Annotated in this window: 82 protein-coding genes, 1 tRNA gene and 2 pseudogenes (2 of these 85 cut by a window edge); 57 read left to right on the top strand and 28 right to left on the bottom strand. The window is 60.5% G+C overall.

What is annotated here, in order from left to right; translation table 11 throughout:
* The 16 genes from IE111_RS05895 to IE111_RS05820 form a co-directional block, all read left to right on the top strand.
* Positions 1–506, top strand: partial view of a peptide ABC transporter substrate-binding protein gene (locus IE111_RS05895; RefSeq protein WP_189607562.1) — the 3' end only. The gene continues 1,120 nt to the left of window position 1, outside the view; the window shows 506 of its 1,626 coding nt (coding positions 1,121–1,626); its start codon lies beyond the left edge, outside the window; it ends in the stop codon at positions 504–506.
* Positions 507–712: 206 nt separating this feature from the next.
* Entirely contained in the window at positions 713–1,636 is a 924-nt protein-coding gene (oppB, locus tag IE111_RS05890; protein ID WP_189607561.1) for an oligopeptide ABC transporter permease OppB, read from the top strand.
* Positions 1,637–1,647: 11 nt separating this feature from the next.
* Positions 1,648–2,577 carry an ABC transporter permease subunit gene (locus IE111_RS05885; protein ID WP_189607560.1) on the top strand — a complete coding sequence of 310 codons (930 nt, stop codon included), beginning with the start codon at positions 1,648–1,650 and terminating at the stop codon, positions 2,575–2,577.
* 18 nt (positions 2,578–2,595) lie between these two features.
* Positions 2,596–3,567, top strand: a complete 972-nt coding sequence (locus IE111_RS05880) for an oligopeptide/dipeptide ABC transporter ATP-binding protein (protein WP_189607559.1) — start codon at positions 2,596–2,598, stop codon at positions 3,565–3,567.
* The gene (gene oppF / locus IE111_RS05875) at positions 3,564–4,556 is read left to right on the top strand and encodes a murein tripeptide/oligopeptide ABC transporter ATP binding protein OppF (RefSeq protein ID WP_189607558.1); all 993 of its coding nucleotides are present in this window, start codon (positions 3,564–3,566) and stop codon (positions 4,554–4,556) included. The genes IE111_RS05880 and oppF overlap by 4 nt, the downstream gene beginning before the upstream one ends.
* Positions 4,557–4,714: 158 nt before the next feature.
* On the top strand, positions 4,715–11,230 hold the full coding sequence (locus IE111_RS05870) for a Calx-beta domain-containing protein (RefSeq protein WP_189607557.1): 6,516 nt from the start codon (positions 4,715–4,717) through the stop codon (positions 11,228–11,230).
* Positions 11,231–11,245: 15 nt separating this feature from the next.
* Positions 11,246–14,482, top strand: a complete 3,237-nt coding sequence (locus IE111_RS05865) for a hypothetical protein (RefSeq protein ID WP_189607556.1) — start codon at positions 11,246–11,248, stop codon at positions 14,480–14,482.
* Complete coding sequence (locus IE111_RS05860) at positions 14,479–18,756, top strand: PKD domain-containing protein (RefSeq protein WP_189607555.1); 4,278 nt, start codon at positions 14,479–14,481, stop codon at positions 18,754–18,756. The genes IE111_RS05865 and IE111_RS05860 overlap by 4 nt, the downstream gene beginning before the upstream one ends.
* The gene (locus tag IE111_RS05855) at positions 18,756–21,914 is read left to right on the top strand and encodes a hypothetical protein (RefSeq protein WP_189607554.1); all 3,159 of its coding nucleotides are present in this window, start codon (positions 18,756–18,758) and stop codon (positions 21,912–21,914) included. The genes IE111_RS05860 and IE111_RS05855 overlap by 1 nt, the downstream gene beginning before the upstream one ends.
* A 169-nt stretch (positions 21,915–22,083) precedes the next feature.
* Positions 22,084–23,931, top strand: coding sequence for a dihydroxy-acid dehydratase (gene ilvD, locus IE111_RS05850; RefSeq protein WP_189607553.1), 1,848 nt, complete (start codon positions 22,084–22,086; stop codon positions 23,929–23,931).
* 7 nt (positions 23,932–23,938) lie between these two features.
* On the top strand, positions 23,939–25,261 hold the full coding sequence (locus tag IE111_RS05845) for an AsmA family protein (RefSeq protein WP_189607552.1): 1,323 nt from the start codon (positions 23,939–23,941) through the stop codon (positions 25,259–25,261).
* Positions 25,221–26,267: an A/G-specific adenine glycosylase gene (mutY, locus tag IE111_RS05840; protein ID WP_189607551.1), complete on the top strand. Its 1,047-nt coding sequence runs from the start codon at positions 25,221–25,223 to the stop codon at positions 26,265–26,267. The genes IE111_RS05845 and mutY overlap by 41 nt, the downstream gene beginning before the upstream one ends.
* Before the next feature lie 84 nt (positions 26,268–26,351).
* The gene (locus IE111_RS05835) at positions 26,352–26,624 is read left to right on the top strand and encodes an oxidative damage protection protein (protein WP_189607550.1); all 273 of its coding nucleotides are present in this window, start codon (positions 26,352–26,354) and stop codon (positions 26,622–26,624) included.
* Positions 26,625–26,756: 132 nt separating this feature from the next.
* Positions 26,757–26,832 (top strand) — tRNA-Phe (locus IE111_RS05830).
* A gap of 179 nt (positions 26,833–27,011) precedes the next feature.
* On the top strand, positions 27,012–27,269 hold the full coding sequence (locus IE111_RS05825) for a type II toxin-antitoxin system Phd/YefM family antitoxin (RefSeq protein WP_189607549.1): 258 nt from the start codon (positions 27,012–27,014) through the stop codon (positions 27,267–27,269).
* Positions 27,257–27,577 carry a type II toxin-antitoxin system RelE/ParE family toxin gene (locus IE111_RS05820; RefSeq protein ID WP_189607548.1) on the top strand — a complete coding sequence of 107 codons (321 nt, stop codon included), beginning with the start codon at positions 27,257–27,259 and terminating at the stop codon, positions 27,575–27,577. The genes IE111_RS05825 and IE111_RS05820 overlap by 13 nt, the downstream gene beginning before the upstream one ends.
* 52 nt (positions 27,578–27,629) lie before the next feature.
* On the opposite strand, the gene IE111_RS05815 is transcribed toward IE111_RS05820, so the two are convergent.
* From IE111_RS05815 to IE111_RS05785, 7 genes are all read right to left on the bottom strand, one after another.
* Positions 27,630–28,223, bottom strand: coding sequence for a DUF6933 domain-containing protein (locus IE111_RS05815; protein WP_189607547.1), 594 nt, complete (start codon positions 28,221–28,223; stop codon positions 27,630–27,632).
* A complete protein-coding gene (locus IE111_RS05810; RefSeq protein WP_189607546.1) occupies positions 28,220–29,662 on the bottom strand; it encodes a restriction endonuclease subunit S in 1,443 nt (480 codons plus the stop codon). The genes IE111_RS05815 and IE111_RS05810 overlap by 4 nt, the downstream gene beginning before the upstream one ends.
* Positions 29,659–31,221, bottom strand: coding sequence for a class I SAM-dependent DNA methyltransferase (locus IE111_RS05805; protein WP_189607545.1), 1,563 nt, complete (start codon positions 31,219–31,221; stop codon positions 29,659–29,661). The genes IE111_RS05810 and IE111_RS05805 overlap by 4 nt, the downstream gene beginning before the upstream one ends.
* A 165-nt stretch (positions 31,222–31,386) precedes the next feature.
* A complete protein-coding gene (locus IE111_RS05800) occupies positions 31,387–31,920 on the bottom strand; it encodes a hypothetical protein (protein ID WP_189607544.1) in 534 nt (177 codons plus the stop codon).
* A 5-nt stretch (positions 31,921–31,925) separates the two neighbouring features.
* On the bottom strand, positions 31,926–33,110 hold the full coding sequence (locus tag IE111_RS05795) for an AAA family ATPase (protein WP_189607543.1): 1,185 nt from the start codon (positions 33,108–33,110) through the stop codon (positions 31,926–31,928).
* An 81-nt stretch (positions 33,111–33,191) separates the two neighbouring features.
* The gene (gene hsdR, locus IE111_RS05790) at positions 33,192–36,704 is read right to left on the bottom strand and encodes a type I restriction-modification system endonuclease (RefSeq protein ID WP_189607542.1); all 3,513 of its coding nucleotides are present in this window, start codon (positions 36,702–36,704) and stop codon (positions 33,192–33,194) included.
* A gap of 119 nt (positions 36,705–36,823) precedes the next feature.
* Positions 36,824–37,129, bottom strand: coding sequence for a hypothetical protein (locus IE111_RS05785; RefSeq protein ID WP_189607541.1), 306 nt, complete (start codon positions 37,127–37,129; stop codon positions 36,824–36,826).
* Positions 37,130–37,280: 151 nt separating this feature from the next.
* On the opposite strand from IE111_RS05785, the gene IE111_RS05780 reads away from it, so the two are divergent.
* Entirely contained in the window at positions 37,281–37,586 is a 306-nt protein-coding gene (locus tag IE111_RS05780) for a helix-turn-helix domain-containing protein (protein ID WP_189607640.1), read from the top strand.
* Between the two features lie 38 nt (positions 37,587–37,624).
* Here IE111_RS05780 and IE111_RS05775 read toward each other — a convergent pair whose 3' ends face one another.
* Complete coding sequence (locus tag IE111_RS05775) at positions 37,625–38,383, bottom strand: hypothetical protein (protein ID WP_189607540.1); 759 nt, start codon at positions 38,381–38,383, stop codon at positions 37,625–37,627.
* Between the two features lie 4 nt (positions 38,384–38,387).
* Positions 38,388–39,164 (bottom strand): MFS transporter, encoded by a 777-nt coding sequence (locus IE111_RS05770; protein ID WP_189607539.1) that lies wholly within the window; start codon positions 39,162–39,164, stop codon positions 38,388–38,390.
* Between IE111_RS05770 and IE111_RS05765 the strand changes: the two are divergent.
* Positions 39,154–40,584, top strand: a pseudogene (locus IE111_RS05765) (polyphosphate:AMP phosphotransferase). The gene IE111_RS05770 and the pseudogene IE111_RS05765 sit on opposite strands and share 11 nt — an antisense overlap.
* A 63-nt stretch (positions 40,585–40,647) precedes the next feature.
* On the opposite strand, the gene katG reads toward IE111_RS05765, so the two are convergent.
* Together katG and IE111_RS05750 are read right to left on the bottom strand one after the other, a co-directional pair.
* Complete coding sequence (gene katG, locus IE111_RS05755; RefSeq protein ID WP_189607537.1) at positions 40,648–42,873, bottom strand: catalase/peroxidase HPI; 2,226 nt, start codon at positions 42,871–42,873, stop codon at positions 40,648–40,650.
* A gap of 287 nt (positions 42,874–43,160) precedes the next feature.
* On the bottom strand, positions 43,161–44,477 hold the full coding sequence (locus IE111_RS05750) for a PQQ-dependent sugar dehydrogenase (RefSeq protein WP_189607536.1): 1,317 nt from the start codon (positions 44,475–44,477) through the stop codon (positions 43,161–43,163).
* Between the two features lie 275 nt (positions 44,478–44,752).
* On the opposite strand from IE111_RS05750, the gene IE111_RS05745 reads away from it, so the two are divergent.
* Complete coding sequence (locus IE111_RS05745) at positions 44,753–46,303, top strand: serine protease (RefSeq protein ID WP_189607535.1); 1,551 nt, start codon at positions 44,753–44,755, stop codon at positions 46,301–46,303.
* Between the two features lie 320 nt (positions 46,304–46,623).
* Here IE111_RS05745 and IE111_RS05740 read toward each other — a convergent pair whose 3' ends face one another.
* Positions 46,624–48,561 (bottom strand): beta propeller repeat protein, encoded by a 1,938-nt coding sequence (locus tag IE111_RS05740; protein WP_189607534.1) that lies wholly within the window; start codon positions 48,559–48,561, stop codon positions 46,624–46,626.
* A gap of 239 nt (positions 48,562–48,800) precedes the next feature.
* Here IE111_RS05740 and IE111_RS05735 point away from each other — a divergent pair, with 239 nt between their 5' ends.
* The 3 genes from IE111_RS05735 to IE111_RS05725 all read left to right on the top strand — a co-directional run bounded on the left by IE111_RS05735 (position 48,801) and on the right by IE111_RS05725 (position 55,220).
* Positions 48,801–50,081, top strand: a complete 1,281-nt coding sequence (locus IE111_RS05735) for an MgtC/SapB family protein (RefSeq protein WP_189607533.1) — start codon at positions 48,801–48,803, stop codon at positions 50,079–50,081.
* A gap of 146 nt (positions 50,082–50,227) precedes the next feature.
* Positions 50,228–50,857, top strand: coding sequence for a peroxiredoxin (locus tag IE111_RS05730; RefSeq protein ID WP_189607532.1), 630 nt, complete (start codon positions 50,228–50,230; stop codon positions 50,855–50,857).
* A gap of 181 nt (positions 50,858–51,038) precedes the next feature.
* Complete coding sequence (locus IE111_RS05725) at positions 51,039–55,220, top strand: EAL domain-containing protein (RefSeq protein ID WP_189607531.1); 4,182 nt, start codon at positions 51,039–51,041, stop codon at positions 55,218–55,220.
* A 6-nt stretch (positions 55,221–55,226) separates the two neighbouring features.
* On the opposite strand, the gene kynU is transcribed toward IE111_RS05725, so the two are convergent.
* The 10 genes from kynU to gpmI form a co-directional block, all read right to left on the bottom strand.
* Positions 55,227–56,477 (bottom strand): kynureninase, encoded by a 1,251-nt coding sequence (gene kynU, locus IE111_RS05720; protein WP_189607530.1) that lies wholly within the window; start codon positions 56,475–56,477, stop codon positions 55,227–55,229.
* A gap of 117 nt (positions 56,478–56,594) precedes the next feature.
* Positions 56,595–57,479 (bottom strand): DMT family transporter, encoded by an 885-nt coding sequence (locus IE111_RS05715; protein ID WP_189607529.1) that lies wholly within the window; start codon positions 57,477–57,479, stop codon positions 56,595–56,597.
* 92 nt (positions 57,480–57,571) lie between these two features.
* On the bottom strand, positions 57,572–58,324 hold the full coding sequence (locus tag IE111_RS05710; protein WP_189607528.1) for a TatD family hydrolase: 753 nt from the start codon (positions 58,322–58,324) through the stop codon (positions 57,572–57,574).
* An 89-nt stretch (positions 58,325–58,413) separates the two neighbouring features.
* A complete protein-coding gene (locus IE111_RS05705) occupies positions 58,414–59,034 on the bottom strand; it encodes a DUF2799 domain-containing protein (protein ID WP_189607527.1) in 621 nt (206 codons plus the stop codon).
* Between the two features lie 85 nt (positions 59,035–59,119).
* Positions 59,120–59,389 carry a hypothetical protein gene (locus IE111_RS05700; RefSeq protein ID WP_189607526.1) on the bottom strand — a complete coding sequence of 90 codons (270 nt, stop codon included), beginning with the start codon at positions 59,387–59,389 and terminating at the stop codon, positions 59,120–59,122.
* The gene (locus tag IE111_RS05695) at positions 59,364–61,226 is read right to left on the bottom strand and encodes a Na/Pi cotransporter family protein (protein ID WP_189607525.1); all 1,863 of its coding nucleotides are present in this window, start codon (positions 61,224–61,226) and stop codon (positions 59,364–59,366) included. The genes IE111_RS05700 and IE111_RS05695 overlap by 26 nt, the downstream gene beginning before the upstream one ends.
* 52 nt (positions 61,227–61,278) lie before the next feature.
* The gene (locus tag IE111_RS05690; RefSeq protein WP_189607524.1) at positions 61,279–62,076 is read right to left on the bottom strand and encodes a divergent polysaccharide deacetylase family protein; all 798 of its coding nucleotides are present in this window, start codon (positions 62,074–62,076) and stop codon (positions 61,279–61,281) included.
* Complete coding sequence (locus IE111_RS05685; protein WP_189607523.1) at positions 62,063–63,370, bottom strand: S41 family peptidase; 1,308 nt, start codon at positions 63,368–63,370, stop codon at positions 62,063–62,065. The genes IE111_RS05690 and IE111_RS05685 overlap by 14 nt, the downstream gene beginning before the upstream one ends.
* A 92-nt stretch (positions 63,371–63,462) precedes the next feature.
* Positions 63,463–64,629 carry a murein hydrolase activator EnvC family protein gene (locus IE111_RS05680; RefSeq protein ID WP_189607522.1) on the bottom strand — a complete coding sequence of 389 codons (1,167 nt, stop codon included), beginning with the start codon at positions 64,627–64,629 and terminating at the stop codon, positions 63,463–63,465.
* A 316-nt stretch (positions 64,630–64,945) separates the two neighbouring features.
* Complete coding sequence (gene gpmI / locus IE111_RS05675; protein WP_189607521.1) at positions 64,946–66,493, bottom strand: 2,3-bisphosphoglycerate-independent phosphoglycerate mutase; 1,548 nt, start codon at positions 66,491–66,493, stop codon at positions 64,946–64,948.
* 399 nt (positions 66,494–66,892) lie between these two features.
* Between gpmI and IE111_RS05670 the strand changes: the two genes are divergently transcribed.
* The 5 genes from IE111_RS05670 (at position 66,893) to IE111_RS05650 (ending at position 71,438) form a co-directional block, all read left to right on the top strand.
* Complete coding sequence (locus IE111_RS05670) at positions 66,893–67,312, top strand: rhodanese-like domain-containing protein (RefSeq protein ID WP_189607520.1); 420 nt, start codon at positions 66,893–66,895, stop codon at positions 67,310–67,312.
* A gap of 27 nt (positions 67,313–67,339) precedes the next feature.
* The gene (gene grxC / locus IE111_RS05665) at positions 67,340–67,615 is read left to right on the top strand and encodes a glutaredoxin 3 (RefSeq protein WP_189607519.1); all 276 of its coding nucleotides are present in this window, start codon (positions 67,340–67,342) and stop codon (positions 67,613–67,615) included.
* Between the two features lie 65 nt (positions 67,616–67,680).
* Positions 67,681–68,127 (top strand): protein-export chaperone SecB, encoded by a 447-nt coding sequence (secB, locus tag IE111_RS05660; protein ID WP_189607518.1) that lies wholly within the window; start codon positions 67,681–67,683, stop codon positions 68,125–68,127.
* 96 nt (positions 68,128–68,223) lie between these two features.
* A complete protein-coding gene (locus tag IE111_RS05655) occupies positions 68,224–70,224 on the top strand; it encodes a sensor domain-containing protein (protein WP_189607517.1) in 2,001 nt (666 codons plus the stop codon).
* Positions 70,221–71,438, top strand: a complete 1,218-nt coding sequence (locus IE111_RS05650) for a Zn-dependent hydrolase (protein WP_189607516.1) — start codon at positions 70,221–70,223, stop codon at positions 71,436–71,438. Before IE111_RS05655 ends, IE111_RS05650 begins: the two co-directional genes overlap by 4 nt.
* Here IE111_RS05650 and thiI read toward each other — a convergent pair whose 3' ends face one another.
* Positions 71,439–72,902 carry a tRNA uracil 4-sulfurtransferase ThiI gene (thiI, locus tag IE111_RS05645; RefSeq protein ID WP_189607515.1) on the bottom strand — a complete coding sequence of 488 codons (1,464 nt, stop codon included), beginning with the start codon at positions 72,900–72,902 and terminating at the stop codon, positions 71,439–71,441.
* A 409-nt stretch (positions 72,903–73,311) separates the two neighbouring features.
* Between thiI and glnA the strand changes: the two genes are divergently transcribed.
* From glnA to IE111_RS05590, 11 genes are all read left to right on the top strand, one after another.
* Complete coding sequence (gene glnA / locus IE111_RS05640; RefSeq protein WP_189607514.1) at positions 73,312–74,718, top strand: glutamate--ammonia ligase; 1,407 nt, start codon at positions 73,312–73,314, stop codon at positions 74,716–74,718.
* Between the two features lie 601 nt (positions 74,719–75,319).
* On the top strand, positions 75,320–76,123 hold the full coding sequence (locus IE111_RS05635) for a glycerophosphodiester phosphodiesterase (RefSeq protein ID WP_189607513.1): 804 nt from the start codon (positions 75,320–75,322) through the stop codon (positions 76,121–76,123).
* Positions 76,110–76,628 (top strand): hypothetical protein, encoded by a 519-nt coding sequence (locus tag IE111_RS05630; protein ID WP_189607512.1) that lies wholly within the window; start codon positions 76,110–76,112, stop codon positions 76,626–76,628. The genes IE111_RS05635 and IE111_RS05630 overlap by 14 nt, the downstream gene beginning before the upstream one ends.
* On the top strand, positions 76,625–77,131 hold the full coding sequence (locus IE111_RS05625) for a DUF6942 family protein (protein WP_189607511.1): 507 nt from the start codon (positions 76,625–76,627) through the stop codon (positions 77,129–77,131). Before IE111_RS05630 ends, IE111_RS05625 begins: the two co-directional genes overlap by 4 nt.
* A 197-nt stretch (positions 77,132–77,328) precedes the next feature.
* Positions 77,329–78,789, top strand: a complete 1,461-nt coding sequence (xdhA, locus tag IE111_RS05620; RefSeq protein WP_189607510.1) for a xanthine dehydrogenase small subunit — start codon at positions 77,329–77,331, stop codon at positions 78,787–78,789.
* Positions 78,782–81,136 (top strand): xanthine dehydrogenase molybdopterin binding subunit, encoded by a 2,355-nt coding sequence (gene xdhB / locus IE111_RS05615; RefSeq protein WP_189607509.1) that lies wholly within the window; start codon positions 78,782–78,784, stop codon positions 81,134–81,136. Before xdhA (IE111_RS05620) ends, xdhB (IE111_RS05615) begins: the two co-directional genes overlap by 8 nt.
* On the top strand, positions 81,133–81,969 hold the full coding sequence (xdhC, locus tag IE111_RS05610) for a xanthine dehydrogenase accessory protein XdhC (protein WP_189607508.1): 837 nt from the start codon (positions 81,133–81,135) through the stop codon (positions 81,967–81,969). The genes xdhB (IE111_RS05615) and xdhC overlap by 4 nt, the downstream gene beginning before the upstream one ends.
* A 224-nt stretch (positions 81,970–82,193) precedes the next feature.
* Positions 82,194–83,750, top strand: coding sequence for an HDOD domain-containing protein (locus tag IE111_RS05605; RefSeq protein ID WP_189607507.1), 1,557 nt, complete (start codon positions 82,194–82,196; stop codon positions 83,748–83,750).
* Positions 83,747–84,598, top strand: coding sequence for an archaetidylserine decarboxylase (gene asd, locus IE111_RS05600; RefSeq protein WP_229805241.1), 852 nt, complete (start codon positions 83,747–83,749; stop codon positions 84,596–84,598). The genes IE111_RS05605 and asd overlap by 4 nt, the downstream gene beginning before the upstream one ends.
* 325 nt (positions 84,599–84,923) lie before the next feature.
* Positions 84,924–85,244: a hypothetical protein gene (locus IE111_RS05595; RefSeq protein ID WP_189607506.1), complete on the top strand. Its 321-nt coding sequence runs from the start codon at positions 84,924–84,926 to the stop codon at positions 85,242–85,244.
* A gap of 128 nt (positions 85,245–85,372) precedes the next feature.
* Positions 85,373–85,873 carry a ProQ/FINO family protein gene (locus IE111_RS05590; protein ID WP_189607505.1) on the top strand — a complete coding sequence of 167 codons (501 nt, stop codon included), beginning with the start codon at positions 85,373–85,375 and terminating at the stop codon, positions 85,871–85,873.
* A 69-nt stretch (positions 85,874–85,942) separates the two neighbouring features.
* On the opposite strand, the gene epmA is transcribed toward IE111_RS05590, so the two are convergent.
* Positions 85,943–86,905: an EF-P lysine aminoacylase EpmA gene (epmA, locus tag IE111_RS05585; protein ID WP_189607504.1), complete on the bottom strand. Its 963-nt coding sequence runs from the start codon at positions 86,903–86,905 to the stop codon at positions 85,943–85,945.
* A gap of 254 nt (positions 86,906–87,159) precedes the next feature.
* Complete coding sequence (gene efp / locus IE111_RS05580) at positions 87,160–87,732, bottom strand: elongation factor P (RefSeq protein WP_189607503.1); 573 nt, start codon at positions 87,730–87,732, stop codon at positions 87,160–87,162.
* 41 nt (positions 87,733–87,773) lie between these two features.
* Here efp and epmB point away from each other — a divergent pair, with 41 nt between their 5' ends.
* The 3 genes from epmB (at position 87,774) to IE111_RS05565 (ending at position 93,192) form a co-directional block, all read left to right on the top strand.
* Positions 87,774–88,826, top strand: a complete 1,053-nt coding sequence (gene epmB / locus IE111_RS05575) for an EF-P beta-lysylation protein EpmB (protein WP_189607502.1) — start codon at positions 87,774–87,776, stop codon at positions 88,824–88,826.
* A 305-nt stretch (positions 88,827–89,131) separates the two neighbouring features.
* Positions 89,132–90,925, top strand: coding sequence for a cyclic-di-GMP receptor FimW-related protein (locus IE111_RS05570; RefSeq protein WP_189607501.1), 1,794 nt, complete (start codon positions 89,132–89,134; stop codon positions 90,923–90,925).
* Positions 90,926–91,104: 179 nt separating this feature from the next.
* The gene (locus IE111_RS05565) at positions 91,105–93,192 is read left to right on the top strand and encodes an EAL domain-containing response regulator (RefSeq protein ID WP_189607500.1); all 2,088 of its coding nucleotides are present in this window, start codon (positions 91,105–91,107) and stop codon (positions 93,190–93,192) included.
* Between the two features lie 298 nt (positions 93,193–93,490).
* Here IE111_RS05565 and serB read toward each other — a convergent pair whose 3' ends face one another.
* Entirely contained in the window at positions 93,491–94,702 is a 1,212-nt protein-coding gene (gene serB, locus IE111_RS05560; protein WP_189607499.1) for a phosphoserine phosphatase SerB, read from the bottom strand.
* A gap of 25 nt (positions 94,703–94,727) precedes the next feature.
* Positions 94,728–94,904, bottom strand: coding sequence for a hypothetical protein (locus IE111_RS05555; RefSeq protein ID WP_189607498.1), 177 nt, complete (start codon positions 94,902–94,904; stop codon positions 94,728–94,730).
* A 199-nt stretch (positions 94,905–95,103) separates the two neighbouring features.
* Between IE111_RS05555 and IE111_RS05550 the strand changes: the two genes are divergently transcribed.
* The 5 genes from IE111_RS05550 (at position 95,104) to IE111_RS05530 (ending at position 99,115) form a co-directional block, all read left to right on the top strand.
* The gene (locus tag IE111_RS05550; protein WP_189607497.1) at positions 95,104–96,423 is read left to right on the top strand and encodes a hypothetical protein; all 1,320 of its coding nucleotides are present in this window, start codon (positions 95,104–95,106) and stop codon (positions 96,421–96,423) included.
* Positions 96,423–97,442 carry a FecCD family ABC transporter permease gene (locus tag IE111_RS05545; RefSeq protein ID WP_189607496.1) on the top strand — a complete coding sequence of 340 codons (1,020 nt, stop codon included), beginning with the start codon at positions 96,423–96,425 and terminating at the stop codon, positions 97,440–97,442. Before IE111_RS05550 ends, IE111_RS05545 begins: the two co-directional genes overlap by 1 nt.
* On the top strand, positions 97,439–98,218 hold the full coding sequence (locus IE111_RS05540; protein ID WP_189607495.1) for a heme ABC transporter ATP-binding protein: 780 nt from the start codon (positions 97,439–97,441) through the stop codon (positions 98,216–98,218). Before IE111_RS05545 ends, IE111_RS05540 begins: the two co-directional genes overlap by 4 nt.
* Before the next feature lie 24 nt (positions 98,219–98,242).
* The gene (locus tag IE111_RS05535; protein WP_189607494.1) at positions 98,243–98,557 is read left to right on the top strand and encodes a Rieske (2Fe-2S) protein; all 315 of its coding nucleotides are present in this window, start codon (positions 98,243–98,245) and stop codon (positions 98,555–98,557) included.
* 141 nt (positions 98,558–98,698) lie between these two features.
* Positions 98,699–99,115, top strand: coding sequence for a heme-binding protein (locus IE111_RS05530; RefSeq protein WP_189607493.1), 417 nt, complete (start codon positions 98,699–98,701; stop codon positions 99,113–99,115).
* Positions 99,116–99,245: 130 nt separating this feature from the next.
* Here IE111_RS05530 and IE111_RS05525 read toward each other — a convergent pair whose 3' ends face one another.
* Entirely contained in the window at positions 99,246–100,157 is a 912-nt protein-coding gene (locus IE111_RS05525) for a LysR family transcriptional regulator (RefSeq protein WP_189607492.1), read from the bottom strand.
* Positions 100,158–100,475: 318 nt separating this feature from the next.
* Between IE111_RS05525 and gcl the strand changes: the two genes are divergently transcribed.
* The 11 genes and pseudogenes from gcl to IE111_RS05470 form a co-directional block, all read left to right on the top strand.
* Complete coding sequence (gene gcl, locus IE111_RS05520; protein WP_189607491.1) at positions 100,476–102,278, top strand: glyoxylate carboligase; 1,803 nt, start codon at positions 100,476–100,478, stop codon at positions 102,276–102,278.
* Between the two features lie 228 nt (positions 102,279–102,506).
* On the top strand, positions 102,507–103,286 hold the full coding sequence (gene hyi / locus IE111_RS05515) for a hydroxypyruvate isomerase (protein WP_189607490.1): 780 nt from the start codon (positions 102,507–102,509) through the stop codon (positions 103,284–103,286).
* Positions 103,287–103,533: 247 nt separating this feature from the next.
* On the top strand, positions 103,534–104,415 hold the full coding sequence (gene glxR, locus IE111_RS05510; protein WP_189607489.1) for a 2-hydroxy-3-oxopropionate reductase: 882 nt from the start codon (positions 103,534–103,536) through the stop codon (positions 104,413–104,415).
* Between the two features lie 707 nt (positions 104,416–105,122).
* Positions 105,123–106,370, top strand: a pseudogene (locus IE111_RS05505) (glycerate kinase type-2 family protein); the annotation flags it as partial.
* Between the two features lie 472 nt (positions 106,371–106,842).
* Positions 106,843–108,288 carry a xanthine dehydrogenase small subunit gene (gene xdhA, locus IE111_RS05500; RefSeq protein ID WP_189607487.1) on the top strand — a complete coding sequence of 482 codons (1,446 nt, stop codon included), beginning with the start codon at positions 106,843–106,845 and terminating at the stop codon, positions 108,286–108,288.
* Positions 108,281–110,680, top strand: a complete 2,400-nt coding sequence (xdhB, locus tag IE111_RS05495) for a xanthine dehydrogenase molybdopterin binding subunit (RefSeq protein WP_189607486.1) — start codon at positions 108,281–108,283, stop codon at positions 110,678–110,680. Before xdhA (IE111_RS05500) ends, xdhB (IE111_RS05495) begins: the two co-directional genes overlap by 8 nt.
* Positions 110,681–111,268: 588 nt before the next feature.
* Entirely contained in the window at positions 111,269–112,579 is a 1,311-nt protein-coding gene (guaD, locus tag IE111_RS05490; protein ID WP_189607485.1) for a guanine deaminase, read from the top strand.
* 127 nt (positions 112,580–112,706) lie between these two features.
* A complete protein-coding gene (puuE, locus tag IE111_RS05485; RefSeq protein ID WP_189607484.1) occupies positions 112,707–113,621 on the top strand; it encodes an allantoinase PuuE in 915 nt (304 codons plus the stop codon).
* 18 nt (positions 113,622–113,639) lie between these two features.
* The gene (uraD, locus tag IE111_RS05480) at positions 113,640–114,155 is read left to right on the top strand and encodes a 2-oxo-4-hydroxy-4-carboxy-5-ureidoimidazoline decarboxylase (RefSeq protein WP_189607483.1); all 516 of its coding nucleotides are present in this window, start codon (positions 113,640–113,642) and stop codon (positions 114,153–114,155) included.
* A 4-nt stretch (positions 114,156–114,159) separates the two neighbouring features.
* Entirely contained in the window at positions 114,160–114,675 is a 516-nt protein-coding gene (locus IE111_RS05475; protein ID WP_229805239.1) for an ureidoglycolate lyase, read from the top strand.
* 162 nt (positions 114,676–114,837) lie between these two features.
* Positions 114,838–115,343 carry the 5' portion of an NCS2 family permease gene (locus IE111_RS05470; RefSeq protein ID WP_229805260.1) on the top strand. 838 nt of this gene lie beyond the right edge of the window, so the window shows 506 of its 1,344 coding nt (coding positions 1–506); its start codon is at positions 114,838–114,840; the stop codon falls past the right edge of the window.

Here is a 115,343-nt window from a genome sequence, read left to right as displayed (position 1 = left end):
TGCTGGCCGAAGCGGGCTATGGTCCGAATAACCCTCTGGACACCACCATCCTGTACAACACCTCCGAAGGCCACAAGAAAGTCGCCATTGCGATTTCGGCCATGTGGAAGCAGAAGCTGGGTGTCAACGCCACCCTGGAAAACCAGGAATGGAAGACCTTCCTGTCCACACGCAGCGACGGTAACTTTGAAATCGCACGTGCCGGCTGGTGCGGCGACTACAACGAAGCCTCCACTTTCCTCGACCTGATGCATTCAGAATCCGGCTATAACGATGCCAACTATGTATCCGAGGAATACGATGCGATGTCCAAGGAAGCTCAAATGATGGACGATCCGAGTTCCGTCTACACCGAGATGGAAGAACTGATCGCCGTCGACATGCCGAACGCTCCGATCTATCACTACACCGAAGTGATGATGCTCAAGCCTTACGTCAAAGGCTGGCCTTTCGGAGATGTTCAGCAGAACGTCCAGAGCAAGAACTTGTACATCGTCGAGCACTAATCAACAACCTGACCGTTGTTTGATTCAAGCGGCCGCTTCGTGCGGCCGCTGCCTTTATAGGTCAACTGCCCACCCTGCCGTCATACCGGACCCTTATTGTTATTTCAGGTTTACGTAAAACAGACTGTTCGAAGGCTGTTTTATATTCGGTATAGAGTGACTGGGTCAGTAAGATACGCGGTCAAAATTTTGCAGGCTGAACCATCATGTTCAATTACATTTTGAGACGTATTGGCGTTGCGATTCCAACGTTGTTGGTGCTCGCCACCATTTCCTTTTATCTGATGTATACCGCTCCGGGTGGTCCTTTCACGTCGGAACGGCCTTTGCCGCCCGAGGTTATGGCAAACCTGGAAGCCAAATACGGCCTGGATAAACCACTGTATCAACAACTGGGTATTTATCTCTGGAACGTCGTCACGGATTTTGATTTCGGCCCGTCGTTCCGCTTTAAGGACCGGACAGTCAACGACCTGATCGAAACCGGCTTTCCGGTCACCCTGACCTACGGTTTTTGGGCGTTTATCTTCGCCGTCGTGATCGGGGTCAGTCTGGGGGCTATCGCCGCGATCAAGCACAATACGGCGGCCGACTATGCCGCCGTAAGTACCGCCATTGTCGGACAGGTGCTGCCCAATTTTGTGCTGGCGCCGATTCTGGTACTGGTGTTTGTTCTTTGGCTTGGCTGGCTTCCTGGTGGCGGCTGGCAAGGCGGCCAATGGCAATACATCATCCTGCCGGTGATCGCGTTGGGCACCAGTTTCCTCGCCAGCATCGCCCGGATTACCCGGTCGAGCATGCTGGAAGTACTGAATTCCAACTACATCCGAACCGCCAAAGCCAAGGGCATGCCCTTCCGCTACATCATCTGGCGTCATGCCTTGAAGCCGACCATGTTGCCGGTTGTGTCCTACCTCGGCCCAGCCTTCGTCGGCATGATCACCGGCTCGTTCATCATCGACAGCTACTTCGCCACGGGCGGTATCGGCGTGCATTTCATCAATGGCGCACTGAATCGCGACTACTCCGTCATCATGGGCTTCACCATTTTGCTCGGTGGTTTAACCATTCTGTTTAACCTGGTGGTGGACATTCTCTACGCCTGGATTGATCCCAAGATTCGTTACTAAGGTTGTCTGCAATGCTCACACACACAAACAAAAAGGTCAGCGAGCTGGCTGAAAATATGGCCAGTGAAACGGTCTCCGGCCGCAGCTTGTGGCAGGATGCCTTTCACCGATTCACGCGCAATAAAATGGCCATGGCGGGCCTTGTCGTTCTGGGGCTGATTTTCCTGTTCGCACTTACCGGCCCCTTTATTGCCGCCTGGAGCTACGACGATATTGACTGGGCCGTTATGGGTAATGCCGCCGAGTTGGGACAGCCCTCGTTCGAAACCGGACACTACTTCGGGACCGACGACCTGGGGCGCGACCTGTTCGCACGCACCGTCCAGGGCAGCCAGATTTCGCTGATGGTCGGTATCATTGGCGCATTCATCGCGATGGTAATCGGCACGTTGTATGGCGCGATCGCCGGCTACTACGGCGGGCGGCTGGACAACGCCATGATGCGTCTGGTCGATATCCTGATGTCCTTCCCCTACATGTTGTTCCTGATCATTCTGCTGGTGATCTTCGGTCGGTCGATCTTCCTGATTTTCGTTGGTATTGGCATCGTATCCTGGCTGGATATGGCGCGGATCGTTCGGGGTCAAACACTGTCCATTAAGCACAAGGAATTTGTGGAGGCGGCCATTGCCTCCGGGGTTCGACCCATGATCATCGTATTGCGACACATCGTGCCCAATTTGCTCGGCATCGTGGTGGTCTACGCCACCCTGCTGGTACCGCAAATGATCCTCACCGAGTCCTTTATTTCCTTCCTGGGCCTGGGTGTGCAGGAGCCGCAAACCTCCTGGGGCGCACTGATTTCCGAAGGCGCGGGCACTATGCGTTATGGCACCTTGTGGCAGTTGGCTTTCCCGCTGTTCTTCTTCATCGCCACCCTGCTGAGTTTTTTCTTTGTCGGCGACGGCCTGCGCGACGCGCTGGACCCGAAAGACCGCTAGTGACGGAGAGTCTGAATTATGAGTTTATTATCGGTTAGAGATCTCAACGTCGGCTTCGAAACCAACGATGGCTATGTCAACGCGGTCAATGGTGTGAATTTCGACATCAAAGAGGGCGAGACCCTCGCGATCGTGGGCGAATCAGGTTCCGGCAAAAGTCAGACCGCCTTTTCCATCATGGGTCTGCTGGCTGGCAACGGTCATGCGTCCGGCAGCGTCAAGTTCGACGATCTGGAAATCCTGAACCTGCCCGAGCAGGGGATGAACCGCATCCGCGCCGACAAGATCAGCATGATCTTCCAGGACCCCATGACCTCCCTGAACCCCTTTATGAAGGTCAGTCGGCAATTGACCGAGGTCCTGCAACATCACAAAGGCATGTCAAAGCAGGAGGCGCTCGAAGAGGCCATTCGCATGCTGGATGCGGTGCGCATTCCCGAAGCCCGCAACCGCATCCACATGTACCCGCATGAATTCTCCGGCGGTATGCGCCAGCGCGTCATGATCGCCATGGCTCTATTGTTGCGCCCGCAACTGCTGATCGCGGACGAACCGACCACGGCTCTGGACGTGACCGTTCAGGCCCAGATCATGAAGTTGCTGCGCGACCTGCAGCAGGATTTCCACACCGCCATCATGCTGATCACCCACGATCTGGGCGTTGTGGCCGGTGCCTGCGAAAACACCCTGGTCATGTACGGCGGCCGTGTCATGGAGTACTGCGACACCGAGAGTCTGTTCGAGTACCCGAGCCATCCCTACACCCAGGGGCTACTCAAAGCGATTCCACGCCTGGACCAATTGGGTGAGGAGCTGATGACCATTCCCGGCAACCCGCCCAATATGACCAACATGCCGGCCGGCTGCCCGTTCCAGCCACGTTGTCCGTTCGCGGAAGAGCGGTGCGCCACCGACCGTCCCGAACTGACCAGTGCCAACAGTTTGAACCGTCCACGGGCTTGCCACTTCGAACCGGAGACACTGAAATGAGCGAACAGAAGAAAACCATCCTGTCGGTATCGGATCTCAAGGTCCAGTTCGATATCTACCCCAAAGGCGCCATGCCGTGGACCAAACCGAACAAGCTGAAAGCCGTGGACGGTGTCAGTTTCGACCTGTACGAGGGCGAGACACTGGGCATTGTGGGTGAATCCGGGTGTGGCAAGTCCACCCTGGCGAGGGCCGTCATTCGCATGCTGCCGGTCGAAAGCGGCGAGATCATGTGGCTCGGCAAGGACATCGCACCTCTGCGCGACAGCCAGATGCGCAGCCACCGTAAAGACATCCAGATGATCTTTCAGGACCCGCTGGCCTCACTGAACCCGAGGATGACCATCGGCCAGATCATCGCCGAACCGTTGAAGACCCACTATCCGGACACCCCGAAAGAAGAGGTGAAGGAGAAGGTCAAGGAAATGATGAAGACGGTCGGTCTGCTGCCGAACCAGATCAACCGCTACCCGCACGAATTCTCCGGCGGCCAGTGCCAGCGCATCGGCATCGCCCGGGCGCTGATCCTGAAGCCGAAGCTGATCATCTGCGACGAGCCGGTCTCGGCGCTGGACGTGTCCATTCAGGCACAGGTGATCAACCTGCTGATGGACCTGCAAAAGCGCATGGGTCTGTCGCTGATCTTCATCGCCCACGACCTGAGCGTGGTGAAACACATCTCCACCCGCATCATGGTGTTGTACCTGGGTAATGTGATGGAAGTGGCCGACGCCGCCGACATTTACCACCATCCGCGGCACCCCTACACCCAGGCGTTGATTTCGGCGGTTCCGATTCCGGACCCCAAGATCGAACGCAATAAGGACATCATCCTGATCGAAGGCGACCTGCCATCGCCGATCAACCCGCCCAGCGGCTGTGTGTTCCGCACACGCTGCCCCAAGGCCCAGGCGCTGTGCGCCGAACAGGTGCCCGAGTTGGAAAACCCGAGAGGCACGCACCGCGTCGCCTGTCACTTCCACGATTGAGTCCTGCCCCGACCCCGGTCCTGTGACCGGGGTCTCACTCCCCTCCCCTATAGTGCATTTGCACTATTCGCATCGAATCCTCCCTGACGGATCATGACACAACGCGGTTGACCGCCTGTCGACTCAATCCGATCGTGTTCTGAATGGGAGTCTCTGCAATGGACCTGCCTTATCGTCCTCGTTTTTACTGGTTTGCGATGGTGTTCGTGGCTTTGGGCCTGACGGCCTGTGGCGGCGGCTCCTCGGGCGACGGTGCCGACACCGGTGACGGCGATACCCGCATCACCTTGAGCGGTGTGGTCCAGAAAGGTCCCTTTACCCAGCTTTCCGTCACGGCCCGACCCATGAACAAGACCGGTGATCTGGGCGATCCGCTGCCGGTGACGGTCGAGAAAGATCGTTACTCGTTGAAAGCTCAGCCGGGCCAGAACATCCGCCTGGAGGCCACGGGGACTTTCCTGGACGAAACCACAGGTCAAAGCGTCACGCTCAAGGATCCCCTGAGTGCCGTCACCGTCGCCGAAAAAGACCGGTCCGGCCCGCACAACATCAACGTCATGACCGACATGAGCGCGGCTCTGTTCGACAATCAGACGGACACCACCCAGCCGGTCAAGGAGCGGTTGTCCGGCGCCCAGGGTACCTTGATGACGGCCCTGGGCCTGCCGCAATCGACCGACCCGCGCAGCCTGGACCTCGCTCAGGTGGATGCCGGAGCCGAACTGGGCGATCCGAACCTGAGTCTGCTGTTGCTGTCGGGCTCGATCATGACCTTGCCACGCACCGACAACGCCATGCCGAACGGCTACCAGGCCATGCTGACGGGTCTGGGGCAGGGTTTGAAGCCGGAAGAAGTGCTTCCCTCCCTGGCCGGCATCGATGCGGCGGACCTCTACGAGCAAATCCGCGACACCCAGGTGCTGCCCGACCTGCCCGACCTGTCTCTGGACTTCGGCAATACCTGGTTGTGCAATCCGACCTGCGACTGGGAATGGCTGACCGAGCCCAGCCTGTCCCTGTCGGACATCACGGTTCTGGAAGCCCAGGGCTCCACCGACATCGTCCTGCGCCGTTCCGGCCTGACGGCCGACCTGCCCGCCATGACCATCGACCTGACCACTCAGGAAAACACGGCGCTGGACGGTTTCGACTTTGTCGGCATCGACGAGACGGTCTCCTTCTCCGCCGGACAACGCAGTCTGACGGTGACGCTGCCATTGCTGATCGACAGCCTTGATGAAGACATCGAATCTCTGGGCCTGACCCTGCAAAACCCCTCGACGACATTCGACATTCAACGCGCCGAGGCTCGTGTCAGCATCCTCGACTCCCTGCCGGACCCCGGTTCGAACAGCGGCGGCATCGCGGCCATCGACGCCTGCCTGATCGGCTCCGGGCCGCCGACGGACCCGTCCAGTCTGGGCTGCACGCCGATGCTGTCGCCGCAGGACGATTACGTCATGAACGCGCCCTACGCCCTGGGCCTGGCACTGGGCGTACAAGCCGACTGCACCGCTTCCGCCAATTGCACCGTTTTGAATCAAGACTGGCCGATGTCACTGACGTTGCTGGCCGAAGCCGACGGTGAACAGCAGGACAGCACCCGACTGGGTGACTACCTCTACCCGGCCGACGCCCTGTTCGACGCGTCCCAAACGCTCAACGCCGCGCAGCCGTTGCAAGCCTCGCTGAGCAGCCCCAACGTGCAGGACTTCCTGCTGAACGCCTGGCAACAGGGTTGGCAAGTCCGTTTGCACGCCAGCCTGACCCGCAACGACCAGACTCGGACAGCGAAAACCGACCTGCCCGAACTGATCCCGGTGCCCGACACCATCGAATTCGGCGAGGAGACCCTGCAGGTTAGCCCGACCGGCCTCTCTCTGAACGGCTCCGGCAGCCTGACCTGTGCCGAGGACGAATGGCAGCTCGACGGTGGCTATGTCTGGTCGGTCGATTATCAGGGTCAGACTGCCCAGCAATCGCTCTCCGGCGAAGTCTGCGCGAGCCTGGACCTGTCGGGTAACGATCCCGTTCTGGTCGTGACCCAGGGGGCCGTACCCCTCGAATCCGACGGTTCCCCGGTACTGGTCCCGCTGCCGGTCGCGCATCGCTCGGTCATCGAATCGAACCTGGCCTACGCCTATGGCGCTTCGGATTACTGGGCCCGCCAGTCCACGGCGCAGACCTATCTGTTGTTGCCAGCCACAAACCTCGCCCCAATCTATCGCCAGTACCTGACCGCCGATTCGCTGCCGTTCGGCTACTGGATCGACAGCGGCACCCTCGGGCCTCAGGGCATTCGCCTGGCCTATACCGGACTCAGGGTCATGACCGACCCCCTGTTCGAAGCCAGCGACCCGCGCGCCAGTGAATTCCGTTCCAACTCGGCCATTTACGCCCAGGGCCAGGCCGGCACTCTGACGCTGGGCGACGCCGGCATCGACGACAGCACGGCCTTCAACGCCGGTTCGGCCCAAAGCGGTTGGCCGGCCGGCTCGGTGCAATGGGACGCCTTCACCGTGTCCGTGCAGGACAGCCGCATCAGCGACAGCACCGTCGCCCTCGACTACGACCTGGACCAAAGCACCGCCTGTCGCTCGGCCGACTGCCTGCAAGGCGGCCGTGCCGGCCACCAGGTGACCGGCACCGCCCGGGTCGGCGGCGATGGCACCCTGCTGGCCCATTCCACCGTGACCGGCAGCGACGGTGTTCGTTGGGGCGATCGCGCCGATGGCCCGGCCTGGCAACGGCCGCAGGATATGGCCAACGGTTCGGCGGCCACGCTGGTCCTGCCGGGTTTCATGGCGCCGGGCGACGCTCCGGTGACCGATCACCTGCGCAGCCATCGGGTCGTCGAATCCAATGACGTTTCCGCGCATGGACCGGGGACGGAGGCGTTCAGACGCGGCAACCATTATCCGCCCGGGCTGACCGTCGGTCCGCAGTTCTACGCCGATGCCCAGGGTCAACCGGCCACGGGTACCGGCGCCGACATCGGCCAGCGATCCCTGAATATCGACGTTGGCAACGACACCCTGTCGCTGACCGGTCACGCGGCCAGTAAATACGTGATTCAGAACGGCGGCATCACCGGCGTCTTCAACGCCGACCCACCGAGCCTGACCGATCCGGTCTCGATCTATGGCTACAACATCGCCTTCGACCGCTTCGCCGTGCGGCTGCGGGACAATCGCATGGACACCCGCAACTGGGTCGACGGCGGCGTCGACCTGCCCGGCGACGCCGGTTTCGATGTGGCCTTCGAAAGCCTGTCCATCGACTGCGGCGGCCAACTCGGTCAGGCCCGGCTCGCCCCCGAGCAATGCGCATCCGATGCGGGATGTTCGCTGTCCTCCTGGCACGCCAAGACCGACTTTTTCGATTTCCAATTCACCACATCCTCAGGGGACCCTTCTCCCCAATGCGGCGTGAACGATCAGTATCTCACCCTGCAACAGGACGCCGACTTCCTGGCGCTGGACAAGGCATTGATGCTGGACGTGACCTGGTCAGCCCAGGGCGATGCCCTGCGCACCGGGCTTAATAACCAGGATCAGTACCGGCTGGACGCCACCGACGACGAAGTCGGCTTCCCGGTGGCCCTGTCCGAAGCCGAGCTGCAGACGCCCTGGGACGAGACCTCGGTGGACTCCGGCCGCTACGGCACCATCGCGCTCGGCGGCCTGATCGGCGTTCCGTTCTGGGAGGCCCTCGACACCGACATTCGCGTCGCCAACGAAGACACCGACGTGACCGGGGCCCCCTCCGTACCCTTGCAACGCCACACCCTGATGCCGGACGAAGACGGCGATACCAGCAACGACCCGCCGTCGCTGACCACGGCGCTGGCCGAACAACCCAACCGGGACCTGCTGCTCGATCTGGCCGAGGACAATCAGGACCAGTACGACCTGGCGGGGCGTTACCAATGGGGCAACACCGGCTTCGGATTCGAACTTCCGGTGTACTACGACCTGCCGGACAACCGCCCGGGCCCGCAATTCATTGGCCGGACCTGGAACCAGGATCTGTTCGTACTCGAAGCCAACGCCGGCATCGACTACATCACCCCGGAGAAAACCAAACTCAGTTTCGGGGCCAGTGCGGACTTCGAGCGGCTGGGGAACCTGCGTTTCCAGATCGACCTGGACAGCCTGGAAAGCCTGAGCAAGGTCGACCAGTTGCTGATCGACGCCGGCCTGCTCTCCGAACCGGTGCTTGAACCGACACTCGGCACCCTGACCAGCCAGGCCGACCGACTCAACGATTTCGCCAATCAGGGCGTCGATGTGGTCATGGAAGAGGCCCTGCTGGTGGCGCTGGAAGAAGTCGGCGCGGCATCGGCACCGCTGATGCCGAGCAACGAGGACCCAATCGTCGTGCTGGCCGATGCGCTGGCCGAGATCCGCTCCTACCCGGATCAGCTCATCGCTTCGCTGGACGATGAGCTGATGCAGCCCATCCACGACGAGTTGTCGGTGCTTGAAACCGACCTGCGCGGTCGGCTGATCGATCTGGAAACCGCCCTGACGGCCGCCCAGTCCGACATTACCGATCCACAACGGGTCAACGATCTGCGCACCGCCATCGCCGATGCCACCGAGTTGCTGAATACCGTTTACGGCATCATGGCCGCACTGGTCGAACCGGTGGACGACGGCCTCGATCAGGCGCTGGCCGGGCTGGATCGCCTGGACGCCCCCCTGAACCGGGCCACAACCGCCATCAGCGAAGTCGATGCCATGACACAACGCATCTCGGATTTCACCGCCTCCCAGTGCAACACCGAAGGCAGCACGGTCGGTGCCGAGGTCGATGGCTTCCTGCACAGCACCTGGCAGCATCTGGGCAACCTGCGTTCCCTGCTCGATCTGCTTGAAGGCGGCGAGGTGCTGACACTGCTGGCCGACCGCGTCATCGAAGACCCGGCGACACAGGAATCCATGCGATCCGCGGGACAAACCATCGCCCGCAACGCCGAACTGCTGACTACTCAGCTCAGCACAGCGGAACAAGCACTGCGATCCAACCTGTGCGCAACCGATGTGCAAAACGTACTGACCCAGGTCGACGACTACATCGGCGACATTCAGGCGGCACTGAACTACATCGACGGGCTGCAGAGCAACGTCCGCTCCGAACTCACCGCCGTGCAAACGTCTCTCGCGACCCTGCAGGATCAATTGCTGACGCCGCTGGAAGGCATGAAAACCGCACTGGAAGGCATCGACGACCAGATCGATACCCAGGGCAATGCGGTGGTGACGCAATACCTGATCGATGAACTCAATTTCGCTACCGACGGTGCCGTCAACACCCTGGTGGCCGACCCGAATATCGCCGGTGAAGTCGACATCATCGGATACGCCTTCGATGGCGCGCGCGACCTGCTCGATCAGAGTCGGGAACAACTGGTCACGGCTCTGCAGGAGCAGATCCAGGGCAATGTCCAGTTGCCGCTGGCGAACATGAACGCCGACCAGATACGCCGGCATATCGTCGCCTTGCTGATGGACTCGGCCCCGGTCAAATCGCTCCGGGTTTCTATCAACGAACAATTGACCGAAATCGGCCGGCAGGTGAACGACAACCTGATGATGCTGGCCGACCAAGCCAACGAAGCCGTGCGCCAAGCGTTGCAGCAAGTCGAAAACAAGGCCAATGACGCCCTGGCGGCCGCCACCGCACCGGTTCGTGACATACCGCTGAGCAGCGCCTCGCTGGACGGCTATGGCATCATCGCCGGGCAGGAACTGGAGCGGGCTCACGTTCAGGCGGAGTGGACCATGAAACCGGCCTCCGAGGGCGAACCGGGCAACACCTTCGGCGCCGCCCTGTCCGCCGTCAGTTGGAGCGCGTCCAACAAGGACGAAGGCTGCGCCGCGCCGGGTGCGGGCAGCAACCTGGACGTCACCATCGCCGCGATGAACCTGCCGGCCCGCATCGGCACCTCCGACATCACCCTGAAAAAGGTCTACCTCGGCTTCACGCTGGCCAACGCCACCGGCGGTGACGTCGCATTCAATCCGATGGGTGTCTATGGCGGCCTGGCCGTGGTGGGCGACATCGGGTTCACCGAGTTCATCATCTACGACCCGGCCTTCGCCGCCGGTCTCGGCAGCGAGGAGGTCTACATCGGCGCCTCCGCCGGCGCCCTGTTCAGCGACATCCAGGCCGAGGTGGCCTTCCTGATGGGCCGCACCTGCAATCAGGATGTTCTGCTCGAACTCGACCCGTCCGTCGCCAAATTCATTCCGCTGCCGGACAGCGGTTTCTCCGGCGCCTATGTCCGCGGCTCCGCCTCGATTCCGGTCTGGGCGAACGGCTGCCCGCTGACGGTGGGCGCCTCGGCCGACATGGGTGCCTGGGTGTTGACCGGTCCGCCGCTGACGCTGGGTGGCCTGGTCGGCGGCGGCGCCTACGGCAAGGTGCTCTGTGTCGGCGCCTTGCGCGGCCAGGTCCGCGCCATGGGCACCGTGACCAGCGACGGTGACCTGAGCTTCGTCGGCGAAGGCTTCGGCGTAGCCGGGGCCGGCTTCTGCGAACCGGCCAGTTGGACCTCGGTGTCACGCAGTCGCAACGACGACTGGTGTGGCACGGGCGATGCCCGCTTCCAGGCCGGCTACCAAAACGGCTGGTCCATCATGGACCTGTCCACCAGCGCGATTCACTAAGGAGGCGTGAACCGAATGATTTTTCGCAACTTGATATCCACCGTCCTCCTGTTGTTGCTCGCAGGCCTTGCGCAGGCAAGCAACCAGTTTTACTTCATCGCCCGCCAGGCGCCCGAGGGATCGCTCACCCAGGCCGGCCAGAACGACACGCGAGTCTATCTGCGCTGGGATCTGGTCGAGGGCGAATTACCGGACGACATCGCCAGTTTCAGCCTGTACCGTGACGGCACTCTGCTGAAAAGTTTCCCGGCGCAAGCGGTGATGAGCCCGGCTCAGATCCGCACACTCTACGACGGACCGGAAGAACAGCGACGCCTGCTGGAGACGGTCGCGCAACTCAAGGAAGCCGCCCTGCAGGGTGACGGCCAGTTGAATTTCGACAGCGACCAGTTCGCGACCAGGATTCACAACACCCTGACCGATCCGGACGACGGGGACTACTGGGGCCAACTGGCTTCACGCCAGGACTTCAACATAGCCATCGCCCGCTATCGCGGCTGGCATGACGATCCGCCCGCTGGGCAGTACAAGTACGAACTGATCGCCCACAACGCCACCGGCGATACCCGTCGTGTGGGCCTGGCTCAGGTCGATACGACCACACCGACTCCGATGCTTGGCCCCGACGACTTCGCGCAGACCTTTCTGGCCCAATGCGACCGGCCCGATTTTCGGGACCATTTCAGCGTCAACCTGAACTGGTCACTGCCGGGCGGTACCAATCAGGCCGACCGCCTGGCCAGCCAACTGATCATCAGCGGTTATGACCTCTACCGGACCCGGGACAACGTCGAGACCCTGGTCAGCCGGGACCTGGCCACGGAAGCGGCGGCCCTGCCCCACGACAACCGGGGCCAGGTTCAATTCGGCGACCTCGAACGGGTCAACGACACCCTGTTGACCATCGCACCGGACGGCGACCCGGCCGAACCCGAATGGCTCGAAACCCGAGCCGATCTGGTCGCCGCCGGGCTGGAACCCGGCGACACCCGCGCCTACTACCTGGTGCCCCGCGACTTCGCCGGCCAGTACGGCCCCACGCGCGCCACCCTGGTCACCGTGCCCGATCAGGCCCGGCCACCCGCTCCGTGGGACGTGCGCCCCTTCCTGAATGAAGCCGAACAACAGGTCGAACTGACGTTCGACGCCATCGACCTGAACAGCTACCGCTCCGCCTACGGGCGCGACCGCCGCTTCTGCAACCTGGCGACGGCCGACACCGATGGCTATCTGGCGTTTGTCGGTGAGGAAGAGGATTGCGCCACCGACACCCCGCGCCGGGTCCAGATCGATGTCAGCGACTATCAGGTCTACCGTTTCGACAACTACGCGGACGCCAGTGCGTTCAAGGACAGCGATGGTGACGGCTTCGCCGATGCCGCCGAACGGGAAGACAACAAACAGTGCACACCCGCCAGTGATCCGGCACCGGTGGTCATCGATGTCAGTGAAGAAACCGTTTCGCTCGAGCGGGGCGAACAGGTCAAGCTGATCGACACTCAGCCCCCCAAGAAAAAGGGCTTCGTATACTGGTACCGCCTGGCCAGCGTCAGCGATGGCGGTCGTCTGAGCCTGCTGAGCGAACCGGTCCGCGTTAATTTTCCGGACCGCACCCTGCCCGACCCGCCGACCGTCAGCGTGACCCATGAACAAAAAACCGTCTGCGACTGCAGCGTCGAGACCGGCATCGATAAAGTCTGGTCGTTCGAGGACACCCTGTCCGACACCATGGACGGCAAACTGACTCTGCAATGCACCGGCTTCGCACCCGGCGACACCTACACCCTGACCGAGGCCAACATCGGCAATGCCGACGGCAGCCTCTGCCAGAACGATACCTTTACGTCACAATGCACTGACACCGCCACACGCGACTTCACCTTCACACCGGCCGACGGCAGCGAGCCGATCGCCTGCACCTTACCCTCCGGTTCGGGCGTGAACATGTGCGGCGCCGGCCGGGTCAAGGTGGTGCCGGAATACTGCGTCAAGCCTGTACCCGCACCGGTCGGCGTTGTCGAGGGTCCGCTGACCATCACCGTCACACCACCCGGCCCCGATCAGTGCGTGACCCTGAACCAGCAGATCGCCGGCGACAATGTTCCAGTGAAAACCAGTTGCGGCACCGGTCAGGCCAGCCTCGACTACGAGCACAGTTTCGGTGAATTCTGCGGTTTCGCCGTCACCCGCGATGCCAACAACAACGTCTCGGCGACCACCCAGATCGGTTGCCGCGACGTCCCCGGCCAGTCGAACATCACGCTGGCGCCCGCACGGCCGGTCAGCATTACGCCCATCGGCGACAAGATGGCCGTGTCCTGGCGCATGCCGAGCCAACGCCAATCCATGGTGGAAGTCGAACTGACCCGCACCGAACCGGGCGGCATCGACCCCATTACCGCAACACTCTCGGCCGTTGAATTGAGCGGTGGCGGCCTGCAGGACACCCAGATCGACATCCCGGCGCTCGGCGCCACACCCGAGGAATGGTGCGTGCGCCTGCGCACCTTCGCACCGAGCACCCAGGTCGGTCAGCCGCACTACTCCGACTGGAGCGCGGCCCTGTGCGACACGCGCGCTACGGAGGATAACGAGCCCCCGCAATGGCTACCCTGGCCGGGACTGGCCGATGTGCCGCAGGGGCCGGACCTTTCTCTGCTGGACGGACGCGACATTCAGACCGCCAGCCCGCAGGTGGTGCTCAGCACCGGTCTGGCCATTCCACTGGGAGATTTCTCCTACAGCGACCTTAACGGCTGCTCCCGTCCGGTCTATCTGCGCGGCGTCTACGGTGACAGTGACGACACCGACACCAGCAAACCGACCAAAGGGCGCTATCTGACCGACCTGATCTGCCGACCGAGCGGCCTCGCCCAGTTCAAATCGGCACTGGCGGACGATCTGGCCTTCATGGTGTTCCGCCAAACCCGGACACCGGAAGGCCAGGTGTCCGATTACATCCAGGTTTCACCGTTGATCGATTATGTGCACTGGGTCGTCGAACAGAACGAGAAAGGGACCGGCTATCTCGGTCACCGGTTGCGTGACCCCTACATCTTCGCCATCGCCGATGCCGATCAGTTTGCACATGTCGACATCGCCTACTACGACCGTGCCGGCCTGGTACCGGACCACGACTATCGTTACCAGCTGATCTATTTCGACGACGATCTGCGGATGCGCGAATGGCGGTCCACGGACTGGATGACCTATCAGACCAACGACACCACGGACACCGGAGGTGGTTCATGAACGGACTCAGTCGCACCCTGATGACCCTGACCGGCCTGGTTCTCGCAACCGGGGTCTCCGCCTCGGCCCTGTTCGACGACGAGGCCGCCAACCTCTGGATGGTCGGCGCCGACGGCCGGGTCACCAGCTACAGTTACGGCCAGTGGATCGAGGACTATCAGAGCCTGACCGAAACTCCCAGCCTGAACGGCCAGTTCCAGGCCCTGGTCAACAGTCTGAACAACAGCTCGACGCCGATGACCGACCCGCAACCGGGTGTCTCCGTCATCAGCCTGGACGCGGCCGATCGAACCATCGGCGACAGTGACGGCCCGAACCGACTGCGGGTGATCCCGGCGGACGGCGCCTTCACCGGCACCATTCCCGTCCGATTACAGGTCGAACCCAGTCAACTGGACAGCGGCGATCGTTTCCTGCGCTGGCGGCTGGGCACCAATGCGTGGAACGAGCGCACATTGACCACGAACGACCGCGACGGCATCACCGGCGGTTACGTGGAACAGCGGCTGTTTCTGGTGCGCGACGGCGACTACGATCTGGAAGTCGAACTGCGCGAGACATCGTTTTCCGGCCCGATCATCGAAAACGCCACCCGAACCTATTCCCTGGCGACCGACCATGACGATGGCGAACGGCGCGACAGCGATGGCGACGGCATCCCGGATCTGGTCGAAGCGGAACTCGGACTCGACCCTCTGGATGAAACCGACTGGACCACGGAAAGCCACATCGAAGGCTGGAGCGTGCTCGACCTCTGGTTGCGCTGCGACCAAAGCGACCTGTCGGCGTGCGCTGAGCCGGTCGACACCGACAAAGACGGCTGGACCGACAAAGACGAAACCTGGCGCGGCACCAACCCCAGCGACAAGACGAACTTCAGCCTGCAGGACCCGCCCCCGGCCGATTCGGAAGCACTTCGTCAGGAACGCCAGCGCTACAAGGAATACCCGGCCGCACGCCGTCTATACGAAATCGAGTACACCCTGGGCGACACCGCCATGGGCCTCACACCGGACCGGCTGAGCACCGCCACCCTCTTCGGCGATGCCGCCTGGCGGTTGGAGGACCTGCTGACCCAGGAGGATCTGGATCGGGCCGGTCTCACCGCCACCGACGTTGAAACCACCCGGTTGCGGTCGGAAGCCGAACAACGGCGCGCGGCGGGCCAATGGCCACAGATGCGTCTGCCCGCCGGCGATGCCGCCCTGATCCGTGCCGGCATCGCCACGACCGTGAACGAGCAGACGGCACGCGATATCGACCTGCTCTACCTGGCCACCCGGCAGGATCTCAACCCGGCCACCTTCGACCCGGCCCTCGCCGGCGATTGGCAAACCGTCGCCGACTGGAAAGCCGCCTACACCCAATGGCTGCAGGACGAACTGGTCCAGCCGGTTACCCCGACATTCACCGAGGCCGAGACGCTTCGCTTGCTGGTGCTCGAACAACTGCTGGCCCAGGAAGGCCAACTGGCGGACGGACAGCCGCTGCAACGCCTGGGGCAGCCCGCCTCACTCAGTTGGATACGGGAATTCAATACGGATCTGGATGCCCGCTATGCCGATCGCTCCATCCAGGATGTGATCGACGCGCTGCAGACCGCCCTCGCCCCGGACGGTGATCTGGCGACCGACGCCAGCCAGATGCAGACCTGGCTGAACGCGGTACCGGGCGGCCGGGACAGCAGCGCCTGGCTGCGCGCGAAGCTCGAATTCAACCAGGCCGGCAACGACATCGGCTGCTTCATCAGCGACGACGACTGGGCCATGCTCAACGAAGAAGGCAACGAGGATTTGCTGCAGCAGTTCCAGGATGAATGCCCGACCCACCACACCGGTGAGGACTTGGCGACCTGGCAGGAAGAGAGTCAGAACCTGCGTTATCGCCTGCGCTTGATGCTGTTGGGTGATCCTTTTGCCAATGATCCGTTTACGAAAATCGCCAACGACGCCTCGCTGCTCGACGCCAACGCCGACAGCGACGGCGACACCCTGAGCAATGTCGAGGAAATTGCCGTCCGCGCCTTCCGCTGGCACACGCTGCCGTGGAGCACCGACTCGGATGCCGACACCCAGGCTGACAACACCGACCTCTGCCCGCTCGACCCGCGCAATGCCTGCACCGGCACCCCGTCGGACAACGCTGTCTACGTCGGCAGCGACCTGACCACGGCCAAACCTCATCCGGACGGCCAGGGACAGGTGCTACTCAGCCTGGAGCTGGACCGGCCCGCCGAACGGCCGATCAAGATCACATATCAGGTACTGGCGACCTCCAACGATAACGCCGTCGCCGGAGAAGACTTCGTCGCCAACAGCGGCGAGGTCTGGATCCAGCCCGGCCAGACTGCCGAGCTGATTCCGGTGACGCTGCTCGGCGGCGGCAGCGGCGACCAGTTTCGCCTGGAAGTGCAAAGCGTCGAGGGCGCGGCTCTGGACGGCCCGAACCATACCCTGATTGGCCTGACACCCTATGCGGCCTCCGCGCCCGAGGCCATCGTTGTCGCATCCAATCTGAGCGTGGTTGAAACCCAGACCCGCGACCTAGACGCCAGCCCGAGCTTCGACCCCGAAGGCGGCAGCCTGAGCTTCGACTGGCAACAAACGTCGGGGCCGGCGGCGACCCTGAACGCCGGTGCCCAACCCGCCTTCCAGACCCTGACCGCGCCGAACCTGGTGGCCAACGACACCGTGACCGTGGACGTGACCGTCACCAACAGCCAGGCCCTGAGCGATACAGCCCAGATCCAGGTCCTGGTGCTGGCCGACGACGACACACCCACCTTGCTGGGCACGCCCACGTACAGTCTGCAACGCGGCGATGTCTTGTCGATCCCGCATTCGGAGCTGCTGGATGACGTGTCCGACCCGGAAAACCAGAGCCTGACACTGGACGCCGTCTCCGGCCAACCGGACGGTGCCATGGCCATGCTGACCGCCACGGACCTGGTGATCGACACCCGCATCATCACCGTCGAAGCCATGGGCACCCAGACCGTCGCCAACAACTCGCTGGTGCCCTGGATGGCGGAAGGCTTCGCTTTCTTCACCCAGTCCGATGCAACGAACGAAGACCGGCTCTGGGGCTGGCGACCGGACAGTGGAACCCAGCTGTTGCACACGGCGGCGACGGACGCCGACCTGCGTAAACTGTCCTACGACAGCGCGACTCAAACACTGGTATTCGCCGAGCAAAGCACAACCGAGCACAAGGTGCATTGGTTCGAAGCGGACAACACCCTGACCACGGCCACATTGGCCACGGATTATTCGTCGACCTATGCCCGGCATACCAATCCGTTCAACGGCGATCTGTTCGTATGTCACCCCACAGACAATATGTGGTTGGCGATCGATCGCGCCACTGGGACGCCGACCAGCCTGGACGCTGGCTGCGACACCTTTGCCGATTACATGATCAACACCACCGACCGGGTGTGTCTGGAAGGCACTTCGGACCTGATGTGTACCGCCCCCGAGTCGACCACCTCCACCGTGATCCCGGCGTTCAGCCTCACTGGCTACACCCTGGAATCGGTCAAGGCACTGGGCGACCAGGTGATATTCATGGTCGAAAACACCGGCACCAGCGAGACCGAATTGTGGCGGCTGGACCCGGCCACCGGCGCCCAACAGCTGCGCACCTGGTCCGGTACCGGCCTCGGTTACGCACTGAACACCGAAGGCACCCAACTCGTCGCCGGCATCGGTGACGGCACCGGCCTGGAAGTGCTGACCTGGGATCCGACCGGCGGCCTGAACGTCTGGGGCTCGGGTTTCTACTCGACCTCGGGCGAGACCTATACCTGGCTCGACCCCATCGTCGAACACGGCGGTGTCTACTACTGGTCGGTCAAGACCGGCACCGACACCTGGGACATCGTCGCGCTGGACGAGGCGACCACCAGTCTCGACCCGGTTCTGAATCTCGATCGGACCACCTCCCCCGTGGCCGACGCCTCCGGATTCCGACTGGACGACTCGCCCCGTGGGCTGATCCTCGGCACGAGCTACGGCGACGGCCAGTGTCAATGGCAACGCCTGGCCAGTGACGGCGATCTCGCCGCCGCGCACGTCACGGACGCCTCCTGCGGCGACCGCATCGCCAACGACAACCGCGAGGCGCATCGCGAACCGGCGTACAGTGACTCCCGCTACGTGGTGGTGCGTGACGTCGACTTCACCGGCACAACCCAGGCAATCGTCGACGTGAGCGACCCGGGCGGCAACACGCTCGCCCTGCCGATCGAACTGACCATCACGGAGGCGCAGTGATGAAAGCCATAACACACAGTGCGATCCTGAGCCTGATCCTGCTAGGCGTGGCCGGTTGCGAACAGCCAAATACTACTCAGGAGCCGACGGGTACCGAAACCAACCCGTCCGCGCCGCCCTCTCTGCCCGTTTACGAATCCGCCTTTCGCGATACGCTTATGGACCGGGACGGTGACGGCCTGCCGGACGACCAGGATCCGGCGCCGGATCAGCCCCCGGTTCAGCCGGAATCCGGCCCGGCACTCACCATCACCGCGCTGGCGAGCCCCCGAGCACACACCGACCTGCCCGACACCCTGATCCCGGGTCAGACCGTGGTCATCGACTCCACCGGTCTGGCCCAATACGGCACCCCGACCTGGGTGCGGTGGCACCATGCGGACGGTATTCTGGCCCAACCGGTCAATGCCGATGTCCAGGGTCGCCTCACACTGACCGCGCCCGAAGTCATGGCCTACGGCGTCAGCCTGGTGGCCGGCACCTATGGGTCGACCGAGTATCCGGTACAGACCCAGATGGCCGGCGCGCCCTACTTCTACCCGGTAAGCGAGCCGTTAAAAGCCGGTCAGGCCGTGACCCTGGCGGGCGAAGCGCTGGACCGGCTGGCCGACCTGCAATTGGGCCAACAGCCAGTGGACATTCTGGAACAGACCTCGGATTCGCTGCGCGTGAAGCTGCCGAAGCAACCGTTGAGCGACACCTTCCATTGGCGGGACGATCGCGATCGCAGCCACGAACACACCTTGCCCGTAGTGCGCCCGGTCACGCTGTCACCCGAACCGTCATTGGAATCACCTTCCGAGTGGAGTCGTCTGACCGATACCGGAAGCCTGGCTCTGGATGGCTCAGTCACACTCTGGCTGCCCGCGGGACACACACACCGGATCCGTTGGCACCACGACGAACGGCCGTTGTCGCTGTCGACCCGAATCGGTCCGGCCCAGACCACGGTCAGTGTCGGCGCCCGCAGCACGCTCGAAACCTGGCTCTTCGACTACCACACCGGCCAGGGCGAACAGGCTGCGAAGGACATCCCCGCCATGCTCGCGCGGGTGGCCGACCAGTTACCGGAGATTCAGACCGCCCTGGCCGATGCCTTGAATGGAGACGCTGAGGCCGCCCAGGACGCCCAAACGCAATTCCAGACCGAAGTCGACGATAGCCTGGCCTGGCGGGAGCCCGGCGCCTCAACCACTACCGTTCAACCGCGCTGGGGCGTCGACTACCTCTCCGACACCCTGGACGCCATCTTCGCCGGCGGCTCGCTGTACCAACCCATCGTCAAGGTCACCAACCAGCGCGCCATTCCGGGCCGGGCCACCTACGCCAATGTGTCCGTCGGCTCCCACCGCGACCTGCTCACCTGCGGCGACCTCAGCAACCTCTACGAACCCGACGACATCTGGCCATCGGACCTGTGCGTCGAGAACAACGCCCCCTTCTACGCCAGCCTGCAGGTTGTCGACAAACGCAGCGGCGAGGTGCTGACCGACCACATCAGCCACGCCTTCGACGCCGGCATTCTCGGCGGCAACAGCATGGGCCTGCTGAACGTCTCCACCGTGGCTTACCTGAGCGGTAACAACCGGTCGCTGTGCAAGATGCGACCCTGCCGGATCAACGCCATCACCGGCGGCTTCGGCTGGCAAAGCACATCCGATCTGTCCCAGCGCGAAGCCGAAATCGCCAAAATGGTCTTCGGCCGCACCCTGCTCGACCGGGTGCTGTTGCCCGTGCTGGAGTGGGTAACCGGCCTCGGCGAGGAGACGGACACCGTTCAATGCATCGCCAAGGAACTGATGGCGCCGAGCGGCTCGGATGCGTTCAGCTATCTCTTTTTGATCAACGACCTGAAGCAGAAAATCGACCAGGCCAACAGCCAGAGCCAGGTCATCACCCACACCGTCGATTCACTGGTCGTGCCGGTGCTCGACAAGCTGCAGGGCGTCGCCACCGACCCCAAATTCGCCGTCTGCATGAGTCAGTTGGCCAGCAACGCCAAGAGCGCCCTGGTCAGCAATGTCGCCAACCGGCTGGGCCAGGCTTCGAAGAGCGCTTCGGTACCGCTGGCGGTCGCCAACGCGGTCAATCAGGCCTATCAGGGCTGGCAGATCCTGATCGCGCCGGAGAAGATCGTCTTCGATGTCGCACCGCGCGCCGCCATTACCGAGATGACCACGTCCAGCGGCGAGCGCACCCTCTACGCCGACAGCGGCACTGACTTCCTGCGCCTGTACGGCACCAACCTGGTCGACCAGACCGACACCGGCTACTACCCGGACCTGGTACTCTCCGACCGCAGTGGCAACACAGCCCGCATGGCGATTACAGCCAGCCAGGTCCACGACGCCTCGGACTTTTCCTGGACCGACCTGCGCATCACCGTGAACGAGCTGACCCCGCTCATCGATCAGCTTGGCGGCAGCCGGTTCGACGTCACTCTGGAAATGGACCACGCCGACTACAGCGGTTTCCCGGACGACGTTCTGCCCCTGCCCGGCACTCATTTCGACTGGATCGGCGATGCCCGCCTGATCGGCACCGGCAGCGGCTTGCTTCGGGCCGGCGACTACGGCGTACTGTTCGGCGAAAACATGGAGTCCCTCGACCGGGCCGATTTGCGCCTGGCTCTGACCTCCACATCCCTCTTTGATACCTATTACGCCGAGAGTGTGCATTACCGTCATGCGCGGGAAATCGCCTTCACGCTGCCCGATACTCTGCCGGCCGGTGAATATACCCTGTCACTGGAAGGCTATGAGGGCCATCTGATCGGTGCCGAATCCAACCTGGTGATCATGCCGGCCGACGCCTCCTATCTCCGGATTCTGGACAACGGCCCCAACCAGGACGATGACTTCGACCTGAGCCTGCTGGCTTCGGACGGCGAACCGATCGGCCCGAACGGCAAGACCGGTTCGGTGCTCATTCCGACGGACGCCGGCAGCCGGGATGTCTCCATCAGCTGGCTGGACAGCGAGCTGACCAACTCCGAAGGGGTCAGCAAAAGCCTCGACCAGCTCGAAATCGAATGCGTCGATGGCGGTCAGGACGGGGTCTGCACTGTGCGGCTGGTCGGCGAGCTCTACATTCGCGGCAGCGTGCAGAACGTCGACACCCAATACACCCTGTCCGATCTGACGGAAACCTGGCCCTGACAGGCGTTCGGACGCTACCCGGAGGGTGGCGTCCATCAGTCCTGAAAATGCAACAATCCATTGGATTTATTGCACTTCCTATTACCCCAGCTTGGATTACAATGGCGGCAAACTTCGTTCAACCGCTGGTCCCCGTGACGGGTCGGCCCTGAAAAGAGCGCACACCGCCATGCCTCAGTATCGTTCCAAGACTTCAACCGCCGGCCGCAACATGGCCGGTGCCCGCGCGCTGTGGCGCGCCACCGGCATGAAGGACGACGACTTCCAGAAACCCATCGTCGCCGTCGCCAACAGCTTCACCCAATTTGTACCGGGCCATGTTCACCTGAAGGATATGGGCCAGCTCGTCGCCCGCGAGATCGAAAAAGCCGGCGGCGTCGCCAAGGAATTCAACACCATCGCCGTCGACGACGGCATCGCCATGGGCCACGACGGCATGCTCTACAGCCTGCCCTCGCGCGAAATCATCGCCGACTCGGTCGAATACATGGCCAACGCCCACTGCGCCGACGCCCTGGTGTGCATCTCCAACTGCGACAAGATCACCCCCGGAATGCTGATGGCCGCCATGCGCCTGAACATACCGGTGATTTTCGTATCCGGCGGCCCGATGGAAGCCGGCAAGACCAAACTGGCCGATCACGGCCTGGACCTGGTCGACGCCATGGTCATCGCCGCCGACCCCGATGCAGACGACGAGACCGTCGCGGAGATCGAACGCAGCGCCTGCCCGACCTGCGGTTCCTGCTCCGGCATGTTCACCGCCAACTCAATGAACTGCCTGACCGAGGCCATCGGCCTGTCCCTGCCCGGCAACGGCAGCACCCTGGCGACCCATTCTGACCGCCGTCGCTTGTTCGAGGAAGCCGGTCACCGCATCGTAGGCCTGGCCAAGCGCTACTACGAAGAAGAGGACGAGTCCGTCCTGCCGCGCTCTATTGCCAGCTTCAAAGCCTTCGAGAACGCCATGTCGCTGGACATCGCCATGGGTGGTTCAACCAACACCATCCTGCACCTGCTGGCTGCAGCCCAGGAAGGCGACGTCGACTTCACCATGACCGACATCGACCGCCTGTCCCGCCAGATTCCTCAACTGTGCAAAGTCGCCCCGAACAACCCGAACTACCACATGGAAGACGTGCACCGCGCCGGCGGCATCTACTCTATCCTCGGCGAGCTCGACCGCGCCGGCAAACTGCACACCGACGTGCCCACCGTGCACTCCGCCACCATGGCCGACGCACTGGAACTCTGGGACATCATGCGCACCGACGACACCGCCGTGAGAGAGTTTTTCCGGGCTGGTCCGGCCGGCATCCCGACCCAGGAAGCCTTCAGCCAGTCCACCCGATGGCCGACGCTGGACGGCGACCGGGAGAACGGCTGCATCCGTTCGCTCGAAAACGCCTACAGCCTGGAAGGCGGCCTGGCCGTACTGCACGGCAACATCGCCGAAGACGGCTGTGTGGTGAAAACCGCCGGCGTCGACGACAGCATCCTCAAGTTCACCGGCAAGGCCCGCATCTTCGAAAGTCAGGACGCCGCCGTCGAAGGCATTCTGGATGACCAGGTGAATGAAGGCGATGTGGTCATCATCCGCTACGAAGGCCCCAAAGGCGGCCCGGGCATGCAGGAAATGCTGTATCCGACCAGCTACCTGAAATCCAAGGGGCTCGGCAAGGCGTGCGCCCTGCTGACCGACGGTCGGTTCTCCGGCGGTACCAGCGGCCTGTCCATTGGCCACGTCTCGCCCGAAGCGGCAGCCGGCGGTGCCATCGCCCTGATCGAAGAGGGCGACGACATCGTCATCGACATCCCGAACCGGACCATCAACATTGACATCTCCGACGAGGAACTGGCCAAGCGCCGCGCCGACATGGAGGCCAAGGGCGCGAACGCCTGGAAACCGGCCGGACCGCGCAAACGCAAGGTCAGCGCCGCCTTGAAAGCGTACGCCCTGCTGGCGACCAGCGCCGACAAGGGCGCCGTTCGCAATCTGGAGATGCTGGACGACTGACCCTGACATGACTTCAGTACTGAAACGCCGGCTGGCCCTCGGGCTCGCCGGCTTTGTTGTTTTATTCGGGCTGTTCCTCGGATGGCGCTGGCTGTCCTGGTCGAGCGAATCCTGGCTGAACGAGCGCTTGGGGGATGTGGCCCGTGTCGACTGGCCCCAACCGGACGACGCTGGCCTGAGCCGCCTGGTCTGGTTGTCGCCCGATGTCGCCTTTTCATCGGGCCACTTCACGGCCGAACGGCTGGAGCTGACGTTCAGCCCACTCTCCATCTTGCTCGGCAACCCTCAGGTAATCGAACTGACGCTCGACCGGCCGCTGTGGCTCAGCGACGCGGCCTTGTCTTCCGATGGCCTGGTGCAGCTGGTCCGCCTGATCGACACCATCGCACCGCATAAGTTGACCGCGACGCAGGCCACGCTGGCGGTGGGCGACCGGGAATGGAACGACATCGAAGCCGCCGCCGAACGCCTTGGCGGCAGCCGCCGGTATCACTGGCAAGTCAGCGGCCGTCTGGTCAGCGACCGGCACCGTCTGAACCTGACGGCCGGCGCTATCGTCCGCAGCCGCGATGAAGGCCTGCTGATCACCGAAGGCAACGGCCAATGGACCGTCAGCCAGGGCCCCTGGCGCGGCAGTTGGCGCACAGCGTTACGCAGCGGCACCTATTCGGACGACCGCTGGTCGCTGGAATACCTGTCCTGGTCCGGCCGCTGGCCGGAACCGGGCGATGCCCTGCCCGGCGGGCTCGACTGGGCCGGCGCCATCGAACAGGCCGACCAACTCGACACCGGCTGGCACCTGAGCGGGCTGGACACCGCCCTCGCCTTTCCGGACGAGGCGGGCGTGCCGCAACGCGTCAGTGCCCTGAGTTCCGATCTGACCGTTCAACCGGGAAGAGCCACCGGCCAACTGTCACTCTCCTACCGCAGTGGCGGTGAAGACCAGAACCAGGCCCAAGACCTTACCCTGGCCGTGGAAGGCCGGGCCGACTTGAGCCCAGGCGCCTTCGAGTGGCAAGATGCCGCCGTGCTGGTGGGCCTCACCCGGGCCGATGGCTCCATCAGCCTGCGGTTCGACGCTGAAGCCCTCACATTCGACCCCGATCGGAACCAATGGCAACTGACCGACGGCGAATGGCAGGAGCAGCGACCCGACCGGCCCGACCAATCCTTCGGGTTCGGCGTCCTGTCCGGCACCTGGCCGGGCCTGACCCTGCGAGAGGCGCCCACCGTAGCCGAGCGACTGAACGACACCCTGCGCCCGATCGGTTCACAACTGGAGTGGACGAATGCACTGCGACGCACCCTGGTTCCAAAAGCGGGTTCTTGACTGGTACGACCGACACGGCCGCAAGACCCTGCCCTGGCAACAGGACAAAACCCCGTACAAGGTGTGGATTTCGGAGATCATGCTGCAACAGACGCAGGTGAACACCGTGATCCCCTACTTCGAACGCTTCATGGCGCGCTTTCCGGACGTACACCACCTGGCCGCCGCCGACCAGGACGAAGTGCTGCACCTGTGGACCGGCCTCGGCTACTACGCCCGCGCCCGCAACCTGCACAAGGCGGCCCAACACCTGGTGGAGCACCACGACGGCGAATTCCCCAACACCGTCGATGAGGTCGCCGAGTTGCCCGGCATCGGCCGCTCCACCGCCGGCGCCATCCTGAGCCTCAGCCGAGGCGTCCACGCCCCCATCCTCGACGGCAACGTCAAACGCGTTCTGGCGCGCTTTTTCGCGCTGGACGGCTGGACCGGCACCACCGCCAACCTGAAACGCCTGTGGGACTGGAGCGAACGCCTCACGCCGGCCGAGCGCGTCGGTGACTTCAACCAGGTGATGATGGATCTCGGCGCCATGGTTTGCGTACGCAAACGCCCGCTGTGCGACGCCTGCCCGTTGCAGGAAGAGTGCCTCGCCTACCAGGAAGGCCGCACCCACGAGCTGCCGGCCAGCAAACCCAAGAAGGACAAACCCACCCGCAGCGCCTGGATGCTTATCCTGCAGGCGCCGGACGGCCGAATCCACCTCGAAAAACGGCCCAACAGCGGCATCTGGGGCGGCCTGCACTCCTTCCCCGAATTCGACAGCCGCGACGCGGCCGAAAGCCACCTCGCCCTGAAAGGCGTCGACCACCGGGACCAACTGGAAGACTGGCCAAGCTTCCGCCACACCTTCAGCCACTACCACCTCAACATCCACCCCCTGTTCGTGCCGCTGGAACAGACGCCCCCCGCTGTATCCGAAAACGCCCTCTGGTACCATCCCGGCATCGCCGAACAGATAGGCCTAAGCGCCCCGGTCAAACACCTACTCGACCACCTGTTCTGAGCCTCTTGCGTAGGTTGGATTAGGCCCGAAGGGCCGTAATCCAACAACCTGAATAACCACCGAACCCAACCCAAGGCCCGAAAAATGACCCGAACCGTCCACTGCAAAAAATACAAAAAAGAACTCGAAGGCCTCGAAAAGCCCCCTTTCCCCGGCCCCAAAGGCCAGGACATCTACGAGAACGTCTCCAAACAGGCCTGGGCCGAATGGCAGGAGCACCAGACCCGCCTGATCAACGAAAAACACCTGACCATGACCGACCCCGCCGCCCGCAAGTACCTGCTGGAGCAGCAGGACAAGTTCCTCAACGGCGAGGACTTCGACCAGGCCGAGGGCTACGTCCCCGAAGACGACTGATCGCTTTTTGATCAATCGTCAGGAAAGCTCAAAAAAATCAAAGATTTAAGGCAAAAAAGGGTTGACGCCCCGTTCGAAAATCCGTTTAATACGCACCGTTCGCGACGCGCTGAACAGCGCACACAGCGACTTGCCCAGATAGCTCAGTCGGTAGAGCAGGGGACTGAAAATCCCCGTGTCGGTGGTTCGATTCCGCCTCTGGGCACCACTCCAGATTTCTCGAAGAAGCCCGGCTTAGCCGGGCTTTTTTGTGTCCGTTTAACAAGCCATCCCGACCTTGCCTATTTCGATATCCGTCACACTCTCGAACCGAGCCCCGTGTGGACTATGGCAAAGCAGCCTGTGAAGTGACACTATAGTATCACTCTACCCAATCGCGGAGTTTCCATGAAAATCGAACAGGTCACTAACCTGAAACGTCAGGCCACAAAAATTCTGGATGAATTGCATCGTGACAAGGAAGCCATCCTGATCACAGAACATGGCCAACCTTCCGCGTACTTGGTTGACGTCGACGACTATGAACTGTTGCAACGTCGACTCAAATTGCTCGATGGGTTGGCCAAGGGCGAGAGAGATATCCTGTCTGGAAACACACACTCTCAAGCCGAAGCCAAAGAGAAACTGAAAAAATGGCTGTCGTAACCTGGACCGACAGTGCCCTGAATCAACTCAACGACATCGCCGAATACATCGCTTTCGATAATACCCTCGCAGCCAGGAGACTGGTACAGAAGGTAATGTCGGCAACGGATCGGCTAGCGGACTTTCCGTTGTTGGGAAAGTGCCCTGTTGAACTCAACGAGTCTATTTATCGTGAATTGACGGTCAGCCCTTGTCGTGTTTTTTATCGCGTGGAAGACACCCAAGTGGTTGTCGTACACGTTATGCGTCAGGAACAGATGCTGCGCCGATACTTATTAACCGAGGCACCTGCTCCAGCCTATGGATGATTGATTCGAGTCCGGGATTCCATTCAGCCTGTCCATAACTAAACTATTGCCCTCACCTCGGCTCAGAAAATCGCTCTTCTGCCAATAGATCCAACATCGCTTTCTCCGGCCATATCCAGTCTTTCTGCCTGTTAATGCTGCACGGGCGATCCGCCAACCAGACGCCCAGCTTGTAGGCGGATACATCAGCCAGATCGGCACGGTCGTAAAATAACAAATGCTCGACATCAACGGCCATCCGGTTCAGCGTGGCCTGGACGGACCGGTCAGCGGGCGCATCAAAACAGATCTCGGACAACCAGTACTCGGCCGTGTCCAGCTGTTGATCCATAGCGCCGCACTTCAGCAGGGTATTCATCAACGCATCCTGGAACCACATATCGAACGAGGCATAGTCCGGCTTTTTCAGCGCCTTGAGGAAGACGGGAAAACGCGTCTCATTGTGCACCAAAAACACACACTGGCGGCGCTGCAAGGTGATCAGGTTGGCGTGCCAGCCACTGAGCGGATTGGCCGTACCCGAGTCGTCCGGTACGGCTCGCAACCTTGGTTTTTTCGTGGCGATAAAACCGAGATCGTCCAGCGGCAGTTTCGCGGCAAGCTTTTTGGTGGCATGGATGTGTATGGGTGGCTGGGGCACGGTCATGCCTTCTTCTTTCGGGTCTTCTTTTTCGGGGCCATCGCCTCGCGCTCGGCTTTAATCTTTTCCAGCAGGGCTTCAGCGCTATTGTCGCCGCTGATCAGGTCCGGGTTTTCCGCCCGCCAATCCGCCGTGAGGTCGCCACGGAACGCCTTGGCCAGAATCGATTGGGTGAGGTTATTCACCCGCTCCAGCGCCGCGTTGGCTTTTTGCTCGACTTGATCGGCGAATTGGAAGAGCTCTTCGACCCGGCGGACGATTTCGGCTTGTTCTTTTTCAGGCGGCCGTGGGATGTCGATATCAAGAAGTGCTTTCTGACCAATATTTCTCATCGACATCTGATTACCGGTAGATCGAGATTCGATTTCCATTCTGCCACGTCTGGATCTAAGAAATATGCTAATCCATGGCTTCTCTTTTTCTTTCATAACAAGCCGAAGAACTTTGTCACTCAACATCAAATTTTTAGTAACTTCATGCACGATAACTGGGTTACCTAGTAATTCAATAGTATTGGCTCTTGAAATCAAGAAATCTCCAACGTTGATTCGGCGCGTTTCCAGAAACTGAGTTTCATCAGGTAAGGTCTTGCTTTGCTCCTCATCATATATTCCCCAAGTAACCGCGCTAATCTTAATTATTCCGTATTCACTTTTCTGGGGTGGAGCCTCAATACACTTCAAGTTTTTTCCAGCTTCTATTTTTTCTACTATATGCGCTACCTTGCTATCCTTCCAATCGACCAAAACCGGGGTGCACCGCCACTCCTCCGTCAACTTCCCACTCACCGCGGCCGACAGCACGGATTGGCGGAAGCGTTTGAGGATGTCAGGGATGCGTTGCAGGCGGGCTTTGGTGGTTTCGACCTGCGCCAGTAGGGTATCGAGTTTGTCGGCGATGACTTTTTGTTCGGCTAGGGGAGGAAGAGACAGCTCAAATTTTTCAACGAATGCTCTTGGTACACGCCTTAGTCCGACAGCTCCAGTCATATTCGACGCACCATCACTTAAAAACTTCTGCGATTTAATAACGCTAAACAGATAACGCTTTGATAGAGAAGTTATTCGTGGCCTTAATACAAAAAACTCAGAACTACCTGCTCCAATTCCGTTCGGTAATTTATCAACAATCGAAGCCTTACCATTTTCAAAACATGGAGTGACCTTGGCAACGATCACATCCCCATCCCGAAAGTTAGTATATGACTTTTTAATATCACCCCAGAACTTTTTTTCAATAATTAACTGACCAAAATAGGTATCTGGAGCATTAGCCATTGGAACAAAGCCTGCTAACTCTTCTGGTTCAGCATTAATCTTTTTTGGATTTACTTCTGCTATGTCACTAATTGAACATCTCGTCCAGCCAGAAGGAAGCCCTATTTCCGGCTGTTTCTGATTAGAAACTGACACATCACCTGCCGCTGGGAGATACTGACTACTCATCCCTGTTCTCCCTCAAGCGCCCCCAACAACGCCTCCAAATCGCTCATCGCCGCTGAAAGCTCATCTTTCGCCTCCTTCGCCAACACCTCCGGCGCGGGCAAGGACGCCGCATCCACACTTTCCTTATCCCTCAACCAGCTGATGTCGAGCGAATCACCCTTGGTCTCGGCGATCCACTCGCGGCTGAAGCTGCGCCAGCGCGAATGGGCGAGCCGGTCGTCGATGTTCTGGTTTTCTTCGACGGCGTCTTTGTCGACATCAATCTGTTCGGCGTTGAACGCGTAGTCGCCTTCTTCTCGGGTGTCCGCGTGGTACACGGTTTCGAAGGGTTTCAGGTACTCCTCGGTGAATGGCGTGCGCTTGCCGAAGCTCGGCATGTTGGTGCGCAGGTCGTAGACCCAGACGTTCTGGGTGCAGTCTTCCTCCTGACGCGGATTCTCGGTCGTGCCTTTGGTGAAAAAGAGCACGTTGGTTTTCACGCCCTGAGCGTAGAAGATGCCAGTGGGCAAGCGCAGGATAGTATGAAGGTTGCACTTGTTCATCAGGTCACGTCGCACCTCGGTGCCGACACCGGCTTCGAACAGAACGTTATCCGGCAACACCACGGCGGCGCGGCCACCGGGTTTCAGATTGCGGTAAATATGCTGCAGAAAGGCGAGCTGTTTGTTGCTGGTCTTGAAGGTCAGGTCGTCGCGGGTGTTACTGGCTTCGCCGCCCTTGCTGGTGCCGAACGGCGGGTTGGCGAGGATGACGTCGGCCGCTGGCAGAGCTTTACCGGCATCGCCCAGGGCATTGCCCAGGTGCACCACACCCTCGTCGTCGCCTTCCATGCCGTGCAGCAGGCAGTTCATCAGCGCCAGTCGTCGGGTGTTGGGCACCAGTTCAATGCCGACGAAGGCTTTGTTGATCTGGAATTGATGGTCCTTGTCGCTCAGGTCGTCGTAGTCGTCGGTCTGTTCGCGCAGGTACTGGTCGGCGGCGACGAGGAAGCCGGCGGTGCCGGCGGCCGGGTCCTGTATCACCTCGCCAATTTTGGGTTGAACGCAGCGCACCATGCTGTTGATCAAGCCCCTCGGGGTGAAGTACTGCCCGGCGCCACTCTTGGTTTCGTTCGCGTTCTTCTCCAGCAGGCCTTCGTATAGGTCGCCGAGGCCGTCTTTGGTGGCGCTGAACCAGTCCTGGATTTCGTCAAAGCGCTTAATGATCTGTTCCAGGTGGCGCGGTTCACGCAGGCGGGTCTGGGCATCGGCGTAGATGGCGCTGATCAGCGGGTCGTCGTGGACCCGATTCCCTTCCGCATCCTTCCCGGACGACAGGCTCAGCAGTATGCGTTTGTAGCTGTCGAGCAGGGTGATGCCGGACAGGCGGTTCAGGTCGGTCCAGCGGCAGCCCTCGGGCAGCGGGTGCTTTTTCAGCACACCGGCTTCGGTGTTTTCGTGCACCATCTTGATGAACAGCAACATGACCAGTTCGGTAACGTAGTCGGAGTAGTTGATGCCGTCGTCACGCAGGACGTCACAGAGATTCCAGAGTTTTTGTACGATGTCGTTGTTGGTCATGGTGCTCTCAATGGTTAATGCTGATTCAAACGGCCTGGGTAGGCCTTTTGACGGATGGCGATGAGTTCTTATTTTAAGTTGGCGCCGAACATAAATTAAGGCTGTTCGTTATTTTAGGTTGGGTGGTTCAAAGACAGTGTTTACTGGCGGTTCGGCTCATTCGGGCTATTTCTGTCCGGTCAGGGCCTTGCGTACCGATACTACCGATTCATTGGTTGTATCGGCCAGCACCGGCTTTGGAAACAGGTCTTCATAGGCTTCGGGTTCGGTATGGTGCGCTTTCAAACGAGGGTGCAACCGGTCTTTCATGCTCTGGCTGGTTTCGCCCGGCCGGAAGGATTCTCCAAGCACGTCCAGCAAAGCCCCCTCAAGGCACAGAGGTGCCCACAGTATCAAAGTGTACCCCTTTTTTTCAGCCTCTTTTTGGCTTGCGTCCGATACAGGCACATCACTGTCCAGCACGATGAATCGGCGTTCGTATGCTCCGTTTTTGTATTTTCGGAGGGTGTTGGCAATGATGTTCTCGGGAGACCCGCCGGATTCTTTCTGGACGGTAGCCCGAATACCGGTGCTGTCATCCCGAAACACTCGATTCATGTGCTTGATGAAGGCCTGGTCGTCCGGGCCTTCGCCGACCACCAACAAGGCCGTTTTGGCCGCATGACGCAATGGCCTTTGCCGCTTTCGTCTAGCACCCATCGTGACTAAAGCTCCGGCGTGGCACCCAGGGCGCCCGCCATGTATTTGGCATACAGGTTGTCATCGGCTCTCAGTCCAGTCATCTCGTCCAGACGCCAGGCTTCACTGCGTTGATTGCGCTTTTCGACCAGATACACCTGGTGTTTCTGCAACAGGTTCAAGACCTCCGGCGTATGACAGGTAAAAATCAACTGAGCCTGGTGTGGATTGGTGTGTTCGTATTCAAACCATTCCAGCAGGTACGGGACCAAATGGGGATGCAAATCATTATCCAGCTCGTCGATCACGGCGATACCGCCCTGTTGCAGTGTCCTCAGTATGGGTTCCAACAGCACAAACGCCGATTGTGTGCCGCTGGACTCCTGAAAGAAAGGCAATTCGAATTGTTCACCCTGTTCCGTGGAATGCATACCAAAGGGTACATACAGCGTTTGTTCCTTACCGTTATCGTCCCGACCGATGCCCTCTCGAATCACAACACTGGCCAGCCCGAGGTCAAATTGACACATCGCCTTGGATACTTTTTCCAGCAGTGCCGGTTGTTTATACAAGTGTTCCGCCACCTGAAACACACGGCTGTGTTCAAAGGGGCGGCGACCACTGCTGACAACATTGGTCACGATACGCTCAAAGAACTCGATATAGGGCTTTGCTTCCAATACGTCGTAGCTGTGGGCGGCGCCTAACACAGAGGCGTTACCTCGTATCCTCTCAGCCTGGGCTTTGGGAAAGGGAAAGCCTTTCTGTCGGAATCGGTAGCCTTGCTCGACCTTTTCCCGCTTGAATAGATAGCTAAATTGCGTACTGGTTTTTTCGAACAGAGCTTCAAAAACGACGGCGTTATCAAGAATCTCCAGTTCATAACGGAAATCCCGACCATTCAGGCAGAACTCAAGCTCGAAACGTGACGGCTGACCCGTATTCAGCCTATGGGGCTCGCAGGGAATATCCGCATCGGGATCACTGCTCAGAAACGATTGCGTTACGAACCAATTCAGGAATGCCAATGGTTTCAGGAACTGTGTTTTGCCCGAACCATTGGCACCCACGGCGGCGATCGCCTTGTTGTAACGCCCTTCGCCAACCTGAATGTCATAACCGGACGGCGTGGGCTTTTTACCCAGGCTGAAATCGATTATGGCTTCATCGGCAAAGCTGTGGAAGTTACTGAGCGTGAGAGTTTTAATCATATTCTTGCTTAATCAACAATTATTTGTTGATTCTGGTGTTTTGCGAGGCATATATCAAGCCGATTTACCCTTTAACCTGCCTTAAGCCGACTCTGATGGCCAAATCGCTTCGCTGAGTTCGTCCAATACCTCGTCCAGCTGATTGTTCAGCATCTTGTCGAATTGCTTGGCGCCGCCCTTAAGGCTGAAGCGGTTGTTGACAAAGTCGCGGTCGATGATGACCTCGTGCACCAGCTGTTTCGACAGGCGTTCGAGGAATTTACGCTGGGCTGGAGTCCAGTTGTGGTTCTGGTAGATCCGCTGCATGGCCTGGGCCACACGCTGCTCGAACGGCACCAGTGGCTCGCCCAGCGCAGCCCGGCGGATGTGACCGATGATGCTGGCGGCGATGTCCTGGTTGGTTTCACCGCGTACGGCGGCTTGCAGCTTGGCTTCGGTATAGCCGGCCTTGTCAAGCAGCAGACGGACCTCCTTCAACTGCTCGCGGGTCAGGTCGCGGGGTTTGTTGACCACGACGGCCAGGGCGGCGCTTTGGTTGAGCTGTTCCTTGATGAAGTGGTTGAAGCTGTCCAGATAATCGGCCGGCTTTTCATGGACCCCGTAGGTCTGTTCGCGGTGAACCAATTCATCGTCGTGGTAGGAGAGGATCGGCTGACTGTCCGTGCCCAGATACTGGTTCACTTCCGCCAGCTGACCCAGCAAGCCATTGTGTTGAGTGATGAAGTGGGCCGCCTGTTTCGGCCCCAGGTCGTGCAGATGGGTGTGAAGGCGCTTTGGCTCGACACCCCAGAGGTCTTGCAGCTCATTGAGCTTCTGCTTCACCTCGGGGCGGGTTTCCGCTTTCTTGTCGGCTTTGCGCAGCACGCGCATCACCTTCTGGCTGAGCTGGCTGAGCACGACATCGGCCTGGCTTTGATCCGGACTGTCGCCGGGTGCGTTCAAGGCGCGCTCCAGCTGTTCCGGGTTGGTCAGCTCACCGACCAGTTGTTCCAGGGTGATGTTCGGGTCTTTCACCAGGGGTTTCATGGTGTTGACATCGTTGAGTGCCGCGTAGATGTCGACCGGGTCGTAAATACGGAAGACGGTTTTACCAATCTCGTCGCAGCGGCGGGTGGCACGTCCAATCATCTGTTCGTACAAAATGCGGGATTTCACCCGGCGCAGGAACACCAGATTGCAAATGGGCGGCACGTCGATGCCGGTGGTGAGTAGGTCGACGGTGATGGCAATGCTGGGGTAGCGCTCGTTTTTATAGCGGGCGATTAGCTGGTCGACCTTGTCGCTTTTACCGGTGATTTTGACGACCGCCGCCTGGTTGTATTCGCCGTTGTAGAGATCTTTGAACGCGTCATCGAGTAAGCGCTTCACCATATCGGCATGCAGGTCGGTGGCGCAGTAGATCATGGTCTTTTCATCGCCGAAGGGGTCGAGCTCGTGCACCAGGGCCTCGCAGATCACCCGGTTGAAGTTCTCGTTGATCACTCGCCGATTAAAGGCATCGATCTCGAAATTCAGTTCATCCTCAAGCTCGGCGACTTCGACTTCGCCCGTCTGGGTATTGATGGCCTCGACCTCATCGCCTTTCCCAAATTGAATGCCTTTCTCGCTGAGTAGGGTTTTATAGCGAATCGGCGGTTCGTGATCGATCAGCCAGTCGTCGGCGACCGCTTCACGGTAGGAATAGGTGAAGACGGGATTGCCGAAAATCTCGCTGGTGTGTTTGGCGGGTGTGGCCGTTAAGGCGATTTTCACGGCGTCGAAGTAGTCGAGCACGCGGCGGTAGCTCGACAGGTACTGGCTGGTGTCGCGCGTGGCCAGTTCGCCCTCGGTCAGTTCCTGATCGAGTGTGTAACCCCGATGGGCTTCGTCGATGATGATGCAGTCGAACTGATCGAGTGGGGGCGGGTCATCGCTCATGAACACGCGTTTGACCATGGCCTGCACGGTGGCGACCTGGACCCGGGTTTCAGCCTCCGCCACCATGTCACCCATTTCCGCCACGTTGTAGATTTTCGACAGCGTGTGGTTTTGCTCCAATGGGGCTTCGTTGAAGACATCCAGCGCTTGCCGCCCAAGCGCACTGCGGTCGACGAGAAACAGGATGCGTTTGAACCGCTCGGCTTTCAGGAAGCGGTACATCAGGCCGATGATGGTCCGCGTTTTACCGGTACCGGTAGCCATGGCCAGCAGGGCGCGTCGATCGCCTCGGGCGAGTGCCAGCTCAATGGCTTCGATGGCTTTACGCTGATAATCACGCAGTTTCAGGTAACCGAAAGGTTCCTGCTCCAGCTTTCGCTGGGCATCTTCCAGCGAGCGATTGAGTTGATCCAACAATCCCTGGGGTGAATGAAACGCCTTCAGATCGCGTTTGGTATTGGAGGGATGGCGAACGTCACGGAACCAGATGCCGGACTGCTCGGCCAACTGCGGCACATGCGGCCGCCCGTTGCAGGAATAGACAAAGGGGATTATGTAGTGGCCTTCGGCTTCGTCCGGCCAGGCGATGGTCAGCCCTGCCTGCTCCCAGGCACCGCGCATTGTGGCATCCAGTTGAAAGCCACGGCTGTATCGCTCGGCCTGGCCGATTTTACCAGCGACATTGGTGTTTTCCCGCTTGGCTTCAACGATTCCCATGGGCGTCAGCCCGGCGAACAGCACATAGTCAGCTCGCCCCGGTTCGCCGTTCAACTTGGTCGGCCATTCGGCAATGGCCAGGTTTTTACCCGGCTGCGGCCGGGCTCCGTTTTTGTAAGTCAGCGCTTCACTGTCGGCCTGCCAGCCGGATTCGGTCAGTTGCTGATCGATCAGTACGCGGGTCAGCGCTTCATCGAGCACAATGTGCTGTGTGGCGGCTTGAGTCTTTTGACTGATCTGTTGGCGTTGTTTGGCCTGTTGCTGCACATCCTGAGCGTTCAGCTGCGCCTGCAGAGCCTGAATTTTGGCCTCATAGGCTTGTTCCTGCTCGGCCAGGGCCTGCTCGTGGGACTGAGCCTGCTCAGCAAACCGGCGCGACTCTTCATCCATGGCCAGAGCCAGCGCTTCGTATTCGGCTTTCTCCCTGGCAATCAGGTCATTGAGTTGCTGGCTGGAATCGAGATCGATTCTGGCTTGCTGCAGCTCGGTTTTGAGCTTGGCGATTTCGGTTTGCAGGCTGTTGAGCTGTTCACTGGGGTCCGTCGGGGGAACAAAAGGGCCGGGTTTGAATGACGCCGAAGACTTGCTGAAAGACTGGTGAAACCAGATGGCCAGCTTCCGCGCCACGACCAGCCCGGACATGGCTTCTCGGTGCTTGGTTCTGAATTGATGGGTCGCCTTGTTGCCCTCGACCCGCAGGATATGAAACATCTCACGGACGGTGGGCTCCAGTTTCAGCTCCCGGTTGAGGCTGTACAGTAGGTCGGCTTGACTCGTCCGTTCATTCCATTCAATGCCCGTACTGGCCGCCAGATGCTGGGCCATCGCCTCACCCAACTGCCGCAGCTTAATCAACGTGGTGTTCGGATCACCCGCGAACGCGCGTTCGGCGGCCGTGGCCAATTCCACGAATAGAGGGTCATGCTCCGCCAGAAAGCTGAAATTACCTGGGTTTCCCATAGATTCTCGACCTGACTGCCCATACTTGCCTCTATCGTCAAATCAGACTATATCATCGTTCAATGGCGGGTAAACCAAGGCTTACTACAATCCACCTCCCTTAAAGTACGCTGTTGCACCTATTCACAATCGCTGTGTTGGGGCAACGGTTGATTCGAATCAGTGCGCCCCACTACTGCCTCTATGAGTTCAAGGTTTCCGTTAAGCTGCCAAAGAGTGTTGCTCACTATTTGATCCGATACCTTAAATCCACGTTGCTCTAACGGCGCTTCAAAATAACTGCTCAACAAGCTCAACAGTGCTTTCGATCGGCAAAGAATGCCTTGCAGCATGTCTGGATCCATAGCCCTCACATCTGGGTGAATCATCAACCCATCTTCCGGGCTTGATAGCGTCATCTCATGCGTTTCCGGGGTGTTTTCCATCTGTCCCTCCTCAAATCGGCTTCGCTGCAAATGAAAAAGCGAACGCCAATGTCTAAGACTTTCTTAGCATACTAAGGAATCCTTAGTATTCGATCAACCCAAAAACTAAGAAGCTCTTAGTAATTACGGGTCATCAGTTGGGGAAGGCGACATCAACACGTTCACAAAGCGGCTCAGAGAAGCAAGGGAAAAGAAAGGAATGTCTCAAAAGCAGCTGGGAATCGAGGCTGGGTTTGATCCTTCGTCCGCCAGCCCTCGCATGAATCAGTATGAAAAAGGCAAGCATCATCCGGATGCCACTACCGTAGCCAAGCTATGTGAGGTACTGGGTGTTCCGGTAGCCTACTTATATTGCGATGACGATGATCTTGCCCGAGTGATCGCAAACTTCAGCAAGGTCGGTGAAAAAGACAGGAAAAGGATTTTAGCGATAGTCGATACTGTGAAGCAGAGTTAGCCTCTGCTTCACGGGTAATTTCCCACAATATTCAGACATCACTTCTCAGCTTCTTCAGTTCCCTTCTCCTCTAAGTACCCCAAACCCGGCTCAAACCCACTGTCCGGCTCAACAAACATGTTGGCTAACCGACTGCTCAGGTCCCTCATGAAGCCCGGTACAGCCTTTTCCAGCGCCGTTAGCTCAATGTCATTGTTATTCAACATGAAAGCGGGACCGCGAGTGTGGAATAACTCATCGTTGTAGGATGTGGCGTAGAGGTATTCGTTGCGCGTATCCCACATTGTGGCGGAAATGGCGCCGATGGCTTCCACCTCTGAACCCGGAATAAAATAGCCGGCAACGATGGTCAGGTATGTGATTCCCAAGGGGTTCAGGTACCGGTCGGAATCCCGATAGTAGTCGATCATCAGAATGGCGTCGGCGTGATGGCGCGCGGCCGCAATGCGGACTTCCTTCAGGTTGTTTTCGCGCACCGTGCCGTTGTTGATGATGAAGTAGTCTTCCAGAATGCCCGCATCCTTGAACTGCTGCAGCATGGGTATGAGATTGTCCATAATGATGCCCTTGGCCTTCTTGGCATGGATACCGTAATAGTCCTCATAGTAGATACCGAGCGAAAAAGGTCGCCCCAGTGCGGGCTTGAGATCCATAATGCGTTGAATATCTTCCTCGGTCTGGTCGAGGCCGGCCACAGCCAATTCATCATTAAGGTAGCCTTGGTCGAAACCATGGGAGGCGCATCCTGCCAGGATCGCGGCAATCAAAATGGTCAATGCGGTTCGAAGTGAGTTCATGATGTTATACCGTCTCCGTTTCGGTCGATGCGCTCGCGGGCGCGAGCTTTGCAGGTCCGGCATCGGGTTTCAGCCAGACGAGCCCCAGGCACAACATTGAACCCAGGGCCAAGGTCACACTGCCCAACAAAGCATTATGAAATCCAAGGTATTGGCCGAGCACCCCGGCCAAGGCCGTCCCCACCATACTGCCGGTTCTCAGTGCACTGGTGTAGAAGGCGGATGCGAATCCGCTGTGTTCGACCAGGTAGTTTTGTACGGCCGTCAGGCCCAGTCCGACAAAAATACCAAAAAAGAATCCGTTCAGCAGTTGCAGTGCCATTAAGCCAATCGGCTCTTGCACCAAATACACGCCCAGGTAATAGAGCACAGCGGCTCCCATGCCGGCGGCCAGTACGGGGACCATGCCCCAACGGGCAGTCCAGCGTGGCGTCATCAGCATGACCGGCAGTTCCACGGCGGCAGTCAGCCCAAGCAACAGGCCGGGCAAATCGGTCGATGTATCCAGTTCCTGCAACAGATACAGCGGCATAGCGGTGATGTGCAGTCCATGAGCTGCGTTGGAGTCATGATGTTGATGATGAACAACAATCGGTATTCGGTGTTCAATACGGTCGGCTTGTGCATGAATAAAAGGCTCTCGAATCCATCCCTCCGTTTCCGCCCTGCTATAGTGAGAACAGGTTTCCACGGTTCGAACGCCCCATGGTAATGCACTTTCCCGTTTCTGTATCCGGTCGGCCCCCTCGACCGGTTTTCCGGACTGAACAATGACCGACACCGCGAAGCAAACCCGACAACTGCGCGCCGCCCTGCTGCGCGAACAACGTGAATTGCGCGCCGCGAACCGGGCGATGGCGGTGGTGCTGGAATCGCCGGAGCATCTGAGCCGGGCCGAGGTGGCCAATGTGCTGGGCAATTGGCTGGATCCGCGCGGTGTGGATTTTCACGCCTTCCGCCGCAAGCGCGAGGAAGACTATCTGCATCCGCGCCTGTGGCGGTATTGGCGCACGGTGCCCGCTCGCGGTCGCATCGGGGTCTACGTAAACGGCTGGTACACCGGCACTCTGCTGGCGAACGACGGGCCGAGGCTCAGTGAGGAAGACACGGAACACCTGGCCCGGTTGCGGCTGCTGGAAGGCCAACTGATGCGCGAGGGTGTTTCGGTGTTGAAGCTCTGGCTAACCCGGTCCGCGATCGCGCAACATCAGGCGATCGAGAAAGCCCGGCCCGATAACGGTGGTCACTGGCAGGCGGAACCGACCGATGAACAATTGCTGGCACACCGGGATACGCTGGTTCAGCGTGCCGACATTTTAATGGATCATACGAATGCCCCCACCGGTTGGCTGTCGGTTGACTGCGACGATCCGGTCGAACGCGACCTTACCGTGGGGCGTTTGTTGCTCAAGGCCATGCGTGAGGCCCGGGAAACCGATCCGGAAATCGACGCTCCAAGCTCTGACAGGCTCACCAAAGAGACTCCGGCGCCATTAAGTGAACTGTGCACGCACCCGTCGCTCTCGAAAGCGGACTACAAAGCGCAGTTGAATGCGGAGCTGGATCGACTCAAGCATCTGACCTGGAAAGCCTTCGATGCCGGGCGCAGTCCGGTTCTGGTGTTCGAGGGGTTCGATGCCGCCGGCAAGGGCGGGGTGATTCGTCGAATGCTGCAGGGCATCGACGCCCGGTTGGTCAGTGTCGTTCCGATCGGTGCGCCCAATAGCGAAGAGCTACGCTACCCCTATCTCTGGCGGTTCTGGCGAGAAATTCCGCGCGCCGGTGATACGGCGATATTCGACCGCAGCTGGTATGGGCGGGTGCTGGTGGAATGAGTCGAACATCTGATCGATGCATCGCAGTGCCGATGGGCCTATTCGGAAATCAACGATTTCGAGGCGCAATTGACGGAAGCGGGCCATCTGGTGATCAAGTTCTGGTTGCACATCGACGATGATGAGCAGCTGCGGCGTTTTCAGGAACGCGAACGGGTGCCGCACAAACGCCACAAGATCGGCCCGGAAGACTGGCGCAACCGGGAGAAGCGCGCGGCTTACGTTGAGGCGGTCAACACCCTGGTCCATCGGACGCATTCGAAACAGGCGCCCTGGCATCTGATACCGGCCAACGATAAACGCTTTGCCCGCGTCGAGATCATACGGCGCATTGGCGACCACCTGGCCAAGGCGCTCGAAACCTGAGTCAAATTCATAAAAAACACGGCCCCGTCAGGGGCCGTGCTGGTTCGGTTTGCGTCCTGCCGTTCAGGCCAGGTCGTATCGGTCCGCGTTCATCACCTTGTTCCAGGCGGCGACGAAGTCGTTCACGAACTTCTCTTTGGCATCACTCTGGGCATAGACCTCGGAAATGGCCCGCAACTGGGAGTTGGACCCGAAGATCAGATCCACCCGGGTGCCGGTCCACTTCGCTTCGCCGGTCTTGCGATCCCGCCCTTCGAACACATCGGCGTCCGCGCCGGTCGGCTTCCACTCGGTGTTCATATCGGTCAGGTTGACGAAGAAGTCATTGGTCAGTGTGCCTGGACGGTCCGTGAAGACGCCGTGTTTGGCCCCCTGGTAGTTGGCGTCCAGCACGCGCAGGCCACCGACCAGTACCGTCATTTCCGGTGCGCTCAGGCCGAGCAACTGCGCCTTGTCGACCAGCATTTCCTCGTCGGAGACGGTGAAAGCGGTGCGGCGATAGTTGCGGAAACCGTCGGCTTCGGGCTTCAAAGGCTCGAAGGATTCGGTGTCGGTCAACTCTTGGGTGGTGTCGGTCCGGCCCGGTGCGAACGGAACCTCGACATTGTAACCGGCGGCCTTGGCGGCCTGTTCGACGGCGGCATTACCGCCCAGGACGATCAGATCCGCCAATGACACCTGCTTGTTGCCGCTCTGGGCGCCGTTGAACGCTTCCTGGATGCCTTCCAGCGTTTTCAGGACCTTGGCCAACTGCTCGGGCTGGTTGGCCTCCCAGTCCTTCTGGGGCGCCAGGCGAATGCGCGCACCGTTGGCGCCGCCACGCTTGTCGGAATCCCGATAGGTCGAGGCGGATGACCAGGCGGTGTAGACCAGTTCGGAAGTGCTCAGACCACTCGCCAGAATCTGTTTTTTCAGTTCGGCGATGTCCGCGTCACCGATCAGGTCATGCTCGACCGCCGGCACCGGATCTTGCCAGATCAGGTCTTCGGCCGGGACTTCCGGGCCGAGATAGCGGACTTTCGGGCCCATGTCGCGGTGGGTCAGTTTGAACCAGGCTCGGGCGAAGGCGTCGGCGAACTCTTCCGGATTCTTGTGGAAGTGTTCGGAGATCTTGCGGTAGTCCGGGTCTTCGCGCATCGCCATATCGGCCGTGGACATCATGATGCCGACGCGGGTGTGCGCGTCCTCGGCGTCCGGGGCCTTGTCCTTGTCGGCCAGGCCTTTCGGCACCCACTGGTTGGCACCGGCCGGGCTCTTGGACAGTTCCCATTCGTAGCCGAACAGGACATCGAAATAGCTCATGTCCCAGGTGGTCGGGGTCGGCGTCCAGGCGCCTTCCAGGCCACTGGTGATGGTGTCACGGCCTTTGCCGCTGCCGTGGCTGCTCTTCCAGCCGAAGCCCATTTCCTCGATCGGGGCGGCTTCCGGCTCGGGGCCGACCTTATCCGGGTTGCCGGCACCGTGAGTCTTGCCGAAGGTGTGGCCACCGGCGGTCAGGGCGACGGTTTCATAGTCGTCCATCGCCATGCGGGCGAAGGTCTCGCGGATGTCCCTGGCAGAGGCCAGCGGGTCCGGGTTGCCGTCCGGGCCTTCGGGGTTCACATAAATCAGACCCATCTGGACGGCGGCCAGGGGGTTTTCCAGATCCCGGTCGCCGGAGTAGCGGCTGTGAGCCTTGTCGCTGGTGGCCAGCCATTCCTCTTCGGCACCCCAGTAGATGTCTTCTTCCGGCTGGTAGATGTCTTCCCTTCCACCGCCGAAACCGAAGGTCTTGAAGCCCATGGACTCGAGTGCGACGTTGCCCGCCAGAATATACAGATCCGCCCACGACAGTTTGTTGCCGTACTTCTGCTTGATCGGCCACAACAGGCGGCGGGCCTTGTCGAGGTTGCCGTTGTCCGGCCAACTGTTGACCGGGGCGAAGCGCTGGTTGCCGGTGCTGGCACCGCCACGGCCGTCGCCGGTGCGATAGGTACCGGCGCTGTGCCAGGCCATGCGAATGAAAAACGGTCCGTAGTGGCCATAGTCCGCCGGCCACCAGTCCTGGGAATCGGTCATCAGGGCTTCGAGGTCTTTCTTGACCGCGGGCAGGTCGAGCGACTTGAACGCTTCGGCGTAGTCGAACGCTTCGCCCAGTGGATTGGAGCTGGGCGCATGTTGATGAAGGATGGCGAGGTTCAGTTGATTCGGCCACCAGTCGTGGTTACCGGGTCCGCGGCTACCCTGCTTGGTGCGGGATCCGTGCATCACCGGGCATTTGCCGGCCGATTGTGCATTGTTGTCTGTCATATCACTCTCCCGTTCATGACTGCGTGTCAGGTCTGGAGCCAAAGCGTACGGGCGGTTACGCCCTGCGAGTTGACCCAGATCTTTCTGTATTCGGGCGACGGCGCTGAATGCTGCCCGTCTCGATTGTCGCGCCGATTGTTGTCGGCGCCGTTTGGCTGACGTCGTATGCGTCATCGGGATCCAGACTAGTCCCGTATCTGAAAAAGCGAAAATTTATCTTTATGACAACAGCAATAGTAATTGACTATGAAACGTGACAGCGCCGGGTCAGGCACCGAGCCGCCGGTTTATGAGTCCGGTACCACCCGCCAGATGATATTGCCGACGTCGTCGGCCACCAGAATGGCACCATCGTTGGCGACGGCCACGCCCACCGGGCGACCCAGTGCTTCCTCGTCTTCGCTGAGGAAGCCGGCCAGCACATCCTGAGGCGGCCCGGCCGGCTCCCCGTTCTCAAACGGCACAAAGATCACCTTGTACCCGCTGTGGATTTTGCGGTTCCAGGAGCCATGCTGGCCGACCAGGGCGCCGTTGCGGTATTGAGGCATCCGATCGTGGTCATAGAACGCAAGCCCCAGGGAGGCGGTATGGGCACCCAGGGCGTAGTCCGGCTCCAGGGCGGTCTCGACCAGTTCCGGCCGTTGTGGTTTAACGCGCGGATCGAGGTTTTGGCCCCAATAGCTGTAGGGCCAGCCGTAGAAATCGCCGTCGTGGACGGCGGTCATGTAGTCCGGCACCAGATGGTCGCCCAGTTCATCGCGCTCGTTGACCGTGGTCCAGAGTTCGCCGCTTTGCGGCTGCCAGGCGAGCCCAACCGGATTGCGCAGGCCATTGGCGAAGACGCGGAAGTCGCCGGTATCCGGGTTCACTTCCAGAACAGCGGCGCGGTTTTCTTCAACCGCCATACCGTTCTCGCCGACGTTGCTGTTCGAACCGACGGTGACATACAGCCGCTCGCCTTCCGGACCGGCGATCACATTCTTGGTCCAGTGGTGGTTCAGTTCGCCGGCCGGCAGATCGGTGACCTTGGTGCCGGGTTCGGTGATCTCGGTCTGCCCGTCCCGGTAGGGAAACTTCATCAGGGCGTCGGTATTGGCGACGTAGAGGTCGTTGCCCACCAGTTCCATGCCGAACGGAGAATGCAGGTCGTCCAAGAACACCGTGCGCAAGTCGACCATGCCATCGTCATTGACGTCGCGCAGCAGGGTGATGCGGTCCGCACTCGGCACGCCGGCGCCGGCACGGTCCATGATCAACCCGGCGATCCAGCCCTTGATGCCGGAAAAACCGCCCGAGCCTTCGGGTGCGTTGGATTCGGCCACCAGAACATCGCCATTCGGCAGGACATACAGCCAGCGCGGGTGATCCAGTCGATTGGCATAGACACCGACACTCAACCCTTCCGCTGGTTCGGGTAGCTGTCCTTCGGGCCAGCCAACGGCCTTGGCCGGGTTGACGGTCGGAACAATGGAGGTTTTCGGCTCGGGCAACACCGGGTTCGGTCCGACTTCGGCGGAATCCGGCACGGTGGCTTTTTCGGAACAGGCGGACACACCCAGGGCCAAAACAATCGGCCAGGCGAGGCGATGGGGAATGCGGTTCATGGGACGCTCCATTGGGGCAATGATTGAGACGGTCCTTTCATCATGCGTCCCAGAAAGGTAACGGGTCCTGGCGAATTCGCAAGTCCAGCCGTCGCCCTGTACGAGTTCACACTGTAAAAACAACCACATTGCGTTTTCGGCTTCCTCGTCTAGGGTCTCTCCTTGCACTTTGGACAGAGGAGAAAAAACGCAACTGAAATCACTCCAGGGATGATCGCAGTTATCTGCCCGGTTCGGCAGTCACTGTCATAACAACGACAACATTGGAGGGATCAATGTATCTGACTCATAAAAAACCCATAACCTCACTCTTTATCGGTGGTCTGGCCTTGCTGGTCGCTTTGGGCACCACCGCACATACCTATGCCGACGACAAAGTGGAAGCCATCGAGTCCATCCGGGTCGCGGATAAAGTACCCATTCGGGCACAACTGCTCGACCCGCAAAGCCTGAACCGGTCCGGACCGATCAGGCAGACGTTTCATCGTTCCGGCGCCGGTTTCATCAAGCTGCATTTCAGTGAATTCGAGTTACCGGCCGGGGCTTTCGTAACCGTCAGCAACCCAAGCGGGACCGAACTGTATCGGTACGGCGCCTCCCCGTCGGATCGGGATCTGTTGACGCGGGATGAAGGCGACCGGGGAACAAACCGGTTCTCGCCCATGTCCATCACCGGCGACACAGCCGTCGTAACCGTGCATCGGCCCGAGGCAACAACGGTCAAGGCGAATCACAGCGTCGCGGTTGACTATCTCTGGCAAGGCTATTCCGAGGCGGAACTGGAACGCCGGTTCTCCGCACCCTCGGGAGCCCAGGGCTTTTCAACCTGCGGCCAGATGGAGCGCCGCGACGTCGCCTGTTGGCAGGACAGCCACCCCACCGAATACGACCATTCTCGAGCCACCGCCCGATTGCTGGTCAACGGCAGCCTCTGCACCGCCTGGCGTGTGGGCGAGCAAAACCGGGTTTTCACCAACAACCACTGTGTCGCCTCCCAGTCCGGCGTCGCCGCCGCCGAAGTGTGGTTCAACTACCAGCACACCCAATGCGACGGCAACACCCTGGAAGCCGTCACCAAGGTTGCCGGCAACACCTTGCTGAAGACCAATTACGAGTTGGATTACACCCTGTTCACTCTGAGCGGTTTCCAGCAGGTATCGGACTTCGGTTATTACGGTCTGGATGTACGGCTGCCCAACGAAGGCGAACGCATTTATATCCCGCAACACGGTTCCGGTAATCCGAAAGAACTGTCGATCGAAAGCGACCAGAACAGCGGCGGTCTGTGCCGGATCGACGTCGCCGTTACCAATGGTCGGGGTATCGATACCGACACCGGCTATATGTGCGACACCATCGGTGGCAGTTCCGGGTCCGCGGTCTTGGCGGCCTCGTCCAACAAAGCCATCGCCCTGCACCACTTCGGTGGCTGCCCGAATCAGGGGGTTTTGATCGCTGAAATCTGGCCGGAGGTTTCGGAACACTTCAATGGCATTCCGGGTGGCGATTCCGACGGAGACGGGTCGACAGACGGCATCAACGAATCGAACCTGGACGGCAACGAGGGCGAATGGCGGCATTACACCCTCGACGTCGGTACCGGTGCGGATCAGTTGACCGCCACGATATCCGGCGGTTCGGGCGATGCCGATCTCTATGTTCGTCGCGGCTCGGAACCGACCACCTCGGCTTTCGATTGCCGCCCCTACCGCTGGGGGAACGAGGAAGAATGTACCTTCAATACCCCCGATGCCGGGACCTGGTACATCAGTATTCGGGCATACAGCGGCTATTCCGGGGTTTCCCTGACCGCCGACGTCGACTGACCGACATGCGCCGGGCCAGCCTTCGAACGGGTTGGCCCGGCTCGCGTTGACAACCCGCAGAGCTGTTCTAACTTTAATCGCGAGGGTTGCGTTCTGGCGGATTCCTGGTGCCGACAAGGACGCCCCGGTTCAAGACTGTCACTCACAACGCTGTGTCTTTTCCAAACCGGAGGGGAATGATGAACATCGAAACCCGGAATGCCGCGACCGTACTGTCCGTTTGCACTCTGCTGATCGCCACCTGGCTGGTGATTACCTTGTCGGCCTACGCCTGACCGGGCCTCCGCTCGGCCGGCGCGGTACATCCGTGTTGGCGGGGCTCAGTCGCCGTGCATGATGCGACCGTCGTTGCCGACGACGAGATAGCCCGAGCCCTTGGCGGTACCGTCCCAGGTCTGGTGCGGCAGCGCGGTTTTGCTCCACTGCTTGCCGTCCGGGCTGGTCCACAGGAAGCCGTTCGTGCCACCCACGAATTCCCCGTCTTCATAACGCAACCAGCGCAGATTCGACCAATCCGGATCGGTGACTTCGACCGTCTCCCAGGTCGACAGGTCCGTGGTGACGAACACCTTGTTGGTGTTGGCGATGTTCTGGCCGACCACCAGGGTGCCGTTGCCGTAGGCCATGGCCTGCATGCCGTTTCCGGTCGGGCTGTTGCCGTTACTCCAGCTTTGGCCGTCCGCGCTGGTCTTGAACAGGCCGGCATCGCCCACCACGATGAACCGGTCTCCGGCCCATTCGATGTTGCGCGGCAGGCTGTTCAGATCCGTCTCGGTGCAACTGGTGTCACAGACGGCCACATGTCCGGTGGGTGAGACCGCCGCTACGATGCCGTCGTGACCAGCGACGCGGGCGTCGCCCAAGGCCGATCCGTCGACAATAAACTCGTTCCAGGTATGTCCGTCCGGGCTGGTGAGGATGACAATCGAATCCTCGGTGATGCTACTTCCACTGGCTTGCGATCGGCCCGTAGCGGCGAACTGGGTACCGGTCCAGACCACATCATTCAGGTTCTGGGCCTGAGCGGTCAGTTGCTGGGCCGTCCAGGGTGAACTGGCGGAGTCGGCCGTGGCGATCCAGCCACTGTCCCCGACGGCGACGGTCACACCGCTGCCGTTGCCATCGATACCGTTCAGATCGACACCTCCGACAATATCGCTGGAATGAAGAGTCCAACTGGATGGGTCGGTGGCGGTCAGCATGGCGCTGCCATCGCCCACGCTGAGGTAGGTGCCGTTGAGATAAGCCAGGCCGTTCAGCGATTCGTTTACGCCACTGGCGGTACTGCTCCAGTGGTCGGTGCTGCCACTCCAGTCACCCGGCGTACGGACCCCGATATCGCCGTTCTGATCACCGACGACCAGGTCGGTTCCCGACCAATCCGCACCCCGCATGGTGCTAATGGTGCCATTGCCAGAGAAATCGCTTTCCCAATTGACGCCATCGGTACTGGAATAAATTAAACCAATGCCACCCAGACCGATCATGCGGCTGCCGTTGGAGACGAATTCAAATACGGTACTGGTGGATTGCTCTGTCCAGGTCGTGGTGTCGCTGCTGGTATAGATCACGTCCTGTCCGCCGGCGGCGCCAAAGCCCAGGGTGCTGTCCCAATGCAGGGCATCGATCGATTCGGTGGTGGCGACGGTCTCGACCGTCCAGTTCGAACCGTCCGTGCTGCGCGTCAGCTTGCCGGCTTCGCCCATCGCGAGAAAGGCATTGCCGGTCCAGGTTACGTCGTTCAGTTCACCGATGTCGCCGGGATCCACCTGGGTCCAGCTCTGGGCATCGCTGCTAGTGAAGATCGCCGAATCGGCCGCATCATTGTCGACCACCCAGTAGGCTTTGTTACCGACGGCGACGTATTGGCTGCCGTTGAACACCACGGCCTGGAGGTCGTAATCGCCGTTCACGTTCTTGAAAGACCCGGTTTGACCGTCCGTGGTGACAAGAATCAGCCCGCTGTCGCCGACGGCGACAAATTGGCCCTGGGCGGCGATCACGTCGTTGAAGGCATAGCCGCCCGGTAAGGGGTTTTCCGCGCTCCAATCCAGTCGGGCGAGAGTGTCACCGGATCCGCTGTCGGTGCCGGTATCGGTGCCGTCGGTATTGCTGTCGTCCGAGCTGTCGTTGCTGGCATCTCCGCTGTCGGTATCGCCACCATCATCGCTTCCCGAGGGCTGACAACCACCCACAATGACCAACATCATGGCCGCCCACATCGCGGTGACCAAAGGGTTCGTTCTGAGTATTTTCATGATTTCCTGTCTCCGTACCGGTTTCACGACACAGCGTCGCTCTCAATCCTTTACCCTAAAGCAAGGGTCTGAATTTGGCTGTGGTGCAAATGCACCATGGTTCGGCCGGGAAGGCAGGAAAGACGCGGCTTAACAGCTTGAAGACAAAGGCTGCTAACATGGCGGGATGTGACTCCCCTGTCAGTACTCCCGGTCCACGAGTCCGAAGGAGCCTGATCACAGACGAAGGCTGCTCATTAATGGATGCGCTTACCAACGACCTGATTACCAACAACACCACTTTGTTTCACTTGGCGTTGGCGCTTCTGCTGGGCGCCCTGATCGGATTGCAGCGGGGCTGGCAGGCTCGCGACCGGGAGGCCGGCAGCCGGGTCGCCGGTATCCGCACGCATGCGCTGGTTGGTTTGTTGGGCGGGTTCGCCGCCTTGCTGTCGCAAGAGGTCACGGTTTGGGTTCTGCCCGTCGCCTTTCTGGTCGTGGCCGGCCTGGCCTTGATGGGTTATCGAATGCAGGCGATGGAATTTCGGGATTTCAGCATCACCGGCATGATCGGATTGATGCTGACGTTCAGCTTCGGGGCCGCTGTGATGGTCATGGACCCCGCCCTGCCCTCGGCCGCCGCCGTCATCACAACCCTGATCCTCGATAACAAGCAATCGCTGCACACCCTGGTTAAAAAACTGGAGGCCCACGAGCTGGATGCCGGCCTCAAGCTGCTGCTGATCACCGTGGTCCTGCTGCCCATTCTGCCGGACCAGGGCTTCGGCCCGGGCGGTGTTTTGAACCCCTATGAGATCTGGTGGCTAGTGGTGCTCATCGCCTCGGTGTCCTTTGTCGGCTACTTCGCCATGCGCGTCGGCGGTACCGAGAAAGGGCTGCTGTTCACCAGCCTGTTCGCCGGGCTGAGTTCGTCCACGGCGCTGACACTGCACTTCTCCCAGCTCTCCAAGCGCACTCCCGGGCTGAACCCGCTGCTCGCCGCCGGTATCCTGATCGCCTGCGGCACCATGTTTCCGCGCATCCTCGTGTACTGCGCACTGATCAACCCCGACCTGTTGGCCGACATCAGCCTGCCGGTCGTATTGATGGCTACCCTGCTGTACGCGCCGGCCATCATCATCTGGCGACGGCACCGGGCCGATACCCGGGTGGAGAACCCCAAACTGCACCAGAACCCGCTGGACCTCAAATCGGCGCTACTGTTCGGTGCCTTGCTGACCGCCATACTGTTGCTTGGAACCTGGCTCAAGGACTGGCTCGGCGATGCCGGTATCTATCTGCTGGCGGCCACATCCGGTATCACCGATGTCGATGCCATCACCCTGTCATTGACCCGCCTGTCCAACGACTCTTTGGCGATGAGCACGGCGACGCTCGGCATCATCATCGCCGCATCCGTGAACAACCTGGTCAAGGCACTGATGGCCGCCGGCATCGGCTCCCGGAGCCTGGGGTTGAGAGTCGGTATCCCCATGTCGCTTTCGCTGGTGATCGGCCTGGGCGCGGCACTGTTGACGTGAGTCAAGATCCTTTCATTGCCGGCGACTATGATGGCCATAGGATACAAACCGGTTGTTATATTAGATATTACTAATATATTAAGGAGTATCCAGAGAGACAACGATTCAAGACTGGATCAACAACCGAGACATGAGAGGACATCAACATGAGTCTGCACATAGGCGATACCGCACCGAACTTCCAAGTGGATACCACCAAGGGCAAAATCGACTTTCACGAGTGGATTGGCGATTCCTGGTGCTTCTTCTTCAGCCACCCGGCGGATTTCACCCCTGTCTGCACCACCGAGATGGGTCGCACTTCCCAACTGGCCGATCAATTCGCCGAACGGAATGTTAAGCCGCTGGGTCTGTCCACCGACACCACCGAAGAACACATGAAGTGGATCGAGGACGTCAACGACACCCAACACACCAACCTGCAGTTCCCGATCGTCGCCGACCCGGACCTGAAAGTGGCCAAATTGTTCGACATGATCCACCCGGACGAGTCCGAGACTGCGGCGGTGCGCAGCGTGTTCATCATCGATCCGAACAAGAAAATCCGCCTGACGATGACCTACCCGATGTCCGTCGGCCGGAACTACGACGAAATCCTGCGTGTGATCGACTCGCTGCAACTGAGCGACCGGGCCGGCATCGCCACTCCGGCCGACTGGCAAAAAGGCGATCGGGTGATCATCCCGCCGTCGGTCAGCAATGAAGAAGCGAAAGAGAAGTTCCCGCAGGGCTGGGAGGAAGTGCGTTCCTACCTGCGCCTGACCGAGGTCAAGTAACGTCGAACGGAATGAGGAGGCACTGCGGCGTCCTGCCCGGTGCCCACTCGAACAACCAGCCGCCCGTATTATCCCGGACAGGGCGCACCATCATATTCCGGGGTGGGTCTTTGCCAGCCCATAGAGCGCAAGCTAGACTGTACCCTTCAATGAGTAGCCGGAATGACGGGGAGCAGTCACAATGGGGCAAACAGGCCAAGCGCCTTCGAACCTGGTCATTCTGGGGGCCTCGGCGGGCGGGTTCCACGCCATGGCGGATTGCCTGAGGCAGCTTCCGAGGGACTTCCCTTATCCGATCATATTAGCTCAGCACTCCGAAAAGACGCACAAGACGCTGATCCCCGAACTGCTCAAGGATGCCAGTCCGTCACCGATCCGGGTAGTGGACGATGGCATGCCCATCGAATCCGGCCATCTCTATGTCCTGCCCTCCAGCTCCAATACGGTCATCACCGGGGAGCACCGGTTTTCAACCCTGCCGTCCATTGAAAGTCTGCCGACCCCGTCCATCGACTTGCTGGTGACCTCGGCGGTAGAGCACTTTGGCCATCGAGTCGCGGTCATCATTCTATCCGGTGCGGGTTCGGACGGCCTTCATGGTTGCCAGGAAGTTTCTGCCCGGGATGGCCTGGTCATCGCGCAGGACCCCTCAACCGCCCAGTTCAAGTCCATGCCGACAGCGGTAGCCGACAGTTGCGCCCAGCATGTATTGAGTCCGGAAGCCATTGGGCGCCAGCTGCCGGAACTCCTGGAGCAATGGCGAAAATACAGGCACCAGCAGAGCGAAATCGAACAGAACCGAGGCTTGTTTCAACGGGTTCTTACCTATATCGATCAGCAAACCGACCTGGACTTCAGTGGCTACAAGGAAGGCACTCTCAGTCGACAGATTCAACGCCGGATGTCCGAACTCCAGCTTCCCGATCTTGAAGCCTATTTGGCTCACCTCGAGCACGACGACCTGGAAGCGGAAACGCTGGCAAACAGCATCCTGATTTCCTTCACTCACTTCGCCCGCGATACGGAAGCCTTCTCCGAGTTAAACCACTGCCTGGAAGAGTCCCTGGTCGGTCACAACCCCGACGAGGACTTTCGCATCTGGGTTATCGGGTGCTCGACCGGCGAAGAAGCCTATTACATCACGATGATGGCGATGGAACTGATCAAAAAACACCGCCTGGATTTCAGGCTTCGAGTATTCGCGACCGATTTGAGCGAAGACAACATCAAAAAGGCGAGGCGCGGATTCTACCTGCTTCCCGATGTTTACAGGCTGGAACGAAGCTGGTTGAAGAAGTACTTCACGCGTGTCAAGGACGGCTTTCAACTGTCCGATGAGGTGCGCGAGTGTATCGTATTCTCCGTCCACGATCTGATACGCAACCCGCCACTGCGCGGAATCGATCTCGTCAGCTGTCGTAATCTGCTGATCTACTTCAAACCGAGACTGCAAAAACAGGTGTTGAGCATCATCCACTATGCGTTGAAACACGATGGCTTGCTGTTTCTGGGTCGATCCGAGTCCATCACGCAGCAAAAATCCCTGTTTAAAGTAGTCAGCGAGAAGAGCAAGCTGTTTCGTCGTCTGCCGGGGAAAGCACGACTGCCAGACCGGCTGAAGCAAAATCTGAAAACCAGCCCGGCCGTGGGCATGACCATCGACGGCAGCCACCCCGACGGCCCGACCCGCGCATTGGCCGACATGGCCCGGTCGATACTGAGTGAACGCTACCAGCCGGCGGCTGTACTGTTTTCCGACGACGGATACATCGAACATTTCTTCGGCGACTGTTCCCCGTTTCTGACGGTCGGTAAGGGTGGCACCAAATTCACCATCTACAATTTGCTCATTCCCGAGTTGCGCAATGAATTGCGACCTTTGTTGATCAAAGCCACCAAGTCGCACCAGACGGTGAGTTCTTCGCCCATCGAGCTGGACCGGGAAGACGAACGGCACATTCGACTGACCATAACCGCCCTCGACAAACAGGGTATCAGTGGCTATCTGATGGTTTTCGAACGATACCTCACGGGGGAACAGGTATTGTCGCTGGACCCCAGTGAACGTGACAGCGACGAGGTGCGAACGCTCAAGCAACAACTACTGGTTACCAAACAGGATCTGGACAGCGTCATTTCGGAACTGGAAAGTTCCAACGCCCAGCTTCAGGTTCTCAACGAGGATACCCTGGCGGTCAATGAGGAACTCCAGGCCACCAACGAAGAACTGGAAACCACCAACGAAGAGCTGCAGGCTACCAATGAGGAACTGACCACGGTCAATGACGAGTTGATGGCAAAGACGGTCGAACTGACCACCATCAACAGTGAATTGAAGAGTCTGATCGAGAACCTGGTCGAAGCGGTCATCGTGGTCGACCTCAAGTTCGATATTCTCAACTACAACCAGAAATCGTGCGAATACTTTCACAATCTGGGGCCCTGGGGCGCCACCAACCTCTCGGCCCTGTCGCCAAAACTCCCGATAGAGGGGCTGACCGACCAGGTCCGACGGGTCATGAACCAGGGTGAACCGGCACAAAGCGAAATCGCACACGAAAACCACTTCTATCAGCTGTCGATTCACCCCATTCGCGATCACAAGGATGGTTCGAATTCCATCATAGGCAGTATGGTCGCCCTGATTGACAACACCACCGAGCAACAACTCCGGCAGCGGCTGGAGTTGACCTCCGAGGTCTTTCAACGCACCCATGAACCCACCCTGATCCTGGACGCCGACTTCCGGGTACTGGCGGCCAATGAAGCCAGTTCCGATTTGTACCGTCAATCGTCGGGTCAGTTAGTCGGCATGCAACTCAGTTCGTTGTTCCAGACGCCCGAACAAACCATCAACAAACTGCCCGATCGGGCCCTGACGGTTATTGGCGAGCGACGGTTCGAAGGCTTCATACTGGCATCGAAGGCATCGAAGAACAGCTACATTCTCAACATAAAGGCGTTGTCGGACGCCAATGAGGTGACCTACTGCTACGTTGCCAGCTTGCTGGAAGCGGATGAACAGCAAAAGAACCGCTATCTGATCGAGCACTACGCCAATTATGATCAACTCACCCAACTCCCCAACCGATACCTGTTCAACCAGCTGGCTCAACAGGCCATCAAGGAAAACCATCGCACGAGCGAGTCCCTGGCGATCCTTTTTATCGATCTGGACAATTTCAAGACGGTCAACGACAGCCTGGGGCATACGACAGGCGATCTGGTTCTGCAGGAAGCCGCCAGGCGGATCCGGTCGAGCGTCCGCCCATCGGATATTGTTACCCGATTCGGCGGCGACGAATTCTGCATACTGACACGGCTCGATGAACCGCATATGGACTTACCCGAGTTCGCGGAGCACTTGATCGAGGTCCTGTCGAAAACCTACGAGGTCAAGGGGCATTCCGCTGAACTGTCGGCCAGCGTCGGCATCGCGATACATCCCGAGGACGGGGACACGATCGAGACGCTGCTGAAGAACGCGGACGCGGCCCTGTATGTGTCGAAAAGTTCAGGCAAGCACGATTATCACTTCTTCACCGAGCAGATCCAGATCGAAGCCGAGTCACGCCATCGACTGGGCAACCAACTCAAGAAAGCGACCCTGAACCAGGAATTCGAGCTGTACTACCAGCCTCTTTATCGAATCAGTACGGGTGAAATCGTCGGTGCCGAGGCTCTGCTGCGCTGGAAAGACCCGGAGGGGTATTTTGTGTCCCCGGGCGATTTCATACCCATCCTGGAAAATCTCGGATTGATCCACGAAGTGGGTCGCTGGGTTATTCGCGAAGCCATAGCCAAGTTGGCGCAATGGTCCTCGATGCTTGAAGGGTCATTTTACATCGCGGTCAACAAGTCGGCGATTGAGTTCGATGGCAACCCAGGCCTGGCTCAAGAGATATCGGACATGATCACCAGCCTGCCATCCCCTCAAAACCTGTGCATCGAGATCACGGAATCCGTTCTGATCAACAAGCCGGACAAGGCCATCGAACAATTGAAACTGCTCCGGGAAAACGGGGTTCGGGTCGCTCTGGATGATTTCGGTACCGGCTACTCCTCGCTCAGCTACCTGAAGCGCATGCCGGTTGATCTGGTGAAAATTGACCAGAGTTTCATTCGCGACCTGGATCAGACCGACGGCAGCCTGGGCATGGTCTCCGGCATCATTGCCCTGTGCCACCAACTGGACAAGGAAGTGGTAGCGGAAGGCATCGAACGCTCAGGCCAATTCAACGCCTTGAAAGAGGCCGCTTGCGATGTCGCCCAGGGATTCGGCTTGTCCAGACCGTTGCCGGAGGATCGGTTCGAGGCTCTGCTTCGCTCCGGCACTCGGGTGGCGGATGAGTTGCCCGGTTGAGTCGCCTCAGGTCACCTGACGTCGATGGCGATACTGCGGGTTCTCCCACAGGCGGTTGCACATGATGTCCGCGAGATGTTCCACCGCGCCCCACAGATCCACGTATTGCACATACAGCGGTGCAAACCCGAACCTCAGGATATCCGGTGAGCGGTAGTCGCCGATGACGCCGCGGTCGATCAACGCCTGCACGATGGCATAGCCTTCCGGATGGGCAAAGGACACCTGGCTGCCCCGCTGTTGCGGTTCTCTCGGTGAAACCAGTTCGAACCCGGCGTTCGGGCACCGCTCCTCCACCAACTGGATGAAGTGTTCGGTCAACGACATGGATTTCTTGCGCAGCGCGAACATATCCACGTCCCGGAACCGATCCAGACCGACCTCGAACAAGGACGCGGCCACCACCGAGGTTGTACCGGTCAGAACCCGGCGAATGTCCGGTGCCGGCGCATAGTCGTCGCGCATGTCGAAAGGACTTTCGTGACCGAACCAGCCGCTGAGCGGTTGTTGCAAGGTGGATAAATGCCGCTCGGCGACAAACATGAAAGCGGGTGCGCCCGGCCCCCCGTTCAGGTATTTGTAGCCGCAGCCGATCGCGAAGTCGGCCCCCACGTCGTTCAATTCCACCGGCACGGCCCCGGTGCTGTGGCTCAGGTCCCATAGGACCAGGGCGCCGCATTCGTGCGCGCGCCGGGTAATGGCGGTCATATCGTGCAACCGGCCGCTCTTGTAGTGAACGTGGGTGAGCACGACCAAAGCTGTACTTTCGTCGATGCGATCGATCAGGCTGTCGGCCGGCTCTGTGACGAGCTCCGGTTCCCCGGCCGCGAAGTCGCACAGCCCCTGCAACATGTACAGATCTGTGGGGAAATTGCCGGGTTCGGAGAGAATCACCCGACGCTCGCGGGACGTTTGTTGTTGTATGCGCAAGGCGGCGGCCGCCAGCTTGAACAAATTGACCGAGGTGGAGTCGGCCGAGATGACCTCATGTGGTTGCGCACCGATCAACGGGGCGATCTTGGCGCCGAGCCGCTGCGGCAGATTGATCCAGTCCGCCTCGTTCCAACTGCGGATCAGACCCTGCCCCCATTGCTGCTCCACGACTTCACGGACACGCCCTTTCGCCGCCTTGGGCAGAGCACCCAGCGAATTACCGTCGAAATAAATCACGCCTTCGGGGATATCGAAAGCGTCGCGATGGTCGGCCAATGGGTCCTGGCGGTCCAGTTCCAGCAAGTCGTCTCGGTTCAACGGCATGGCATTCTCTCGTTGCTCGTGGAGTTGCCGTCATACTAGCTCAATGCCGAATTTCAATGTCAGTGCGAATCATGCAACGTGCTTTTTCAGTGTCGGAGCGCACGCCGTGCACTCTCGTCAAGTCAGCAGCAATACCACACTCACCAAAACCAGCGCCATGCCCCACCCTTCGTGTTTATGAATGCGTTCGTGGAATACCCAGTGTGTAATGGCCAGCGTGATGAAAAACTCCACCTGACCTAGGGTTTTCACCAGGGCGGGGTTGTGCAATGACATGGCCGTGAACCAACCGATGGAGCCCAGCGCACTGGTAACGCCGATAAAGCCGGCCAGTCGGCGATGACGCCACAAGGCCCGCCAGGGTTTCGTCTCGGTCCAGGCCAGCCAGACCCCGCACACTACTGTCTGGATGACGATCATCGTCAGCAGGGTAACGGCCGCGGCCAGGACGAGATCGACGCCCAGAGTATGGGCGGCGGTTCTCAGGCTCAGAGAGGCGACCGCGAACAAGGCACCCGAGGCCAGCCCAAAAGCAAGCGCTGGACTGCGCCAGGCCCCCCGCTGAGACAGCAAGGTACGAAGATTGCCGATCACCAGAATGCCGAGAAAACCGATCACCAGCGCGAGCCACCCCTGGATCGACAACGGCAGCCCGAACAGCAGCCAGCCGATGAAGGCGGTTTGCAGGGCTTCGGTCTTGGCGAGCGTGGTGCCGACGGCGAAGTTGTTGAACCGGAAAGCGGTGATCAGGCACCAGGTCGCCCCGATTTGCGCCAGTGAGGCCAGCATTGCCCAGCCGAGGAAGCCACCGGTCAGTGACGGCGTCACCGCTTCCTGACTCCAGGCCAGACCGGTCAAATACACCAGTGCGACCGGCAGGCCGAACAGATAGCGGGCGAAGGTGGTGCTCATGGCACTGAGGTGTTGCGATAATTGCCGCTGTCCGGCCGTGCGCACGGCCTGCATGACAGCGGCCATTAACGTAAATGCGATCCAGCTCATGGGAGGCTCCTGATTAATGCCTTCCCGACAGTACTGAATCTCGACTCATGCCACTAGTGAATAGTTTGTATGATTTGCATAACCAATTGGAATCAAATACCGAATAAGGTTCGGGTATTAGCGCTGGTCTGTGCCATGAGATCCGCGGTCGTCACGCCCCGGGCCTCCGCCAGATCGTCGGCGGTTTGCAGGAGATCGAGCAAAGGGATGGTGTGCACGGGATGCTTGGGGCGCATGTCCGGCGCATCGGTTTCCAGCAACAGGCGGTCGGCGGGAATGCGGGCGAAAGCGTCCCGGGTTTTACCGGATTTCAGAATCAGGCTGCCGCAGCCCAGCCGCCAGCCCTTGTCGATATAGGCCATGGCCTGCTCGTAAGGTCCTGAAAAGGCGTGGATTACGCCCGTGACACGCGGGTATTGCTTCAGATAGTGCAGTACCCGGTCGTGCGCTTTCACGGCATGGATGATGACAGGCAGGTTCCGATCTTGCGCCAAGCGCAGATGCTGTTCAAACCAGGCTTCCTGGTGGTCGGCCGGCGGCCGTTTCGGCTGACCGTTGTAATAATCCAGGCCGGTTTCTCCAATGGCGACAACCGTCGTGCTGTCGTCCAGCTGACGGCTCAGGACGCCCATTTCGGCGTCATGCTCAGGCAGGAACCAGGGATGATGACCGAAGGCCAAATGGACGCGTGGGTCCCGTTCAAACCGGTGCTGGGTGCGCTGCCACTGGCTGGGGTCGGTTCCCGGCAGGATCCAGTGGCGGATGTCGTTTTCCTCGGCCCGTGCCATGGCATTGGGCGGGTCGGGCAGGTAATCCAGATGGCAATGGGAGTCGATCCAGGGCATGGTGCGCGCGTTGGTTCCGATAGATCAACAAACCCTAGCAGAAATGAGGCCGCTGTGGGTGCGCGACCCACAACGACCTTGGGGTCGCGTCAATAATAGCTGTAACGTTCTTCCAACACGCGCAATCTCGCCTGGGCTTCGGCCAGCTTGCGAATGAGTTCCTGGTTGCGCTGGGTCAGTTCACCCTTGCGCTCCTTGAGCTGGGCAATCTCTTCGTAGATCACGCGACGCTGGTCCTCCGGTGTGCCGGTGGCGAACAGAGCCGCTTCTTTCTCGATCAGCACCTCGTCGATCCGGTCGATCTCCGATTCGTTACTGCGTTGCTCACTTTCCAGCGAACTGATTTCGGAGCGGACGGTGTAAATCTGACGACCGGCCTCGTAACCGTCGAGGAACTCCGGCTCCAGGGACGGAGGGCATATGCCGTTGTATTGATAACCGCCCAGCGCACGATTAAACCCGTTGCGTTCGGTACAGAAGCCGAGCAGGCCTTCGTCGTGACCGTCCTGGTAAGCACGCAGGTCCGGGGTAACGCCGTGTTTGGCGCAGGCTTCGCGGTGGGAGGCGATGCGGGTGGAGGGGTAGCCATTGGCTCCGTCTTCGTAGCCGATGGAATACCAGTCGGCGGTGATGCATTCGTCTTTGCTAAGGGTGGCGCAACCGGACAGCAGCACCAGGCTGGCCAACAACAAGGCCCCGAGCTTCTTCATTCGCTTTCCTTCCCAGATATGGACAAACAGTGGACCGTATTTTCGCACAGAAAACTGAATCGGTCATGAACGGAGGTGTGGCGGGCTATTCCCGCCGTTGGTTGCGCAGTTCCTGCAGATGCGCCTCGCCTTTCTCCAGGTGCCGCCGCACCAGTTTGAGCCGATCGCTCAGGACCCGGCGCTGCGCTTTGTCGGGATCATTGTCCAGCGACTCGATCAGCTCGGCCTCGCGCTTGCGCAACTTGCGCAAGGTCTTCTCCAGGGCTTCGACCTGTTCCTGGCCGGTATTGCGCTCGTCCGACAGGATGTCCTGCAGGCGTTGCACCCACTTACGGATTTTTTGCATCTGGGACATCGTCGGACTCCCGGTTCGATTGGGCGTACAAATCTGCCTCATCCCGCGTCAGCGAGAGATCCCGATGGGCAGTATAGTCATAGTCGTCCGACGATGTCGCGAAATACAACTGGCGGGCCATCTGCACCAGATTGTGCCCGATGTTCAGGGTATAGCGACTGTCATTGACGACACTGCCGACCACATCGGCCGGAATCTCCTGGCGGACCACGGCTTCATCCAGCTCGCCATTGGTGACAATGTCCTGCCGGCTCAACGTCACCTGCAACTCGCTCAGACGCAACATGGCTTCCTCGGGGTCGGGCAGACTCAACAGGGATCGGAGGGATCGTATCAGCCGGCCCAGTTCGATGCGAAAGGCATTGTATTGCCGGGCCACACCGTCTTCATCGGTCACCGCGTACCGCTTGAGATTCTTTTGCAGGTGTTTGACATCCTTGAGCGCGTTGACCAGGTCACGCACGGCCAGTTTCAGCTCGAACAGGACCTTGTGCTGCTGCTCGGACAGCTCTCCCTGAATGCGCGACGACAATTGCAGAACCTCGTTGTACAGGGGTTTCACGTCCTCGTTGTAGAGCCGGTCGAGGTCCAGATGTTCATCGATGGTCGGCGACGCGGGCACGCCACTGTCCAGATCCGTGGTCCGGTGTCCGTCGCTGTCGGTGAGGTAGAGCCCCCGCTCGATCAGCGCCAGTGTGGCTTCCCACAAAAAGCGGGTCTCGTTGATGATGGCTTCCATCGCGGTATCGGGATGCGCCAGAACCGCCCGGCGGCGGTGTTTGTCCAGCCGACCGGTATCCGCAGGCTGGGTGCGATGGTGCCGATCGGGAAACACATAGCGCACTGCCCGCATCAAGGGCGACACGAAGGGCAGCATGACCAGGATGCCGGCCAGGTTGAACACGGAGTGGAACAGCGCCAGTCGCAGGGTGTCGGCGTCCTCGGCCAACTCCAGAGCGCTCGACACCCAGTCCACAACGGTCATGAACGCCGGAAAGGCCACCACGGCCAATATCGCGGTGACGCTGTTGAAGATGAAATGCGCACCCGCCAGTTGACGGCCGGACGCATTGGCCCCGAGCGCACCGATCATGGCAGTGATGGTCGTCCCCACATTGGCACCGATGGCCAGGGCGACGGCGTTGTCGAACGTGATCTGGGACAGGGATAATGCTGTGATGGTCAGAATCAGGGTCGCGTGACTGCTTTGCATCAGTACTGTCGCCACGATGCCGATGACGGAATAGATCACCAGTCCCTTGAACCCGCCGATGGACCAGGCCGCCAGGTCGAGGTGTTGCTGCAGGTCGTTGAAGCCGGTTTTCATGTAATGAATGCCCAGAAACAGAAAACCGATCCCGGCCAGAACATGCCCCAAGCCTTTCAGAGGACGCGCTCGTTGCATAACGAACAGGATGCCCAGCACCAGCATGGGCATCGACCAGGTGCTGATGTCCACTTTCAACCCGAACAAGGCAATGAACCAGGCACCCGAAGTGGTGCCGAGGTTGGCTCCGAAGATGAAACCGACCCCCTGACGCAATTCCATCAAGCCGGCACTCATAAAGGATATGGCGACCAGACTGACCAGCGAACTGGATTGCACCAGGGCGGTGCTGCCGGTCCCGAAGACGATGCCCTTCCACAACCGGTTGGTGACCAGTCCCAGCCACCGCTTCAACGACCCGCCGGTAAAGGCGCGAAATCCGCTGTCCATCGACAGCATACCGAACAGGAAGATGGCGATACCGGCCGCAATGCTTTGCAGTTGCCCGCTCCAGATAAACCCTGCGATCAGGAGGCAGGACACCAGAGTCAACGCAAGGTATCGGAACATAGAGAGTCCTTTTACGACAGTCGTCTGTTCAGCTTAGCAGCCGAATACGGGGTCAGGCGCCGAGCGGGGTGTTATTCGGTCGCCAACGCGGAACGGGACGCTTCTCGGGCGGGTTCAACAACGACTTGATCGAGACCCATTCGATGTCCCGGTATTGGGCCGGATTCAAGCTCGCGAAGAAGGCCAGGGTTTCGGGATAGGGATGACAGATGATGGTGACCGAGCCTTGCTCTCGGGCGATCGCCAGGGCGCGCTGCCATTGCCGGGCCAGGAAATCCGGCGTCTGCCGATGATCCAGAAACACCTGCCGGCGGTGCCAGGGCACGCCCATGTCATGCGCGACCTGCCAGCCCTGGGAGTCGGCCACGGTGAGGCTGTCGAAAAAGAAGAGGTTTCGATCCCTGAGCTCGGCCATGATCCAGGCCATGGCTTCGGGATCGCGGGTCAGGCGGCTGCCCATATGATTGCTCAAACCCTCGGCGTGGGGCACACCATCGAGCCCCTGCCAGAGGTTGTCGAGCAATTGCAGCCGCCCTTCTGCCCGGTCCAGCCCAAGCGGCCCCAACGGGAAGTCACTCTGGTTGGACATGGGCGCGTGAACGATGACCGTCTTGGCGGCTTGATTGCTCGCTTCGGCCAACCGTTCGGTATAGGGACGTCCGGGCATGATCGCCACGGTCTTGATGTAGGGCACCTCGATGGCGGCCAGGCCGCTGCGCCACTGGTTGCCGAGGTCGTCGACGACCACGGCAACACGGGGGCGCGCCTCGACAGAGGCCCATACCGGGGAGGCGGCGGCCCACAACGCCAACAGCAGGGCCGCGCTAAGTGTGATCTTACCGGGCCGCATTCAGTATGCGCATGCCTTTGAGCATAGTCAGAGCCTGGTACAGCTGATAATCGTCGATAAGCTGCTGTTCCTGGCTTTCCTCCCCTTTCTCGGCACGATCACGGCTGCCGTTTTCGCCTTCCGGGTTCGCCAGGTGGCCGGCCAGATCGGCTTCGGTGTAATACGGATTACCGTTTTCCTGGGTCAGTTTGCCCGGACGGACTTCGATATCCGGTACGATGCCCTGAGCCTGAATGGAGCGACCGCTGGGGGTGAAATAACGTGCCGTGGTCAACTTGATGGCGTGTTCCTGGTCCAGCGGCAGGATGGTTTGCACCGAGCCCTTGCCGAAGCTGCGGGTGCCCATGATGACACCGCGCTGATGGTCCTGAACGGCGCCAGCGACAATCTCGGATGCGGACGCGGAACCGCCGTTGATCAGCACCACCAGATTGACACCGTCACTCGGGTCGTCACCGTGGGCGGTGAAGCGGCTGGCGCTGTTCGGCAGGCGACCTTCAGTGTAGACGATCAGGCCGTCGCTGATCAGCGCGTCGACCACATCGACCGAAGCCTGCAGAACACCGCCCGGGTTGTTGCGCAGATCGAGCACCAGGCCGTCCAGCGAACCGTCGTTTTCGTCGCGCAGCGACTCCATCGCTTCAATGAAATCCTGACCGGTACGCTCCTGGAACTGGGAAATCCGCACATAGCCGAAGCCCGGCTCCAACATGCGTGAGCGAATGCTGGTGACCTGAATGATGTCACGGGTGATCTCGAACTCGAGCGGCTTGTTCTCGCCTTCCCGGGCGATGGTCAGCGTCAGGCTGGTGCCCGGCTTGCCGCGCATCAGGGTGACGGCATCGTTGATGGTCATGCCCTTGACCGGCGTATCGTTGATCTGGGTGATCAGGTCCCCGGATTGCAGACCGGCGCGATAGGCCGGGGTGTCGTCGATGGGGGCGACGATGCGGACAAAGCCGGTATCGTCCAGCGTAATCTCGATGCCCAGGCCACCGAACTCGCCCGAAGTGCTTTCGCGCAGATCGGCGAAATCTTCCGGCGTCAGATAATCGGAGTGCGGGTCCAATCCGGACAGCATGCCCTCGATGGCGCTCTCCAGCAATTCACTGTCGTCCACGTCTTCGACATAGGCCTGCTTGATGCGCTCCAGCACCTGGGACAGCATCCGTACATCGTCCACCGGCAGGCGGGACTGCGACTTTTCGGCATGCACACTGCTGACGATACCAATGGAAATGCCGAGAATCAGCGCGGTAACCGCGCTCAACCAAGGACTGCGGATCAACTTCATAAGGGTTCCTTTCACATCAGTGTTGGGTTGCATAGAGTCGACCAAAACTGGAACACTCTCGTTGCCGGGCCTGACATACAGACACCGTCATTCTATCGTTTTTTAAGCCAATTCGCCGGGTTTTCCGGCTGGCCGTTGCGTCTCAATTCAAAGTAGAGGCCCGGTTCGCTGAAACCGCCGGACAACCCGACCTCCGAAATCACATCACCGGCATTGACCCATTCCCCTACGGTACGCAACAAACTCTGGTTCCGACCATAGAGGGACATCATGCCATCGCCGTGGTCCAGGATCACCAGCAGCCCGAACCCGTTCAGCCAGTCGGCGAACACCACGCGACCGTGATGAACCGCCTGGACTTCGGCGCCGCTGTCGCCGCCGATCAGCCAACCCTGCCAGCGCAGGCGCGAACCGTTGATGGGGGTGCCGTAATTGGCACGAATTCGCCCCTCCAGAGGCCAGGGCAGCTTACCCTTGACCTCGGCCATATCGATGCCTTCGGGGAATTCCAAAGACAGGTCGGCCAGTTCGGCCTCCATACGGTCGACCAACTCGTTGAGCTGCGCCTGCTCGGCCTGTTTGCGGGCCAATTGTTGCTCAACCGCTTCGGCTTCCTCTTCGAGGTTCGCCAGAATCTGGGCGCGCCGGTTCTTCTGCGCAGCCAGCTCTTCCCGGGTGTCCACCAGTAACTGTTTGTCCGCTTCCAGACGTTCCGTCAGCGACTGTTGCTCGTCGATCACCTCGGCCAATCGCTCCGACTGTTCGATCCATCGACGCAATTGGGCGTTCTGATCCTCATTGAGGATAGCAAAATAATGCATCTGCCGCGCAAGCGCCTCCGGGCGGCGACCGGAGAGCAACAGCTTGATCAGCGGTTGGTTGTTCTGTTTGTACGCCAATCGCAACAGATCGGCCATGGCTTCACGCTGGTCGTCCAACTGCTGTTCGAGTCGACGCTGCTCGGCACCCAGCTCATCGAGCCGGCTTCTCGCCTCGGCCAGGCGTGCCTCGGTCGCCCGCAATTGGCGGGTCTGCTCGCCGAGCTTGCGCTCGGTCTCCTCCAACGCCTGGCGTTGTTCGGACACTTCGGCTTGACGTTCTTTGGCCTCGGCTTGCAACGACTGAATCTGACCCTGTAGTTGCTCCAGTTCGCGCTGTTTCAAGCTGAGGTCGTCCTCGGCCTGAACGGACACAGCGACTGCGCCGACCACAGCCAGGGTCAGTGACAGCCGAACACTGAAAGAGAAAAACCGGGACACGAACAGATAAGGCCTTCTTGACCGGAGTTGAAGCACTAGCGTACCTGTGAATGCTCCGAAGGCTAACGCATGCGAGGCGGGGAGAAAAGCCACGCCCTTTTCGGGCGGGGCTTATTTCGAAGTCTTTACGCGGCCAAACATCCGCTCGGCGAAGGCCGGGTTGGAGCTGACGGACTGTTATGTGGCCGCTGTATGTAGGGCGGAAGAGCGAAGCGAGATCCGCCGATGGGATGATCGACCAAGGGGCCATGCCTTTGCCCCGTTTGAAACGGCGGATATCGCCTTCGGCTCTTCCGCCCTACAAGGGGTGTTCCCGCTACTTCTCAATCAAGCTCTCGCCGGTCATTTCCTGCGGCTTGTCGATTCCCAGCATCGCCAGCAAGGTCGGCGCGATATCGGCCAGACGACCTTCCTTTACTTTGGCTTCCTTGTGCTGCCCGGTGACGTAGACCAGCGGCACCGGGTAGTTGGTGTGGCTGGTGACCGGGCCGCCGGTTTCCGGGTCGACCATCAACTCGACATTGCCGTGATCGGCGGTGATCAGGCATTCGCCGCCGGCTTTCAAGGTGGCTTCGGTAACGCGGGCCAAAGCCGTATCGAGGGTCTCGACCGCCTTGATCGCGGCATCCATCTTGCCGGTATGGCCCACCATGTCGCCATTGGCGTAGTTGCAGACCACCAGATCGTATTGACCGCTTTCGATGGCTTCGACCAGTTTGTCGGTCACCTCGGGAGCGCTCATCTCCGGTTGCAGGTCGTAGGTCGCGACCTTGGGCGACGGAATCAGGATGCGGTCCTCACCTTTGTAGGTGTCCTCGCGGCCACCACTGAAAAAGAAGGTGACATGGGCGTATTTTTCCGTCTCGGCGATGCGCAACTGCTTCCGACCCTGCTGCTCCATCACTTCGCCGATGGTGTTGACCAGATTCTCCGGCGGATAAGCCACCGGAGCCGGAATGTCGGCGGCGTATTCGGTCAGCGTGACGAACGCCGACAGTTTCGGGCGAACGCTGCGATCGAGGGTGCTGTCGAGGTTGTCTTCGACGAACGCCTTGGTCAGTTCGCGGGCACGGTCCGGGCGGAAGTTCATGAACACCACGGCATCGCCGTCTTCAATGACCACCGGCTTGGCGCCATCGGCCCGTACCGACGTGGCCGGAACGAACTCGTCGTCCTTGTCCTGCTCATAGGCAGCGTGCAGGGCATCCATCGGCGTGGAGGCGACGATGTCGGCATCGCCCCTGGTCAGCAGGTCATAGGCGGCCTGAACCCGCTCCCAGCGGTTATCGCGGTCCATGGCATAGTAACGACCGATCAGCGAAACAATGCCGCCGACGCCGGCTTTTTCCAGCTTGGCTTCCAGTTTCTCGACCGACGGCATGGCGGAGCGCGGTGGCGTATCGCGACCGTCCAGGAACGCGTGGACATACACGTGCTTGGCGCCGCGTTGCACCGCCAGATCAACCATGGCATGCAGGTGATCCTCGTGCGAGTGCACGCCGCCGGGCGACAGCAGACCGAGAATATGCACAGCCTTGCCGTTCTCAACCGCTTTGTCGACGCCTTCGGTCAGTGCGGGGTTCTCGAAGAAATCACCGTCTTCGATGGCCTTGGTCACCTTGGTGAAGTTCTGGTAGACGATGCGACCGCCACCCAGATTCATGTGACCGACCTCGGAATTCCCCATCTGGCCGTCGGGCAAACCGACATCCATGCCGGATGTCCTGATCAAGGCATGCGGGTACTCCTGCCAGAGTCGCTTCCAGGTGGGGGCATTGGCCTTTTCGATGGCGTTGGACTGGGATGTTTCGCTGTAGCCGAAACCATCGAGAATCAAAAGGACTGCCGGTTTAACCGCTGCCATAAAGATCAACCTCCGGGTCGAAAATGTAGGAAAATTACATGAGTGCTAGTGTACTGATTCAACTCCCCTGTGGCGAGTGGATTCCCATTCAATCCAATAATGGGAACTCAAGCTTCGGAATTCACTAATGGCTAGCCCCGGATGCCGGGTAGACCCATTCGGGGATGTCGGCAGCCAGGATGGCTGCCGTCAAGCCCCCATGGATGGGTTCACGGCGACCCCGAATGGGTCTACCCGGCAGCCGGTGCGGGTTCTGGCACCAAAGCGCGAACGCCTAAACTTGAGATGGGAAAATTGGTTGTTCGGCGCCGCATCCGCGACCCGGACATCTATGGATCATCCAAGCGCTGGTGTATACTCCGGCGCTCACTTTTTCATCGACCCACAGAGCCCGTACCTATGCTGGAGCAATTGATCGAATTCGTCCTCAACCATTGGATCCTGTCGGCCATCTGGCTGGCGCTGCTGATCGCCCTCTTTGCCACCGAGAGTAGCAAAGGCGGCAAGGGTGTCTCCCCGCAGCAAGCCACCCAGTTGATCAACACCGAGGATGCCAAGGTCGTCGATGTGCGTCCGAAGGAGGATTTCCGCAAGGGTCATCTGCCGAACGCGATCAACATTCCAGCCAAGGACATGCAGCGCCGCCTGGGTGAACTTGAAGATTACAAGGACACCCCGATCATCTTGGTGTGCAAATCCGGTACATCCGCCGGTGCCAGTGGTGCCCTGCTGGCCAAGGCCGGCTTCAAGAAACTGCACAAACTGAGCGGTGGCGTCATGGAGTGGCAGAACAACAGCCTGCCACTGGTGAAAAACTGAATTCCGGTCGAGACCGAGGTCGTACCCATGTCCACCGCCCCCGTTACCCTGTATACGACACAATGGTGTCCGTTCTGCATCCGCGCCAAACAATTGCTGGACCGGAAAGGCGCCGCCTATCGGGAAATCAGTGTCGACGGCCAGCCCGAGTTACGCCAGGAAATGATGCGGAAAAGCGGTCAGTTCACCGTACCGCAAATCTGGATCGGTGATCGACACGTGGGTGGCTGCGACGAGTTGTTCGCCCTGGAGCGGGCCGGTCAGCTGGACGCCCTGCTCCGCGACGCCGGTCAGCCGGACTGACACCGGCCCTCGACGGAACCGCACATCATTACAAGACAACCCCAAGGAATTCATTAGGAGCCCGCATGACCGAACAACAAAAACCCCAATTCGCCATTCAACGCATCTACACCCGGGACGTCTCGTTCGAATCCCCCAATGCCCCGGCCATCTTCCGCGAAGAATGGAAGCCCCAGGTCAAACTGGACCTGAACACCCGGACCCGCTCGCTGGACGAAGGCGTCTACGAAGTCCTGCTGATCGTGACCGTCGAAGCCAAGCTGGGTGAACAGACAGCCTTCCTGGCCGAGATCCACCAGGCCGGCATCTTCACCCTGTCCGGTTTCCCCGAGGAAACCCGTGACCAGATGCTCGGTGCCTACTGCCCCTCCGTGCTCTTCCCGTACGCGCGTGAAGCGGTCGACGCGGCCGTCACCAAGGGCTCTTTCCCGGCGCTGATGCTGGCCCCGGTCAATTTCGACGCCCTTTACCTGCAAAACAAGCAGAAGAACGAATCCGAAACGACCAATTGAAGCGATGTCGTTAACATCGTAACTTGAGCGACTGGGAACGCCATTTCCCGGTCGCCATTCAGGCCCAATGACGGGCCGACACCAAGAGGGCAGCCCGTGAGAGAGGGTGACGAGCGGTCACCTCTGAAGGCCGCATTCGAACAGAGCCCCCGTCCGCAGTTGGTTTGCGACCGATTCGGGGCGATTCAGGCCGCTAACCCCGCTTTGGCGGCCTGGCTGTGTTGTGACGTTCAAACACTGGACGACTGGTCCGTCGACCAGTTTCTGCCCTCCCTGACACCTCACCAACTGTCTCTGACCGATGGCGCCCGGACCATACTGACGACCGCCGTGACGGCGGGTCGGGACCAGCGGGTTCAGGTGGATATTCAATCGTTCCGGCTGGGTGACCACGACGGTTTCCTGATTCAGTTGAAGACGGTGGAAGAAGAAGGGCTGATGCAACACCGCCTCTACGCCCTGTTCGAATCCAGCATGGACGGCATCGCCTTCGCCACCATCGACGGCAATTTCCAGCTCGCCAACCAGGCCTTTCTGGACATGCTGGGGCGCGCAGCACAGGACGTCATCGGTCGCAATTTCCGGGAATTCACGCCTGAGGAGTACCTGGAGGAGGAAGACCGCCGCTACCGCGATCAGGTATTGGAAGACGGTGTCAGTGAAGTCTACGAAAAACACTATCTCCGCGAGGACGGCAGCCTGATCCCGGTATCCATCCGTCTGGCGCTGGTACGCGACGCCGACGGCAATCCGGAAGGTTGCTGGTCGATCTGCCGCGACAGCTCGCTGCGCAACCAATTGATCGAAAGCCTGACCAGCAGCGAACGCCGATTCCGCGCCCTGTTCCGCAACAGTCTGGATGCGATCGCGTTCTGGACCAAGGATCATGAACTGCGCTACGCCAACCGCGCCTATCTCGACATGATCGGTTACAGCCGCGAAGAGCTGACCAACCTGACTTACCACGACCTGACACCGCCCGGCTGGGAAGAGGTGGATCACGAAATCACCCGTCAGGTGGAGGAACACGGTTATTCGGAAGTCTTCGAAAAGGAGCTTCTGCACCGTGACGGCCGTGTCGTACCGGTGTCCATTCGCGCCAGCGCTTTTCGTGACAATCGGGGCGAGATTGTCGGCAGTTGGGTGATTTTCCGCGATATCTCCCATTACAAAACGGCGCTGAACCAGCTCCAGCACAGCCAGAACCTGCTGCAGCAGACCAACCGCATGGCCCGGGTCGGCGGCTGGGAATTCGACACCCAACAGCAACGGTTCGCCTTCACCGAGGAGACCTATCGGATCCTGGCCATCCCCCGGGCGTTCGATACCTCGCTGGACAGCATCAAGAAGCTGTTCGACGAACCCTCCGGCCGCCAGCTCGTACGCCAGGTCGGCGGCACGCTCTACACCGGACAGCCGATGGACCTGGAAGTCACACTGGACGGTTTCGACCCGGCCCGCTGGCTGCGTGTGACCGCCCAGGTCGCGACGGATTCACGCGGTCGCAACTATGTGGTCGGCGCTGTACAGGATATTTCCGAGTTCAAGGCTCGCCAGCGCAGCCTGGAAATCGACCGGGACACCTTCCAGCAGATGGCCTTCCATGACCCGCTGACCGGCCTGCCCAACCGACTGCTGCTGGAAGACCGCTTTCGCCAACTGGCGTTCAGCGCCGACCGGTCGAGCAGCCACATCGCCGTATTCGTCATCGACCTGGACGACTTCAAGGTCATCAACGACAACAGCGGCCACCCGGCCGGCGATGCCCTGCTCAAGGCCATCGCCCAACGACTGCGCGGAAATGTCCGCCAAAGTGACACGGTGGCGCGCCTGGGCGGCGACGAGTTCATCGTGCTGGCCTCACTGGAATCGGCCGAAGAGGCGACCATTGTCGCCAACAAGCTGATCCAGGAATTGCAGGCGCCCATCGAGTGGGACAGCACCCGGTTACACAGCCGATGTTCGATGGGTGTGGCCGTCTATCCCGAGCAGGGCGATCATTTCGATGCCCTTTACGAAGCCGCCGACAAGGCCATGTACAAAGCCAAGGCCAGCGGCAAGAATCAATTCCACTCATTCAATCCGAAGGTGTTATGACCCACTGGGGCGAAGACGCACTGGAATGGTGCAGAACCCTGGCCGATCGGGTGGAGCGGGCCGAGGCCGGCTCGACCGGCTATCTGTCCGCCACCCATCACGGCCTCCACGAACTGTTGATCGACGGGCTGGACGACGCCGGCCTATCCCACTGGCGCGATGCCGCCGGCAATCTTTGGGGACGACTGGAAAGCGACCGGGCGGAGGCGCCTGTTGTCCTGCTCGGCGCCCACCTGGACACCGATCTGGACAGCGATCCTTTCCTCGGCGTCGTGATGCCGCTGCTGGTGTTGCGATCACTCAAACAGGATGCGGTCCAACTGCCGTTTCATCTCGACCTGGTCGCCTTCGCCAATGACGATGGCCATCGATTCGGGGTGCCGCACCTCGGCAGCATGGCCGTGGCCGGCGGTTGGGATGCGGGTTGGGCCAAACTGCAGGACCGCGACGACACCAGCCTGGCCGAGGCCTGGTCGCGATTCGGCCTCGACGCCACCCGGGCCCACCGGGCCAGCCTTCAGGGTTCGCCGATCATGGCCTACCTGGAAACCGGCATCGAACAGGGTCCGGTACTGGAAACCGAAGAACTGCCGGTCGGTATCGTGACTGCGCTGGCCGGCACGCGCCGGTTCACCATCGAGTTCAACGGCACCGCCGGTCATGCCGGCACCGTTCCCATGCACCTGCGCCAGGATGCGCTGGCGGCCGCGGCCGAGTTCATCCTGATCGTCGAGCGGGTCGCCCGCGAACACGGTGTCAACGCCACCGTCGGACGCATCGAGTCCCATCCCGGCGACGCCGAAGTGATTGCCGGCCAGGCCCGGATCAGCCTCGATTTGCGCAGTGAACAGGACGCCAGCCGGGATGCGGCCCTGTCGACCATCTGGGAGACGGCTCGACTCGCCTGCCAGGAACGCGAGATTGAGATGGAGTGGGTCGAGACCCGGGCGACGCCCGCGGTGACCTGCGCCGACTGGCTGCAGCTGGAATTGGCGCACGCGATCGAGGATGCCGGTTTGAGGCCGCGTTATCTGGTCAGCGGCACCGGCCAGGATGCCGCCGCGATGGCCCGCCTGTGCCCGGTGGCCATGCTATTCGTGCGCTGCCAGGGCGGGGACAGCCACCAGGGCGACAAGGCCGTTAGCGTGGACGATGCCGATGTCGCCGGACAGGTGCTGAAAGACTGGGTATTGAGACTGGCGCGTCCGCGTTAATCAGTCCCGGTGGTAGACACCGACATTGTCGAAGCCGGCATCCTTCAGGTGCAGGGCGTGGAGCTTGCTCATCACGCCCTTGTCGCAATACAACAGGTAATGGACGTCCGGATCCAGGCCACCGAACCGGCGGTTCAGACTGTAAAAGGGAATCTGCAGGACTTCCTGCCCCGCCAGCTCCAGCGGTGATACTTCGGCTTCGGTCGGGTGGCGCACATCGATCACCGTCACCGGCCGATCGGAATCGGCGGGCGCGTCCAGATCCGCCTCCAGATCATCCTGACTGACCCAGGTCATCTCGTCGATGGCCTCGGTCTTCGCCGCTTCGACCGCCTGCTCCAGTACGGCCCAGTCGAAGTCCGTTTCAGCGGCTTCCACATCCACCCGCTTACAGGCGGCATTGGGCTTACGGGAAATCACCCCGCAGTATTCCGGCATGCGCTCGGCGAAGGTCGCGGTGCCAATGTTCCGGGCGATGTCGATGATTTCGGGCTTGTCGGTCACGATCAGCGGGCGGATCACCAGGCTGTCGGTCACGTCGTCGATGTGGCTCAGGTTGGGCAGCGTCTGGCTGGATACCTGGGCGATGGCCTCGCCGGTCACCAGGGCCGGAATGCGCTGATAGGTCGCGACCTGTTCGGCGGCGCGCATCATCATGCGCTTGAGCACCACGCCCATATAGCGGTCCTCGACCTTGGACAGAATCTCTTCGACCACGCCCTCGAACGGCACACTGACGAAATTGACCTTGTGCGAACTGCCGAACTTCTTCCACAGGTAGTAAATGACTTCCTTGACTCCGTTTTCATGGGCCGCGCCGCCAAGATTGAAGAACAGGAAGTGGCTTTTCACGCCCCGGCGCAGCATCTGATAGGCCGCCACCGTCGAGTCGAAGCCACCGCTGACCAGCGACAACACCGTTTCCTGGGTGCCCAGCGGATAGCCCCCCATGCCGCGCCGTCTCTGTTTGACCACATAAACCCGGTTGCGCTTGATCTCGAGCTTCACCTCTACCTCGGGGTGCTTGAGACGCACACCGGCGGCATCGGTGAACTTGTTCAAACCACCGCCGACATAGCGCTCGGCATCCACCGAGGAAAAGTCGTGATGGCCGGACCGCTTGACCCGCACGCAGAACGTCTTGCCCGCCAGATCCTCCCGCCAGACCGAGAGCGTATCGCGCACCATGTCGTCGAAATCGCCCAACGGGAAATCGACCACGGCGTTGTAGAAGGCGATGCCGGGGATGCACTCCAGCGCCTCCTCGATGGCCTCGTTGATCCTGTCTTCGGTGGCGTCGGGCGTGCGCACCAAAATGGAATCCCAGTCGTTGCGCACAGTGACGTCGGGATGAATGCGCCGCAACACGTTGCGGGTGTTCTGGGCCAGGCTTTTGGTCATCAACTGCCGCACCGGCTTGGTCTTGATGGTAATTTCCGGATGCAGCTTGATCGTATACAACATAAGGTTTCTGTCTTCGGTCGGGTCGTGCGGGCGCGTGAGTATAGCGGTCCGGCCCGCCAATTTCATCCGTCCCCCGAATCCATGACGCCCCCGGACGGGCTGGTCACTCCCGACAGTGCACCAAAAGTGCGCACCAATTCTGTGCAAAGCTCGAATCAAGGCACTATATTGGTGCGACGATAGAGCAGCCGAACCCCGGCGATCGCCCGGAAAGCCCCATGGGACTGGCTTAATTGTCGTTGGCACAGCACTTGCTCTCACCATGCACACAGATAGTGCTTTGCCGTGTGGCTTCTGGTTCCAACGGGTCGTCAGGCTCGAGCGGTCATCACACGCGGCGACACCACCGAATTGAATCGCCTTAAATAGCACACCGGCCCCACGGGCCGTTCAACCTGGAGACGTACATATGTCAGAGCATACTCTGAAACTGCTAAAAGACTCCGAAGCGAAATGGGTTGACCTGCGCTTTACCGACACCAAGGGTAAAGAGCAACACGTAACCATTCCGGCCAAGGAAGTGGACGATTCCTTCTTCACCGACGGCAAGATGTTCGACGGTTCGTCCATCGCCGGCTGGAAAGGCATCAACGAATCCGACATGATCCTGATGCCGGACGACGAAGCCACCATCCTCGACCCGTTCACCGAAGACGCCACCATCATCGTTCGCTGCAATATCGTCGAACCGTCCACCGGCGAAGGCTACAACCGCGACCCGCGTTCCGTCGCCAAGCGCGCAGAAGCCTACCTGGAATCCACCGGTCTGGGCGACAAGGCCATCTTCGGTCCCGAACCCGAATTCTTCGTCTTCGACGACGTCAAGTGGGGCGCGGACATCTCCGGCGCCTTCTACAAGATCGATTCCGAAGAAGCGGCCTGGTCTTCCGAGAAAGTATTCGAAGACGGCAACCTGGGTCACCGTCCCAAGGTCAAGGGCGGCTACTTCCCGGTTCCCCCGGTCGACAGCCTGCATGACCTGCGTGCCGCCATGTGCGACGCCATGGAAGCCATGGGCCTCGAAATCGAAGTACACCACCACGAAGTCGGCACCGCCGGCCAGTGCGAAATCGGTGTCGGCGCCAACACCCTGACCAAGAAGGCCGATGAAGTTCAGGTCCTGAAATACGCGGTGCACAATGTGGCTCACGCCTACGGCAAGACCGCGACCTTCATGCCCAAGCCCCTGGTCGGCGACAACGGCAGCGGCATGCACGTTCACATGTCCTTCTCCAAGGACGGCATGAACCAGTTCGCCGGTGACGAATACGCCGGTCTGAGCGAAAACGCGCTGTACTACATCGGCGGTATCGTCAAGCACGCCCGCGCACTGAACGCGTTCGCCAACGCTTCGACCAACTCTTACAAGCGTCTGGTTCCGGGCTTCGAAGCACCGGTTATGCTGGCCTACTCCGCCCGCAACCGTTCGGCGTCCATCCGGATACCGTACGTCTCTTCTCCGAAGGGCAAGCGTGTGGAAGTGCGTTTCGGCGATCCGACCGCGAACCCGTACCTGATGTTCTCCGCCTTCCTGATGGCTGGCCTGGACGGCATCAAGAACAAGATCCACCCGGGCGATGCCGCGGACAAGGATCTGTACGATCTGCCGCCGGAAGAGCAAAACGAGTACCCGACTGTGTGCAGCAGCCTGGAGCAGGCTCTGCAGGCGCTGGATCAGGACCGCGAATTCCTGAAGGCCGGCGGTGTATTCGACGACGACGTGATCGATGCGTACATCGAGCTGAAGATGGAAGAAGTCACTCAGTTGCAGATGACCACGCACCCGCTTGAGTTCGATCTGTACTACTCTGTCTAAGAGCTGATTACAGCCAGAGAGTCAAAACGCTAAAGCCGGCCTTGCGCCGGCTTTTTTGTGCCTGTCGTTTGAGTAGGTGCCCGTATACACCACAGTGATTGTGTTTGCCTTATAGCCAATCGGCCGCAGTGGAGGAACGGCGCGCTCTTCCAGGGGCCGCTGTAAACCCATCCATGGGCGCTTAACTTCGGACCGGGCTGGCGCACCAGTCCATGCCTCAGATACCCCTTCCAGAGCACCCCGTACCTCCACTGCTCAAATTAGCGGACTAATTCACACTTCAAAGCCATCCCTCGAGCAACCCAGACTCCATTCTTGCAGATTCAATGCACTTCATAATTCGTACCGAAGGCATCGTAGCTGCGGGGGTCAGGAGTGGGGGTAAGGGTTTCCGGGGATGTCGACCGCATGGATGCGGTCGCCAAGCCTACATGGATGTATTGAGTGGGCGGCACACCGCGCGACCCCGGCAACCCTTACCCCCACTCCTGACTCCTAAAACCACATACCATCCTTGTGACTTTGCGCACTGACGTAAGCGATAAACAACCCAGACAATGTGGCCACATTGTTGAAATAGAGAAGACCGGAGGTTGATGTGATGCCAGCTCGCTGGGTGGTTTCCTCGCTGCTGGCCTTGTATGCGCTGTCCGGCTGCGTGCAGGTTGAAGACCTGGCGCTTGAAGAAGTTGCCTGCCTGGGTCATCGGGGCCATGTGTCGGAGACGACGTTCGAGAATACGCTCGGAGCGTTTCTCGCGGCTTACAACCTGGGTGCCGATGGCACCGAAATGGATATTTTTCATACCCGGGACGATGTCGCCATGGTGTTTCACGATCGGACCCTGGCCGGTTTGACGCGAAGCAAGCCCGGTGAAAACTGTCCGGACACGGCCGGGATTGGAGACTTGTCACTCGCGGAACTGCAGCGCCAGTGCGAGCTGAAAAACGGCGAAGACATTCCGACGCTGGAATCGGTATTGCAGCGGTTCAACCAGTCCGATTTTATCCTGTATCTCGAATTCAAGGATCCGATCCATAACGACACCGTGGCGTTGATCGAACGCTACTACCCGGAGAACGACGACCGGATTCAGGGAACGTCTTTTTTAAAGGATATTGTGCAACCGCCCTTCGAAGGCTTTCGGGTGGAGTTTCCATTGATGCTGGCGCACCGTGAATACCTGGCGGGTATGGAGTCGGGATTCGACGGCGTGGATGTGGGGTCGATCTCCGAGGTTCATATCGAGCGGCTTCGGCAGCGCGGCAAGCGCGTCGGGTTGTATGGCGCCGATAGTGTCGCGGATCTGAACAAGGCGCTGGAGCACCGCGTCAATACGATCACCACGGATGCGTTGCCACTGTGCGTTCAACTGAAGCAAGAGGCTCTGGATGCGGCGGGTTAACTCCGGGTGGCTCGCCCTGTTGGTTGGAACGGCGGGCTGGTTGCAGGCGGAGACCCTGGAGCGTATCTGGGCCTCGTCGCTGATGCAGAACAGCCGAATGCGATTCGGTGTCTCGACCGCGTTCGAGTATCGGCTTGGCGTGTTGTATCAATCCCCGGCGACGACCGGACGACCCGCCTGGTACGCGTCGACTCACCTGGATACCGTCCTGCTGCGGGAAGGCTTCAATCCCCTCAACCTGGGCCTGGAAGTCGGGGTTCGTCCCAGGCCACTGCCCGCGCTGGCACTGGGGCTTCATCTGGAACAACCGCTGTATACGGACAATCGACTGGTCGGGTTATCCTCCACCCTGCATGGTCCTGCACTCGGTCGTCGCGTGGAACCCTTCATCAGCTTGCAACTGTTGCGCTACAACGACCCGATCGACGGTCTGAACGGCTACACCCGGCGCCGTTTTTTCAATACGCTGATCGGCTTCAACGTCAAACTCGGAACCACACCATGACCGACATCGGCCTGGGAGACCCGGCGGCCCGGATTCGGGTACACGGCCCGAACCGGCCGCCACTGCCGGACTACGAGCACCGCGACACGCTTACCCCCGCAGCGCCGGGTGAACTGGAAACGCTTGTCGCCGCCACCGGCAACCACTGGCGCAAGATCATCAACCTCTACGCCAAACTCGTTCACGGACTTCTGCCCGAATACGATCGCTGGCAGGACGAGCGGGACAACCGATTGCTGCAAGCGGGGTCGGGCACCGCCCTGCTGTTCTCCAAACCGGTGATGCCCGTGTGCGCGCTGACACTGGTGATGGGCAAAACCTACGCCCTCGACTGTGGTTTCACCGAGAGTCGGATTCCGGATCTGGTGACCGGTGCGGACGGCATCCGTATATCGCCGTCGCAGCGGCTGATCCTGACGCCCTATTTCGACTACAGACAGCTGTCCAACGCCCGTCTGGATGCCTTGGTCACTCTGATCAAAGACACGTTTCCCGACACCTGAACTTCTCGCACCAAAACAGTGCATCAATTTTTACTCGTTTCCAATCTCCCGATAACCCGCCAGAATTGACTAAAATACAACCAACAGAATAACGTCTACCCACATCATTTCCTGACCACTTGGTCATATTTTGGCCCTGAATTTGCATTGATATCTTTGAATCCAAGGTCCGGCTCCAACCATTGAGAGCAAACGCTATGACCACCTTCTTACTCAACCGGGAACCGATCAGTCTGACGGACACGGACCCGGATATGACGGTACTCGAATACCTCCGGCAGGACGCCGGCCTGACCGGCACCAAGGAAGGGTGCGCGTCCGGCGACTGCGGTGCCTGCACCGTGGTGGTCGGCGAGAACACCCCGGACGGGTTGCGGTACCGCAGCCTGAACAGTTGCATCACCTTTGTTCACAGCCTGAACGGGAAGCAGGTGCTGACGGTCGAGCACCTGGTGCGCAACGGCGAACTGCATCCGGTTCAGGACGCGCTGGTCCGGCACCATGGCTCGCAATGCGGCTTCTGTACGCCGGGCTTCGTCATGAGCCTGTTCGCCCTCTACCACAGCGAGGCGCCCCCCCAACGCGAGGCCGTTCTGTCGGCCCTGTCGGGCAACCTGTGTCGCTGCACCGGCTATCGGCCGATCATCGATGCGGCGCTGGAGGTGCTGCAACAGCGCCATGGCGATGCCTTCGATCTGGAACGCGAGGCCATTGAAGCCGAACTGGGTCAAATGGAAACATCCGTGTTACCAAACACCCCAAAAGCTGACCCTTCGGTCGGATTTTGGCAGCCCCGGACGCGTCAGGAATTGGCGAAAACCCTGGAATCCGCACCCGACGCGCGGTTCAGTGCCGGCAGCACCGACCTGGCACTGGAGAAGACACAGTCGAGCCGGTCGTTGCACGGCCTGATCGACCTGACGCGTGTCGAGGGTCTGAACAGCGTGATCGTCGACGACACCGGCATTCACATCGGCGCCGCCGTCAGCTACTCGGATCTGGAACCTGCGCTGCTCGCGGACTACCCCGAGGCGGCCGAATGGCTGGAGCGCCTGGGGTCGCGCCCCATCCGTAATCGCGGCACCCTGGGTGGCAATCTGGGGACGGCGTCCCCCATCGGCGACACCCCGCCGCTGCTGATCGCTCTGGGTGCGGAAGTCACCCTGGCCAGCGGGCATGGCGAACGACGGATCCCGGTCGCGGAGCTGATCACCGGCTATCGCCGGACCCAGTTGCAAGCCGGGGAATGGATCGACACCGTTCATCTGCCGCGTCGCCGACCCGGCAGCGAGCTGCGCGCCTATAAAATCTCCAAGCGGTTCGAGGATGACATTTCCACCGTCTGCGCCGTGTTTTACCTGGAGCCGGACGACGAGCGAGTGGCGGAAATCCGCGCCGCATTCGGCGGTCTCGCCGCGACGCCGCTGTGGCTGCCGGACTGGCAGGCGAGCCTGGTCGGCCAGCACTGGCCGTCGCTCGACATCGAGGAGGCCGCCCGGCGCCTGGCGGACGAACTGGCGCCGATCGACGATGTCCGGGCCAGCGCGCGCTACCGGGTCCGGGTCACGGCCAATCTGTTGAAACGCTTCCATCTGGAGACAACCCGTACCGATCAACTCAGTCGCGTCTTCAACTCGGGGGTGGCTCACCATGCGTAAACTGACCGATGCCCTCTACTCCTCGGGAACCGTCCCCCGCCAAAGCAGTGGCCAGGCCGGCCATCCGACCGCGCATGAAAGCGCGCGACGTCAGGTGGCGGGGTCGGCCCGTTATGTCGACGATCTGCCGGAACCGGCGCGTCTGCTGCATGCCGCCGTCGGGCTCGCCGACGTGGCCGCCGGTTCGCTGAAATCCCTGTCGATCGATGCCGTTCGCCGCTCTAAGGGTGTACGCGGCGTGGTCACCATCGACGATGTGCCCGGCCACCGCGACATTGGCGCCGTATTCCCGGGCGATCCGGTTCTGGTCGATGGCGAGATCCTGTTTCACGGTCAGCCGCTGTTCGCGGTCGCCGCCGACAGCTATGAACAGGCGCGTCAGGCGGCATTGGCGGCCGAATGGGTCATCGAACCGGGTACGCCGGTCCTGACCGTCGAGGCCGCGCGCGCGGCGAACGCCACCGTCGGCAAAACGGTCGAGTTCCAAAACGGCGACTCGAGCACGGCCCTTGAGCGCGCGCCGCACCAGCTTTCCGGTGAAATTCACATCGGCGGCCAGGAACACTTCTATCTGGAGGGCCAGGCCAGCCTGGTCATTCCCGAGGAAGACGGCGGCATGATGGTCTATACCTCCAGCCAGCATCCGACCGAAGTGCAAAAACTGGTCGCCGAGGTACTGGGCGTGCCGTTCAATCAGGTGACCGTCGACGTGCGTCGCATGGGCGGCGGTTTCGGCGGCAAGGAAAGCCAGGCGGCGCAATGGGCCTGCCTGGCCGCCCTGCTCGCCCGCCAGACCGGTCGTCCGGTCAAGCTGCGCCTGCCGCGTGGCGTGGACATGGCGGCGACCGGCAAACGCCATCCGTTCGTCAACCGCTGGCGGCTGGGGTTCGACGACCAGGGGCTGATCCAGGCGGCGGACATCGAAGTGAACGGCGTCTGCGGGTATTCCCCGGACCTGTCCAACGCAATCGTCGACCGCGCCATGTTCCATTCGGACAACGCCTACTTCCTGGGGGCATCCCGCGTGGTCGGCCACCGGAGCAAGACCCACACGGTCTCCAACACCGCCTTTCGCGGGTTCGGTGGCCCCCAGGGCATGATGACCATCGAAGCGGCTCTGGATGACATCGCCCGCGCCATCGGCGAGGACCCGCTTACGGTTCGCAAACGCAACCTCTACGGTACCGACGACCGCAACGTCACGCCCTACCACATGACGGTGGAAGACAACATCCTGCCCGAACTGATCGAACGATTGGAGAACGACAGCGACTACTGGGTGCGCCGCGAGGAAATCTCCGAGTTCAACCGTGCCAACCCGGTGATCAGGAAAGGCCTGGCGCTGACACCGGTGAAATTCGGCATCTCCTTCACCGCCAAACACCTGAACCAGGCCGGCGCGCTGATCCACATCTACACCGACGGCAGCATTCACCTGAACCACGGCGGCACCGAGATGGGCCAGGGCCTGTTCACCAAGGTCGCCCAGGTGGTCGCCACCGAATTCGGCGTGGCGCTGGAGGCCGTGCAAGTCTCCTCGACGCGTACCGACAAGGTGCCCAACACCTCGCCGACGGCCGCGTCCAGCGGCACGGACCTGAACGGCAAGGCGGCGCAGAACGCGGCCCGCACGATCAAGCAACGCCTGATCGAATTCGCCACCGACCACTACGCCGTGCGTCCGGATCAGATCCGTTTCGAACACGGCGATGTGATCATCGCCGACCAGCGGCTGAGCTTCGCCGAACTGGTTCAGGCCGCCTACCTGAACCGCATCTCGCTGTCGGCCACCGGCTACTACCGCACGCCCAAGCTGCACTGGGACGCGGACCGGGGTCAGGGCCGTCCCTTCCTCTATTTCGCCTACGGCGCGGCCTGCTCGGAAGTGTCGCTGGATACCCTGACCGGCGAATACTCGGTCGACCGGGTCGACATCCTGCACGATGTCGGTCACAGCCTGAATCCGGCCATCGACATCGGCCAGATCGAAGGCGGTTTCATCCAGGGCATGGGCTGGCTGACGACCGAGGAACTGAAATGGGACGATCAGGGTCGGCTGCTGTCCAACAGCCCGATGAATTACAAGATTCCCTCCATCGGCGATACGCCGCCAATCTTCAATGTGGCGCTCTACCCGCAATCCAACCGGGAAGACACCATTTTCAAATCCAAGGCCGTGGGCGAGCCGCCACTGATGTTGCCGATTTCGGTCTGGTGCGCGCTGCGTGACGCCGTCGCAAGTGTCGCCGACTACCGCATCAGCCCGCCGCTGGATGCGCCGGCCACGCCGGAACGCCTGCTGTTCGCCATTGACGCGATACACGACGCCGAGAGGAACGCCTCATGAGACAGGACCTGCGCTGGTTCGATGCGCTGCACCAACTCCAGCACGAGGGCGAGCCCCTGGTGCTGCTGACGGTGCTCAGCACGGCCGGTTCCACACCGCGCGACGCCGCCACCAAGATGGTGGTGACCGCCAGTGAACAATGGGACACCCTGGGGGGCGGCCATTTGGAGTACAAGGCGATTGAGGAAGCCCGTCGCCTGCTGGCGTTGGGCGAACCCCATACCGGAGTGCGAAGCTTCGAGCTCGGTGCCAACCTGGGCCAGTGCTGTGGCGGCGCCACCCAGATTCTGTTCGAGGTGTTCGCCTCGCGATTACAGTCGCTGACGGTCTTCGGCGCCGGCCATGTCGCGCATCGGCTGATGCCGATTCTGAGGGCACTCGATCTGCAGCTTACCTGGGTCGACAGCCGCACCGACTGGCTGCCGACCGAGGGCGACGCCACGCTCACCATCGAACGGCTCGACCAACCGACGGACGCCATCGCCGACCTGCCCGAGGGCGCCTGGGTATTGATTCTGACGCACAATCATCAACTGGATTTCGACCTGGTGCAGACCGCCTTGCGTCGGCCGGACATCGACTACATCGGCCTGATCGGATCCGACACCAAAGCCAGGCGCTTTCGCCAGCGCCTGGCGCATCGAGGCTGGAGCGAAGCCGACATCGCACGGGTCGTCTGCCCGGTCGGCCTGGCCGACGTGCCCGGCAAGCAACCGGCGGAGGTCGCCATCTCCATCGCCGGTCAGATCGTGCAACGCTTGCACGCACAGGATCGCCCCACGGCGAAAAAGACCTCCGGCCTGGACTGGAAAACAGCTCGAAATCTGGTGTGAGCCAAGTCATCCCCCCTGGGGTGGGTACGGCCCGCCCCTGGCCGGCGTAACCGGACACGAAAGACACCTTATCTCCAAACTTGCATCATCCGGCTAGTCGGCCATCACTTTTTCCGTCAGAATCCGATTATTCGACAAAACACTCGACTCGGGTTGGCTTAAACGCTTAACCCGATCGCTTTCTGCCCGTACACTAACGACGTCATACGCTGTAAAGCTACCGCATGAGCCCACACAATCCCTGGCTGGATCGCGCCAAGACCATAAAAATACCGGCTTTGCTCCCGCAGTCCGCGCTGCCGGGGCCGTCGGCACCTTTGATGGACTGGATCAAGGTGGTCAGTGAAGACCCGCTGCTGGCCATGCAGATTTATCGTTTCGCCAACCGCATGATGTCCAATCGCCAGGTGCTGGTCCGCACGCTGGAGCACGCCGTCGCCCTGATCGGCTCGCAGCGCCTGATCAAATTGAGCAACGAGATCCCCAGGGTCGAGGCCGGCAGCACCGCTATGGCCGGCCTGCAGAGCACCGTCGGCGACAGCCTGGTGGCCGCCAGCCTGATGCGGCAGTGGTTCGAGATGCGTCAGATCCCCTGGACCGAGTCCGACTACTGGATGACGCTCTTCTACAACGTCGGTCTGTGGACTCTGTGGCTGCTCGAACCGCAAATGATGGAAGGCTTCGAATACCGCGCAGAACGCGGCGAAAACCGCGACCGCCTGATCGAAGAACTCATCGGTATGCCGCTACGCGACTGGAACGACGAGCTCTGCCATTTTTTCCAACTGCCGGCCATTCCCGAGACCAACAGCCCGGAGGAAAACCAGCAGATCGAGAATCGCATCCAGCCGCACAAATTGTCGGCGCTGAAATTTTTCCTGCCGTTCAGCCACGAACTGGCGTACCGGGTTCGCCTGTCCTGGGATTCGGACATCATGGAAACCCTGTGCCGGACCGGCGAGATCGCGCTCGGGCTGACTGAATTCCGCCCCATGCTGAAAACCTGGATCACCAAGGCCGCCCGCGAATACCAACTGCCCCAGGCCGCCACCGCGGCGCGGCGCATGTTGGCGCACCAACCTCCGCTCAGCACGCAACCCAACCCGAAACGGGAGGGATTCAGCGAGGCCGATCTGGCCCGTGCCGCCCAACTGGGCCGTACTCACAAAACCCGCAACCGGACCTCGTCGCCGCAAAAACCGGCGCGGAAGCCGGCCGAACAGCCCCGTCCGTCCAGCGAGTCGCGAAAGCCGACGGCGACGCCTCGCCAGCGACACAGCGTCCAGCTCAATACCCTGCGGGAAATCCGTCGGCAATTCCGCAACGAAAAAAGTTGGCATTCCCCTGTGGAGATTCAGGAAAGCGCCCTCTATGGTCTGCAAAAAGGCCTGGGGCTGCACCGGATCGTAGTGATGGAAGTGAATAACGGCGCCTGGGAGGCGTTCGACAGCGAAGGCTGCGACTACGACCGACCGCTGCGCCAGCTCAAACTGCCACTGGCCAGCAGCCCGATCCTGACCGAATTCACACGTCGGGTCTCGGCCGCCTTTCTGCACAACGGCAATCGCCACAAGGCGCGCAAGCAGTTGCCGGCCAACCTGCTGACCGCGGCCGACAACCAGCCATTCTTCCTGCGTTCGTTCAATATCGGTCCCGAGGTCACCATGATGATCTACGCCGACGCCAAGGGTGACCCGGAGCCACTGAACGACATCGACTATCGACTCTTCAGAGAATTCTGTGCCGACTGGAACACGGCACTCAACCGGAGCCGTCAATGACCGCCTCTTTGAAAGACACCCTCTTCGTGGCCACCCAGTACCTGACGCCGCACCATGCCTTGTCACGTCTGACCGGCTGGTTCGCCGAATCCGAATTCGGACCGATCCGGGACACCTTTATCCGTCGGTTCGCCCGCCATTTCGAGGTCGACATGACCGAGGCCGAACGGCCCGAACTGAGTCAATACCGCAACTTCAACGACTTTTTCACCCGCGCACTGAAACCGGGCGCCCGACCGTTACCGGAAGATTCCAAAGCCCTGGCCTGCCCGGTTGACGGGACCGTCAGCCAGGCCGGCCGCGTCGAATCCGGCCGGATCTTCCAGGCCAAGGGACGCAGTTTCACCGCCACCGAACTGCTCGGCGGAGACTCCGAACAGGCTCGCCGCTATCAGGACGGTCATTTCGCCACCTTGTACCTCTCGCCCAAGGACTATCACCGCATCCACATGCCCTGTGACGGCACCCTGGTGCGCACCACCTTCGTCCCCGGTCGGCTGTTCAGCGTCAATGCCGTCACCACCGACCGGGTACCGCGCCTGTTCGCTCGTAACGAGCGACTGGTGTGCGAGTTCGACACCGAACGCGGCCGCATGGTGCTGGTGCTGGTCGGTGCCATGATCGTCGCCAGCATCGAAACCACCTGGGCCGGCGTGGTCGCGCCCTACCAGCGTGACATCATTCAACATCGTTTCGACGAACCGGCCCTGCGCCTTGAGCGAGGCGAGGAGATGGGCCGGTTCCGCCTGGGCAGTACCGTGGTCATGCTGTTCGAAAAAGAGGCCGTGCAATGGGCCGACGGCATCGCAGCCGGCGCCCGGGTCCGGTTGGGCCAGTCCATGGAATAATCCGGTTCCGCGACCGGCCCCGGTTACATACCGTAACAATAAACAGGCTCGATTTGACGGGGCGGACATGGATGACCGTCATTGCACCGTCGGACTGGACACCCAGATTTACAGGGCCTGTTCACCTCACAGCGCGAAACTCAAATCTGACTTAAATTTCGCCGAATTTCTGTCATTTTCAACAATTTTCGCAGTCTGTGACCCCCATCCCAAGACCGAATACCAAAGCGGACCTGGTTCAAATATTCACCATTCCTGCATAGCAACCGCCACGAATCCAACTACATTCCAGTCGACTGCATTGCGCTAACCAAGGAGCTGCAACATGGAATCGCTGGTGATCTACAACGAAACCAACATTTACATCCTGTCCAAACTGGTCGCCCTGGTGCGTCGCGAGACCGGCCATCGTCACCGTCTCAACAACCAGGACGCCATCACGGCGCTGATCCGGGACGCCGCCGGTAGCGCCGACGAACGCATACACAGCTACTACCGACGCTTCCTGGAAAACCTCACGCCGGAGCAGCTGACCACCTTCAAACAGGCCGGTATCGACATCCCGCGCGAACTGGACCGCAAGCCGGGACTGATCCCGTCCGGCCAAAGCCGTCAGTTCGGCTATTCCACCATGAAGACCGGTTAACCGCGCGCCCTCACTCCCAAAGGGGTCGAACAGGGACAGAACGACCCGCCCATCGTGCGTAAAAGCGGGTTTTCAAAGAACGGGTAACGGGGTATCCTGCGCCGCTCAACGTCATCGCCGGATCCACCATGACCGAACAGAACGCCCCCGAGACTCAGGACAAAGCCCCGGCCAAGAAAAAGACCGAGGCGCAACGAAAGAAAGAATTCGAAGCCAATCGCAAGGCCATGGAAGAACTCTGCGAACTTTACCCGGAGGCCTTCAACCCGAGACAGCCCAAACCGCTGAAAATCGGCATCCACGAAGACCTGGCCGCCGATGAAAAGCTGTCGAAGACCCGCATTCGCCGCGCCCTCAACGTCTACGTCCGTCTGCGCAGCTACTACGCCTGCATGACCGAAGGCACCGACCGGGTCAATATCGACGGCACCCCGGCGGGCACCGTCACGGCCGAGGAAGCCGGCCATGCCAAAGAGAAGCTCGACGCCATCGACAAGCGCCGCGCCGAACGCAACAAAAACAAGCCCGCTCCCAAGCGCAAAGCCAAGCCCCAGCCGAACAAGCAGGTCAAGGAACAGCGCATGCAGAAAAAGCTGGAAGCCCTGGTGAACAAGCCGAAGAACGACTGACGACAAGCGTCGGGGGTGTCGGATTACGGCTCTTCGAGCCTAATCCGACCTACTGAATCAGGCTTCCAATCAGGCGCGTGACGCATCGAACGGCAACACCTCGCTGATATCCGACGCACCCAAAGCGATCATCAGCAAGCGGTCCACCCCCAACGCCACCCCGGCACATTCCGGCAGACCCGCCTCCATCGCCGCCAACAGATTCGGGTCCACCTCCGGTTCCGCCAACCCCAGCTCACGCCGCCGCGCCCGATCCGCCTCGAACCGTCGCGCCTGCTCCGCCGGGTCCGTCAGCTCCCAATACCCATTCGCCAACTCCATGCCCCGCCAATACACCTCAAAGCGACGCCCCACCGTCACCCCATCGACCACCTCATGCCGCGCCAGCGCCGCCTGACTGGCCGGATAACGCGTCACAAACACCAAACGATCCCCGGGCAACCCCGGCTCCACCACCAACGCCATCAACGCATCCAGACACTCATCGCGCGACCAGTCACCGGCCTCCGTATTCAGCTGCTTCCCGACACAAGCCCGCAACAACGCCACCTCAGCCCGATGCGGATCCGGCAACCCCGACCGTTCAAAGGCCTCCCGATACGACACCGTCTCCACCGCCAACTCCGGCTCATCCGCCACCGAACGACACAGCTCCGCCACCTCGACCATTAACCGCTCATCGTCCCAACCGACCCGATACCACTCCAGCATCGTAAACTCCAGATTATGACGCGGCCCCGACTCATCGCGTCGAAACACATGCCCCAACTGAAAAATATCGCCCGACCCCGCCGCCAACAGGCGTTTCATCGGGTATTCGGGAGACGTCAGCAGAAAGCCACCGTCCGTGATGCGGAGGTTCTCAAGATGAACGTCGGTAACGCCGAATCGGGACCAATGGGGCGTGTCCACTTCCATCACCGAGCGGGTTTCGAAGAATTGGCGGATGCGACGAAGAAGCAAGGAACGCTGCTTAAGCGTCTCAAGCGAGGCTGAAGGTTGCCAAGAGCTGGAGAAATCAGTTGTCGACATGGTTGATCGCTCAGAAATGAAAGGCACAAATGGCTAGCAGCCGAGGTGGGGTAAGGTCTGGAAGGGGTGTGCGCAGCATGGATGCTGCGGCCTAGTCTACATGGATGTATTTACGACGGCCCCTGGAAGACCTTGGCCCACCTCGGCAGCGGGTTTAGGCACGACATCTATGTCAACTCCTGGCACTACCCTCGTGGTTGCCTAAAAGCAAAAAAGCCGCCAAATGGCGGCTTCTATAGCAACTAACCGGCCGATTACTGCTTGGCCCGGCTGATGTATTCGCGAGTCCGGGTGTCGACCTTGATCACCTCACCCTCGGAGATAAACAAAGGCACCTTCACAACAGCCCCGGTCGACAAGGTCGCCGGCTTCGAACCGCCGGTCGCCGTATCACCCTTCACCCCCGGATCCGTCTCAACGATCTCCAGCTCGATGTGGTTCGGCGGAGACACCGAAATCGGCGTGCCGTTGAACAGAGTCACCTCGTACTGCTCCTGCTCCTTCAACCAGTCCTTCGTCTCGCCCACCGCGGCCTCATCGGCCGGCAGCTGCTCAAAGGACCCGTCGGTCTTCATGAAATGCCAGAACTCGCCATCGCTGTAAAGATACTCCATGGAGATATCCAGCACATCGGCGGCTTCGATAGACTCACCGGATTTGAACGTCCGTTCCCAGACGCGGCCGGTCTTCAGGTTCTTCAACTTGACCCGGTTAAAGGCCTGACCTTTTCCGGGCTTGACGAATTCGTTCTCAACGATGGTGCAAGGATCGCCCTCGAGCAGAACCTTCAGACCCCCGCGGAATTCATTGGTAGAATAAGTGGCCATTAACCATTTCCTGCATAGTGCAACATTTAAAAGAGGGGCGTATGTTAACCGAGATTGAGTCCAGTGTGGACTCCCCGCACACTTCCGAGCGCCAGATAGCCCGACTCGCCCCCCAATCGGACTGGCAAACCCAGCTCAAGGAAGCCGTGCGCAGCGTGGACGAATTACTCGACCGGCTCCAACTGACCGCGCGGGACCTCGACCAACCCGCATTGCACAACGCACCCTTCCCGCTGCGGGTACCGCTCAGCTTCGTCAACCGCATGCGGCCGGGCGACCCGAACGACCCACTACTGCGCCAGGTACTGCCGAGCGGCCGGGAAACCGAGCCGCAACCCGGCTACAGCGACGACCCCCTGGCCGAACAAGGCCAGAACCCCGCGCCGGGTGTCATCCATAAATACCGGGGCCGGGCCCTGCTGGTCAGCACCCAGGCCTGCGCCGTCCATTGCCGGTACTGTTTCCGCCAGCACTTCCCCTACGCCGACAACCGCTTGAGTCGTGACGACTGGCAGCAAGCGCTGGCCTACCTGTCTTCCCAGCCGGATGTGAACGAGATCATCTTCAGCGGCGGCGACCCGCTCAGCCTGCCTAATGATCGGCTGGCCGGGATGATCGCCGATCTCGAACGCCTGCCGCACCTGACCACACTGCGCTTTCACAGCCGCACGCCCGTCGTTCTACCGGACCGGCTCGATGCGGGTTTCCTGGAGATGATCCGCTCTACCCGGTTCAAGACCGTCCTGGTGATTCACGCCAACCATACCCGGGAACTGAACGATGAGGTTCACCGGGCGCTGGCGCCGTTACGCCGGATCGGCTGTACCCTGTTGAACCAGGCCGTGTTGTTGCGTGGCGTCAATGACCGGCTGGAGGATCAGTGCGCGCTCAGCCGGCGGTTGTTCGACTGCGACGTCCTGCCGTATTACCTGCATGTGCTGGATCCGGTCCGCGGAGCCGCCCATTTCGATGTCGACGACCGGGAAGCCCGGTCCCTGTGGCAGTCGATGCAGGCCGAACTGCCCGGCTACCTTCTGCCCCGCCTGACCCGCGAGGTACCGGGCGATGCGGGTAAACGCTGGCTCAACCCCTGAACATCGGTCCAGATTGAACACAATGTCCCATGGCATTCTGCCGTCGAACTTGCTATACCTAACGGGATACGGTTCCAGGGAAGGTATGACCGGCACTGACTTCCAACAAGAAGAACAACGTTCGATACTTTCCTCGCCGTGAACACACAATTTAGGGGCGGCCTCGCACATTTTTGCGAACTGGTTCACAAACAATGTCTCGACCGCTACTCTTACCGAAGGACTGCCCCTGGGCGGGAGCCCAATGACGGTTGACTCCCGTACAACCCGGCTATACTTCAAGGTATCGATAGGTAGAGCACTGCATGGAACACCGGCCAAAACAGTACCTCAACATTCCGACGCAGACGCTGACGACGCTGTCGTTCTGTGATCCCAGTGCTCGCCAGCTCAAACACTGGGTGGGCAACCTGCCCATGGCCAATATCGGCGAAACCGCCCGTCAGCTCTATCACGCCGTGATCGAATTCAATCAACTGAGCGTCAACGACGCCTCCCGCCTGGAACTGATGGACCTGGTGCGCGGGCCAGTGCACTACGTCTGCCAGTCGCTCAACCAGCGTTATCTGAACCAGGGCGTGGTTCTGGACGACCAGCAGCGCAAAGTCGCCAATCTGGCCCAGGCGCTACAGACCCATCTGGCCACCGGCTACAAAATTGTCGTTCAACACCTGCTGGAGCAGGGGCAGTTGAAACAAAGGCCGTTGATGGCCAAGGCCGTACACCGAACCCTGTGCGACCTGTTGCCCAGCATTCTGCGCTCCTACCAGCTGTATATTCCGACACCGGCCGGTCTGTGGCGCGAAGTCCACCAGCTTTATCAGGTCGCCTCGGCCTTCAACCTGCATAAAGTGGCGATCGAGGATCCGACGGACAATTGTCGCCTGAGCGTACAAGAGGTCTATCTGAAGGCCATTCTGTTGGGTGCCAGCCAGCCCAACCAGCTGCTGCAACGGGAACTGACCGACGCCTACCAGGCCATGAACGCCTGGGTCGGCCAGTTGGACATCGACGATGTGGCGGACGAAAAATCGGTCCTGGTGATCAACCCGGAAGCAGACCACCCACCCCAATACAGTTACCTGATCAAACCGAGCAGCTACGGCGACTACCTGGGCATCAACACCCTGCCCCTGGTGCGTTTGCTGCACACCGAACTCAAGGCGGCCTATAGCGCCAATGCGGATTCCCAGCGCCGAGCAGCCATTACCATTCCGAACAACTTCGGCAGCGCCCTGCTGGAGCATCTGGTTCAGTCCTGGGGCGGGATGAAACAGCGGTCTTTTTCACGGACCCAGGCCAGTGGCAAGGTGTCCATGACCGTCGGCCTGACCGGTACGCATTTCCACATGTCCGGCGGCATCGGTTTCTATTCCCAGCTGTACGGCCAGTCCGCCAGCACCGAAAACCCCTTCATTGGTGTGGTCTCTTCGCGGTTTTCCGCCACCGAGACACAGGCGGTGCGCTCCCAGCAGGATGTCTGGGATCAGTCCTTCGATGCCGGACAGCGGCGCATGGCCGACCCGGAAGAAGACAGCATCGAGTTCCCTCAGGAAGCGACCGAAGACCACCCCATGTACAGCGGTCAGATGGTCAATGTCAGTCCGCGTGGTTACTGCATTCAATGGAATGAAAAACCGGCTACCAACCTCAAGACCGGTGAAGTTGTGGCGATCAAGGAAGAAAAGTTGCAGCACTGGAACCTCGGTGTGGTGCGCTGGCTGAGACAGAGCAAAGAGGCCGGCACCCAGATGGGGGTCGAGCTGATCGCGCCCAACAGCCGCCCCTGCGGCATCCGGCAGTTGCACAAGACCGGCGCACACGGCGACTACCTGCGTGCCCTGTTTATTCCGGAAATCCGGGCCATCGGGCAGGATGCGTCCGTACTGACCCCGCGCCTGCCGTTCCAGGTGGGGAACAAGGTGACCATCAACATGGGAGGCAATGAGACCAAATATCAGCTGACCAAGCGCATTCTGAGCACCGGCATCCTGAGCCAGTTCCAGATCCGCAAGGTCGCGCAACGCCCACTGGAACCGGAGCGCCCCGAGCGCGGCAGCGGAGACGACAGCTTCGAGAGTCTCTGGCGTCAGTTGTAACCCCTCTACCGGTGGTACAGACATCCCGACCGAGCGCAACCCGTATCGGTGACTGAACACCTAAAATGCCCGCCAGCACACACTTTTGGCTAATATTGATGGCTCTTCCCTGTCATGATCGACCGTTCATCACTATACTGAGGCCCCTAGTCATTTTCTCGCGTTGCAGTTGTTGATTTATGTCCGAAAATAAGGCAAACGCACTTCGGCTTCTGGTGGTTCACGATACCCAGAGTGAAGCCGAACCGCTGCTCAGTTCGATACGGAACGCGGGCCAGGCCGTGCGTTCCCATTTTATCGCCAGCATCGACGAACTTACCCGCGTGCTCGGCGAACAGAGCTGGGACCTGATGCTGGCCAAGCTCAGCACCGGCACGGTCGATGTTTCCGAGGCGGTGGCCGGAGTGCAGCGCGCCGGCAAGGATGTACCGATCGTCGGCCTGATCGATACCTTCAATTCCGAAGTCGTCGCCAGCGCTCTGGGCATGGGCGTGACGGATGTGGTTGTCGAAGGCGACGAGCAACACCTGGTCGCCGCCGTCAAGCGCGAGCATGCCGCCCTGGCCACCCGTCGTGAACTGCGCGAATTGCGCGTCAACCTGCGCGAAACCGAAAAGCGTTGCCAATTACTGCTCGACAGCTCCGTCGACGCCATCGCCTACGTCCATGAAGGCATGCACATCTACGCCAACCAGGCCTATCGCGAGATGTTCGGCTACGACGACCTCGAAGAACTGCAATGCACACCGATCATGGACCTGGTCGCCAAGGACAACCTCGACAAGCTCAAGTCCTCGCTGAAAACCTACCGGGACGATCAGAGCGGTGAAGTGGAGATGGTCGGCCAGCACAGCAACGGTGGCACCTTCGATATGCGTGTGACCTTCTCCGGCGCCAGCTACGAGGGCGAAGCCTGCACCCAACTGGTGATCCGTCGCGGCGATGCCGACAACGCCGAGCTGCAGCAGAAGATTCAGGAGATCAGCGTCCAGGACCTGGTCACCGGCCTGTACAACCGCAAATATTTCAGCGAGACCATCGAGGCGGCCTATCAGCAGGTCGTGCAGAACAACACCACCCAGTTGGTGCTGCACGTCGGCATCGCCAACTTTCAGGACATCAAGGCCAAAGCCGGCATCGCCGGTACCGACGTGGTGCTGAAAGAACTGGCCGATCTCTATCGCGAATGGCAGCCGGAGAACTCGGTGCTGGCGCGTTACGGCGACGACAGCTTCGCCGTGCTGATGCAAGAGGGCGATATCGAACAGATCGAGAAAGACGCCCTGGCCGCGCGCAAGGCGATTACCGAGCATCTGTTCGAGGTGGATGGCAAAACCATCCCGGTGGACGTGGTGTTCGGCCTGGCGCACATCGACGAACGCTGCAACAACGGCCATGAAGCCCTGGCCCACGCCTATGAGGCCTTTACCCAGGCGGTTCCCAAAAACGAAGGCTTCCGTTATTACGACAAATCGGACATGGCCAATCTGTCCGACGATTCCATGGTCGCCAAGGTCCAGCACGCGCTGGAGAACGACGGTTTCCGCATTCTGTTCCAGCCCATCATCAGCCTGCGGGGTGATAACCAGGAACACTACGACGCTTTATTGCGTATGGTCGACAAGGACGGCTCGGACGTTCTGCCGGAAGAATTCCTGCCCATGGTCGAAGCCCGGGAACTCGGCGCGACGCTCGACCGCTGGGTCGTGCTCAACACCATCAAGATCCTGGCCGAGCACCGACGCCGCGGCCACAACACTCAGGTATTCATTCACCTGACGCCGTCCTCGATTCAGGACCCGACCTTCCTGCCCTGGGTCAACTCCGCACTCAAGGCCGTCAAACTGCCCGGCGACGCCATCTGCTTCCAGATCACCGAAGAACATGCGCAAAGCCACCTGAAAGCCGCCAAGGCGTTCAGCAAAGGCTTGAGCCTGCTCAAATGCCACCTGGCGCTGACGCACTTCGGTCTGGTCGAGAGCGGCCTGTCGGTGACCCGCCACCTGGAAATCGACTATATTCGCGTCGACGGCAGCTTCATCGATGCCCTGGCCAAGGACGACAAGGCCATGCAACCGCTGGAAGATCTGATTCGCGACATACACAAGCAGGAAGTGAACGCCATTGTGCCGCAGATCGAAAGCGCCGAGATCCTGGCCTCGCTGTGGGAGCTGGGTGTGAACTACATCCAGGGCTACTACGTGCAGGCGCCCCAGGCGCAGATGAACTACAACTTCGATTCGGACGGCGAGGAAGAGGCGGTCTGAGTACTAGCCAGGGTCCGCACCGGCTGCCCGGGATGCTTATCCAGGGCCGCCGTTAACCCGTCCATGGGGGCTTAACCTAGGTCCGGGCTGGCGCTCCAGTCCATGCCTCGCATATCCCTGGCTAAGCATCCCGGGCATCCGTTGCTCGCATCGTCAATAAAACACCGTAGGGTGGGCATCGCCCACCAAAAGTGAACCTAGACACAACATCATCCATTGCCACTGGTAGGTTGGATTAGACGCGCAAGCGTCGTAATCCAACACAAGCCGACGGGAGCTAACACTCCCAAGTTTGGGATCAATAAATCTCCTGATCCCGAAACCCAAGCAAATACAACACCGCATCCAACCCCAACGTCGAGATGGAATGTCGGGCGTTCTCGCGCACAATCGGCTTGGCGCGGAAGGCGATGCCGAGCCCGGCCTGGGCCAGCATCGGCAAATCATTGGCGCCATCGCCGACGGCGATGGTCTGCTCCAGCTTGATGCCTTCCTGGTCGGCGAGGTTTCGCAGCAATTCGGCCTTGCGGGCGCCGTCCACAATCGGCTCGCGCACCCGACCGGTGACCTTGCCGTCGACAATCTCCAGTTCATTGGCGTGGACGTAGTCGATGCCAAGCTTGTCCTGCAGGTACTGGCCAAAATAGGTGAAGCCGCCGGAGAGGATGGCGGTCTTGAAGCCGTAGGCCTTGAGGGTGTGAATCAACCGCTCGGCGCCTTCGGTGATCGGCAGGCGCTCGGCGATGCCGGCCAGGACACTCTCGTCCAGCCCCTTCAACAACGCCATGCGGCGACGGAAACTTTCCTGGAAGTCGATCTCGCCCTGCATGGCCTGTTCGGTGATCTCGGCCACCTGGTCGCCGACGCCGGCGGCTCGCGCCAGCTCATCGATGACCTCGGTCTCGATCAGGGTCGAGTCCATGTCGAAACAGACCAAACGGCGATTGCGGCGGTAGACGGTGTCCTGCTGGAAGGCGACGTCGATGTCCAGATCACTGCTGATATCGAGAAACGCCTGGCGCAGGCTGTCGACATCGCTTGGCTGGCCGCGCAGGGTCAGTTCGATGCAGGCCTTGTCGGACTCGCGCGGCGCATCCAGCGCCACACGACCGGTCAGGCGGGTGATGTCCTGGATGTTCAGACCCTGCTCGGAGACGACCCGGGACACCCGGGCCAGTTGCTCGGCCGTGATCCGACGCGCCAGCAAGGTCAACACGTAACGGTCCTTGCCCTGCTGCGTCACCCAGTCTTCGTAGGCGCCGGGTTCCACCGGCGTGAAGCGGGCATGAATACCCAGCTCATGGGCTTTGAACAGCACTTCCTTGAGCAGCCCGGAAGCGTCGCCCCCCTCCGGCAGCTGCAACAGCATGCCCAGCGAGACCTGATCGTGGATAACGGACTGCCCCATGTCGAGCAGCGTGACGCCGAATTCGGCCAGGGTTTCGGTCAGTTCCGCCGTCAATCCGCGACGGTCGTGACCACTCACCTTGAGCATCAAGATGGTACTCAACGGGGCTCTCCGGTTGGGGAAGGGTTCAGCCTTTCAGCGATTCAACGTTCTTAAGGGCGTCTTCGGTCACGCCCCGCAGTTCTTCGATCAGGTCGTCGGTTTCGTGGGTCGACATGGCGCGGACGCGGTCCGGGCTCATCATGAAAAGACCTTTCTTGATCTGCTTCAGTTGCTCTTCCAGGCGGTTGGCGGCGTCACTCATGGCATGTCCTCATCTGTGTCGAAGTCGGTTGCGTCACGGCCTGTGATCAAGTTCCAGTCCGGAACGGTTCTTTATCCGGGCGAATACCGATACCATAGCCGCTTTCGGGCGATCCCGGGGCCAGCCCCGAGGCGCTCCTCATCGGGCTCCGCGACGCGGAGGCGTCATTGTATCGGTTAAGTTGAATTATTCCACCGTCATGCATCAACTGCGTTGGCTCTGGCAGCCACTGACGGCCTTCGTGGCCGCACTGCTTCTCCTGCTGAATCTGTTGCTTTGGCTGTTCTGGTACCAACCGGCCTCCGAAGTACTGACTGAATCCAGCCATCGCCTGGGCGAAAGCCTGGCCCGAACGCTGGCGTTCGATGTCGCCGCGCCGTTGCAGCGGGGCGACCGCCTGGCCATCAGCCTGCTGTTGAATCGAACGGCCGAGGAACCCCTGGTGACGTCGGTGACCCTGTCCAGCGTCGACCAGGACCTGACCCTGGCGTCCCGCCCTTCGAACCGCGAACCGCTGCAACCGACGCAATTCAGTCACCCGGTGCACTTCGAATCCGAACTGCTCGGCCATACCGAAATTCAGCTCGACCGCCGCCCCTGGATCGACTGGCAAACCCGCACAGTGCGCAGCTGGTTTCTGTTCAACCTGCTCGCCCTGGCCGGCGCCGGCGGTCTGCTGTACTGGCACAGCCGGATGGAACACGCCACGACCGCCCGTCTGGCGCGCCAACTGACGGACAACCTGCCGGAATGGCGCGACGCCTTCAGCGGCCCGCCCGAGGCGCAGTTGAAAGCCCTGGTCGAGCGCCTCAGCGATGCGATGGATCGCAACGGTCAGATTCTGCGTACCCTGGCCACGTCGACCGACCAGGGTGAGACCGAGCGGCTGCTTGAGCAGGTGCACCTGGCTGGCGTCAAGGGCGCCTACTGCGACGTCGCCCTGCTCAATGTCCAATGCCACAACTGGGACGCGCTGACCCGTCAGTACGACGCCCACCAGTTGCAGGCGCTGTGGGCCAGTTACGAGCATATGATCACTCAAGTGGGCGAGCTGTACGGCGGCGTCCTGTTGCCGGAAGGGTTCACTTTGGTCTTCGGTCTGGGCGACGACGATCACTACGCCATGAACGCCGTCTGCGCCGCCCGGGTACTGCAAATGGCGGCCGAGCAGCGTTTCCGGCAGTCGACCTGGCTGCAGCCCAGCTTCGGTTACTCGCTCAGCGCCGGGCCGGCTTTCGTCTCCCGCACCAGCAAACACGGTTTACCCCTGCCACTGGTCACGGGCGATGCCGCCCAGTGGTTGCAACAGGTCAGTGCTCTGCAACCGCGCGACACCATCTTCCTGGCCGAACCTCTGTTGCAACACCTCGAGGTGAACCAGAACATCGAGGTCAGTCTGCTGCGCGATGTCACACTCAGCGACGGCGGTCGATTGGAAGTCTGGGAACTGGATGCGATTCGCGGCAACCGCGACCGGCTGCTGGCGTCCCAGGCCAAGACCCTACTGGATACCCGCTGATGCTCAGGAGAGGCCAACAACTCGGCTGGCTGTTGTTGCCGTTGTTCGCCGTCTCACTGCTGGCGGGCCTGGCCAGTGGACCGGTGCAATTGGCCTGGTCAACGCTGTTCGACCAACTGTTTTTCCCGGATCTGTCCCGGACCGACGGCGTCATCCTCTGGCAGATCCGCATGCCGCGCATCCTGCTGTCGATGATCGTCGGTGCCCTGCTGGCCCTCTGCGGCACCCTGGTGCAGGGGTTGTTTCGCAATCCGCTGGCGGAGCCGGGGTTGATGGGCGTCTCCAGCGGCGCGACTCTGATGGTGGTCATCGTCATGGTGCTGCTGCCGGGCCTGACCGCTCAATTACCGGCCTGGGCCCGACCGCTGCTGTTGCCGCTGGTCGCCTTCAGCGGCGGCTTGTTCGCCACCCGTCTGGTCATGCTGCTGGGGCATGGCAGCGCCTATTCGCCATTACGCCTGATTCTGGCCGGCGTCGCCTTCAACATGGTGGCGGCCGCCGGCATTGGACTGTGCGCCTACCTGGCCACCAACGAGCAACTGCGCACCCTGACCTTCTGGAACCTGGGCAGCTTCTCGGCCGCGGGCTGGGATGCAGTCCTGATGACCGGGGTCGTGCTGATCGGCCTCGCCGCCCTGTCGATGCGGCTCTACCGGCCACTCAACGCCCTGCTGCTCGGAGAATCCGAAGCGCGTCACCTCGGTTTCGACGTGCCCCGCCTCAAGCGTCGCATCGTCTACCTCAGCGCCGCCGGTGTCGGCGCCGCCGTCGCCTTCACCGGCGTGATCGGCTTCATCGGCCTGGTCGTGCCGCACATCGTGCGTATGCTGGTCGGCCCCGATCACCGACGCGTTCTGCCGCTGAGCCTCGGTTTCGGCGCCCTGCTGACGCTCTGGGCGGACTGGATCGCCCGCACTCTGATCAGCCCGGCCGAACTGCCGGTCGGCATCGTCACCTCCCTGCTGGGCGGCCCGTTTTTTATCTATCTGATCCATCGGCAGCGGGGCCGACTGACATGACCCTCTCGGCCCATGACATCAGCCTGTCTCTGACACCGGAACGCACCACTCTGGACACCGTCTCGATCCGGGTGCGCCCCGGTGAAGTCCTCGCCTTGATCGGCCAGAACGGCGCCGGCAAGAGCTCACTGCTGAAAGTACTGTGCGGCGAATACCGTCCCGACGGTGGCGAGGTCCGGTTGCACGATCGCTCACTCAACGACTGGAGCGGACCGGACCGGGCGCGACTGCTCTCGGTTTTGCCCCAGCAACACACCCTGAATTTCGAATTCCTGGTCGAGGACGTGGTGGGCATCGGGCGCTACCCGCACCGCACCGGTCGCCGCCACGACGACAAGATCGTCCGGGAAGCACTCGACCTCTGTGATTTGTTATCCTTACGCCAACGCGGCATCAGTGAGCTCAGCGGCGGCGAACGCCAGCGGGTGCATCTCGCCCGGGTACTGGCGCAGATATGGGAAGCGCAGCCCGAAGGGCATCGGTTCCTGTTGCTGGACGAGCCCTCCACCGGCCTGGACCTGCATCACCAGCAGGCCCTGTTCCGCACCGTCCGCCAATTCGCGCAGCGTGGTGTCGGCGTGCTGCTGGTGGTGCACGACCTGAACCTGGCAGCCCGCTACGCCGACCAGATCGTCGTGCTGGACCAGGGCCGCGCCGTGCTCTCGGGACCGCCCAAGTCCGTGCTGACGGCCGAGCACATCGAACGACACTTCGACCTCAGGGTCACGGTCCAGGCGCACCCGCACCACGACTGCCCACTGATCGTGTCGCATTGAACAGTGTAATTGAGAGGCTTTTTGATGACAGAACTCTGCTCCGTTCATGACCTGGAAGAAGGTCAATCCCTCGGGTTCGATCTGCCCGGCAACCCGGTCTTCGCCGTGCGCAAGGACGGCGAAGTCTTCGTCTACAAGAACGAATGCCCGCACCTCGGCATCAACCTCGAATTCATGGAAAACGACTTCCTCGACATGGACGGCGCCCTGATCCAGTGCTCCACACACGGAGCCCTGTTCGAAATCGAATCCGGTCACTGCCTGGCCGGCCCGTGTCAGGGCGACTACCTGACTCCGGTGCCGTTCAAGATCGAGAACGACACCATCGTCCTGGCCTGAGATCGGTCATCCGCAGGCCAACCGAACAAAAAGTACCGACAGAAAATACCTGACCGATCGGTTAATTTTATTGATGCGCACCGCCCTCTCCTCCTAGCATGAGTCGACCGAATCACAGACCGTGACCCTGGAGGAACAGGCATGCTGTCCAAAGCCCTGCTGTCGATCACCGATGCCAACGGCATCATCGACGCCGCCCTGATCGAAGCCGAACAACACCACTGGCACATCGCCATCGCCGTCGTCGACGACGGCGGCCACCCGCTGGCGCTCCACCGCATGGACAACAGCGCCCCGATAAGCGCCTACCTCGCCCTCGAAAAAGCCCGCAGCGCCGCTCTGGGCCGCCGGGAAACCAAACTGTACGAAGACATGATCAACCAGGGGCGGTTCGCGTTCCTGTCGGTACCGGAAATCAGCGGCACCCTGGAAGGCGGCGTGCCGGTGGTGGTCGATGGCCAGGTGGTTGCGGCCGTGGGTGTGTCGGGTGTGTTGCCGCACCAGGATGCGCAGGTGGCCAAGGCCGGGGTGGAGGGATTGGCTTTGGAAGCCGTGTAGGGCAGAAGAGCGTAGCGATATCTGCCGTGGGAGCATAAGTTGATACAGGCTTGTCCACAGGCTTATTTGCCTACCCACGGCAGATATCGCCTGGGGCTCTTCTGCCCTACGGTACACCGCAATAGCTACCTCAAGAATGCGCCTCCCAATACCCCGGCCGGTTATACACCTCCTTCAAAAAATCGATGAAAAACCGAGTCTTTGCCGGCAAATACCGCTGCTGCGGGTAAATCGCCTGTATGTCATAGGACGGCACCGCATACTCATCCAGCACCGTCACCAACTCCCCACGCTGCAAGGCTCCCTGAATCTCCCAGGTCGAGCGCCAACCGATGCCCAGCCCCTGACGCGCCCAGTTATACAACAACTGGCCATCGTTGCAGTCCAGATTCCCAGACACCCGCATCGCGATCTTCTTCCCGTCCTTCATGAACACCCAACCACGCTGCTGCCCGCCCTGCAGATTGAACGCCAGGCAATTGTGATGCTCCAGATCCTCCAAAGTCCGGGGCGTACCATTGCGCTCGAAATACTCCGGCGACCCGCACAACACCCGCCGGTTCGGATACAACCGCACCGGCACATAATTCGGATCCGTCACCTCCCCGATGCGCAGTGCCATGTCATACCCCTCGCGCACCAGATCCACCAGACTGTCGGTCAGATTGAACGAAATATTCACATCCGGAAAACGACGCTGAAACTCCGGCCCGTGCGGCGCCACATGCTGGCGCCCGAACGACGCCGGCGCCGACACCACCAAGTGCCCCCGCACCGTCGTCCGCTCCGCCGTAATCCCAGCCTCCACCGCATCGAACTCCTGCAGCAGATCCCGAACCCCTTCCAGAAACTGCTCACCCAGCTCCGTCAGCGTCAGCCCCCGCGTCGACCGGTGCATCAACTTCACCCCCAACCGACGCTCCAGCGAATCCAGCCGCCGTCCCATCACCACTGGAGTCACTCCCTCCACCAGAGCGGCGCTGGCAAAGCTGCCGTGCTCGGCGACCAGAGCGAAGTTTTTGATTTCAATATAGCGATCCATATCCACCTCAAAAATCGTGTCGGTTCAGACTTTGGCACGGCGCGAGCGCCGGCTACCGGGTATACCCAACCGGGGAAGTCCGCAGCATGGACGCTGCGGCCTAGCCTACATGGAGGTATTCACGGCGACCCCGGGTGGGTATACCCGGTAGCCGGTGCGGACCATTCCCTCCCAAGCCTACGCCACTCACTGACCAACAAGCCAATACTTTTAGTATCGACAGAACTGTTTTGACTGCTATTCAGCCACAAGGACCGCGAATTTAACCTAGGTCACGTACTAAAAATACGCAGTCCAACCAGAAGAGGTCGTCAGACTATGGCTCGCATGCGTGCAGTCGATGCGGCAGTTGCTGTATTGCAAAAAGAAGGCATCCATACCGTTTTCGGTGTACCCGGTGCCGCCATCAATCCCTTTTATTCCGCCATGGAACGCCACGGTGACTTCCGACACATCCTCGGCCGTCACGTCGAAGGCGCCTCCCACATGGCCGAAGGCTTCACCCGAGCCAGGGCCGGCAATATCGGCGTCTGCATCGGCACCTCAGGCCCCGCCGGCACCGACATGATCACCGGTATGTACTCCGCCTCGGCCGACTCCATCCCGATCCTGTGCATCACCGGCCAGGCACCGCTCGCCCGCCTGCACAAAGAAGACTTCCAGGCCGTCGACATCGAATCCATCGCCAAGCCGGTCACCAAAATGGCCGTCACCGTGCGCGAAGCCGGCCTGGTACCGCGTGTCTTCCAACAGGCCTTTCAAATCATGCGTTCCAGCCGTCCTGGACCGGTCCTGATCGACCTGCCTATCGACGTACAGCTGACCGAAATCGAATTCGATATCGACAGCTACGAACCCTTGCCGCCCTACAAACCCCAGGCAAGCCGCGCCCAGATCGAAAAAGCCCTGTCGATGATGCTCGATGCCGAACGGCCGGTCATCGTCGCCGGTGGCGGCATCATCAACGCCGATGCCAGCGAACAACTCGTCCGTTTCGCCGAGATTACCGGCGTACCCGTGATCCCGACTCTGATGGGCTGGGGCACCATCCCGGACGACCACCCGCTGATGGCTGGCATGGCCGGGCTGCAGACCAGCCACCGCTACGGCAACGCCACCCTGCTGTCGTCCGACTTCGTCATCGGCATCGGCAACCGCTGGGCCAACCGCCACACCGGCTCGGTCGACGCCTACACCGAAGGCCGGACATTCGTTCACATCGATATCGAACCGACCCAGATCGGCCGCGTCTTCAACCCCGACCTCGGGCTCGTCTCCGACGCCGGCGCCGCGCTCGAAAAACTGGTCGAGGTGGCCGAAGAATGGCGTCAGGCCGGCACACTGAAAGACTGGACGTCCTGGGCCAACAGCTGCCAGGAACGCAAACAAACGCTGCTGCGCAAAACGCACTTCGACGACGTACCGATGAAACCGCAGCGCGTTTACCAGTGCATGAACAACCACTTCGGACGCGATACCTGCTACGTCAGCGCCATCGGCCTGTCGCAAATCGCCGCCGCCCAGTTCCTGCACGTTTTCGAACCGCGCAACTGGATCAACTGCGGCCAGGCCGGCCCCCTCGGCTGGACCGTACCGGCCGCCCTCGGCGTCCGCGCCGCCGACCCGGATCGCACCATCGTAGCCGTCTCCGGCGACTACGACTTCCAGTTCCTGATCGAGGAACTGGCCGCCGGCGCCCAGTTCAAGCTGCCGTACATCCACGTCCTGGTGAACAACGCCTACCTCGGTTTGATCCGACAGGCCCAGCGGATGTTCGACATGGACTACTGCGTCCAGCTGGCGTTCGACAACATCAACTACCCCGAAGACCAGAAACAGGCCTCGGGACATTACGGCGTCGACCACGTCGCTGTTGTCGAAGGCCTCGGTTGCAAAGCCATCCGCGTAAAAACCCCGGACGAATTCGGCCCGGCCATACAGCAGGCCAAAGAGTGGATAGCGACCTATCAGGTCCCGGTCGTGATCGAGGTCATCCTCGAACGCGTCACCAACATCGCCATGGGTACTGAGCTGGAAAACGTCAACGAGTTCGAGGCACTGGCCGAGACGCTCGAAGACGCACCAACCGCATTGGGCAACCAACGACTCAGTGCCGACTGACCGATTGGTGCCAATGGATGGAGGTGCCATCGGTCCGCACCGGATGCCGGGGATGTCCATGCTGGGGCCGCCGTGAATACATCCATGTAGGCTAGACCGCAACATCCTTGTTGCGGACTTCCCCTGCATGGACATCCCCGGCCTCCGGCGCTCGGTTCAACGCCGAATACACCTTGAAGAAACATTGGCAATGACATTCATAGCAGCACAACAATAGAGGACAAGCGCATGCAAAAGTTCGCCGCAAACCTGACCATGCTGTTTAACGAACTGGACTTTCTCGACCGATTCAAAGCCGCTGCTGATGCTGGCTTCGAAGCCGTCGAATTCCTGTTCCCCTACGACTACTCCGTAGACGAACTGAAAACCCGACTGACCGACAACAACCTGCAACTCGTATTGCACAACCTGCCCGCCGGTGACTGGGCTCAGGGCGAACGAGGCATCGCTTGCCATCCCGACCGCGTCGCCGAATTCCGCGACGGCGTGGGCCAGGCAATCAACTACGCAACGGCATTGAACTGCAAGCAGATCAACTGCCTCGCCGGCATCATTCCCGAAGGCGTGAGCAACGAACAAGCCGAACAGACCTTCGTCGACAACCTCAAATTCGCGGCCGAAGCCCTGGCGGACCAGAACATTCGTTTATTGATCGAACCGATCAACTACTACGACATCCCCGGCTTCTTCCTGAACTACACCCGCTACGCCAACCGGATCATCGATCGGGTCGGCAGCGACAACCTGTTTATCCAGTACGACATCTACCACGCCCAGCGCATGGAAGGGGAACTGGCGAAAACCATCGCCGACAACCTGCACCGGATTTCACACATCCAACTCGCCGATAACCCGGGGCGACACGAACCGGGAACGGGTGAAATCAACTACGGATGGCTGTTCAAGGAACTGACCCGACTGGGCTACCAAGGCTGGATTGGGTGTGAATACAAACCAAAAGGTAAAACGATGGAAGGTTTGAATTGGCGCGAAGACCTGAACGGTTGAACGGACAAAAGGTTGAACAGTTTCAGGTCAGATTAATCCTGGCTACCAAGTCAGGGACCGATGCCGGTGGTGCTCATGGCGGGATGTCCACAGCAGGGATGCTGTGGTCAAGCCTACAGGGACGTATCCACGGCGATCCGCCATGAGTACCACCGGCAGCGGGTCCGAACCCAGGCACGGAACAATTGGAAACCCTGGCTCCTAACTGGACCAGAGAGCAATAAACCACACGATATAGAGGTAAACCATGGCTAATATAGGTTTTGTAGGATTGGGCATCATGGGCACCCCCATGGCACACCACCTGATCGACGGCGGCCACACCGTCAACGGCTACACCCTCGGCAACATCCCCGCCAGCCTCCGCGACGCCGGCATCACCGAATGCCAAAGCGGCAAAGACGTCGCCGAACGCTCGGACATCATCATCGTCATGGTGCCCGACACCCCCGACGTCGACGCCGCCCTCTTCGCAGAAGACGGCATCGCCGCCGGCCTGTCCAAAGGCAAAACCGTCGTCGACATGAGCTCCATCAGCCCCGTCGCCACTAAAGACTTCGCCAAACGCATCAACGACCTCGGCTGCGACTACCTCGACGCCCCCGTCTCCGGCGGCGACGTCGGCGCCAAAGCCGGCACCCTGTCGATCATGGTCGGCGGCGACCAGGATGTGTTCGACCGCGTATTGCCCCTGTTCGAACTGATGGGCAAGAACATCACCCGGGTCGGCGGCAACGGCGACGGCCAGACCTGCAAGGTTGCCAACCAGATCATCGTCGCCCTGACCATCGAAGCCGTCGGCGAAGCCCTCGTCTTCGCCAGCAAGGCCGGCGCCGACCCCGCGCGCATTCGTGAGGCATTGATGGGCGGTTTCGCCTCCTCGCGCATCCTCGAGGTGCACGGCGAGCGCATGGTCAAACGCAACTTCGAACCCGGCTTCCGCATCGGCCTGCACCAGAAAGACCTCAACCTCGCGCTCACCGCCGCGCGTCAGTTGGGCGTGTCATTGCCGAGTACCGCCACGGCACAAACCTTGTTTAATGTTTGCGAGGCGAGAGACGGCAGCAACTGGGACCACGCTGGTATGATTCAGGCATTGGAGTTGATGGCTGATCACTCTATTGGTTGATTTGGTGCCAGTGGATAGCCTTGCTGGGTTGGTGACGGTGGCGGGAACCCGCGCCCGGTGCCCGGCACCCCTCAAGCGGACCGCTGCAAGTACTTCCCTGTAAGCTCGGCGGCCCGCTTCCCTGCGGGCCGACGTCCGCCTGAGGGGTACCGGACACCAGGCGCTGATCCATGTTGCCACGGCAATCTACCTCGTAGGGTGGGCACCGCCCACCATGGGAGGATAATGGACCATCGACGTCTACCCATGGCTTGGGTTTCACCGGAATCTTTGGATTCAACAAATGATTGAATTCCAAGCGATGGTGGGCAATGCCCACCCTACGGGTAGGAATTCACTAGTAGTAGGTTGGATTAGCGCGAAGCGCGTAATCCAACATTCAACGAGCACCTCGATATCCAACCTATGCTCATGGTTTGGATTGTTGGATTACGATCCTTCGGATCTAATCCAACCTACAAGACTACAAAGCTGCGGCACACCAGGGAATTCGCTGACTAATTTGGCACCAAATCAAGCGATGGGTGCCGGGGGTGCCTGCGCAGGGAAGTCCGCAACAGGGATGTTGCGGTCTAGCCTACATGGACGTATTCACGGCGGCCCGGAGCAGGTACCCCCGGCACCCATCGCGAACCACTGGCACAACAACCAACCCGGGCACCAGGAACCACCGGCACAACAGGCAACCCAACAGCAGGTAACCAACCATGACCCAGCCAACACAACAAACGGACAACCAGGCCAGACGACTGCTGACCGACATGCTCGACGCCGCCCTGGCCGTCGCCCAGCCGGATCGGTGCCTGCGGGACTACCTACCCGAACCGGTTAAAGGCCGCACCCTGGTCATCGGAGCCGGTAAAGCCTCCGCTGCCATGGCCCGGGCGCTGGAGCAACACTGGCCAGGCGACCTCGAAGGCCTCGTCGTCACCCGCTATGGCTACGCCGTTCCGTGTGAGCGCATCGAGATTCTCGAAGCCGCCCACCCGGTCCCCGACCAAGCCGGTCTCGACGCCGCCAAACGGATATTGGACCGGGTCAAGGGACTGACCGAAGACGACCAGGTCATCATGCTCATCTCCGGTGGAGGCTCCGCCCTGCTGCCGCTGCCGGCCGAAGGCATCAGCCTGGAAGACAAACAGAGCATCAGCCAGGCCCTGCTCAAATCCGGCGCCACCATCAGCGAGATGAACACCGTCCGCCGCCACCTGTCCGCCATCAAGGGCGGCCGACTGGCCGCGGCCTGCCATCCCGCCAAGGTCGTCAACCTGCTGATTTCCGACGTCCCCGGCGACGACCCGGCCAACATAGCCTCCGGTCCCACCGTCGGCGACGCCACCACCTGCTCGGATGCCCTCGCCATCGTCGACCACTACGACATCCACCTGCCGCAACGTATTCGTTCCGGCCTGGAATCCGGCTGGTTCGAATCCGTAGACCCCGACGACCCGCGCCTCTCCCGCGTCGAAACCCACCTCGTCGCCACGCCTCAAAAGTCCCTTGAGGCCGCTGCCGAGGTCGCGCGCAAAGCCGGCGTCACCCCGATGATCCTCGGCGACAGCCTTGAAGGGGAGGCCCGAGACGTCGGCAAAGTCATGGCCGGCATCGCCCGGCAGGTCCGGCACTACGGCCAACCGGTCACCCCGCCCTGCGTGCTGCTGTCCGGCGGTGAAACCACCGTCACCGTACGCGGCGACGGCAACGGCGGCCGGAATGTCGAATATCTGCTGTCACTCGCCACCGCATTGGCGGGTCAGGTGGATACCTGGGCCTTGGCAGCGGATACGGATGGCGTCGACGGCGCGGCGGAGATCGCCGGGGCTGTGGTATCGCCTTCGACCCTGGAGCGGGCTTTCGGGCTCGGCATCAACCCGTTGGAATCGTTAGCCAATAACGACGGGCATGGGTTTTTCCAGGCGTTGGGGGATTCGGTAGTGACCGGGCCAACCTTGACCAATGTGAATGATTTTCGGGTGGTTTTGGTTTTGTAGCCGGAGATTGGGATGTTGCCCCATTTAAAACGGCAGATAACGCCCTTCGGGCCCGAAGTGTCGGACCACGTCTGCCCTACATGATGGCGGCGATGGCTAGGGTCGGATGCCGGGTATAGCCATTTGGGGGAGTCCGCAGCATGGATGCTGCGGTCTAGTCTCCATGGATGGATTCACGACGACCCCAAATGGCTATACCCGGTAGCCGGCCCGGGTTACAGGCACAACAGGAAACCCAGCCACCCGATCAACCACAAAAATAACTGACTCAACTGACAATCCCCGACCGGGGTTCAAACAACCCCTGGTCACCCGATCGCACGAACTATAATTTGACCGATCGGTCAGGATGAAACTAGAATCGACGCAACACAACAACAACAGCTGTTTCGACCCGGCTCAGTATCAACACGTCGAACAGCGCAGGAGACCAACCGTGATCCAGTTTCTACTCAACCAGACCCTGCGCACCGAGCACACCCTCGACCCCAACATGACCGTGCTCAACTACCTGCGCGAACACTGCCGCAAGACCGGCACCAAAGAAGGCTGTGCATCCGGCGACTGCGGCGCCTGCACCGTCGTCGTCGGTGAGCTGATCGGCGACGACATCCGCTACCGCACCCTGAACTCATGCCTGACCTTCGTCTCCGCCCTGCACGGCAAACAACTCATCACCGTCGAAGACCTCAAGCACAACGACCAACTGCACCCCGTGCAAGCCGCCATGGCCGACTGCCACGGCTCCCAGTGCGGCTTCTGCACCCCGGGCTTCGTCATGTCCCTGTTCGCGCTGGATAAAAACCACCCCGCGGCCTACGACAAAGCGGCAACACAGGAAGCCCTCGCCGGCAACCTGTGCCGCTGCACCGGCTATCGTCCGATCCTGGCCGCCGCCGAACAGGTCGCCGACCAACACCGGTCCGACCATTTCGACGCCGCCAAGTCGAGCACCATTGAACAACTGAGAGCCATCGCCCCGACCGAAACCGCCGAACTCACGTCCGGCGACAAGCGCTGCCTGATCCCGCTGACCGTCACCGAACTGGCCGGCGTCTATGAAGCCCATCCGGATGCTCGCCTGCTCGCCGGCGGTACCGACCTGGCGCTCGAGGTCACCCAATTCCATCGCGAACTGCCGACAACGATCTATGTCGGCAATGTGCGCGAGCTGCAAACGGTCGAAACCTATGAGGATCGCATCGAACTCGGCGCCGGAGCCCCCCTGACCGACTGCTACGATGCGCTCGCCACCGAATTCCCGGACTTCGGCGAACTGCTGCATCGTTTCGCCTCCCTGCAGATCCGCAATCAGGGCACGCTCGGCGGCAACATCGGCAACGCCTCCCCGATCGGCGATTCTCCGCCGTTATTGATCGCGCTCGGCGCCCGCATCGTGCTGCGCAAGGGCGACCGGCAGCGCACCTTGCCGCTGGAAGACTTCTTTCTGGACTACAAGAAAACCGAACAGCAACCGGGTGAATTCATCGAGAAAGTCATCGTTCCGCGCCTCGGCGACTGGCAGTTCCGTGCCTACAAGATCTCCAAGCGGCTCGACGACGACATTTCCGCCGTCTGTGCGGCCCTGTCCATTCGGCTGGATGACGAAACCCAAACCGTCACCGACGTCCGCTTCGCCTTCGGCGGCATGGCGGCCATCCCCAAACGGGCAAAAACCTGCGAACAAGCCATGGTCGGACAGCCCTGGAACGAAGCGACGATCGACCTCGCCTGCGTCGCCCTGGCAAACGACTTCACGCCCCTGACTGACTTTCGCGCCAACCGGGACTACCGGCTGACCACGGCGCAGAACCTGTTGCGCAAGGCGTTTCTGGAACTGCAATCGTCCACCATCGAGACTCGGGTAACGGCTTATGTCTAAACATTTCGTCCAAACCAAAACCCAGGCCGAGCTGGCCGAGATCTTCGCCCAGGACCTGGTCACCGGCGTCGGCCGGCCGTTGAAACACGAAAGCGGCGACAAGCATGTCACCGGTGAAGCGGTATACATCGACGACCGGCTGGAATTTCCCAACCAATTGCATGTCTACGCCCTGCTGAGCGAGCGAGCCCACGCCAACATCACGCGCATCGACACCGCGCCCTGCTATGACATACCGGGTGTGGAGATCGTCATCACGGCGCAGGACGTGCCCGGCGATCTCGACATCGGCCCGGTCTTCTCCGGTGATCCGTTGCTGGCGGACGGCAAAGTCGAATACGTCGGCCAGCCGGTACTCGCCGTTGCCGCGGACAGCCTGGATACAGCCCGCAAGGCGGCCAAGGCCGCCATTGTCGAGTACGAAGACCTGGAAGCGATTCTGGACGTCGAGGAAGCACTGGAGAAAGAGCACTTCGTGCTCGACAGTCACCAGCACAAACGCGGCGATGCCGGTGCCGCCTTGAACGCCGCACCGCACCGCTTGCAAGGCAAGCTGCATATCGGCGGCCAGGAACATTTCTACCTGGAAACCCAGATCTCCTCGGTCATGCCGACCGAAGACGGTGGCATGCTGGTGTTCACCTCCAGCCAGAACCCGACCGAAGTCCAGAAACTGGTGGCCAGCGTTCTCGGCGTGCCCATGCACCGCGTCACCATCGACATGCGCCGCATGGGTGGCGGTTTCGGCGGCAAGGAAACCCAGGCCGCCGGCCCGGCTTGCCTGTGCGCCGTCGTCGCCCGTCTGACCGGCAAGCCGACCAAGATGCGTCTGCCGCGCGTCGACGACATGATGATGACCGGCAAACGCCATCCCTTTTTCGCGCGGTACGACGTTGGCTTCGACGACGACGGTCGCCTGCAGGGCATCAACCTCGATCTGGCCGGCAATTGCGGCTACTCGCCCGACCTGTCCGGCTCCATCGTCGACCGCGCCATGTTCCACTCGGACAACGCCTACTTCCTGAACAATGCCGTCGTCACCGGTTATCGGTGCAAGACCAACCTGGCCTCCAACACCGCCTATCGCGGTTTCGGCGGACCGCAGGGCATGGTGGTGATCGAGGAAATTATGGACGCCATCGCCCGGTCCCTCGGCAAGGATCCACTCGACGTACGCAAGGCGAACTACTATGGCCAGGAAGAGCGCAACGAGACCCATTACTTCCAGACCGTCGAGCACAACATCCTCGACGAGATCACCGCCGAGTTGGAAGCCAGTGCGGACTATGCGAAACGCCGCGAGGCGATCAAGGCATTCAACCGCAACAGCCCGGTGCTGAAAAAAGGTCTGGCGCTGACGCCGGTAAAATTCGGCATCTCCTTCACCGCCACACACCTGAACCAGGCCGGCGCGCTGGTGCATGTCTATAACGACGGCAGCATTCACCTGAACCACGGCGGCACCGAAATGGGCCAGGGCCTGAACACCAAGGTCGCTCAGGTCGTCGCCGAGGTCTTCCAGGTGGATATCGGCCGCGTGCAGATCACCGCGACCAACACCGACAAGGTCCCCAACACCTCGCCGACCGCCGCCTCCTCCGGCGCCGACCTGAACGGTAAGGCCGCCCAGAACGCGGCCCAAACGATCAAGGATCGGCTGATTACATTCGCCGCCGGTCACTACCGGGTCACGCCCGAGGAAGTGATCTTCAAGAACAACCACGTGCGCATTCGCGACCAGTACCTGGCGTTCGAGGAATTGATCGAGCTGGCCTACTTCAACCAGATCTCACTGTCCTGCGCCGGTTTCTACCGAACGCCGAAGATCTACTACGATCGCGACAAAGCCGCCGGCCGGCCGTTCTACTATTTCGCCTACGGCGCCGCCTGTTGCGAAGCCATCGTCGATACCCTGACCGGCGAATACAAAATGCTGCACACCGACATCCTGCACGACGTCGGCGATTCCCTGAACCCGGCCGTCGACATCGGCCAGATCGAGGGCGGCTTCGTTCAGGGCATGGGCTGGCTGACCACCGAGGAACTGGTCTGGAACGACCAGGGCCGATTGATGACCAACGGACCGGCCAGCTACAAGATCCCGGCCGTGGCCGACATGCCTTTGGAGTTCAACACCAAGTTGGTGGAGAGCCGCAAGAACCCGGAAGACACCGTCTACCACTCCAAAGCCGTCGGCGAACCGCCGTTCATGCTCGGCATCGCGGCCTGGTGCGCGATCAAGGACGCCGTGGCAAGCCTGGGTGATTACAGGATCCAACCCCGAATCGATGCCCCGGCTACACCGGAACGCGTTCTGATGGGGGTTCAGCAGATTCTTGAGCAACGGGCTAAAGTTGAGGGTACGGTGCCTGAGTTAGAACCTGTTAAGTAAAGTACTGTGCCAAAACCCGCAACAGGTGCCGGGGTGGTGACCTCCAGGGTCGCCGTGAATACGTCCATGTAGGCTTGACGGCAGCATCCTTGCTGCCCACATCCCTGGATGGCACCACCCCGGCACCTGTCGCTGGCCGACTGTATCAACCTATTTCGTAGGTCGGATCGGTACGTCTGGTCCGGCACCCTGGTCTCGGAGCCGATGGCGTAATCCGACAATGCAAACCACGGCACAGGGTAAACCGGACACAAGTAGGGCAGAAGAGCGAAGCGATATCTGCCGATCTACCCGGAGGCAATGGCGACCAACAATGGCCCCTTGAACCTCCAACGGCAGATATCGCCTAGGGCTCTTCTGCCCTACACAAACCGATACAATCGGTGAGCGCGGAGTTATTGGCACCGAAGACAGTGCCGGGGGTGGGGGTATTACCCACCAGGGATGTCGGCAGCCAGGACGGCTGCCGTCAAGCCCCCATGGATGGGTTCATGGCGACCCTGGTGGGTAGTACCCCCACCCCCGGTACGGATTCCTGGCACCAAAAGCCCAGGCACCCAGATAAACCGACAACAAACGAGCAATACAATGTCATCGAATGTGAAAGCGTGGCGCGCCTCAATAGTCCATAGCCTGGCCGACCCGGCCGAGGTTGGGCTGGACGCGTCCTACGAATATCTGGCCGACGGCCTGCTGGTCACCGAAAACGACCGCATTACCGGTCTCGGTTACGCTCGCGACCTTCTGCCGACCTTGCCGGAGGACGCGGAGATCGTCGAATGCCCGAACAGCTTGATCACGCCGGGCTTTATCGACACCCACATCCACTTTCCGCAGACCGACATGATTGCCTCCTATGGCGAACAACTGCTCGACTGGCTGAACAACTACACCTTCCCGGCGGAAAAACGGTTTGCCGAATCGCACCACGCCGACCAGGTGGCCGACACCTTCCTGAACGAGTTGTTGCGCAACGGCACGACAACGGCGCTCGTATTCGGAACCGTTCACAAAGCCTCCGTCGATGCCTTCTTCAAGGCGGCCGAGCAACGCAACCTGCGCATGATTTGCGGCAAGGTGATGATGGACCGCAACGCGCCGGACTACCTGACCGACACCGCAGAGTCGTCCTACGACGACAGCCGCGAGCTGATCGAACGCTGGCACAACAAGGGCCGGCTGCATTACGCTGTCACACCCCGATTCGCGCCGACCAGTTCACCGGAACAACTGAACGCCGCTGCCCGGCTACTGGGTGAATACCCCGACCTTTACCTGCATACCCACTTGTCCGAAAACTCGCAAGAGTGCGAGTGGGTGCAGGCTCTTTTTCCGGACAGCAAGAACTACCTGGACGCTTACGACCAACACAACCTGCTCACCGAACGCTCCGTGTTCGCTCACGGTATTCATCTGTGCGACCAGGAATTCAAGCGCCTGCACGACACCGGTTCCGCCATCGCCTTTTGCCCGACGTCGAACTTCTTCCTGGGCAGTGGCCTGTTCAATCTGCCGAAGGCCGAGGAACATAAAGTGAATGTAGGTCTCGGCACTGATGTCGGCGCCGGCACCAGTTTTTCATTGCTGCAGACGTTGAACGAAGCGTACAAGGCCATGCAGTTGCAGGGTGCCAAGCTGCATCCGCTGAAGTCGTTGTATCTGGCGACGCTGGGTGGTGCGAAAGCCTTGCGTCTGGACGATCGAATCGGGTCGTTGGCCGTGGGCAAAGAAGCCGATTTTGTGGTGCTGGATTGTGAATCGACACCCTTGATGAAGCACCGGATGCAGTATGCCGAGACGCTGGATGAGAAACTGTTTGTGTTGATGATGCTCGGCGATGACCGGGCGGTTCGCTACACCATCTCGGCCGGAAACGTCGTGCATGACCGAGACATGTAGGGTGGGCACCGCCCACCAACCGAATTAAACCGAACCACCGGTATACAACACAGACAATCGATCATAAACAGCTTGGGTCAGTATTAACGGTGGGCAGTGCCCACCCTACAGAAGACGAGGATTCACCATGCGTGACAACAACTATCCAAGAGACCTGATCGGCTACGGCGCCCGCCCGCCCCAACCGAATTGGCCGGGCAACGCCCGCATCGCGCTTTCTTTTGTGCTTAATTACGAAGAAGGCGGTGAACGCAATATCCTGCACGGTGACCCCGAATCCGAAGCCTTTCTCTCCGAGATGGTCTCCGCCCAGCCGTTGCCCAACAAACGCAACATGAGCATGGAATCCCTCTACGAGTATGGCAGCCGCGCCGGAGTCTGGCGATTGCTCGAGCTGTTCGACAAACACCAGATTCCGCTCACCATCTTCGCTGTCGCCATGGCCGCCGAACGCCATCCGGACGTGATCAAAACCATGCACGCAGCCGGTCACGAGATTTGCAGTCATGGGTATCGCTGGATCGACTATCAGGACATGGATCCGGAAGAGGAACGCGAGCATCTGAACAAAGCGATCCGCATCCTCACCGACATCACCGGCGAACGTCCGCTCGGCTGGTACACCGGCCGCAACAGCCCAAACACCCAAAGGCTTGTGATGGAAGAAGGCGGTTTCCTCTATGATTCGGACAGCTACGCCGATGACCTGCCCTACTGGGTCGAGGGCCCGAAGAAGCCCCATCTGGTGATCCCCTACACGCTCGATACCAACGACATGCGTTTTACCCAGGTGCAGGGCTTTAACAGTGGCGAGCAGTTTTACCAGTACCTGAAAGACGCCTTCGACACCCTGTACGAGGAAGGCGAAACCGCACCGAAAATGCTCTCAATCGGTATGCACTGCCGGTTGCTGGGCCGCCCGGCCCGCATTCGCGCGTTGAAACGCTTTCTGGAATACGTTCAAAGCCATGAACACGTCTGGTTCGCTCGCCGCGTCGACATTGCCCGGCACTGGTACGAGCATCATTACCCAACGACCTGATCCCCGAGGAGCACACCGATGAGTTGGTTCCAAACCGTCACACCGTCCCAACTGGGTCGCGAAGACTTCATCCAAACCTTCGCCGACATATACGAACATTCGCCCTGGGTCGCCGAACGAACCTATGACGGCGGCATCGACGCCAACTGCGACCACATCGAAACCCTGCACGCGTTGATGGCCAAAGTTCTGCTCAACGCCGAACGCGATGAACAGCTGGCACTGATCAACGCCCACCCGGACCTGGCCGGAAAAGCGGCGGTCCAGGGCGAACTGACGCAAGCCAGTACCAGCGAACAGGCCGGTGCGGGCATCAGCCAATGCACACCGGAAGAGTTCGAACGCTTCACCTCGCTCAATAAAGCCTACAAGGACAAATTTGGTTTTCCTTTCATCATGGCGGTCAAAGGCAGTAACCGGCACGCCATCCTGGCCTCGTTCGAAGAGCGTATTCACAACGATCCGGCCGACGAATTCGACCGGGCGCTGGCCGAGATCAACAAGATCGCCCTGTTCCGTTTACAGAAGATGTGAGGCCATGACCATGCAGATTAACCTTCAACCGCAACCATTGACCCGGGACAATTTCAAAGCCTTCGGCGACGTCATCGAAACGGCCGACCGCGATTATTTCATGATCAACGACGGCAATACCCGGCGTTATCACCGCCTGGCCGAGGTCGATACCGGACCGGCCGATGGCAAGCCGATCATCAATATCTTTCGCAGCGGCGCCTACGACTACCCGTTTCGCATCCGCATGCTCGAACGCCATCCGCACGGCAGCCAGGCGTTTATTCCGCTGCACGGCGAACCCTTCCTGATCGTCGTCGCCCCTCGGGCCGACCGGCCCGACCCGAACGCGATTCAAGCCTTCATCGCCCGGGGAGACCAGGGCGTCAATTACCACCGTGCGACCTGGCACCATCCGGTGCTGGCCCTGAAAGACCAGGATGAATTCCTGGTGGTCGATCGGGCCGGTGATTTACCCAACTGTGACGAGCATTTTTTCCCCGAAGACCTCCAAATCACTCTGCAACCAGCCAATACCTGACGTATCGAGAGACAATACCCGATTGAATTGCGCTTCCGTGTCATTCGACTTACAGTGATATTGACCGATCGGTCAAACAAGCCTCGATTTAGGGGCCACCCGGTCTTCCGGGTGGCGCACTACAAAAACAACAACACCTGAGGAGCCGCTACCGTGGATTCACTGGACACCACTCATGCCACCTCTGCACCATCCCGTTCCGACTCAAACACCGGTCTGATCGACCGCTTCTTCAAACTCAGCCTGCACGGTACCAGCGTCAAGACGGAAGTCATCGCCGGTATCACGACCTTCTACACCATGGCGTACATCATTTTCGTCAACCCGAACATGATGGCCTCGACCGGCATGGACCACGGCGCCGCCTTCGTGGCCACCTGCCTGGGCTCGGCGCTGGCCTGCATGATCATGGGGCTCTACGCCAACTGGCCGGTCGGGCTCGCACCCGGCATGGGTTTGAACGCCTTTTTCACCTACACCGTCGTCGGTGACATGGGCTACGCCTGGGAAGTCGCGCTGGGCGCCGTTTTCCTGTCCGGCGTGCTGTTCATGATCATGAGCTTCACCCGTATCCGCGAGTGGATCCTCAACAGCATACCGGCCAGCCTGCGCTACGCCATGGGCGCCGGGGTGGGGCTGTTCCTCGGGTTCATCGGATTGAAAGAAGC

This window comes from Saccharospirillum salsuginis (assembly GCF_014651855.1).
Lineage (GTDB): Bacteria > Pseudomonadota > Gammaproteobacteria > Pseudomonadales > Natronospirillaceae > Saccharospirillum > Saccharospirillum salsuginis.
This window is presented reverse-complemented; position numbering and strand designations above follow the sequence as displayed.

Coding starts and splice junctions, on each gene's coding strand:
- puuE (WP_189607484.1), top strand. CDS start 112,707: ATGCGTGACAACAACTATCCAAGAGACCTGATCGGCTACGGCGCCCGC.
- ilvD (WP_189607553.1), top strand. CDS start 22,084: ATGCCTCAGTATCGTTCCAAGACTTCAACCGCCGGCCGCAACATGGCC.
- IE111_RS05880 (WP_189607559.1), top strand. CDS start 2,596: ATGAGTTTATTATCGGTTAGAGATCTCAACGTCGGCTTCGAAACCAAC.
- IE111_RS05855 (WP_189607554.1), top strand. CDS start 18,756: ATGAAAGCCATAACACACAGTGCGATCCTGAGCCTGATCCTGCTAGGC.
- xdhB (WP_189607486.1), top strand. CDS start 108,281: ATGTCTAAACATTTCGTCCAAACCAAAACCCAGGCCGAGCTGGCCGAG.
- IE111_RS05605 (WP_189607507.1), top strand. CDS start 82,194: ATGAGCCCACACAATCCCTGGCTGGATCGCGCCAAGACCATAAAAATA.
- IE111_RS05590 (WP_189607505.1), top strand. CDS start 85,373: ATGACCGAACAGAACGCCCCCGAGACTCAGGACAAAGCCCCGGCCAAG.
- glnA (WP_189607514.1), top strand. CDS start 73,312: ATGTCAGAGCATACTCTGAAACTGCTAAAAGACTCCGAAGCGAAATGG.
- IE111_RS05650 (WP_189607516.1), top strand. CDS start 70,221: ATGACCCACTGGGGCGAAGACGCACTGGAATGGTGCAGAACCCTGGCC.
- IE111_RS05525 (WP_189607492.1), bottom strand. CDS start 100,157: ATGGATCGCTATATTGAAATCAAAAACTTCGCTCTGGTCGCCGAGCAC.
- IE111_RS05530 (WP_189607493.1), top strand. CDS start 98,699: ATGCTGTCCAAAGCCCTGCTGTCGATCACCGATGCCAACGGCATCATC.
- katG (WP_189607537.1), bottom strand. CDS start 42,873: ATGACAGACAACAATGCACAATCGGCCGGCAAATGCCCGGTGATGCAC.
- guaD (WP_189607485.1), top strand. CDS start 111,269: ATGTCATCGAATGTGAAAGCGTGGCGCGCCTCAATAGTCCATAGCCTG.
- kynU (WP_189607530.1), bottom strand. CDS start 56,477: ATGCCGTTGAACCGAGACGACTTGCTGGAACTGGACCGCCAGGACCCA.
- IE111_RS05540 (WP_189607495.1), top strand. CDS start 97,439: ATGACCCTCTCGGCCCATGACATCAGCCTGTCTCTGACACCGGAACGC.
- oppB (WP_189607561.1), top strand. CDS start 713: ATGTTCAATTACATTTTGAGACGTATTGGCGTTGCGATTCCAACGTTG.
- IE111_RS05595 (WP_189607506.1), top strand. CDS start 84,924: ATGGAATCGCTGGTGATCTACAACGAAACCAACATTTACATCCTGTCC.
- IE111_RS05795 (WP_189607543.1), bottom strand. CDS start 33,110: ATGATTAAAACTCTCACGCTCAGTAACTTCCACAGCTTTGCCGATGAA.
- IE111_RS05835 (WP_189607550.1), top strand. CDS start 26,352: ATGACCCGAACCGTCCACTGCAAAAAATACAAAAAAGAACTCGAAGGC.
- IE111_RS05820 (WP_189607548.1), top strand. CDS start 27,257: ATGGCTGTCGTAACCTGGACCGACAGTGCCCTGAATCAACTCAACGAC.
- IE111_RS05625 (WP_189607511.1), top strand. CDS start 76,625: ATGACCGACATCGGCCTGGGAGACCCGGCGGCCCGGATTCGGGTACAC.
- IE111_RS05670 (WP_189607520.1), top strand. CDS start 66,893: ATGCTGGAGCAATTGATCGAATTCGTCCTCAACCATTGGATCCTGTCG.
- IE111_RS05635 (WP_189607513.1), top strand. CDS start 75,320: ATGCCAGCTCGCTGGGTGGTTTCCTCGCTGCTGGCCTTGTATGCGCTG.
- IE111_RS05535 (WP_189607494.1), top strand. CDS start 98,243: ATGACAGAACTCTGCTCCGTTCATGACCTGGAAGAAGGTCAATCCCTC.
- IE111_RS05775 (WP_189607540.1), bottom strand. CDS start 38,383: ATGAACTCACTTCGAACCGCATTGACCATTTTGATTGCCGCGATCCTG.
- epmA (WP_189607504.1), bottom strand. CDS start 86,905: ATGTCGACAACTGATTTCTCCAGCTCTTGGCAACCTTCAGCCTCGCTT.
- hsdR (WP_189607542.1), bottom strand. CDS start 36,704: ATGGGAAACCCAGGTAATTTCAGCTTTCTGGCGGAGCATGACCCTCTA.
- IE111_RS05570 (WP_189607501.1), top strand. CDS start 89,132: ATGGAACACCGGCCAAAACAGTACCTCAACATTCCGACGCAGACGCTG.
- IE111_RS05810 (WP_189607546.1), bottom strand. CDS start 29,662: ATGAGTAGTCAGTATCTCCCAGCGGCAGGTGATGTGTCAGTTTCTAAT.
- epmB (WP_189607502.1), top strand. CDS start 87,774: ATGTTAACCGAGATTGAGTCCAGTGTGGACTCCCCGCACACTTCCGAG.
- IE111_RS05745 (WP_189607535.1), top strand. CDS start 44,753: ATGTATCTGACTCATAAAAAACCCATAACCTCACTCTTTATCGGTGGT.
- IE111_RS05885 (WP_189607560.1), top strand. CDS start 1,648: ATGCTCACACACACAAACAAAAAGGTCAGCGAGCTGGCTGAAAATATG.
- IE111_RS05690 (WP_189607524.1), bottom strand. CDS start 62,076: ATGCGGCCCGGTAAGATCACACTTAGCGCGGCCCTGCTGTTGGCGTTG.
- IE111_RS05805 (WP_189607545.1), bottom strand. CDS start 31,221: ATGACCAACAACGACATCGTACAAAAACTCTGGAATCTCTGTGACGTC.
- gcl (WP_189607491.1), top strand. CDS start 100,476: ATGGCTCGCATGCGTGCAGTCGATGCGGCAGTTGCTGTATTGCAAAAA.
- secB (WP_189607518.1), top strand. CDS start 67,681: ATGACCGAACAACAAAAACCCCAATTCGCCATTCAACGCATCTACACC.
- IE111_RS05825 (WP_189607549.1), top strand. CDS start 27,012: ATGAAAATCGAACAGGTCACTAACCTGAAACGTCAGGCCACAAAAATT.
- IE111_RS05565 (WP_189607500.1), top strand. CDS start 91,105: ATGTCCGAAAATAAGGCAAACGCACTTCGGCTTCTGGTGGTTCACGAT.
- mutY (WP_189607551.1), top strand. CDS start 25,221: ATGCACTGCGACGCACCCTGGTTCCAAAAGCGGGTTCTTGACTGGTAC.
- IE111_RS05545 (WP_189607496.1), top strand. CDS start 96,423: ATGCTCAGGAGAGGCCAACAACTCGGCTGGCTGTTGTTGCCGTTGTTC.
- xdhA (WP_189607510.1), top strand. CDS start 77,329: ATGACCACCTTCTTACTCAACCGGGAACCGATCAGTCTGACGGACACG.
- IE111_RS05700 (WP_189607526.1), bottom strand. CDS start 59,389: ATGTCCCAGATGCAAAAAATCCGTAAGTGGGTGCAACGCCTGCAGGAC.
- asd (WP_229805241.1), top strand. CDS start 83,747: ATGACCGCCTCTTTGAAAGACACCCTCTTCGTGGCCACCCAGTACCTG.
- glxR (WP_189607489.1), top strand. CDS start 103,534: ATGGCTAATATAGGTTTTGTAGGATTGGGCATCATGGGCACCCCCATG.
- IE111_RS05735 (WP_189607533.1), top strand. CDS start 48,801: ATGGATGCGCTTACCAACGACCTGATTACCAACAACACCACTTTGTTT.
- IE111_RS05750 (WP_189607536.1), bottom strand. CDS start 44,477: ATGAACCGCATTCCCCATCGCCTCGCCTGGCCGATTGTTTTGGCCCTG.
- IE111_RS05800 (WP_189607544.1), bottom strand. CDS start 31,920: ATGGGTGCTAGACGAAAGCGGCAAAGGCCATTGCGTCATGCGGCCAAA.
- IE111_RS05685 (WP_189607523.1), bottom strand. CDS start 63,370: ATGAAGTTGATCCGCAGTCCTTGGTTGAGCGCGGTTACCGCGCTGATT.
- efp (WP_189607503.1), bottom strand. CDS start 87,732: ATGGCCACTTATTCTACCAATGAATTCCGCGGGGGTCTGAAGGTTCTG.
- xdhB (WP_189607509.1), top strand. CDS start 78,782: ATGCGTAAACTGACCGATGCCCTCTACTCCTCGGGAACCGTCCCCCGC.
- gpmI (WP_189607521.1), bottom strand. CDS start 66,493: ATGGCAGCGGTTAAACCGGCAGTCCTTTTGATTCTCGATGGTTTCGGC.
- IE111_RS05550 (WP_189607497.1), top strand. CDS start 95,104: ATGCATCAACTGCGTTGGCTCTGGCAGCCACTGACGGCCTTCGTGGCC.
- oppF (WP_189607558.1), top strand. CDS start 3,564: ATGAGCGAACAGAAGAAAACCATCCTGTCGGTATCGGATCTCAAGGTC.
- IE111_RS05860 (WP_189607555.1), top strand. CDS start 14,479: ATGAACGGACTCAGTCGCACCCTGATGACCCTGACCGGCCTGGTTCTC.
- grxC (WP_189607519.1), top strand. CDS start 67,340: ATGTCCACCGCCCCCGTTACCCTGTATACGACACAATGGTGTCCGTTC.
- uraD (WP_189607483.1), top strand. CDS start 113,640: ATGAGTTGGTTCCAAACCGTCACACCGTCCCAACTGGGTCGCGAAGAC.
- hyi (WP_189607490.1), top strand. CDS start 102,507: ATGCAAAAGTTCGCCGCAAACCTGACCATGCTGTTTAACGAACTGGAC.
- xdhC (WP_189607508.1), top strand. CDS start 81,133: ATGAGACAGGACCTGCGCTGGTTCGATGCGCTGCACCAACTCCAGCAC.
- IE111_RS05815 (WP_189607547.1), bottom strand. CDS start 28,223: ATGACCGTGCCCCAGCCACCCATACACATCCATGCCACCAAAAAGCTT.
- IE111_RS05785 (WP_189607541.1), bottom strand. CDS start 37,129: ATGGAAAACACCCCGGAAACGCATGAGATGACGCTATCAAGCCCGGAA.
- IE111_RS05865 (WP_189607556.1), top strand. CDS start 11,246: ATGATTTTTCGCAACTTGATATCCACCGTCCTCCTGTTGTTGCTCGCA.
- IE111_RS05695 (WP_189607525.1), bottom strand. CDS start 61,226: ATGTTCCGATACCTTGCGTTGACTCTGGTGTCCTGCCTCCTGATCGCA.
- IE111_RS05870 (WP_189607557.1), top strand. CDS start 4,715: ATGGACCTGCCTTATCGTCCTCGTTTTTACTGGTTTGCGATGGTGTTC.
- IE111_RS05710 (WP_189607528.1), bottom strand. CDS start 58,324: ATGCCCTGGATCGACTCCCATTGCCATCTGGATTACCTGCCCGACCCG.
- IE111_RS05715 (WP_189607529.1), bottom strand. CDS start 57,479: ATGAGCTGGATCGCATTTACGTTAATGGCCGCTGTCATGCAGGCCGTG.
- IE111_RS05730 (WP_189607532.1), top strand. CDS start 50,228: ATGAGTCTGCACATAGGCGATACCGCACCGAACTTCCAAGTGGATACC.
- IE111_RS05740 (WP_189607534.1), bottom strand. CDS start 48,561: ATGAAAATACTCAGAACGAACCCTTTGGTCACCGCGATGTGGGCGGCC.
- IE111_RS05705 (WP_189607527.1), bottom strand. CDS start 59,034: ATGAAGAAGCTCGGGGCCTTGTTGTTGGCCAGCCTGGTGCTGCTGTCC.
- IE111_RS05475 (WP_229805239.1), top strand. CDS start 114,160: ATGACCATGCAGATTAACCTTCAACCGCAACCATTGACCCGGGACAAT.
- IE111_RS05845 (WP_189607552.1), top strand. CDS start 23,939: ATGACTTCAGTACTGAAACGCCGGCTGGCCCTCGGGCTCGCCGGCTTT.
- thiI (WP_189607515.1), bottom strand. CDS start 72,902: ATGTTGTATACGATCAAGCTGCATCCGGAAATTACCATCAAGACCAAG.
- IE111_RS05555 (WP_189607498.1), bottom strand. CDS start 94,904: ATGAGTGACGCCGCCAACCGCCTGGAAGAGCAACTGAAGCAGATCAAG.
- IE111_RS05725 (WP_189607531.1), top strand. CDS start 51,039: ATGGGGCAAACAGGCCAAGCGCCTTCGAACCTGGTCATTCTGGGGGCC.
- IE111_RS05630 (WP_189607512.1), top strand. CDS start 76,110: ATGCGGCGGGTTAACTCCGGGTGGCTCGCCCTGTTGGTTGGAACGGCG.